The sequence below is a fragment of the Pseudoalteromonas luteoviolacea genome, assembly GCF_001696455.1.
Lineage (GTDB): Bacteria > Pseudomonadota > Gammaproteobacteria > Enterobacterales > Alteromonadaceae > Pseudoalteromonas > Pseudoalteromonas luteoviolacea_C.
Map to the genome: position 1 here is coordinate 1 of NZ_MAUJ01000012.1, position 115,343 is coordinate 115,343.

Annotated in this window: 37 protein-coding genes (1 of these 37 running past the window's edge); 14 read left to right on the top strand and 23 right to left on the bottom strand. The window is 48.2% G+C overall.

From position 1 onward, the window contains the following. From A7985_RS22635 to A7985_RS22665, 6 genes are all read left to right on the top strand, one after another. The coding region (locus A7985_RS22635) for a thioesterase domain-containing protein (protein WP_141685424.1) at positions 1-645 on the top strand (645 nt) is incomplete at its 5' end. Positions 646-1,067: 422 nt separating this feature from the next. Continuing rightward, on the top strand, positions 1,068-2,396 hold the full coding sequence (locus A7985_RS22640; RefSeq protein ID WP_065792695.1) for an MATE family efflux transporter: 1,329 nt from the start codon (positions 1,068-1,070) through the stop codon (positions 2,394-2,396). A gap of 32 nt (positions 2,397-2,428) precedes the next feature. Continuing rightward, positions 2,429-3,631, top strand: a complete 1,203-nt coding sequence (locus A7985_RS22645) for a hypothetical protein (RefSeq protein ID WP_065792696.1) — start codon at positions 2,429-2,431, stop codon at positions 3,629-3,631. 63 nt (positions 3,632-3,694) lie between these two features. Beyond that, positions 3,695-4,435 carry a hypothetical protein gene (locus A7985_RS22650; RefSeq protein ID WP_065792697.1) on the top strand — a complete coding sequence of 247 codons (741 nt, stop codon included), beginning with the start codon at positions 3,695-3,697 and terminating at the stop codon, positions 4,433-4,435. 805 nt (positions 4,436-5,240) lie between these two features. Beyond that, complete coding sequence (locus A7985_RS22660) at positions 5,241-6,155, top strand: hypothetical protein (RefSeq protein WP_176716789.1); 915 nt, start codon at positions 5,241-5,243, stop codon at positions 6,153-6,155. A gap of 274 nt (positions 6,156-6,429) precedes the next feature. Then, positions 6,430-7,518, top strand: coding sequence for a tyrosine-type recombinase/integrase (locus A7985_RS22665; protein ID WP_081310686.1), 1,089 nt, complete (start codon positions 6,430-6,432; stop codon positions 7,516-7,518). A gap of 479 nt (positions 7,519-7,997) precedes the next feature. Here the strand turns inward: A7985_RS22665 and A7985_RS22670 are convergent, their stop codons facing one another. From A7985_RS22670 to A7985_RS22755, 19 genes are all read right to left on the bottom strand, one after another. After that, positions 7,998-11,237, bottom strand: a complete 3,240-nt coding sequence (locus A7985_RS22670; RefSeq protein ID WP_065792701.1) for an ATP-binding protein — start codon at positions 11,235-11,237, stop codon at positions 7,998-8,000. Positions 11,238-11,261: 24 nt separating this feature from the next. Further along, positions 11,262-12,227 (bottom strand): acyltransferase domain-containing protein, encoded by a 966-nt coding sequence (locus tag A7985_RS22675; protein WP_065792702.1) that lies wholly within the window; start codon positions 12,225-12,227, stop codon positions 11,262-11,264. Positions 12,228-12,263: 36 nt separating this feature from the next. Next, positions 12,264-13,421: an ACP S-malonyltransferase gene (fabD, locus tag A7985_RS22680; protein WP_065792703.1), complete on the bottom strand. Its 1,158-nt coding sequence runs from the start codon at positions 13,419-13,421 to the stop codon at positions 12,264-12,266. A gap of 63 nt (positions 13,422-13,484) precedes the next feature. Continuing rightward, positions 13,485-14,735 (bottom strand): beta-ketoacyl synthase N-terminal-like domain-containing protein, encoded by a 1,251-nt coding sequence (locus A7985_RS22685; RefSeq protein WP_065792704.1) that lies wholly within the window; start codon positions 14,733-14,735, stop codon positions 13,485-13,487. A 5-nt stretch (positions 14,736-14,740) separates the two neighbouring features. After that, positions 14,741-14,983: an acyl carrier protein gene (locus A7985_RS22690; RefSeq protein WP_065792705.1), complete on the bottom strand. Its 243-nt coding sequence runs from the start codon at positions 14,981-14,983 to the stop codon at positions 14,741-14,743. 19 nt (positions 14,984-15,002) lie between these two features. Continuing rightward, complete coding sequence (locus A7985_RS22695; protein WP_065792706.1) at positions 15,003-15,674, bottom strand: MBL fold metallo-hydrolase; 672 nt, start codon at positions 15,672-15,674, stop codon at positions 15,003-15,005. A gap of 33 nt (positions 15,675-15,707) precedes the next feature. Continuing rightward, complete coding sequence (locus A7985_RS22700; protein ID WP_065792707.1) at positions 15,708-16,457, bottom strand: polyketide synthase; 750 nt, start codon at positions 16,455-16,457, stop codon at positions 15,708-15,710. Next, entirely contained in the window at positions 16,454-17,269 is an 816-nt protein-coding gene (locus tag A7985_RS22705; protein WP_065792708.1) for an enoyl-CoA hydratase/isomerase, read from the bottom strand. Before A7985_RS22705 ends, A7985_RS22700 begins: the two co-directional genes overlap by 4 nt. Then, positions 17,257-18,516: a hydroxymethylglutaryl-CoA synthase family protein gene (locus A7985_RS22710; protein ID WP_065792709.1), complete on the bottom strand. Its 1,260-nt coding sequence runs from the start codon at positions 18,514-18,516 to the stop codon at positions 17,257-17,259. The genes A7985_RS22705 and A7985_RS22710 overlap by 13 nt, the downstream gene beginning before the upstream one ends. Before the next feature lie 12 nt (positions 18,517-18,528). After that, positions 18,529-19,962: a PfaD family polyunsaturated fatty acid/polyketide biosynthesis protein gene (locus A7985_RS22715; RefSeq protein ID WP_081310687.1), complete on the bottom strand. Its 1,434-nt coding sequence runs from the start codon at positions 19,960-19,962 to the stop codon at positions 18,529-18,531. 197 nt (positions 19,963-20,159) lie between these two features. Then, complete coding sequence (locus A7985_RS26285) at positions 20,160-34,001, bottom strand: SDR family NAD(P)-dependent oxidoreductase (protein ID WP_065792710.1); 13,842 nt, start codon at positions 33,999-34,001, stop codon at positions 20,160-20,162. Positions 34,002-34,036: 35 nt separating this feature from the next. Beyond that, complete coding sequence (locus tag A7985_RS26290; protein WP_065792711.1) at positions 34,037-48,145, bottom strand: SDR family NAD(P)-dependent oxidoreductase; 14,109 nt, start codon at positions 48,143-48,145, stop codon at positions 34,037-34,039. An 8-nt stretch (positions 48,146-48,153) separates the two neighbouring features. Beyond that, positions 48,154-68,484 carry an SDR family NAD(P)-dependent oxidoreductase gene (locus A7985_RS26295; protein WP_065792712.1) on the bottom strand — a complete coding sequence of 6,777 codons (20,331 nt, stop codon included), beginning with the start codon at positions 68,482-68,484 and terminating at the stop codon, positions 48,154-48,156. Further along, positions 68,484-69,248, bottom strand: a complete 765-nt coding sequence (locus A7985_RS22735; protein ID WP_065792713.1) for an alpha/beta fold hydrolase — start codon at positions 69,246-69,248, stop codon at positions 68,484-68,486. Before A7985_RS22735 ends, A7985_RS26295 begins: the two co-directional genes overlap by 1 nt. Before the next feature lie 9 nt (positions 69,249-69,257). Continuing rightward, positions 69,258-73,967 (bottom strand): beta-ketoacyl synthase N-terminal-like domain-containing protein, encoded by a 4,710-nt coding sequence (locus tag A7985_RS22740; RefSeq protein ID WP_065792714.1) that lies wholly within the window; start codon positions 73,965-73,967, stop codon positions 69,258-69,260. Between the two features lie 48 nt (positions 73,968-74,015). Beyond that, complete coding sequence (locus A7985_RS26620) at positions 74,016-74,183, bottom strand: hypothetical protein (RefSeq protein WP_176716790.1); 168 nt, start codon at positions 74,181-74,183, stop codon at positions 74,016-74,018. Between the two features lie 174 nt (positions 74,184-74,357). Beyond that, complete coding sequence (locus A7985_RS22745) at positions 74,358-76,784, bottom strand: ABC transporter permease (RefSeq protein ID WP_065792715.1); 2,427 nt, start codon at positions 76,782-76,784, stop codon at positions 74,358-74,360. Continuing rightward, complete coding sequence (locus A7985_RS22750; protein WP_065792716.1) at positions 76,781-77,542, bottom strand: ABC transporter ATP-binding protein; 762 nt, start codon at positions 77,540-77,542, stop codon at positions 76,781-76,783. Before A7985_RS22750 ends, A7985_RS22745 begins: the two co-directional genes overlap by 4 nt. 377 nt (positions 77,543-77,919) lie before the next feature. Next, positions 77,920-79,071: an efflux RND transporter periplasmic adaptor subunit gene (locus A7985_RS22755; RefSeq protein WP_176716791.1), complete on the bottom strand. Its 1,152-nt coding sequence runs from the start codon at positions 79,069-79,071 to the stop codon at positions 77,920-77,922. A 1,706-nt stretch (positions 79,072-80,777) separates the two neighbouring features. Between A7985_RS22755 and A7985_RS22765 the strand changes: the two genes are divergently transcribed. Beyond that, the gene (locus A7985_RS22765) at positions 80,778-81,014 is read left to right on the top strand and encodes a type II toxin-antitoxin system Phd/YefM family antitoxin (protein WP_065792719.1); all 237 of its coding nucleotides are present in this window, start codon (positions 80,778-80,780) and stop codon (positions 81,012-81,014) included. A gap of 12 nt (positions 81,015-81,026) precedes the next feature. Continuing rightward, on the top strand, positions 81,027-81,359 hold the full coding sequence (locus tag A7985_RS22770) for a type II toxin-antitoxin system RelE/ParE family toxin (RefSeq protein ID WP_065792720.1): 333 nt from the start codon (positions 81,027-81,029) through the stop codon (positions 81,357-81,359). A 260-nt stretch (positions 81,360-81,619) separates the two neighbouring features. Here A7985_RS22770 and A7985_RS22775 read toward each other — a convergent pair whose 3' ends face one another. The 4 genes from A7985_RS22775 to A7985_RS22790 all read right to left on the bottom strand — a co-directional run bounded on the left by A7985_RS22775 (position 81,620) and on the right by A7985_RS22790 (position 86,783). Beyond that, a complete protein-coding gene (locus tag A7985_RS22775; RefSeq protein ID WP_065792721.1) occupies positions 81,620-82,471 on the bottom strand; it encodes a glycosyl hydrolase family 18 protein in 852 nt (283 codons plus the stop codon). Between the two features lie 831 nt (positions 82,472-83,302). Further along, positions 83,303-84,430: a hypothetical protein gene (locus A7985_RS22780; protein ID WP_065792722.1), complete on the bottom strand. Its 1,128-nt coding sequence runs from the start codon at positions 84,428-84,430 to the stop codon at positions 83,303-83,305. Between the two features lie 209 nt (positions 84,431-84,639). Continuing rightward, the gene (locus A7985_RS22785; protein WP_065792723.1) at positions 84,640-85,575 is read right to left on the bottom strand and encodes a T-complex 10 C-terminal domain-containing protein; all 936 of its coding nucleotides are present in this window, start codon (positions 85,573-85,575) and stop codon (positions 84,640-84,642) included. Continuing rightward, positions 85,575-86,783 carry an AAA family ATPase gene (locus A7985_RS22790; RefSeq protein ID WP_081310689.1) on the bottom strand — a complete coding sequence of 403 codons (1,209 nt, stop codon included), beginning with the start codon at positions 86,781-86,783 and terminating at the stop codon, positions 85,575-85,577. Before A7985_RS22790 ends, A7985_RS22785 begins: the two co-directional genes overlap by 1 nt. Positions 86,784-89,041: 2,258 nt before the next feature. Here A7985_RS22790 and A7985_RS22795 point away from each other — a divergent pair. From A7985_RS22795 to A7985_RS22820, 6 genes are all read left to right on the top strand, one after another. Then, positions 89,042-89,419, top strand: coding sequence for a hypothetical protein (locus A7985_RS22795; protein ID WP_065792724.1), 378 nt, complete (start codon positions 89,042-89,044; stop codon positions 89,417-89,419). A 447-nt stretch (positions 89,420-89,866) separates the two neighbouring features. Beyond that, positions 89,867-95,836 (top strand): beta-ketoacyl synthase N-terminal-like domain-containing protein, encoded by a 5,970-nt coding sequence (locus A7985_RS27015; protein ID WP_256096836.1) that lies wholly within the window; start codon positions 89,867-89,869, stop codon positions 95,834-95,836. Next, on the top strand, positions 95,779-99,795 hold the full coding sequence (locus A7985_RS22805; protein ID WP_065792726.1) for a type I polyketide synthase: 4,017 nt from the start codon (positions 95,779-95,781) through the stop codon (positions 99,793-99,795). Before A7985_RS27015 ends, A7985_RS22805 begins: the two co-directional genes overlap by 58 nt. Then, positions 99,719-101,704, top strand: coding sequence for an SDR family NAD(P)-dependent oxidoreductase (locus A7985_RS22810; RefSeq protein ID WP_081310690.1), 1,986 nt, complete (start codon positions 99,719-99,721; stop codon positions 101,702-101,704). Before A7985_RS22805 ends, A7985_RS22810 begins: the two co-directional genes overlap by 77 nt. Beyond that, a complete protein-coding gene (locus A7985_RS22815) occupies positions 101,704-104,544 on the top strand; it encodes a beta-ketoacyl synthase N-terminal-like domain-containing protein (protein ID WP_065792728.1) in 2,841 nt (946 codons plus the stop codon). Before A7985_RS22810 ends, A7985_RS22815 begins: the two co-directional genes overlap by 1 nt. 12 nt (positions 104,545-104,556) lie before the next feature. After that, positions 104,557-115,343 carry the 5' portion of a non-ribosomal peptide synthetase gene (locus tag A7985_RS22820; RefSeq protein WP_065792729.1) on the top strand. The gene runs 2,566 nt beyond the window's last position, so only the first 10,787 of its 13,353 coding nucleotides appear in the window; it begins with the start codon at positions 104,557-104,559; its stop codon lies off the right edge, out of view.

Consider the following 115,343-nt stretch of genomic DNA (forward strand, 5'->3'; position numbering starts at 1 on the left):
GTCGCGGAGATTGCAAAGCACTACGTAACAGAAATAAAAGCCGTTCAAGCTACGGGACCCTATCACTTAATTGGGTATTCATTTGGCGGGGTGATTGCCTTTGAAATGGCCAAACAACTCGAAAATAGTGGTGAGTCGGTGGCGCTGTTAGGATTGCTGGATACGGTTGTCCAAACCGAGGTATTAAGGGGGTTCTCTATCGATGATGCGAGTATTGTGGCTGACGTTCACGACACGCTATTGGGGCTTTACGACATTACAGCGCAAGCCAGTGATGGCTTGGTAAGGTTGGACTTTAAAGCGGCCTCGGCAGATATCGCGCACACCTTGCAACATCACGGTGCGGAGATCGATCAGGCTCTTATTGAAGACTTTATGCATAAGTTTAAAAGAGATAGATTGTTATTCAAACAGTATGTGGCAACGCCAGCGCAGCGCCCTATCACAACCCGGTTGTACAAAGCGAAAGCAACCTGTACAGATAACTTACCAACCGATTTTGGCTGGGGTGAGTTGATTAAAGCGCCTGTGAGTACGGTGACAATAGAGACCGATCACATCGGTATCTTAAAGGCTGACAATGCAAAAGTCATTGTGGACAGTCTGCAAGAGACGCATCACTCAGCCTCTGTTCGAGCGGCTTAATTGGACAGTGTCCTAGGTCGCACATTCGCGAGCAAATATGCTGTGACTTGGCTTGTCTGAGTCACAGCGACGCGATATGTTTGCTCTGTGTGCGGCGCATTTCGCACCACACCTCCCTCTGATATTCCCCTTTGCTGAATTTACTCCGCCTTGCCTGTCATTCTGTTCGGATATCCCAGCTGTGCGATGCCCGTACATCAATAATTTTGGGAATTTTAAAGTGTAAATCTAGCAGTAGAAAAACAACAGCGGAAAACTTATAAATTAGCTGTCCATGTTATTTGGCGATTGAACCCGCGACTTAACTTGGTATCGATGAGACTAGATCCGCACTTTTTGGCTTTAAGGACAAAGCGGGGAAGCTAATGGCAAATTTATGTCATTGATTTTTTTGTTTAAATAGTTACTACGCAATGGATGTCATGAGTAATAACAATAATAGATACATTACCCTGCTTAAGTTGGCCTTCCCTATTTGTATTGGGCGTATGTCAGCGATGCTCATCACGTTTATTGACATGATGATGGTCGGGACGATAGGCATTGCGTCGTTGGCAGCCATTGGCTTAGCGGGCGCCTGCTATTCCTTGATCTTATCACTGGTTGATACGGTCTCTCCAACAGTACAAGGGATTGTGGCACGGCGGGTTGGCTCGGACAGTAACGCGCCAAAATGTGTTCCCGTCAATGCTGGTCTGATCTATGTGATTGTTACGGGTATACCCATTACTATCATTTCTTACTTCATCGCACCTTGGTTTTTCACCGCTGTTTCTTCCAGTGCAGATGTTGCTGGTGAAGCCACCGCTTACTTTCAAATCGTGATTTTGTCGACGATAGCGGCAGGGGCCAATCAATGCTTTAGTGGATTTTGGCGAGGCGTAGGCAAAACCAAAACCATTATGTGGGTTGTTATTTTTATTAATATATTAAATGTTTCTCTGAACTATGCTTTAGTATTTGGCAATTTTGGTTTTCCTGCATTGGGGAGTTTAGGGGCCGGCATTGGTACATTTATTTCTATTATTACTGTTACAGTTATATGGTTTTTTATTACAAAAATTAAATTTAAAAGCAGTGGGCTTTTAAATTGCTTTCCATCATTTGATCTTATTGGGGTTATTTTTAAAAAAAGCATGGTTTTATCGGCAGGGACAGTACTGTTTATTATGGGAATAAACATGTTCTTGTTTTCAGCTTCATTAATGGGTGCGAATGAACTGGCTTTAGCAAATGTATTATTGAGAATACATATCTTTTTACTTGTACTGCATGAGTCGATAGGGTTGATCACAGGCACACTGGTTTCGCGTGCTTTAGGTCGGGGTGATGTAGAAGACGCCTCAATCTGGGGAAGAGATGCTGTGAAATTGGGCGTGTTCTGTGCTGTGGTTATTGGCTTACCATTTTTAATCTTTCCTTCTTATATACTTTCTTATTTCTTCACCGATGAAAATATCACTCCTATGTCCGATATTTCGCTAATGGTTGCTGTTATATCAACACTTATTACATCTATTACCTGTGTTTTGGGAAAGATACTGATTTGTTTAGGCCATGGCGGAAGAGTGATGTGGATCGCATTTTTAATACAGTGGTTCTTTATTTTACCGCTAGTTTGGTTTTTTGGTCCGTATATGAATTTAGATTTTATTTATATATGGGTTGTTTATGTGTGTCATGGGGTTATTTCAGCAATGTTTATTGCAAAAATATGGGGAAGTGGCCGGTGGAAAACTGTGTCAGTTTAGGAATTATTTTTATCTTAAGGTAGAGATTTAAAATGTCTAATGTAGAAGTAGAAAAGCTACACCAGCTTAAGGGTGAAAAAAAAGTCAGGGTAGCATATCAGAAAAAAGACTTTTTAGATTACAGCATCATGTCGCTGATTTGCGCGGTGCTGTGCGGTTATGTATACGGTTGGTCTAGTATCGTTGCACTTATCGGCTATGGTCTGTGCGTGTTTATGGTGGTCTCATTTGCATTGAGGCTGGGTGTTAAAGTCGTTGTCCCATTAATAATAAGAAAGCCAAGCGAACTGTTTTATATGTTCGCCAATAGGATCAAAGGCATTAACGCGATGGTGTACTGCGGCTTTGGCCTGCTGGTGTTAGAAAATGTGGTCATCGCTTTGACACCTGATTGGCCACATATGACGGAGACGAGCAGGAAAGTGGCTATTTACTTATTTTATATACACTTTTCTGTTATCACTGTATTTCGGACAGTGATATTTGTCGACCACATCAGAAAGAGAGACAAGGTGCAGAACTTTCTGATGGAGACGGCATGGAAGCGGCGGGTATCAACCAAATTTAAGCTCAACCTTGAATTGGTTCATGGGTACTTTACTGGCGTATTCACACATATTGTGACGCTTGCCCCTTGGTATTTCATCATTACTCACTTTAATTTTTCGATTTTATTTTTACCGCTTGTTTGCTATTTGAATTTAAAGATAGCCAAGCGCGTGAACGAATATAGCAGTTACGAATTCTATCGCGAGCATTGGCTCTGTCATAACCGAGAGTTTGATTTTGTTTATCTTCATGGCCCCCACCACGACGCCATTCCGTCTGGAATGATAGCAGTTGGCGGAAATGGGCACTTAGAGGGCATTTTGCGTCTGACAATTGGCTACCCGGATGTGTATTACAATCCACTTATTGTTTTCTATCAAAAGTCACTAGCGATTATATTTGATATTAAATCACATCAGTATATACCGGGTGTTTTTCCTGTTTTAGGAAAGGAAGCCAACCATGTCCTCCAACATTCAATACACCATATGGGTAAATTAGAGCCCTATAGCCTAGCCGTCAAAATAGATCAGCCAGATGTATCAGAGCGCGTTAAGAGAATGGCGAAAAACTCACCTTATTCTCTTAGGAACTCTATATTTCTGGACGAAAAACTTAACAACTATAAATGGGAAAATTCGAATTACAGGAGGTACATAAGTCTTTATGACAAATATAGTGACTAATTTTTTATTCAAACAAGATTATAAAACAGTAAATTCAAATAATTATACAAAAGGAATGAAATAATGGGAAAAATAAAAAAATATGCACTTTATAGCTTTGCGGCTATTGTGGGTGTGATACTGACAGCGCAGTTAATCTGGTTGGCTTCGGGGACCGGTGAGTGGGAGCTTAAAAAAGATCAAGGTGGTATCAAGGTTTATACCATGAAAAAACCTTGGAAAAACCTTGTGGCATTTAGAGCAGTTTACAACTTAGATTACTCGATGAGCCATATGGTTGCCGCACTTGTTGACGATCATAGCTTAATTAATTGTCAAGAATGGTACGGTAAAAGCTGTGTGGGCTTTGAGCCGATCAAGCCATGGGACACTGAAAGTTTAAGTGATGTGAATATGTGGGTATTTAATTTCCGCATGTTTGGCAAGGACATCTTTAAACTACGAGAAATGATCATAGAATCAACGGTTACGCAAGATAAAGACACCTATGTAACAACCGTCCATGTTAAAGGCGCACCAGATGCGATCCCTGAAAATGACTGCTGTGTGAGAGTTAGAAATATAGATAACTCATGGACCTATACGCCTTTACCAGATGGCGGTATTGAGGTGGACTTTAAACAAGATTGGGACCGAGGCGGTCTGTTCCCAGACTTTATCTTGAACTTTGGTCTTGGGGTTGAAGGCACACATGCCTTTGTATCAAAAAGGCTGAATAAATTGCTAGACAACGAAAAGTACAAAACAGCAAGGTTTGACTTTATACACGAGCCATACCTTGATGCAACCGTGAAGGTTGACTAATCATCTATTAAAAAACATAGCTCATGGACTTCCATTGTAATAATGGCTTATATCCATGAGCTGGTTAAATGCAGTCAGAATAAAATAACAATTATCCAAGGTTTAGTCGGTTACTTGTACACTAAAAAAGTATATAACGCATTTTTTGTGCAACAAAAAAGCATGCCAATGCTGAGGTTATTACTATAAGTAATAATAGCTATTCTTGAGGAAGTAAAGTGTTCAATGGTGATTATAGCTTGTCAATCTATCCCAATTAGATGGCGATAGATGTTTTTGTTATCAAACTACCAAAAAATTTTAGAAAGTATAAATGGAGCTGTATTGTCCCATTTTGCATTTATTATAATTCAGTTTTTCAATATAAACAATAATAATTCGAAAATTTTATTTATTGCTGTTTTATTTATAATATTTTTCATAAATTTTTCCGGTAGGCATTCTTGGCTGAAATTGATTGGTTTAAGTTTCTGGGCTTAAATTTTTTATTAATAATGATTTTTATGGATGAGTTATTTTGCTAGATGTCGATGTTTCTAAGTTTCATGACTTAAAAGGTAAAGTGAAGCGCAGGATGGTGTATCAAAAGAAAGATTTTTTTGATTATTTAATCATGCTTGTGTTTTGCTCAATACTCAGTGGCTCAGTATATGGTTGGACAAGTACTTTATCAGTGTTTATTTATATACTATGTGCTTTTATGCTCGTTTCTTTCGTGATTAGGCATGGTTTTTCATTGTCTGTTCCTATTATATTTAAGCGTCCTCAAGATGTTGTTCTAATGTTTTATTATAAACTAAAGAACATGCATACAGTAATCTTATTTGCCATGGCTTTTTTGCTGCTGGAAAATTTAATTATTTACTTGACGCCGGGCCTCCCTCATATGACTGATTTCACCAGAGAGGCTGCAATATGGTTGTTCTTTATTCACTTTATTGGTTTTAGTATATACCGAACGGTTATATTGTTTGATCACTTAAGAAAAAAGGATAAAGTTCAAGCTTTCTTAATGGAAACCCAGTGGAAACGCAAAGTAAATACCCAGTTTGGGTTGTACTTTGAGATCTTCCATGGTTACTTAACGGGATTACTTACGCATATTGTTTTACTGATACCTTGGTATTTTGTGATTACAACATTTCATTTTTCGGTGTTGTTAATGCCGCTGGTTTGTTGGATAAACCTACTGACAGCCAAGCGTTTTATGGGCAAGTTGGGTGGCTGGTATTACCGTGAGCACTGGCTGGGCCACAACCATGAGTTTGACTTTGTCTACTTACATGGCCCCCATCATGATGCATTGCCTTCGGGTATGATAGCGGTGGCTGGCAATGGGTTTTTAGAAGGTGTTGCACGCTACACTTTCGGTATTCCACATGCATTTTATAACCCACTAATATCATTTTTTAATTCAACTATTGATATTAAAAATGATATTGATATGCATCAATATATTCCTGGTGTTTTTCCAAAATTAGATCGTGACGTACACGACGTTTTTCAGCACTCTCTACACCATTTAGGGAAGTTAGAGCCCTATGGGGTCGGATTAAAACTCGATCACCCTGGGGCAAGTGAAAAACATAGAAAAATGGCAAAAAAGATGCCTGAAAGCTTACATAATTCAATTGGATTTGACGAAAAGCTCAATGGCTATAAGTGGGATAATGCAGCATTTAGAAAATATATTAAGTTATATGACAAGTATAATGACTGAGTAATAATCAAAGTTAAATGCCTTCCCGGGCATTTAACTTTTTTATTTATACTCTAGTTGTGTGGTCATCATTGAATGTGTTTCTCAGAACATAGTGATAGAACACATCTTACTTATGATGAAAGATAGCATAACGCCAGCTTTATGTACGCTTTTAGCTCAACGAGATTGAAAACTTTAGGGTCTTTTTATTGACTAGTTTATTATTGTTACCTATTTAACATAACGCATTTTATTACATAAATAGACATTTACGTTAGTAAATTAGCTCTTTATGCAGTATAGTGATTGGGCATCGTTACCTTTGTCATTTCGGGTGTCAGTATGGCAATGCCCTGTAAGAGAAGTGAATAGAATGAATCCGCGTTTAAAGCATTTGGTCGCGCTTGCACCACCACAGCAGCTTGCCCGACAGGCTGAAAAGCCGCCTTTATCTTCACTGATTGTACGAGACAATCAATGTCCAATTTATGCCTATGTGAATGGTTTATCTAGTGCGCGCTCTAAGCAAACTGCGCGGCGAGTTTTGATGGCCATTGCAAAGCACCTCGGGGCAAGCAATATTTATCAGATCAAATGGCAAAAAATCGATAAGAACGCATTGAATAGTCTGCTCACTTCGCTAAGTGACAGCGGTTTAGCGCCGGATACTATAACTTTGTATCTATCTGTCGTGAAAAGTGTGCTAAAAGAGGCGTTTTTACTTGAGCAGATCCCATCTATTCAATATGAGCGAATAAAAAGCGTGAAAGCACCTTCTGGCTATCGGCTAAAAACGCACCATATTCTAGATCGGACTGGCTTCTATGCGTTGTTAGAGAACATTGAACGTGGCAACACGGCACAGCGAACTCAACTGAGAGACAGCGCTATTTTCTATCTCATGTTGGGCTGCGGTTTGCGGCGGTTTGAAATTGCGGAATTACAACTTGAGCAAATAAAGCATTCGACTCAGCATCTACAGTTTATTGGTAAAGGTAACAAGGAGCGGATGGTGAAAATACACCCACTTGCATACCAAGCATTAATGGCCTGGATTGCGGTGCACCCCTTTCTTCACGGCGCGGTGTTTATTCGCTTAACCCGGGCTGGCACGCCATACCACAAGCAAGCCAGCCGTAAGGGACTCAGCGGTCATGCCATCTACGGCTTGTGCAAAAAGTACGGCTTACTGGGGGATGAGCGTATTCCGCCCCATTCATTGCGGCGTTCATTTGCAACTTGGTTATCAGAAAGCAATACAGATCTCAGCAAAATAAAAGCCATGCTAGGGCACAGTACCATCAAAACAACCGAGCTTTATGTGCAGCAACCTCAAGAAGAGATCGATGAGGCATTACTGAATGGCTTGTTTAAGTTATAGGGCTTTTAGTCTCTGAGTATTACGCTTATGACGTGGACGAAAAATACACCACCATTTCCTTAAACGGCGCAAAACGCTGCGATAACCAATTTGCCGGCAGCGTACTGGCCTAACTTTGCTAGGCGATAAAATGTTTCAGCTGTCTATTCCCTGTTAGAAAACAAGATATGTACCCTGAAAGCCAGCGCTGATCTATATGCTTGGCACTTAATTTCACAAAGCATATGTATGATGTGTTCTTTTTGTTAAAGCAGCAATTACCGCTTACTTAAACTGGCATAATCCAATGCCAATGAAGTTTAATTTATAATGAAAGTTTGCAGCAATGCAATATAAACACAGTGACCTGTTCGCTAGCATCGCAAAGAGAGGTAGCTTAAGACATTTGAATAGCGGTCCAACTTGGCTATCGTAAAATAGTGCCCATCTGCTTTGTACAAAAGCGAGTGAGCACTACAACAGGAAAAGGAAAGGGTTAATTAAAATGTCGGTGTCGGCGTGTCTTGCGCTAAATATTGTCGGCTCAGTGCCGTAAATTTGTCATGACCTATCGCCTCAGAGATACTGTGCAACCTTTGCTGTAACGCATCGTCTTGCATGCGCTCATGTTGACCCATCAAGTGCTGCCGCTCCCATAATTTGCAGAAGTATGGCAAGGCTTTTTCATATTGTTGAGTGGCATAGTGAATATCACTTTGTAATCCTTCAATAAGCGCCGTATACCTATCCGACGCATTGCTATTGGCAACTTCGTCCAATAATCCTTGTGCGCAATCATATTCTTCTCGGATAATGCGGTTTGCCGCTATGTCGATATAAGCATTGGTTTTAAAGTCAGCGGGCGCTTCATTGAAGGGCACCAACGCCAAAACGGCGTCTTCAACTTCTCTTGAGCGCGTGACGTCACCCATTTTGAAATAACAGGATGAGACAACTTTTGCTGTATGCACAAAGTCAGCCCACAACTTCTCTTCTTGGTAGTGTGCCATGGCAATGCTGAACACGGATACGAACTGCTCCCATTGCTGCTGTCGATGACACTCAACCTCTAACACACGGCACACAATGGAAAACAAAGGTGAAACAGCAGTTGCTTCTTTTATCCACTGACCCCAAGCCTGAACAAACTCCTCGGACAGTTCAAGCGTCCCTTCAGTTCCCTTCATTGCGCTCAACAAGACAGACAACCAAATATACGTTTGCTGGTCACTATATTCATCTGTCGGAAACAGCTCAGGCGATTCGTCGATAAGCTTTTTGCACCACAGATAACTTTCTTCAGCTAAACCAACTTTGTGCAGGATGGCATCAAAACTCTGTTTCACCTGAATAAACTCTGCCAAGTCTCGATTTGTCCATAACACCTCCATATGCTTAGCCCAGCTGCCACGCTCATTGATCAAATAGCGCATAAGTTGTTGGTTTTCTTTGGCGCTCACATGTTTAGACACCATATTAAGCGCTTCGCATATCCACTGACTGTACACCGGTATCACTTTGGGCAGCACTGCACTTTCTGGACCCGATAAGTCATTATTAAGCCAATACTTGGCACGTGCGGTGAGCATTCTCCCGAGCGGTTGTGTATCAACAAAGCCCCGTTCAAGCCAGTTATTCAGGTGCGTCGCAAAGGGCTGATGAGGGATATCAAGGTGCTTGCACAAGGCATGGTATGCGCTATCTTTGCCACTGCCATCGGCCGAGACTTGGAGCATATCCAAAATCAGGTTGTGTTCATTCGCAAGGCACTGGAGTAATTTTTGAGATGCCGGCTCCAATGAGTTCCATTGGTATGATAAATACTGTTCTTCTACCGACAACGTACTCGTAAAGTCGATCGAGTTGACTAGACTCTCAACTTCATAGTGCGAGGCGCAGCCTTGCGACCAAGCGTTTAGGCGTGCGATTAACCAAAGGTTGTGGTTCACATCCTTGTGCAACCTAGTTGGCTCTAAAAAGTATTCAGTGAACGAGTCGGTGCAATTTTGCAGTGCAAACCAATGCTTAAATTGCCTGTCACTGAGCGGCCTCGCCTTCACACACTCGAACTGCTCTAGCTGTGAAAAAGCCTCATTGCTCACGCAAGATGACGACGAGATAACTAAACTATACTGTTGATACTGCTCGAGATACTCAAGTAGCGCATGTAACTGTGTGTTGTTGCTACTGAGCGAGACATGGTCGAAAATAAAGAGGTTTTTTGCAGCCCCTTCTTCAAACTTCACAACCGATGTCACCATGTGTTTTACATCCTCTAGCGAGTAGTTATGTACGAGATAGTCAAAATAGAAAACATTCTCCACACTGTGATTTTTAAGCGCAGTAAACGCCAGTGTATAGGCGGTGGCCGTCTTGCCCAGCCCCGAGGGACCATGCAGCAATACGCTGTTATTGCCGCCGTCATTTTGATAGCGGTTCAAGATTTGATGAGCCGCCGTCTGTTGCCATGGTGTCTGTAACAAACGCCACCCTTGTAGGTCAAAGCCATACAGATTATTGAGATGCGCCGTGGCAAAGCCGCCTTCACCTGGCCCAGGAAATTCTTGAGGTGATGCGAAGAAAGTCACGTCTTTGTGGCTGTACAACACCAATAATGGCCAGTACTGCAAGGTCAGTGGCGCTTCGGTAAAGCGATGAATGCTGTTATTTTGTTGTAGCGTCTTACGGCTTTCGACGACCGCTTGACCCAGTTCAAACCCCTGCGCAATTTTTCGATACACTTCATCGAGGCACTCAGCAGCCACACTCACGTCTGTTTTTTCTGCAAAGCCGATCACATTGGGCATACCCAGCGCCATGGCTTTATTGGCAGTGTAAGTTAGGTGATGCTTCGTGATCTCCGACGACGCCGTAAGTGGCTCTATAATTAACAAAGAGGGAGCCAACTGTGAGATGTGTTGTAGTAAAGTATCCCACGCCACGGTCTGGCCGTTATTCAACATGATCTGGAATGTGTCGCCATCGAGCATAATCGGCAGATCAATATGCACAACATGTACTTTGCCCGCCTGAGCAGCAATGGCATTGCTTAAGCTCTCAACGCTATCTAGCGAGCAAGAGGTAATGGCAATGCTACGCCCACCACAGTGTTCAAACGCTTGCCTTGGCAACATATAAGACTCAATGTCACCAAACGGGGCGTTTTCTGGTCGCGCAATTAGGTGCAACACGTTGAGCGGATCATTTTGTGGTTCCGGCGCCTGCCCGCCTGATTGCATCGCTTGCATCTCTTGAGTGAGGGCTGATGTCACATTGAGCGCCCAGTGATCTGCGCTTTCCTCTGCTGCCGCATCACTACGGGTTACACGGCTAAAGCGTTTGGCGACTGTAGATAGGACATAATTGCTGCCAGGGAGAATGATAGACTCCCAAAGTTGAGCATGGAATGTCGCATCATCACTGACGATCTTGATTTCTAAGTGTTGGTAACCCACTTCTTCGATGATTTCTCGAATTGCGTTCAATTCGAATTGCTCACCCAATAAACTATCACCTAACTTGTGGCCAAATTGAATGATATTGGCGGCAGTATTGTCCCCCTTGAATTCACATTTTTCACCATACAAAAAAGGCCCATAACACTCAGACGTTGCACGCGTAAAGTTCTTGCTAGAGGGCATTTCAAAGTCATCTATGTGGTAACTGATTACTTGTTGTTCATCACTGAATGTGACTGAGATGCGATTACTTTCAAGGTTGTCTGTAATAATTAACTTCATGTTTTCGAGTCCGTTCTAATTCGATTATGCAAATGCTTGGAGCTTATTTTGCAATCGTTCTAAGGTTACTTGGTTACTGCCAAATTGACTGATAGTGGGGTAGATCTCAGCGTTCGGTGCCAAACTGTCGGTATCGATATATTTCAAAAAGGTCGATAAGGTTGCACTGGGGCTGAGATCAATAAATTTGTTATAGCCTCTCTGGATAAGCTGCGTTACGCCGTCCTCAAAGTAGACAGGCTGTCTGAATACATCCCATAGGTATTCTGCTGAAATATGCTCCAGGGGCTTTTTCTGGGAAAGTGACAGCAAGGGTATTTGCGCCTGCTGGAAAAAACAGTGCTTTGCTAACGCTTTAAATTGTGTTTCAACATCATCAATTAAATGTGTGTGAAACCCGTAACGCACCGGCAATAATACGCTGCTTATCCCCTGCTCACGCAGTGCAGCATGGAGTGTATTAATGGGTGATGCCAAACCGCTTACGACAAAATTGGCTTGGCAATTTTCACCGGATACCGTCACGTTTTTGAAAAGCTCTGGACTGGCTTGCAGCAGAGACTTTTCACTGAGTACCGCCAACATGCCACTTTGAGGTGTGTGGTCCTCAAACAGCTTGGCAGCCTCGATAGATAAAATCAGGCCATCTTCAATATCAAGGCATCCAGATACAATGGCGCTGACCAATTCTCCTAGACTATAGCCTAATGTTTGAGCAGGTTCGATCCCCTGCTCCATCAGTACACGAGACAAGCTGTACTGGATTGCGATCAGTGATGGGTTGGTGTAACGAAGCGTTTCAAATGGCTCCTGCATTTGACCCGATTGATACAAAATATCAGTCAAATCACAGTCCAATAGCGGATAACAAATTTCAGAACAGTGGTCCATCCACACCTTAAAACGCGGGTTTTGCTGATATAGCTCAGCCCCCATTTGGTAATACTGTGAGCCTTGTCCTGAATACATAAATGTCATGGGTCTAACCATTATTCACTTCCTTTTTCCACATCCCATCAAACCCGATTACAGCGCTTGGATCTCATCCAGATCGAAGTAGCCATTGTAGCCTTTCATATACACTGCAGCGCGATGCGAGAATAACACCACCGCTTCAGAGCGCGTTTCTAACGCTTCATAACCTGGCATACTCGACTTGACTTTCGTGCCAACGGGGTGCTTTGCATTCCACGCCTTTACTTTTTCAACGACTGAATCATGAGACACCGCGGCTGCTTTAGGCTGTGCTGTCGGCTCAGCCTGCTCAGCTGCCTTAACGGGCTCTGTGCGTGTATTATTTTTTGCCTGTGCCTGTGCCTGTGCCTGTTGTTCTTTCTTCACATGACGCTTAATGCCCGCCACTAATTTTGTCAGTACATTGCCATGGCCAATTTCTTTAAATTCCATGTCTTTATCGATGCTCAACAGGTGTAGAATAGAATCGCTCCACATCACCGTGCTCGATATTTGTTCCGGTAGGTTGGTGATCAGCTCACCTTCTTTGTACGGCTCTGCCGTCACATTCGAAATCACCGGGATCTGTGGCTCAGCGTACTTAAAGCGTTTTGCATAGGTCCTAAACTTATCACGTGATTCTTGCATAAAGCGTGAATGGAACGCGCCGCTGGTGTTGAGCGGGTAGAACAATACTTTGCCAAATGAGAACACGGATTTTGCTGCCGCGATTTCATCACTGGCGCCTGAAATAACAATCTGCGTCGGTGAGTTATAGTTAGCCAAATCGACATTAGTCAGGTTGTTATCCGCCAAGATCTGCTCAATTTCCGCTTTACTTGAGTTCATAATCGCAGCCATTGCGCCATCTTTCACCTGAGACATCAACTCGCCACGCTTCTTAACCAGCTTAAGGCCCGCCTCGAAATCAAAGCAGCCAGCCGCGAGCAGCGCATTGTATTCACCGAGTGAGTGGCCCGCGAGAAAGTCCGGCTTTTCACCCGACGTGTCCACTTCATCGTAGTATGACAGGGCATTCACCGTATACAGTGCAGGCTGTGTATACTGAGTATTGTTTAATTTATTCTCAGGGTCTTCCAAACAAAGTTCTTTGATAGAGTAGCCAAGTATTTTATCGGCTTTTTCTACCAGCTCTGGGTATTTATCGAATAACTCCTTGCCCATGCCTTTTGCTTGTGAGCCCTGACCTGGAAATATAAAAGCTCGCATTAATGATTCTCCTAAAATATTATTCTTATTCCGTGTTTACGATGACGTGTTACATACTGTGCATTATGTTTTCGACAGACAGATCGCCGTATTAATGCCGCCAAACCCTAAACTCAGTGACATTGCATTGTTGATCTCTACCTCAGCCGCGCTATCGACAACCCAAGGTAAAGTGCCATCAATTGGCGCGACTAAATTTCTCGATGGGTGCAATTTATTGCGTTTCATCTGTTCAACCGTCACCGCAATCTCAACGGCACCCGCCGCACTTAATCCATGGCCCACAATAGACTTTGTGGTATTAATATGCGCATCCGTTAGGCCACACTCATTCAGTGCCGCCACTTCAACTTCATCGCCAATCACCGATCCCGAGCCATGTGGGTTGACATAATTGATGTCACTTGCCGTTAATTGCGCTTGTGCCATCGCCTGCTGGATCCCAGTCACTTCTCCTTCTAAAGAAGGGTGAGGTTGCCTATTGCCATCACTACATAAACCAACACCGCTTATATATATCTTTGGTGCGGGTAATTGTCGACTGATAGATTTTACACGCTCGACCACAATCGCCGCGCAAGACTCGCCATAAATAAAGCCGTCATGGCGCGTATCAAAAGGCCTGCAGGCCAGTTCGGGGTTGTCGGAAAAGAGGGTCGACCCCATTGCGCCCAACGAGCGTAAACTTTGACATTCCCAGTAGGACAGGTCCATTAACGCACCCACCGCGATACACACGTCAACCAGGCCACTGTCAACGGCTTGTTTTGCTTTGATCACAGCAAGTTGACCACTGGCCGAGGCACCACCGAGTGAATAGGCAAATCCTTTAATGCCAAAAGCCTCACTACATAGCCCAGCAATGTCCGTATCCATAAACGACATGGCATGCGTTGGGCGGACAAAGCGCTCTTTGCCCACCAGTCGGTCCTTGGCCAATGTCTGATCACGTTGCTGAACATTGGAACCGCCAATAATTAAACCGATGCGGCTGGGGTCAACCTCCGCCAGATTCGCTTCATCCCAAGCTTCACTTAACGTGGCCAGTGCCACTTGCGCAGTAAAGGAAGTGTTTCTCAACAGCTGAGAGGAAATCGCTGCTGGCATCACCAGCTCTTGAATTTCACTGCCGATAAAGCCCTCTGCGGGGCCCTGCGCTTGTAAAGAAGGTAGCTGCCTGCCAGGGCGCTGCATATAACCAAACCTATGTTCGGCGTTATACAGCGCTGACATCACAGCTTCTTTCCCTTGACCGTTGCCAGTCGTGATGCCGACCCCCGTAATACATACGGGGTCAAAGCTCATGTTGCTCATTCGAACTACGCTTGCTGTTCGAACATAATTTGGGCCAGCTCCCCAATATTGTTCGCTTTTGCCATTTGTGCCATTGGAATATTGGCATCCATCTCTTCCAAGGTCATCATGATGAGCTCTGAGCGGTCGACAGAGTTCGCACCCAGATCACGCAGGGAGTCTGACTGGCTAAAGTTATGAGATTCGAGCTCAGGTAATAGCTCTTTCGTATTGTTAACAATGATTTCGAATATTTGTTGTTGTTCCATCTTATTGCACTCCAAGTTATTAATTGAATTTAAAAATATTTTTGTTCTGTGTTTTTCGCAGCCGAAAGCCTGCAAAGCTTTCTTTATCGCGAAAGTGAAGGTAAATATTGTTATCTTTGATATCTGAAAAGGCCTGACCGGGTGTCACGCCATAGGAGTGACCCGGGTATATTCTGGTGCTGTCTGCAACACGAGACTTGAGTAGCTGAATACTGTCATACATTTGATATGCGGCCTCAACAGAGGGCACGATGCCGCACCCTTCAGCAAACAAGACATCTCCTGTAAACAGGTTATCGCCGACTTTAAAGCAGATACAGCCCGGCGTATGACCGGGCGTCAAGATAGGCTCCACCGTCATCGAAGCCGTCACCCAAGGGGTATTGTTATTCAGTAACTCGATGTTAGCTGCGTCAAACCCCGAAGCAGCAACCTCTTCTTTGGAGATCCAAATCGGGATGCGGTATTTCTCTGATAGCGGTTTCGCCAAATCAATGTGATCTCTGTGCGCGTGCGTGATTAAAATCCCTTTTAATTGTGCCGCGCGTGAATACAACGCGTATTCAACCTTGTCTATGTGCCAAGCAGGGTCAACAATCAGCGCATTCCGACTGATATGGTCGACCAACAGGTAGTTATAGTTGATCATGTAGTGATTAACCATTCTCAAAACAGCGACTTCTAAACTCATAGCTTCGTACCTGTTCCGACACCTTTTACTTTCCTAATTGCCAAAGAGCGCGTTAATACGCTGTTTGGTTTCCGGTAAGTGGAAGGTCTTTTTATGCATTTCTAATTCTTTATCTGTATATTGACCTAGGTTGCTGCGCAAGTAGCTGGTTGTATGCTCTTTGAGTGTGATCAGCGATACCCTTGGCTTTTGCGCTAAACTACGTGCCAACTCTAGCGCACGCGCTTGCACTTGCTCTCTCGGGACAACCGGGATCCCTATCCCGCGCTGTTCCAATTCCCCACCCCGATAATTTCTGGCACTGAACATCATTTCAGTGCCTAACTGTTCACCAAATCGATGCGGTAGGATCAGCGTCGCTCCCATGCCTGGCGTAAATCCATATTTCATAAAGTTCGCGGCATAAATACTTTCGCGACTGAGGATGATAAAGTCGGCGAATAGTCCCATCACAAATCCGCCCCCGATGCCGTGACCCTGCATGGCAGAAATCACCGGAATGGGGCACTTTAAAGCCAGACTCTGCAGGTCGATGTCCATAAAATCTCCCACGCCATTGGAAAAATCTATGAGCTCTTTCTTCGTCCCACCGCTACAAAAGTAGCTGTCATAGCCAGTTAAAATGGCAACGCGATAGTCCTTGTTCTGTTCAATTTCAGCAAATGCTTTGAGCAGGCCATTTTTCAATGCATCCGAAAACCCGTTGCGGCTTTCGGTGTCCTGCATTTTTATCGCCACAATGCCATCTTCTAGCACTTGGAGTTGAACTGCTTCGTTACTCATGATCCGCTCTTCTCCCATGGAAACGCACCGGTCGTGATATAACGGTGGATTTTGCTCAATGTACTCGGCTCAGAAAAAATCTCTTCGTTCTTCGCCAGCGCCTTTGGCATATGCTTAACCAATGAATCATCCAGTTGATTCATATATCCTTTTTGATGTCTTATGCCCACTTTGCTCAATCGCCTTAAGCGCACCAGTTGCCGTCTTAGCAAACTCTGGCTATTCCCATCCACCATATCGACCAACCCCAAACTTTGTGCTTGTTTGGCATCGATAGGCTGCGTGATAAGGCTGATCGTATTGGCCTTACTCGCACCTACTTTGCGGATCAAAAATGGCAATACGCAAGCAGGAATAAGGTCAAATAACAGTTCTGACAAACTAAATGTGGCTGCCTCTTCACACAACACAATGTCACAGGCAGCAACAAAACCGATCCCACCAGCATTGGCTTTACCACGCACATGTGCGATAGAAATATAAGGTCCGGTTGCCAGTTTGAGCCACACATTGTAAAGCGGCTCTGGATCTTGACCTTTCACCTTCCCTGCTGAAAATTCTTTACTGATGTTGTCAAAGTCGGCACCGAAGCAAAACACCTCTGGCGAGCCCTCTAACACCACTATTTTTGCATGCTCTTCACACACCGCCAGCACTGCCAGAAACTCCTCGATCAACATTTCATTGATGCTGTTGTTGGCATCAGGACGATGGATCTGAATCGTGCAGATCTCATCTTCCAACTTGACCTTTAAAGTTTCATAGCTTTGTTGAAGCACGGCCGAGTGTGGCGCTGAATTTATGACACCCATTCGTATTCCCTATGGAACTCATTGATTCTCTTCAAGAACAATACTTCACGTCCCAGTGCCTTACGCGCTTGAGGAATGAACTCTGCGTCGAGCTCTAAATTTCGAGTACCAAAACGCAGTGCATTACTGTTTTCTAGAATGCCGTCATACTCTTCCATGGTCAGCTCATAGCGCTTATCGAGTACGCCCGCGATATCTTGCTCAAGTAGTTTTTGTTGGCCTTCTTTGGTGACAATACCGCTGAAGAATTCTGAGCAACAGCCCGAACCATAAGAAAAACACGCAATGCGCTTCGGCGTTTCAAAGTCCCCATTGGCGATGGTACTGGCAATGGAAAGCGACGCCGTTGCGCCCATGATATTGCCCACCCGTTGACATAACTCCAGACCGGGTGTCACGCGTTGATTAAAGTCCTGCTCAATGTCTTTTGGCTTGGCTTTGGCCAGTTTACGCATCATGTTGCGGTGTGCACCTTTTACCATGCCGCCGAATGGGGTGTGGTATGCCATATAAGAAAAGCTCTTGGCAAAATCGGCTTCTTCTACGCGTTTTTTATACTCCAAGAACGCGTTTTCACAGCAATCTAGGTAAGATAATAGTGACAGATCCGTGTCACCTGCATCGGCATCAGGAGAAGGACGACACGTATCCATCACTTCATACCCGTAGTAGCCGTTAGCGCCGACATCAATTTGAAATACTTTAGGTTGATCACTGATCAACATCGCAACAGCACCGGAGCCACCACTTGGCTCAGCAAACGACCAGTCAGCAGAGAGGGCATCACCGCCTTCCTCCACCATGAATCGCGAGATGTCTGTGGCAATCACGAGGATTTTTGCGCCGGGTGAAACTTGCGCCAAGATAAAGTTCACCGCCATTTGAATGCCCGCAACGCCCGAATAACATGCGTTTTTCAATTCAAATAAACGACAGTTTCTGTTTAAGCCCAGTAAGTCATGGCAATACGTACTCATAGATTTGCCAAAATCAAACGAGGACTCAGAACAGGTGATCACCATTTCAATGCGATCTTTTTCTTCCGGGGTCAAGGCATCAACAATTGGCTTAGCCGCATTCACCGCAAACGTGATCGGATCTTCATACGGTAATGCCACGGTCTTTTCACGCATTAAAAGGTTGTTAAACCGCGTTGTGTCTAAATTACGGTGCTCTGCAAGCTTTTTCACATCTAAAAATGCGGTGCCTGCAAAGGCGTTCATTGCTTCAATTCCCACTGTTCTCATTGTATACGTCCATTATTTATTATGGTTATTCTTGAATAAGCTATTCAATTGATTATTTAATTGCTCGGCGGCAGCACACATTAGTTTTTCAGCGATTTTGTCCACATGCCGATTTTGCCAAGATGCCAACTCAGTACCTTTCACCCATTGATTGAATGCGCCCAAGGCTGGGCCTGTATGTACTTGGAAATTAGCTTTGTCTGATAAGTCCCCGTTGATTGCTAAACGGTTTGTGTAGGCGAAGTACCAACGAAACGCCAAAGCCATTTTGTGCTTGTCGTTACTCTGTGCTTCTTCTAAATTTTTTAATTGCCCTTTTCTTTCATTGTGTTCGATGACTTCCTGCCAAACTTCCTCAAATGATTTATGGAAGAACGAGCGCTCTATTTGCTGCCTCGTTTGCTCTGGAATATCGAACCAACTGTCGTGCTGCTTATACAAGTTGTACAACTTGTTCCCACGTGCGGGGAAGAACACGCCTTTTTTCAACACCTGCACACGCGCACCAATTTCAAACATGTCACCAGCGGGTGCATAATCGGTGTCCTGTACATTGATATTGGCCAATAAATCCTTCACTTCTGGGCTGGCCCCCGACTCAACCGTACACTGGTTGATAGAGCCGGTCAGGATGAAATCCGCATCCATCATAAAGGCACTCACGACCGCTTGAGGGGCACCAATGCCCCCGCCTAATCCCACATGAATACGGCCGGTATGCGGATATTTTTGCTGCATTTCATCACGAATAAGCGCAATGGCAGGGAACAAGACACAGGCCACCCCTTGGTCGGTATGCCCACCAGAATCGGCTTCTACGCAGATATCATGACTCATCGGGATCTGCTGCGAGAGTTCGGCTTGCTCTTGGGTTATTTTTCCTTGCGCCAGTAGCTTCTGGACAATGTCCATCGGTGCAGGATTAAGAAACGCTTTGGCCACTTCGGGCCTAGATACTTTAGCAATGATGTGGTTTTGGCACTGGATAGTACCATCAGACGCTTTCGATAATCCCTGAAGGCGGTAGTACACCAACGCGGGGGTCATAACCATAAATGCAGCGGCTTCAATACAGCGCACGCCCATTTCGATGAAAAGTTCAACGCGGTCCATTTCAATGGTGGGGCGACTTAAATGGCAGATTAGGTTGGCGCCATACATCCGGTCGCTAGGCAAGTTACTTTGGATATAACCTAAGTCACGTCTGATCTGTTCAAGACTCATGCCCGCAGCACCTAAACAGCCGAGTAAATTAGCCTTACCGAGCGCCACAACCAGCTCCTTCGAGGAAATACCTCGGTACATAGAGCCTGCCATATAGGCGTATTGTAAACCATAGCGCTCACGGAAACTGGATGCGCCTAATTCATGGGCCTTGATATTGCCTATCAGTGCCCCTTGTACACCATCCTGTGTGTCGGCTGGCGTTGCAATTTTCTCTAACACAAAACCTCCAATGAGTCCTTTCTAATAATATTTAAGGCCACTGCTTTATTCTTTTTCTATTGCTTATCTAACGAATATTATGATTGTAAAATTCGCGAATTAGCACTAGTAGAAATGACAGTAGCCCTATTTATTACCGTTAACTCATGGAGGTTTTATCCTTACATGATTGATATAATTATAATAATTACTTCATGTTAATGTACTCCCGCAGCTTCGCTAGGCTCATCAATGACACTTTTAAGGTAAATATTTTCTATCTTTAAAATCACCTCTCCAGCCATATTCGCTAGGACAATGTTGAAGGTTTTAACCCCCGGCGTTTGACGTTTATTACTGCGCTGAACATAGCTAAAACACTTGCTGGGGATGGGGCCAAAAATCGTGATGTTTTCAATGGCAAACGGTAAGTACAAGGCATTGTCATTGCTCTTTTCGACCGCGCCTGCAACTGACTGGAAGGCACCATCCATAATCGATGGGTGCAAGGCAAACTCATCTGCTGTAGGTGCAACACACGCTGGCAATTCGAGTATCGCCACAGACGCGTCATGACTTTGGTACACCTTATCAATTACCTGAAGCGAAGGACCATAGGCGAGTCCATGCGCTTGATAATTTTGATATAGATCTTGACCATTCACCCTACTTTCGTGGTTGTTAATGATGGCATTGATCTGCGCCAGATAGTTGCCTTCATCCGTATTTTCACCACTATCAGAATAATGCACGACCCCCTCACAATGTACGCCCATGTCATCGGCAGAAGCGACCTCAAACTCCTTGCTAGGGTAATTTGCACTCCCCCCATTGATAAAGGCGGTATGAATGGTTTTGTGCTCACCGCGTACATCGACCGGCATTGAGAACACCACATCTGACAACTTATACAGTGGTTTATCAGATAACAGACTCCCCGACATATACGCAATTTCTAGCAAGCCCGCCCCTGGGAAGATGGCATGGCCATTAACTTGATGGTCTTTCACAAAAGCCAGCTCCTTGGACAGCTTAGAGACAAACTCCGCGCCCTGTGAGGTCGGGAAGCTGCTCTCAATCAATGGATGGAACTGCTCGTCTTCACTCTCTGTCGGTTCCGGTGCAGCGACAGGCTCAGCTGTATTTTGCTGCGCCACAGACTTCACAGGCGCCGCTAATGATTGCTCCGTCGCATCAGGTTGAGAGACCCAATAAGGCTGCAAATCAAAAGGACTGGTTGGCAGTGACATTTTTTGTGGTGCACTCTCTTCATATAGAGATAACCATACGACCTGTGTGCCAGCGGTCCACGCCGCTGCGACGCGTTCAAGTAGCGCTGCACTGAGCGCCTCGCCGTTATCCCGTGCGAGACTCGCTTGTACTTTTCTCGTGTCTGGCAGTGTTGCCATCACCGCATTGTCGCAAGTTTGACCTTGCGCCACGCGTTGTAAACTCGTCACAAGCTCCTGTTGGCTACTGAACACAATGGCGAGACGCTCATCTTGTTCTTCTCTGCCAATTTGCAAGGTATAGCACAAGCTATCTAGATCCACATCTTGCTGACGCTGTAGATACTCAGCGTACTGGGTCACAGCTGTCGCTAAGAGCGCTTTGTTTCTCGCTGACAACACAAACAGCAATGGATGCGCAACTGTCTCGGCGACCGGTGCATCGCTGGCGATAAACTCTTCTATCGCGACACAGGCATTGACGCCACCTGCACCAAATGAATTCACCAGTGCAATGCGTGGCCCGCCATTGGCTACTTGCCACTCAGATGGGGTCGTTTGTAAATAGAACGGGGTATGCTCAAACTCAATATTCGGATTGATCTGCGCCGAATTGATCGACGGTGCCAATTGTCGATGCTTCATTTGCAGGAGTACTTTTGTCACACCCGCAATCCCCGCCGCAGATTCGGAGTGCCCGACGTTGGCTTTAACTGAACCAATTGCACAAAATTGTTTCTGCTTACTGTGCTTCTTAAAGGCTTTTGACAGCGCCACTACCTCTAGGCTATCACCCAACGTAGTCCCGGTCCCATGCCCTTCGATATAACTCACCTCTTCAGGGTGGAGCGCCCCTAGCTCTAAGGTACGCGTGATGAGTTCAGCTTGCGAATTTGGATTCGGTGCCGAATAGCCATTTGAGCGGCCACTATGCGCATGGGCAGATGCGCGCACAATACCATGAATGTGATCGCCATCTTGCACCGCTTTGTCTAACGGTTTAAGTAAAATCGACCCAACCCCCTCACTGGGGATAAAGCCATCATCGCCCACCCCGTAGCTGGCGCATTTACCATCGCCAGACAACATACGTCTTACGCACAGTGAATGGTACTTAGCCGGGTGCAGATATAAATTGACCCCGCCCGCGATTGCCATGTCACAGCCCCCAGACAGCAAGCTTTGGCACGCATAATCAATGGCCACTAAAGAAGATGAACATGCCGTATCGATAGGCATACTCGGGCCTTTGAAGTCAAAATAATATGACACCCGGTTGGCAATTGACCAGGGTAACGAGGCTGGCGATACCGCATTACCCTTGTTCCATTCATCTGATGCCAATAATTGATAAGTATTTGAGGTCACCCCAACAAACACCCCTACACTGGCCTGTTTATCCACCCCACTGGCGCGTTTAATTGATTCTTTGGTGTAACCCGCATCTTCTAACGTCGAGAACACCGACAGTAAAAACAGTCGCTCTTGTGGGTCAATAATGTTGGCTTCATGGGCACTGATATTGAAGCGTTCCGCATCAAACAGGTTATAGCTGGAGAGGAATCCCCCCCATTTACAATAAATTTTACCGTCTGCTGCTTTTTCAGGAGCGGCATCGTAGAAAGTCTCATAATCCCAGCGCTCAGCAGGCACCAGCGCTATCGATTCTTCACCCGCAATGAGCGATTGCCAGTACCCGTTGAGATCGTCACTACCGGCATAAATGCCGTGCATACCAATGATGGCGACGCGGGTGTCCGCTTGTGCTGCATCGCTTGGCTCTGTGACCATTGCATCCGCAGTATCGAGCGACGACGTATCCTCCTCATTCTGCATTTCTGGGAATTGCATTTCATAATCGACCTCGTCTTCATTCACCACCTCCGTTTGCTCAGCGAGCAACGATGCCGCGTTGAATTCAACTAATAGGTGATCCGTCAACGCATCAACGTTGTCGTATTCGTACAGTAACGTTTGTGGCAATTCACCTAAGTGTTGCTCAAGGCTGTGATTAATTTTACCGATGATCACCGAGTCAATGCCAAACGACTCAAAGCTTTCGCGACTGTCGATACGTTCAATCGATAAATTGGTTTCGGCACTGATGAGTTGCTTAAGCAGCTCTGTCAGTTGTGCTTTGGCATTGCCTTTCGAGCGCGATGCTTTTTGGCCGCCTGAGTGTGCTTTGATGGGTTGACTTGATGCCATCGCCAGCACGTGCTGCTTCAGTTTATCGGCCGCACCATACAGTGGGATCACCTGCTCAGGCGCACTGTTGAGTAACTGGCTCAACATGGCGATGCCCACGTCGGTTGGAATGGGCAACATCCCCGTTTGCGCATAGCTCGCTGTGGTTTTGTCCTCAGACAATTGCATCCCGCCAGCTTGCCAGTATGGCCAGTTGATAGAGAGTGTTTTACCACGACGTTGCCCTTCTGTAACCAGCGCTGTACGCGACTGTGCAAACGTATCTAAGAAGCAATTGGCATAGCCATAATCGCTTTGACCCGGATTACCCGTTACCGCAGAGACCGACGAAAACAACACAAACATGTCGAGATCTTGATCCTTAAGTAAGGTATCTAGATTGAGCGTGCCCGTCAGTTTTGGCGCGACCACAGCAGATATCTGACTCACCGACTTACGATAGATAAACGCATCTTTGCTTACGCCCGCGCTGTGGAAAACACCGTTGATGTGAGCAAAATCAGCTGGTAACTGTTGGAGTCCTGCCGCCAAAGACGCTTTATCTGCAATATCAGCCTGGACGTACTCAACCCGTGCACCCAACCTGTTCAATGCCGTAATTTTACGCTGCTTATCGGCGCAAAGCGGTGAGCGTCCAAGTAAAATAAGGTTGGCTCGCACTTGCTCAGCAAGGTACTGTGCCACGGCATAGCCCAATCCACCTAGGCCGCCAGTAATTAAATACACACCGGATTGACGCAATGCCAGCGCCCCTTGGTCCGCGCGAGGTGCCGAATACTCCATCAAGGACTGTTGGAAACCTTGTAGCTGCGTCGCAGAAACGGTGTAGCGCAATTGCGCACTTTGCCAATCATCTGTCGCCACCTCTTGCGCGACCCCCTGTGCCACCAATGCTTGGTTCACGGTGCCGCTTTGTGCGATAAACTCCAGTGATTTAGCACGGTACCTTGGGTTTTCAGCGCTAAGCGCTCTAAAGAATCCACTCAGTGCCGTATTGTGCGCATTCAGCATCCCCGTTTGGGCCACGCTAAATGACACGATTCGCAGCGCTTTTTGCGCATGTTTCATCAACTCGCGACACAATAACAACATGCAACGCACATCGGTGTCCAACAGCGCAGACGAGTGCTCACCTAAGTGGATCGCAGTCCCTTGATGAATGATGACATCCGGTAACGTCTCGGTGTGCTTAAGGTGTGTCGCCAGCTCAATGAGCTGTGATTCATTGGCACAGTTGAGTGTGAATCGGGTATTTTGCTCAGCCTCAAAACGGCTTGAATCACTGTCATGAGATACCGTCATCACCGATCCAGACACGCCCAGTTTGGCTAAGATCTGCGCCTGTAGTGACTTATCCGTATTCAAGAATAAGACCCTTGTAGCAGGTGAGACCTGCGGTGCAGAATGTGTGATATCACGCTGCGCCCACTGCGGTGTGAAATACACCTCTTGTGCTGTATGCCAAGGGAGATCCGACGCTGCTTGCGCAGTGTCTGCAGCGGCATCAAGTTGCGCATGCTGCGCAACATCAACCCAATACTTTTCTTTTTTGAATGGATACGTAGGCATTGAAACACGCTTGCTACCTTCGCCGAAATAGCGCTGCCACTCAATATCCAGACCAGATACCCATAATTGCGCAAGCTTATCGACGTCATTATTTTGTGCAACCGCGTCTAAGAAGGCCATGCCCGCATCACCTTCGATGAAATTCACCGCGCCCGCAGTCGCCTGCGCTTTTGAATTGCCGACAAAGATATCCGCACTCGCAAGCGTCGCCTCTTTATTGCTGCTGTCATTAGCCTCGAGCTCCAGCCACAGGTGTAATTTTTCAGTCAACTCATCAAAGCTGCTACAGACCACACCAAGGCGCTCTTCCATTGCACTGCGACCCACCATCGCGGTGTAAATAACATCTGCAAAATTCAGTGCTTGCGGTCTTTGACCTAACCAGGTTAGGTACTTATTCACATATTCACGCAACGCTTGCGGATCTTTACCCGATAGCACAAAGACTTGTGGCGTATCGCTAGATGCGCACCCTGACGCACTATCTTCAGGATATGCCTGCAAGACTAGGTGGGCATTTGCGCCGCCTGCGCCAAATGAACTGACAGAGACTCTGGCTTGCTGATCACGCGACTCGTTCAGTGGAGATAGAGTTTGTGCGACATAAAACGGGGTGGCAGCAAAATCAATGTTCGGATTCAGTGTCTTTGCATGCAGTGACGGAACGATTTGATTATGTTTTAGTTGTAGCAGCGACTTAGTCACTGCCGCAATGCCCGCCGCGGACTCTAAATGGCCTATATTGGACTTCACCGAGCCAATTGGGCACGTCTGATTATCAAGCTTAGCGTGCGCAAATGCCTCTTGTAGTCCTCGAATTTCGATGGGATCACCCAGCGACGTGCCAGTGCCATGCGCCTCAATATAATTGATAGACTCAGGGGCAATGTTCCCCTTTTGCAATGACTCATGGATCAGGGCAGCCTGAGCGACAGGGTTCGGCACCGTATAGCCATTGGTTTTACCACCATGGTTTAAGTGACTTGATTTGATCACAGCATAAATGTGATCGCCTTGTTCACGCGCCACATCCAGTGGTTTAAGTAAAATCGCGCCCACCCCTTCACCAGGCACATAACCATCGCCACCGTCACCAAAGCTGCGGCATCGGCCATCACTAGACACAAAGTTGCCTTGGCTTAGATTTAAATATTTGTATGGATGTACCGACAGGTTCACCCCTCCAGCAATGGCTGCGCTGATCTCACCTTGCTGAATATCTTTACAGGCCAAGTGGATTGCAGTCAGTGATGAAGAACACATCGTGTCCACCGCCATACTGGGACCGCTGAAATTGAAGTAATAAGAAACACGGTTTGCAATCGATGCATAAGAAGAGCCAGTGATCACCGTCTCTTTTTGTAGCACAGATTGCGCGCCATACAGTTCGTACTGGCCCCACATTACACCAACATACACCCCAACGCGTTCGCCGAAGATACGTTCGCGACTATAGCCTGCGTCTTCAATCGTTTCCCACGCAGTTTGCAAGAATAAACGCTCTTGCGGATCCAGCATTGCCGCTTCTTTTGGCGTGATATTAAAGAACTGCGGGTCGAATTTATCAAAATCTGAAACGAATCCCCCCCACGCGCTGTAACACTTACCTTGCTTGCCGCGTTGTGCGTCAAAGAAGCGGTTATGGTCCCAACGCTCCGCCGGAATTTCGCTGATACAGTCTCGGCCTTCACACAGATTTTGCCAAAATTCTTCAATATTGTCCGATTGCGGATATCTTCCCGCAAGGCCCACAATCGCCACCTCAATCTGGCGCGGTTGCGGTGCAGCCGCAGATTTCACGGTTTTGAATCGTGAAGTCGCCGCACTGTGCTGCAAGCTCGGTTTCGCGGCTTGCGCTGCTGTTACATGCGCAACAGGCTGCGTGCGTTGTGTGTTATTGGCACTCGACTGACCAAGCTTTTCTTCAAGGCGAGTACGGTGCTGTTTCAAGAAATATTTTGCCAGAGCATCCGTGGACTGATATTCAAAGAATAAGGTCTTAGGTAAATCGCCAAATTGCGCTTCAAGGTCATTGGTGAGCTGCATCGCAATCACAGAATCAATACCAAAGTGCTCAAACGGCAGTGCCGGTTTGATTTCTTTTTCTGGAATTTTCAGTGTACTGGACAACAGTTTCGCAATGAAACGCTGTGCCTGTTTAAGTAATGTCTCTGACACGGCTTCACTGACGTGATTTTGGGCTGGTTTTACAACCTCTGCTGGCGAGTCTGTACGCAGCATCTGCGCCAATTTGGTGGTATCCCCTTGTAACACGATTGCTCTTTCTGTGCCACGGCTTAGTAAACTCTTGAGGGCAGCCAAACCGGTTTGAGACGCAAGCGGCACAATCCCCGTGGCCTCTTTTAGGATAGCAAGGGTCCCCTCGTCAATACGCATACCGCCCGCCTGCCAGATTGGCCAGTTAATTGAGAGCGCACGGCCCGTACGTCGCTGCTGTTGCGTTAATTGATTGCGATAAGTCGCAAACTGGTCCATGAACCCATTGGCCGCAGCGTAATCTGCCTGACCAGGATTGCCGAACGCGCCAGATACCGACGAGAACAAGATAAAGTTATCTAACTCAAGATCTTTACTGGCAATATCTAAATTGTGTGTGCCGATGACTTTTGGCGCTAACACGCGTTGGAACGCTTGCTCATCTTTATTGAGGATATAAGCATCGTCGACCATACCCGCACTGTGAATGATGGTCGTGACTGGCTTGCCAGCCCCAGACATGGCTGCAAAACACGCTTGTACTTGCGACAACGCCTCCAAATCGACCTGCTGATAAACCACGCGCGCTGTATGTTCGTCACTCAGCGCTAGCGCCTCGGCAACTTGCTGTGCAGTACGTGTACCACGTCCCGTTAACACCACCGTGCTGTTATCGGTGTTCGCTAAGATGTCTTTGGCAACCAATTTACCAAGTCCACCTAAGCCACCCGTGATTAAAAATACGCCATCATCCGCATATGCTTGCGCATCTGTGGTGACGTCTTGAGCTTGCCATTCGATGCCTTTCACTTCGCCTGCTGTGGCGTCTAGTAACGACACATGGCGGTGCGCAGCCAGCTGCTCAAGTAATTGGGCTTGTGTGTTTGCCGTTGTGGCATCACTTAAGATCACTTGCCCTACGAATCTCGGCTCTTCCGCCATTGCAGTGCGCATCAGGCTCGCCAGTCCCATGGCGAGCGCGTGTTCTTGCCCCAGTACCAATTGCACCATGCAGTTGTCTTTATTGCTGGATGCCAGCTCAGTTTTAATGCGCGTAAAGACATAACTGGCCAGCTGCATGTAACCCTCGGCGCTGTTCGCTTGCGCAAATACCGCCTCTGGCACGTGTTCAATCTGGGTGTACGGTGTGGTAAAGGCCGACGGATCGCTCACTGGCGCTGCACTTAATATCAGCCTTCTTAGAGGCTGCACATCGTGTGGTGCATCCAGTGACAGCGATTGCCACACAGGTGATGCCATCAGGATGGCGTTTTCACCTGTTGGATCAACACTCGTTGGAGCAACACTGGTTGGATCAACACTTGCTGATAGCGCTGATTTACCCAGCGACACCAAGGTCAACCCACGGATCTGTACCGCGCATTCTCCCGTTGCTTGATATAAGTCGATATCCAGCGATAAGTATTCATCGCCGTCGGTCGTTGTACTGTGTGGCGTCAAGACCGCAATCATCTGTGCGGTACATGGTGCCAAAATGGTCATCGAGCCTTGTGAATAAGGTATATAGGCATTTTTGGCCGTACGCTGCCCTTTGGCAAACGCAGTGGCTGCAATCGCTTGAAATGCCGCATCCATCATGCCTGGGGCCAGTTGTACTTGGCCAGATGCGTCGATGGCCGCTTCATTTAGGCTTAATTTCACCGCGGGTTTATCATCGATGACTCCGACCTGCGAGATGGATTGAAAGCCTGCGCCATACTCAATCCCCAGCGCACTAAAGCGCTCATATAGCGCAGTGTGTGACAGCGATGCAGCGTCAAAGTGTGCCGCCTCAATCGCCGCGCTCGCCGTCGCATGACTCAGTTGGGCATCACTGACAAAGTGCAAAATCCATTCATCATTCACGAGGCTGTGCACTTCAACTTTGTAGTTCGCGTCGTCTTCCACAGCCAGTCGCGTCACCACCTCGGTGGCTTGAGTCACGACCAAAGGCCTCAACCAGACCGAGTTGTGTAGCACAACATGACAGGCATCCGCACTCGCAGGGACAGAGCGTGTCACCGCCTCTCTCGCCATTTCCAAATACACCACCGCAGGTAGCACTTTCACAGGCTGCGCGCCTGCGAGCGAGAGCTGGTGATGCGCAAGGAAATACTCTTCACCACTGAATAGGGTGGTGAATTTTTGTTGCTCTACATCAGATGTATTCGCATGTAGTAACGGGTGAAGTACCGCGCCTGCGCCCGCGATGACAGGCTTATCAGTAAGCTTTGGCATCGCAAACTTGTCTTTTGCGAATGGGTAACTCGGTAAGCTTAGCAACTGCGGTTGTTGATCTTGATACATGACTGCCCAGTCAACTTCAAGCCCCTTCGCCCACAGCTCCGTTAAGCGATGAACCTTGCCACTTTGCAACCATTTATGTGTCGCTTCTTTGAGGTTTTCGTCCGTATTAAACAGCGACAACGTTTCTTTGTTTGCATACGCTTGACCACAGGTCAAATATTCAATGTCCGTGTCGCCATCAACATATGCCAGCAATTTCTCCACCAGTTCCGTCCCACTGCTGACCAATACCGCAAGGCGCTCATCCATCGCTTCACGACCCATTTGCAAGGTGTAAGCAAGGTTGCTCATGAATGCGGGGGTGTTAAGCGCGTCGGCACAATCCGGTTTTTGCAAAAATGCCACTAAGTCATGCGCTTTTTGCTTCAGCTGCTGCGCTGTTCTCGCGGACAATAAAATCGCCACCATGTCCTGGTGGGGGTGCGCACTATGCGCTTGTGCTGTTGCCATATGCTCTTTGATGATCAAATGGGCATTGGCACCACCGGCACCAAATGACGACAATCCCGCATATCTGGGAATTTCTTTGCCGTCAACGACAGGGCGCTGCCAAGGTGTCAGTGTTTGATTAACATGGAAATTGGTTTTACTGAAATCGATATTCGGGTTAAGTACACGCGAATGCAACGACGGCACCAACTGGCCGTGCTTCATTTGCAAGAGTACCTTAGTCAGCCCCGCGATCCCCGCCGCAGACTCTCCGTGGCCGATGTTCGATTTCACCGAGCCGACGTAACATGTTGGAGATGCCGCCGTGATCTCTGTTGCTTCATTATAGGCACGATGTAGCGCCGATATTTCTATCGGATCCCCCAATTTGGTGCCCGTACCATGTGCCTCCAAATAGCTCACATGCCTTGGGTCGACCTTGCCAGCACTCAACGCTTGCTTGATTACATCCGTTTGCGCCACTGGGTTCGGGACCGTATAGCCATTGGTTTTACCACCATGATTCAAGGCACTTGCACAGATCACCCCATAAATGTGATTACCTTGCGCTTCAGCTTCGCTGAGACGCTTAAGCACCACGGCTCCGACCCCTTCACCAGGAATGTAGCCATCACCGCCTACACCAAAGCTCTGGCAGTGACCATCGGTCGAAATAAACTGCCCTTGGCTCAAGATCAAATATTTATTAGGGTGAATCGTGACATTCACACCACCGGCAATCGCCAGATTTGTTCGGCCAGATTTCAGATCTTGGCAAGCAAGGTGAATGGCCGTGAGTGACGACGAGCACATCGTGTCCATCGCAATACTTGGACCGTGAATGTCTAATACATATGAGACGCGGTTGGCGATACTCGAGAAGCTGCTCGCGATCCCTTGTTTTTCGCCCTGCACACTCTTTTCAGCACCAAAGAGCTGAAACTCGCTGTACATCACGCCAACATAAACACCGACTTGACCACCGAGGTTTTGCTTGGGGTGTTTCTCACTGAGTTTTTTCCGCGTATAGCCTGCATCTTCCACAGCCATCCAAGCATGTTGTAAAAATAATCGTTCTTGTGGGTCTATCGCTTCCGCTTCCGCTGGGGCGATATTGAAAAAGAGTGGATCAAATTCATCCACACCATTGATAAAGCCACCCCACTTACTAAAATGTTTGCCGCGCTGCATGCGGTCTTGCGTGTAATAATCCTGCCAACGCCAGCGTTCTTCTGGTACCTCAGTAATGCAGTCTTGGCCATTTTTCAGATTATCCCAGTACGCTTCTAAATCATCGGACTGTGGATACTGCCCACTTAATCCCACAATCGCGATTGCTTCGTCATCGGGATACTGGACCTGCTGCGCCTGACGTTGCGCCAATCTTGGGGCTTTGTTGCGCTTAGCGCGCACTTCACGCGTTGTCGCACTGTGAGACACGATGCGTGGTTTTGGCGCTGCGGCGGGTTTAGGCGTCGCGTTGTTAGATGTGGCAACATCAAACATTGCGCTGACTTTTTCGCGGTGATCTCTGAGGAAATACCCTGCCAATTCAGCAATGGTTTGATATTCAAAGAACAGGGTTTTTGGCAAGGTGTCGAAGTCTTGTTCAAATGCCTGCGTGATTTCAGTGGCCACGATAGAATCGATGCCATATTTTTCTAGTTTCTCTGTGGTATCAATTTCGTTGAGTGGCAACTTGATCAGTTTCGATAAATGACCACTGATGTAACGTTTAACCTTGTTGCTTAATAATTCTTCGTCTTGACCCAGTTGTGGTTGGGGGTCGCTTTTTTCAGCTGCAACGGTGGCCGCTTGCGTTACTTCACTCTTGAGTAACTGCGTACGGATCTTATCCAGTTCCCCTTTCACAACCAGTAAATTGTCCCCGTTTAGTTGCAGTGCTTGATAAAACAATTGGATCCCCGTTTCTGGGTCCAAAGGATGCATACCAAAGCGGTTTTGCAAAGCCTGTTGGGTATGTTCTGGTGGCGCCATGCCACCGGCCTGCCACAGCGGCCAATTAATTGAACGCGTTGCGCCAAAACGCGCCCCTGCAGCCAGCAAGCGGTTGCGATAGGCGGCAAAGTGGTCTAAAAACCCGTTTGCACACGCATAATCGCTTTGTCCGACATTGCCCATGGCGGCGATGGATGAAAACAACACAAAAAAGTCCAGCTCGATGTTTTGGCATGCCTTATCTAGGTTATAAACGCCCTCAACTTTTGGCGCCAAGACGCGCTTAAACTCGTCAAGAGACTTATTGAGTAAAAGCTTGTCATCCACCACCCCCGCACACTGTAACACCCCGTTGAGCTGGCCGTACTGTTGCTGAATTTGTGCAATGGCTGCCGTTGTTTGCGCCCCATCCGTGACATCTAACTGAATATATTCAACCTTGCCCGTAATCTGCGCAAGTTTGGCCTGCTGTGCCGCCTCAAGTTGAGCGCGACCTGCGATCAAGATGGTTGCCGAAGGCACTTGATGTGCGATTTCTTGTGCGAACACCGTGCCTACACCACCTAATCCCCCTAGGATCAAGTAGACGCCGTCAGCTCGCCACGGTTGTTGTGGATTGCCATTCACCGCGACTTGCTCTTGCCAGACTCGTTGCTGCCACTGCTGTTGCTGTTGTCGCAAGATAGGCTCAGGCTGAGTGATCCCTGATGCGATGAACTCAATGGCTTGCTGGTTGTGTGCGCTGATGTCATCTATGAGCAAGAGTTGACCGCGAAATCTCGGATATTCGGCTTCAACCGATGCCAGTAACCCTGTGATCCCTTCAATAAGGTGTTCACTTTGCTGTGCACAAACAAGCTGTAAATGCACCGCTTTGTCAGGCTGTGCTTCAAGCACATTTTTAATCATATCAAAGCAGAAAGACGCCAGTTTAATGTAATTACTAGATTTTTCTGCTTCTTCCAATTGCACCGTCGTCACCGCGATATGCGCATTGGCAGACCCCAAAGGGGCGGCAAAGACGCTGGCAGCATCAATCAGCAACACCTGCTGAATCGTCTTGTCAGCCTGTGCCCGTTGCACGCTCACTTGAGGTAATGTTTGCCATACAGGTTTGGCAATTAAGCGCGATATTGGGGCTGTTTCGGTGGCTGCTTGGGCCACTTTTCGTGACGAAAACCCAGTGGCTTGTAACACACACTGACCTTGCTCATTGTAGAGATCGAGATCCAGTTTTATCAGGTTGTCCGCGGTGGAAATATCACTGTCTGATTTAAGCCTTGCGTACATCGTCTGCGTAAACTCCGCAGCGATTTTCACCGACTCCACGGCAAACGGCAACATAGGTTGGTCAGTAAAAGCCGCAGGGTCATCAAATAAACCAATGGTACTTTGCAATGCGCCATCAAGCATACTTGGATGCAGCCAATATTTGTCGCCAGCCCCTTGGCATGCCGTCGGCAGTTGCAAGGTGGTCAGTACTTCTTTGTCCCCCTTAACCAAGCCTTGGATAGCTTGAAAAGCTGGCCCATAGTGCAGGCCAATATTTTCATATGCCTGATAGAGCTCTGTGGCTGAGAGCGCCTCTCCGGCAATGCGCTGCTGCACATTCGCCAGAGACTCTCCGATTTTAAATGGTGTCTGATGTAATACACCAGTCCCCCGGCATAACACCACTTCTTCCTCCGCCTCAATGACAAAGATTTCAAAGTCTGTGCGGGTATCATCCACGGGGAATAGCTCAATATGCGCTTGTTGCTTTTGCTCGACAAGCAGCGGTCGAACCCACACGATGTTTTGCAGTTCAACGAAGCGGCCACTGGCGGCATCATCGGCTTGCAATTCTTGCGCGTCAACCAGTGCAGCACGTGCCATTTCCAGGTAACACACACCGGGAAAGATCTTACTCAACGAATTTGCACTGACTTCAACTTGGTGGTCTTTTAGGAAAAACTCTTCCCCACTAAATGTGCTGGTATAGCACTGCTTGTTAAAGTTCGACTTATTTGTCTGTAAAAGAGGATGAATAACCTTAGCCTTTTCAGCTCCCTCTGCAAATTGTTGTATCAAACTTAGGGCATCACTTTTTGCTAAGTTTTTGTTTTTTACCTGTGATACAAGGTGTTCTATAAAGTTAATCATTTTATTATCTACTCGCGATACTGAATCTATTTTTTTTATTTAGCTAACATTTTGTTTTCAAGTATTGAGCTTAATAAAGCTACAGCTTCTGACGTTTCCAAAGCGTCCTCCTCAACTTGTGTAAAGAGCGCGTCAACATCGTTTAAGCTGTCATTAACAGCGTTGCCCGAATGGCTACCATGCTGTTTCTGCGACGCTGTTAAATTGGTTGTTTCTGGCCAATAGCGGTTGTCTGCGAACGTATACGTTGGCAGGTGTATTCGGCTTGGCGTCATACCTGCGTACAGCGCTTGCCAGTCCACCGTTTGCCCCGCTAACCAGTCCGTTAATTCCACCGCAGTGGCACTGTCGATGGCCTGTGGCGCTTGACCGTTACCCGCAAGGTAAGCGGCAAGTTGCTGAGCAAGTTCCTCAAGGGAAGTCGCAACAAAACCAACGCGTTGTTTCATCGACTCACGTCCTACTTGGAGTGTGTAGGCCACGTTCTCTAATGTGATCTCCTGATTATCAATATGGCTGCTGCGATTGTTAATGAAACTAAGCAATGCCGCAGCGCGTTGTTTTAATTGTGCCGCTGTTCTGGCTGAAAGCGGGATAAGCGTCGCTAACCGGTTGTCTGACTGGCTTGCAAGTCTCACGCGCGGGTACTCTGAAATCACCACATGGGCATTGGTACCACTGCGGCCAAATGCGCTCACGGCACCCAGTTTTAGCTGTCCGTTAGGCACCTGCCAATCGCGTGTTTGTTTGTTGATGTAGAACGGATTACCCGTCTGGTTGATATAACTATTTTCTGTGTGGCAATGGATGCTCGCCGGTATCTTGCTGTGACCCATGCCTTTAAGTAGCCCCACCACACTCACTAAGCCTGACGCGGCAAGGGTGTGTGCAAAGTTACTTTTGGTGCTGGTAATGGCACATGAATTGTCAGGCAGTACGACGTTTTGCTGCGCACTGACACTGTTAAAGGCCTCACACAATGCATTGTATTCAACGGGGTCGCCAAGCGGTGTGCCCGTACCGTGACTGACAACATGGCTTATTTGATCGACCGGTACATTTTGCTGCACATAAATACGTTCAATCAGCGCACTTTGCATACGACCGTTCGGCGCGGTAACGCCATTGGTTTTACCATCAAAGTTCACCCCACTGGCGGTCACTGTGCCGTAAATCGGATCGTGATCGGCTTCGGCCTGTGACAGCGGTTTAAGCATCAATACCACCGCCGCCTCACCAATACCGATCCCTTGTGCTTGATCAGAGAAGCTCGCACATTTACCATCTTGAGATAGCATGCCCGCCTCACTCATCTTCACGTAGCTAACAGGCGATAACGTCAAGGCCACAGCGGCCGCCAATGCCAGCTCACACTCATTACTTCGCAAACTCATCACAGCCTGGTGTAAGGCCACCAAACCAGACGAACAGGCGGTATTTGTGGCAATGGCAGGGCCATGGAAATCAAGGAAGTATGACAGTCGCGATGACACCATCGCTGCGCCACCTGTGGTCACGCCCTGCTCATCAGTGAGGAGGTTGTATTGACTCTCTTCCATGCCCACATAGACACCCACATTGCGACCTCGGAGGCTCGCAGGGTCAATGCCCGCATCTTCAATGGCTTTGTACGATTCCATCAGCAACATGCGCTCAGCAGGATCCATCAATTCCGCTTCTCGCGGTGAGACTTCGAAAAATAGGGGGTCGAACTGATCAACATTGTCGATGAAGGCCCCGCTTTTGGTCACCATTTTGCCGCGTGTGCCAGCGTCTTCGCTGTAGTATTCACGCCAGTCCCAACGAAATGCTGGGATGGTGTCCACGGCGCATTGTTCATTTTCAAGTAACTGCCAAAACGCGTCTACCGAGTCCGCTTTCGGGAAGCGGCCAGACATCCCAATAATGGCAATCGGTTCATGGGCGCTGTGCTGAGCTGGCGTATGCTCTGCCATGGTGTGCTCAGCTTGCAGCGGTGCTGGAGCCACCGCCATGACTTCTGCGGTGGGCTGAGTTTGATAGTAGGTCGCCAGCGCAGCGCTGTGTTGCGCTTTAAACCATGCGACGAGCTGCTCAATGGTACCGTGTGAGAAGAACACCGGAGGGGTGACTTCAACACCAAACTGTTCAGTGAGTCGCGTTGCAAAGCGTGCCAATCCGATCGAGTCAAACCCATAATCGGACAACACTGCCGTGGTGGCGATATGCTCCTCTGCCATCCCCAGTTGAGCCGAGGCCAACGCAATCAGTTCACGCTCTAATAGCTCGCCCACATCGCCCATTGCCACCGCAGTGGTCGGTGCTTGAGCCACCGATTTTAGTGGTTTAGCAGGCGCATTCGACTGACCATTCACATGAGGAGTCGTACTATAAAGCGCATCGAGCTTGCTGGTTAAGCGTGGCTTGTCGCCGACAAGCACGAGGGCTTGATCATGCGTCGTACTCAGTAGCTGTTCGAGCATGCGCATCCCCGCCTCGGTTTCTAGCGGTGCTTGACCACTGCTTTTCAGATATAGTTCACTCTGAAGGTTGTGGCCCATGCCGCCTTCTGCCCAGAATGGCCAATTGATGGCAAGGGTTTTTGCGGCCTTACTCGGCACGTTTTTCGCCTGCGCCATTTGGAATCGGCTGGCAATGGCATAAGCGCAGTTACCAGCATCGCCTAATACCGCAGAAGACGATGAGAAGTAACACACAAAGTCTAACGCCTGTTCACTGAGACCACGCTCAAGTGCCATTGCCCCCTCGGTTTTCGGTGCAATGACCTGCTCTATTTCAGCTTCACTTAATGTGTAGAAAGGCGCCGATGACTGGACACCCGCAGCATGGAATATGCCGTGGAACGATACTTTAGCCTGCTTCAGCCAAGCATCGATGTCTGCCTGTGATCCCATGTCGAGCGATACATACTGCGCATCATGCGCGCCCGCCAGTTTTAATTGTGCCAAGCGTGCGGTCGTTGTCTGATCGGGTGCACGTCGGCCCAGCAAATACAGATTGGCCCCATAGTTTTTAGCGAGGTGTAAAGCGGTGATGAAACCAAGCTCACCCATGCCGCCCGTGATCAAGTAATTTCCCCCTTGCTTAAGCGGGACGTGTGCACTGTCCTGGGCATCCATTGCAAGCGCTGTGTTTGCCAGTTTAAAGCGCACGTTATCACGGTATAAGACAACGCCATTACCCTGTGACGCCGCTGCGTAGTGCTGTGCTAAACCGTTGCCCGCTTGGTGATACAGCAGTGCAACGGGCGCTGAGATAAGGTGTTTGACCGAACGCTCAATCCCTATCCAAGCATAGTCCCAATTACTGTTTGGTTCAGACTCATCATAGTGTCCGGCAATGGTCAGCTGTGCCACCCATTTGTCCGCTTGACGCAGCGCGGCGAACAGGGTCAGTAAGCGGTAGATCCCCGTTTTCCCTTGTGCTTTTGCCCAAGTGAAAATAACTGACAGCTTTTTACCTGCCGCGGCATGTACTTGCGTCAACACATTGAGCATCTCTTGCTCACTGTCTGCACGACACACATAGTGTCTATTGCTCAGCTTTTGTGGTGATTCACCCTGTTCTACATATATCGCATTGGCAAAGAGCCCGCTTTGCTCCAAGGTCGGCGCAAACTGCGGATCGGTGAAAATCACAACCTGATGATCAGGCTGTTCACTCGCCTGTTGAGCTGGCGCATCATCGTGTTGCCATTGCTCCGTAAAGAACATCGGCTGTGCTGGCTTGCTCGCTGGCACCACGTCACGGCCAACCCAATAGCGGTCTTTGCTAAACGGGTAACTCGGCAGGTTTAAACGCTGTGGTTTTTGCGCTGGGTACATGCTGAGCCAATCGAGTTCGAGCCCTTTACTCCACATATGCCCAAGCATATTTATTTGCTGTGAGTTTAACCATTGCTGCAATAAAGTCTGCTTAACCTGCTCATCTTGACAGATCAACTGAATGCCTGCTTTATGGGTTTCGGTGCTCTCGCGGAAGATCCCCTCAGCTTCTAACCCCGCCTTGATATAATCTAATTTGCCATCATGGGCCTGCTCTTGTGACAGGTAACTGCGCAACTGTGACATGAGGTGTGTCAATGATTCAGTGTAGACACACAGGCGCTCACTCATCGCTTCACGCCCTGTTTGTAGCGTGTATGCGACGTCAGTCAATGACACCTTGCCTTGCTCCGCCGTTAAATAATCGGCCAGCGCACTGATCCGCTGCGTCAGTTGTTCCGGCGTTTTCGCCGATACCGGGATCAGGGCCGAAACCGGTACCGCAACACGTGGCTGCGGCGTTGTCTCTGGCGCTTCTCCTAACACGAGGTGAGCATTGGTACCACTGAATCCAAATGAACTCACCACGGCATGACGACGCTGACCTTCGGCAACTTGCCACGGCTGCAACGCGTCATTGATGTAAAACGGGCTGCCTTTGAGTGAGACATGTTCATTCACTTGCTCAACATGCAAGGTCGGTGGCAACTGACGGTGTTTCAGCGCTAAGATGACTTTGAGTACCCCAGCGACACCTGCCGCAGCCAAGCAGTGGCCAATGTTACTTTTCACCGAACCCAATGCACAATAGGCCTCACGGGCGGTATATGCTTTGAACGCGGCTTTCAAGCCTTCTACTTCAATCGGGTCGCCTAAAGGCGTCCCGGTGCCATGGGCTTCGACCAATTGAATTTGTTCTGGATCTATGCCGAATTTATCGTACACGCTGCGCTCTAAGCGGCTTTGCGATTGGGCACTTGGTGCTGTGATACCATTGGTTTTACCATCTTGGTTGATACCCCAACCTTTTAATAGCGCATGAATGCTATCGCCATCTCGCTGTGCATCACTCAAACGTTTCAGCATCACCGCGCCGACGCCTTCACCTGGGACAAAGCCATTGGCTCGCTGATCGAAGGTATAGCATCGACCATCCGGTGATAACATGCCCGCCTGTGCCGATTTAACGTGCAGCTCAGGACCAGACATCACATACACCCCTCCTGCTAATGCCACATCACTGTCTCGTAGTTGTAGGCTGTCACAGGCTTGAGAAATCGCAACCAACGAAGAAGAACATGCGGTATCAAGTGATATACATGGCCCCTGTAAATTTAGGAAATAGGCAATACGGGCCGCCAAAATGGACATAGCGTCGCCGGTAAAGCCTTGCGCGCTGAGTTGTAATTCACGCGAGTGCAATTGATAGCCTGCACCGGCACAGCCTACGAACACGCCGCAACGACTGCCCGATAGTTGCTGTGGTGCATATCCCGCATCTTCGATGCTGTTCCAACACGCCTCAAGGAAGAGTCGCTGTTGGGGATCCATACTTTTCGCTTCATTTGGTGATAGATTAAAAAATAGCGGATCAAAGGTATCGTAATTGGTGAGCGCCCCGAGCCATTTGCTATTGGTTTTACCCTCTTTAGGCGTTTCATTTGCTTCATAGAATTGACGTGTAGACCAACGTTCTTCGGGCACCTCTTGGATCAGATCTTGACCCTCAGCCAAAGCGTGCCAGTATTGCGTCAAGTTTTCTGTGGCTGCAAACTGACCAGACATACCGATAATCGCGATCGGCTCTATGACACTGTTTGCCACCGGTTTGGTCACGGCACGACGAGATGTTAGCACTGTTCGGCTGGTTGCATAGTGTACTGCAAAAGACGTCGTATCACTCGCCTCTGAACCAGCCTTCACGACCACGGGGGCCACCTCAGCTGACGGCCCATGCGCTGCAATAAGGCCACAGACATGCTCGGCAAACGCGCGCAACGTCGGGTAGCTATAAATTTGTGTTGCCTCAATATCTAGCTGATATTGGGCGTTGATTGCACGGACCCAGGTGACTCCGGTTATGGAGTCTAACCCCAGATCAACAAACTGTTCGTTCTCATCCAACTCGGCAGCATGAATGCGCAGCTCTGTCGCCAGCATAGCGATGAGTTGTTGTTTTACTGCTGTCGTGGAATGCGTTTGGTGCGCAGTCACTGGCTGAGTCATAGGTTGCTGAGCGGTTAATTGCGGGGCGATCAGGCCACTGACAAACTCACTAAAAGCCTGTAGGGTCGGGTAGCTATACACCTCTGTCGCCTCGATATCTAGCTGATATTTGGCATTGATCGCACGCACCCAAGTGACCCCCGTAATGGAGTCTAACCCTAGATCGACAAATTGCTCGGTCGCATCCAGTTCTGTTGGGTTGATACGTAACTCAGCAGCCAACAAGGTGCTCAACTGTGCTCTTATCTCAGATGTTGAGATCGATGTAACCTGTACCTGAGGCTGCGCTTGTGTGGTGACAACGGCCTGTGCTGATACTTCAGCGGGCGCCGCTATCATGTCGCTGACATAGTCACTGAAAGCCTGTAAGGTCGGGTAGCTGTATACCTGTGTTGCCTCAATATCTAATTGATACTTGGCATTAATGGCACGTACCCAAGTCACCCCAGTGATTGAATCTAGGCCTAAATCGACAAATTGTTCATTGACGTCCAGTTCATCCGCGCGCATGCGTAGCTCTTTTGCCAACATCGCCGTCAGTTGCTGTGTTAACGCTGCACTCGATAACGACGGTGCCCAAGATTGATCAGAGGCAGGCAACTCAGCCGCCTCACTGGCCCCTGTCGTCATACCGTTTGCCATTGGCATACGGGTGCTCAGACACTCACCTACATAGTCACTGAACGCTTGTAATGTCGGGTAGCTGTACACCTGTGTTGCCTCAATATCTAGTTGATATTGGGCGTTGATGGCACGCACCCAAGTGACACCAGTGATGGAGTCCAAGCCCAAGTCGACAAACTGTTCTTTCACGTCTAACTCTTCAGGACGCATACGCAGTTCCTGCGCCAACATGGTTTTTAATTGTTGTAATAGCGCTGGCGCGCTAGGCACGGCTTCGGCATCCTGAATTAAGGGAGTCTGTAACTCGCTTGATGGGTTATCTTGGTTAAGTGATTTACTCGCAAACTGTGCTTGGATCTGTGCCAGTGTATCGCTACGTCCCACAAAGGTCGCTTCATGCATCGCCAACTCACTGGCGTAGGTTCCTTCAAGCTGTGGTAATAAAGGCGCGCGCCACTGTGCTTTTAATGCCATCAGTTGTGCGCGACTTGCTTTGCTCAACTCGCCCGCCCATGCCATCGCTGTAGCGACCACATCTTGGCGCGGTAGTACCGGACAAGCCAAGCCTCTGGCTTGCAGCGCACTGCCTTGATACCCCTGACCACTGAATAGGCTGTCCATGCCCAGATCTTGTCCCAATTTATAAGGCAGTAATAGCGTTGATCCCGCACCTGGCGTAAAACCATAGTTCATATACGGGCTAATATAGTGACTCTCTTCACTAAAAATCGTGACATCAGAAAACATCCCCAGCGCCCATCCGGCACCAATGGCGTGCCCTTGCATCGCCGCAATAACCGGCAGATCGCAATTAAGTGGTAACTGGAATACGGTGATGTCGGTAAATTTCGCGTCGCCACGCTGGATAGCCAACAGCGAGTCTTTGGTTCCCCCGCTGGCAAAATAGTGGTCGTAACCGGTCAGCACCACCACTTTATAATCTGTACGCTGTGCAATATGTGCAAATGCTTCTTCCATGCCTGCGACAAAATCTGGCGAGAACATATTCTTTGCATCACGGTCTCTCATCGAGACTTCCACCACCCCATTGGGATAGGCTGTTGCACCAATCACCTTTGATTTCAGCGCAATGGTCTCTTTGGCCTCGGCGATCGGCACATTGCTGTCAGGTAAATCTGAACCACTTGCTTTGCTTAGTTGCTGCTGTTGTTCATTCAGTTGCGCCCAAGCTGCCGCTTTCCACTCACCCAGTGAAGTCGGGCAAACTGTCTGCCAAGCTTGTGTCAATTGACTTGCCATCGTCATCACGTCATCTTGCTCACACACATACCAGTGTGCAATGCCTGACGGTAATTGCGCGCCACCTAGCGTGTCATCACGCAATAAGAGTTGTTGGCTCAGGGTTTCACCAACACGCTGCCTGAGCAGTGGGAAAGCCATGTCTGAGGTTGTCCAGTCCCCCTTATCACCATATTGACCGCTGCGACTATACACCACAGCATCACAACTTTGTGCCACCAACCAAGCGCGCCCTTGCGCCTGTTCGGTTAAGGCCGCAACCACAAGCAACGGGCTACTGCTCAACGCTGCGATTAAGTCATCGAGTGCGGTGTCGTTGGCCGTGATGGCTGGCAGAAATGCAGCGTCTTGGCTGCTAATGACCATACTTGAATAACCGCTATCCACCGCCCCATGAATGGTGTCAATCAACACCGCAACTTGAGAATCAGCGGGTGCTTCGGCCAATTCGACATACAGGGTACGTCCAGCTTCACGCAGTGACACCCCCTCGCCATTAGACACTTTACCTACGGAATGTTGTGCATCGCTGCTGTGCGTCTTATTCGACGGCTCAGCCAGCGCATCAAGCCAAGTTTGGCGTGACATCGCCAGATGTCCTTTTAAGGTTTGTAGTGCATGGGCTGATTTGCTGGCTAAATGACTTGCCCAGTCTTTAGCGTGTGTCTCTACCTGTGCTGCTGGCACGACTGGACAACGCCAACCTTTGCGTTGCCACGTTGCTCCGCTTGCCGATGCCGTCATAAATAACAGATCAGCGGCCAATGTGTGGCCAAATCTATCGCGCCAAAGCGATTGCTCGGTCATCCCGATAGTGCGCGGTTCATTGTCAAGCCATAAACCATACTGAGCTGCTTCATTACAGATCATTTGGTCACATAAAGCCGCTAAGCAAAGACCTGCACCTTTGGCATCGCCTGCCAAGACCGCAATGATTGGCGCAGAAAATGCCACTACCCGTTGATAAAGCGCTTTAACCGATGGGTTATTCCACTGTCCGACAAGGAAGGTGTCATCGCCACCACACAGCAGTAAGGTGTTCACGTCATCGCGATCTGACAAGTAATCTAGCGCCGCCACCATCTCCAAGACTAAAGCCTCACTTAACTGACCGCTTTGTAGTGTGAGACGATATACCCCATGGCCGAACTCATATAGTCGCACTAAAGGCGTTTCGCTTGATAACCCTGTACGCGCTTGCTGGGGGGCCTTCGCCAAGTTCAGTAACGCACTTGGCTGTACCAAACTAAAGCGTGGGCGATCCAGTGGCGCGCCTGCGGCGAATGTCGCCTGCTCTAATGCTTTAAGCACCACATTGTTTGGCTTGCTCACCGTTGTAGCCGGCACCGAGGATGCATCCATACAGGATGCATCCGCACTGGGTGCCACGACCGGCAGGGGCACTTCACGCATGACATTCAGTTGTACTGGCGCACGCTGTTCCATCGCTGCAGCTTGCATCCGTGTCGCGCCTGGTTGAGGTGCCGCTGACACGGTGGTATGCGTTTGCGGCATATGCTGCACTTTTGCCACGGCGATGTCGCGCTCAGCTAAATTACTTTCTGATCGCTCAGGCGTGGCAAAATGAAGGCTATCCCAATGCTGATAACAGCGTCCTTGTACATCACAAAAACGCAAGGATAAAGCTAAATTCTGTGTCTCTTGATTGCGGCGAACATGCACCACGATATCGTTGCCATTGGCGCTCTGTACAGCGAGCGATGACAGTGCCTGTGGATAGGCAGCGTGCCATACTGAAATCGGTAAATCATGGGCCGCTAACCACTGGCCGATCACGGTAAAGCACGTATCGACCACCTCAGGATGAATACTATACACAGCGAGGCTAGGCGCTAACTGTGATGGTAAAGCGAATTCAATTAATAGCTGTGATGCATCATGACTCACCGCAGTCACCCCCTTGGGTAAAGTGACTGGCAGTGCTGACAGGCCAGCTTTGATGCCAGCCACAGGTTGCGCCGCCGGCAGTGACTGTACCTGACCGCGACCCTGACAATGGATCACTTCACCCGCATCATCTTGGCTGTATATTTCAAATTCAATTTGGCTGTCATCGTGGTGTGGATTAAATAAACTGATGGAAACCGACTTGCCCCCAGCTGGGACAATAATGGGCGCCCCCCATACCAATTCGGATAAGATCACCCCCTTGGCGTCGTTATCCACTGCCAAGCCTTGCTCAACCGCTACTCGGGCCATCTCTAAGCAGACCGTTTCAGGGACGCTTGCTACGGATTCTTGACGGGTAATGAATGACTCTGTGCCACTAAAGTGGGTGCGATAGCTATGTTCTTTGACCGTCGATGTATTCACCTGCAATAACGGGTGCCCATCGGCAGCTTTAACTGTGTGTTGGATGACGGCGTTATCATCGATCTCAACCCAGTAACGCTCTTTAGCAAATGGGTAGACAGGTAGATGCATGCGCGCAGGCATCACCCCTTGATAGAGTTCATGCCATGCAACTGCTTGACCCTTAACCCACACTTCACCGAGTTGAGTCAATTGCTGATCTCCCAGCCAATCACTGACACGCTGAGTTAAATCTTGTGAGTCTCTTAAGGCCGCCAAGGCTTCACGCTCGGCTTTTACTTGGCCATAGAAGACCCCCCCAGGCAGAGGTTCACCCCGTTGCCATAGACTCAGCGCCAGCAATCCGGCTTGCAGTTGTGCCACCGAGTCAACCACGAAACACACCCGCTCGTCCATCGCTTCACGACCCACTTGTAGCGTGTATGCCAGTGACGTCAGTTCATCATTGTCTAGCGTTTCTAAATGGGCAGACAGCGCTTTGATACGGCCCTTCAGTTGCCCCAGCGTACGTGCTGATAATGGCACGATCACCTTGTCATACGATGTCGCTTGACGCGTTGGTGCAATATATTCTTCGACGATTAAATGGGCGTTTGACCCGCCAGCGCCAAAGGAAGAGATCCCCGCTAGACGCGGTAATGTGCGTCCATCTGCAACCGGTGCCTGCCACGGTACTAGGGTTTGGTTGACAATAAATGGCGTCTCGTTGAAATCAATATTTGGATTTAATTGTTTGGAGTGTAACGAAGGCACAATCTGACGGTGGCGCATTTGCAGCAGCACCTTAGCAAGGCCAGCCACACCTGCCGCGGCTTCACCGTGACCGATATTCGATTTAGCTGAACCGATTAAACAATACCCTGTCTGGCGCTCGACACGTTCGACACCGCGGTAAAATGCTTTACTTAAGCCAGCTATCTCAATGGGATCACCCAGCTTGGTGCCCGTGCCATGCGCTTCAATATAACCAATGTGTCGCGGATCGACCTTTGCGTCAGCCAGTGCTTGTTCGATGGCACATGCCTGGGCGTTCGGATTCGGGACCGAGTAACCATTTGTACGACCCCCATGGTTCAAGGCACTGCCGCGGATCACGCCATGAATCGCGTCACCATCCGCTTCAGCCTGATCTAACAGTTTTAAGACCACCACGCCCACGCCTTCACCTGGGATATAGCCATCCCCCCCTTCACCAAAGCTTTGGCAGTGGCCGTCACTGGATATAAATTGACCGCCGCTCAGCATCAAATACTTGTTTGGGTGAATGGTGATATTCACACCGCCTGCCAGTGCCATATCAGTGCGACCCATCTTGAGGTCTTGGCAAGCCAAATGAATGGCCGTCAACGACGAGGAGCACATGGTGTCTACCGTCATGCTCGGCCCGTGGGTGTTTAATACATACGATACACGGTTAGCAATACTTGCTGGCGTATTGGCAAAGCCCATACGCTGGCCACGCATACTCGCCTCTGCACCCAGCATTTGATACTCGCTATACATCACCCCAGCGTATACACCTACTTGTCCACTTTGTTGTTTTTCTCTTGGGATCTGTAGGCTATCTCGGGTGTAACCGGCGTCTTCCATCGCCATCCAAGCATGCTGTAAAAACAGTCTTTCCTGAGGGTCAAGCGTCATTGCTTCTTTAGGTGAAATGTTAAAGAAACGCGGGTCAAATTCATCAACCCCTTCAATGAAGCCACCCCATTTACTGTAATGATGGCCTGCCACGGTGCGGTCTTCACTGTAGTACTCGCGCCAATCCCACCGAGATTTAGGCACTTCTCGCACACAATCACGACCCATCGCCAAATTATCCCAGTATTGCGCCAGATCCGGAGACTCCGGATAACGGCCGCTCATACCGATAATAGCAATGGGGGTATTTAATTTGTGCTCGCGCTGTCTATCAGCGACTTGATCTGTCAGCGTGTGTGCATTGTTCGGCGTCATCGCCGCTGGCTGCGCAACAGTTTTAATGGATTCTGCGCTAGCAGGTATGTCCGCTGCTTGCGCCGTCGCGCGCGACGGTGATTGTTTAAATCTGAGGCTGGGTTTGAATTTACGTGGTTTAGCATGCTGTTCACGCACCTTAGCAGGTGTCTTTACTTGACCACCGCGAGTCTCGTTCGCAGCGGGTTTAAGCGGTTTTTCCTCGCGCTTAAACATGTTTTCAACGGCCGCTAAATGAGAGTCGATAAAGTATTCAGCCAACTCTTCTAGCGTGCCGTACTCAAAGAATAAGGTTTTGGCAAGCGAGCCAAAATCCTCCTCTAAGCTGTCGATCAATTTCATTGCAACAATGGAATCGATGCCGTATTTATCTAATGGTGTATTTGTCGCAATATCAACCGCCGGAATTTTCAGCACCCGAGACAAGCATGCTTGCAAATAGCGACTCACTTGTGTCGGGAGATCTTGATGAGGTGTGCTCTGCGTTTGATGTGTCGCCGCTTGTGCAACCGCAGCGGTGTTTACCAGCGCCTCAGTCGCACTGCCCGATACGGTGCCAGCAAGGGCTTCAGGCAGTTGAATTAAGTTAATTTCATGGGGTTTGAGTCGCGCTTTAAGCTCCGCGCTGTTGCCAGATACTACGAGCACCTGAGTCAGGTCGGTGTGCAAGAGGCGATGAAACAAGGTCATGCCTAGCTCTGTACTTAACGAGGTCATGCCAGTAAAGCTTTGCAAACGACTCTGCTCATCCGCAGTCAAGACCATGCCACCTTCTTGCCAGTAGGGCCAGTTGATTGACAGGGTGTGACCGTGACGCTGATTTTTTGCCACGAGCGTATTTCTGAACAATGCAAAGTGATCGGCAAAGCCATTGGCAGTGGCATAGTCAGATTGACCAACATTGCCAACCACCGCAGCACCGGAGGAGAAAATCGCGAAGAAGTCGAGCGTTGCTTGCTGACTGGCGCGATCTAAATTGATCACACCTTGGACTTTAGGCGCCATCACGCGCTCAAATTCGGCTTCGCTTTTACTGATAATGAAATTATCGACCAGGACGCCTGCACAGTGAACAATGCCATTGAGTTGGCCATACTGTTGCACAATGTGCTCTACCAATTGCGCCACTGCTGGGCCATCACAAACATCGATGGCTTCGTAACGTACTTGCCCCTTGGGCGCCATGTCGCTTAACGCATTTTTTTGCGCCTCAGAAAGCGACGAGCGACCCAGTAATACTAAGGTCGCGGTAGGTGACTGGGCGATGATTTCTTCGGCTAACATCTTGCCGAGTCCACCGCCGCCGCCACTGATCAAATACACACCACCTTCTTTGATGGCTTTGTGCTTTAAAGGTTGTTGCAGTCGTTCATTCGATAGTGTTTGCCAACGAAAAACTGCACGCTTGTGTGCTGAATACTTGACTAAAATATCCTTGCGAATATGTGCCTCGTCTTCAACGACTGTGGCGACTTCCCTAGGACTGAGATCTTCAACTAAAATCAATTGGCCAAAAAACAAAGGGTTTTCGAGGGCCGCTGCTTTAAGCAACCCCGCAATCCCGGCACACGCTTCATCATTGCCAGTGCAGGCAATCACGACCTGCACAAACAAAGGCGACTTAGGCTTGGCAACTAAGAGACGTTTGATCTCTGCAAAGCAGCCGAGCGTAAAATCCATCCACTTTTGCGAAACGTCTTTATTTTCGTCCAATGTGACCTGATGATAGGTTACCCCACCGGAATGACTTCCGGTAAGAGGCAACGCTACATTCGTGATGACTGTGCGCGACAAAGAGATATGATCCCGCTCTTTGTCACTGTCACCCAAGTTCACTTCTTCAGTTTCCCAACTCGGCGTCGCTAACAACGTGCTACTTTCGAGTTCTTTCGCTTTAAATAATCGGATCTCCTGAAGCGCTTGCTCTCTGCTCAACTCCCCAACAGAGAGGCGGCGGTAAATTTCTTCTAATCCTTTCATAATACGTACTATTCCAATTCGACTGCATCTTCAACCGAGATATCTTGATTTTCGATTCGTGCAAGAAGGTCTTCGTAAAAGCCTTCATTGAACGAGTGCTGGTTATCGTTATTAAACTCATTGTTGTCATCAGCTGTAAGTACATCTTTTTCTTCAAATTTTTCACGAACGGAGAACCCCTTAATCTCAGCGCATACAGTACCTTGGTCATCAAATAGCTCGATATTAAACTTCGTAAACGCAGATTTGCTTTCTCCGCTCTGCTCTGGGGTTACCAGAACATACATTTGCGGTTTACAGCTGTTGTAATACCAGAAGCTATCGATGGCAAAAGGTAATGCCGGTGCTTTGCTATCAGTGTCATCGCCATTAAGCAGTGCTGCACATGTTTGCAGTGCACCATCCATCATGGCCGGATGTATTTGATATTGGTTGTGCCCATCTAATAGGTCCTCTGGCAGCTCCAAACTAGCAAATACTTCATTTCCTGCCATCTTGATAAATTTAACAGGCTGGTGTGCCGGACCATAGCACAGGCCACGGCTGGCAAAGTCTTGATAGAATTCTTGCGGTGCTTTGAAAACCTTATTTACACGACTCTGAATGGCGATTAAATCAACATTTAAGTCATCAGGTCTGTCAATCACACGGATCATACCCTCACAGTGAAGCTGACGCTGTCCGTCCTTATCACTGACAATTTCAAACTTGAAGACGGTCTCACCATGCGACTCTGATGCAGAAAGTTCAAGCGAGACCGCATTGGTTTCTCCGTAAATTACCGGGTTGAGCCACACAATATTTTCAAAGGCGAACCCACAGTCCTCACTATCAGATCTCAAGGCGTCAGCCAAGCCCGCTCTCGCCATCTCTAGATATGCCACGCCAGGCAGTAACTTCTTGCTCGGCGCAATACCTTGCTGCAACAGGTGGTCAGTCAAATAGAACTCATCACCAGAGAAACAGGTCTGATAGCGTTGCTGATAGAAATCAGAGGCGTTGGTATGCAATAACGGGTGCAGTACCTCGATTTGTCCACCACTTTGCTGCACGTCGACTTCTTGCTTGGTATTGGCAAGCCAATAACGCTCTTTCGCAAATGGATAAAGCGGCAACTGACAACGGGCATACTTTTTATTGCCATACAGTTCATTCCAATCGAAGACCAAGCCCTTCACCCACAATGCGAGTAACTTGTGTAGCTTGTTATTCGTTATCCACTGTTGGATAAGGGCTTTCGTATCCTCATCGGAATTCAAAACAGAGAGCGACTCTTTGTTTCTCGCAACCTGACCGAAGAACACGCCAGGCACACTGTTTTTACCTTGTACAAAGACCGTTAGCTTCTCGATTAACTGCTGTTTGGATACGACCATCAGCGCCAATCTCTCTTCCATCGCCGCACGACCCACTTGTAACGTATAGGCGATGTCAGCCAGACTTGGCGCGGTGTCGCTTTGCAATATTTGCAGTAGGTCACCGGCCTTTTGGCGGAGCTGTTCCTTGGTTCTCGCTGACAGCACAATCGTATTCATGGCACTGCTGTTCACCAGCTGCTGCTGTGCAACCTGTTTAGCCGCTGCGCCAGTATGCTCTGCCACCACCAAGTGCGCATTGGTGCCACTAAAGCCGAAGGAGCTCACCGCCGCATGTCTAGTGTGATGCTTAGGTGTTGACCATGCCTGTAGCTTGTCATTGACAAAGAACGGCGTCCCCTCTAGGTGAATATGGCTGTTTTGCTTTTCATAGTTGATAGTCGGTGGCAACTGTTGATGCTTGATAGCCATGGTCAATTTGATGACCCCAGCAACACCCGCGGCCGCCAAGGTGTGACCAATATTACTTTTCACCGAGCCCAATGCACACGACGCAGCTTGACCCGTCACACCACAGAATGTTTGTTTTAGGCCCTCTATCTCAACTGGGTCACCTAACTTAGTACCTGTGCCATGTGCCTCGATCAGTTGGATCTGTTCAGGATTAATGGCAAATCTGCGATAGATGTCCTGTTGCAAGCGCGTTTGCGACTCTGGGTTTGGCGCGGTAATACCGTTGGTTTTACCATCTTGGTTCACGCCCCACCCTTTAATGACGGCGTGGATAGTATCGTTGCTTTGCTCGGCATCAGACAAACGTTTGAGCATCACCACACCGACGCCTTCGCCAGGTACGAACCCATTCGCTCGGTCATCAAAGGTGTAACATTTACCATCGGTAGACAACATGCCCGACTGTGACGTCATGATATGCATTGACGGACCAGACATAACGCACACTCCGCCCGCTAGGGCAATGTCACTGCTGCCGTTATCTAAGCTGTCACATGCGTTGGCAATCGCCACCAAAGAAGAAGAACATGCGGTGTCAATCGAGACACACGGCCCTTGCAAGTCAAGGTGGTAAGCGATGCGTGCAGCCAGTATCGACGTTGCACCGCCAGTCAGCGCTTGGGCACTGTGCTTCGCATCACCGATAAACTGCAAGTAATCGCCCGGTCCACATCCAACAAAGACCCCACACTTGCTACCCGCTAACTCACTGGCATCGTAACCAGCATGCTCAATGGTATGCCAACAATTTTGCAAGAACAGACGTTGCTGTGGATCGATAACCTCGGCTTCACTGGGTGAAATATTGAAGAACAGTGGGTCGAACTTATCCGCATCAATCAGCTCACCCATCCACTTGCTATTGGCTTTGCCTTCCACTGGGTTGTCACTGTGTTGATAGAACTCAGCAACACGCCAGCGCTCGTTTGGTACTTCCGTAATACAATCACGGCTTTCGGCGATGTTATCCCAGAATTGCGCAATGTCATTGGCTTGCGGGAATTGTCCTGCCATACCGATGATTGCAACTGGTTCTAACAGCGATAAGTGTGCGCGTTCATCGCCTAGCAGCGCCGCTGGTTGACACTGTTTATGACGTCTGGCAATCAACACTTGTTCGCCGTCCGGTTGATTCACCACAAAGGCAATTTTCTTTGTTTCACCGCTTTGCGCCGTCGCGCTTTGCGATACAGCCGGTGAGGCTGCCTTTGGCGTTTCCACCGCACGGGGTGACTGCGCAACCGGGCTATTTTTGTTTATTTCACCCCAAATGAATGGAGCCAACTTACTAATAGATGGGAACTGATAGAAAGTCGTAACCAAAATATTGGTGCCATATTTTCTATTGATGGCACTGACCCATTCAACTGCAATGATGGAGTCCACACCGAAATCAGCGAACTCAACGTCATTGTCGAGACTGTCTTCCTCTAGGTATAAGGCATCCGCAAGGCTGGCCTTCAGATCACTTTGTAACGCCTCCATCGTCATCGTCGACGCCACAGACGGTGTCGCCGTGACGGGGGTGTTGGAGACCGGTGTCTCGGTATTCTTTGCTGCCACAGGCGCAGGCTCAGACGGTGCCACACTTGGCTCACTGGCCGTGCGAGTGGCTAGGTAAGTGGCCAACTGCGCGATAGTCGGATACTGGTAGAACGTGGTTACCAAAATATCGGTGCCATATTGTCTGTTCACCGCGGCGACCCACTCGACCGCAATAATAGAGTCAACCCCCAATTCAGTAAACTGCGTATCAGGGTCAATCTGTGCCTCATCAAGGTATAATGCATCAGCCAAGCTCGCAGTCAAATACTGCATCATGGTGGCTTTGTCATCATGCACTAACGTCGCAGCAGGCGTTGTAATAGGTTGACTCGTTTGTGCAACCGGTGTCGCTGCGCTCGTTTGCGCGGTCGTACTTGGCATTTGGCTCGCAATATAGTCCGCCAGTTTGCTGATCGTGGGATACTGATAGAACGTGGTGACGAGCACCTCGGTATTGAAGTGCCTATTCACCGCAGTGACCCATTCAACGGCAATGATGGAGTCAACGCCCAGTTCCGTAAACTGCGTATCCGAGTCGATTTGTGCTTCATCAAGATACAGCGCTTCCGCTAAGCTCGCCGTCAAGTACTGTATCATCGTGGTAATATCGCCCGCTTGTTGCACCGGTTGTGCAACCGCTGGCGCCTGTTCGATAACCGTGGCCGCACGCTCAGAAACCACAGCGGACTGTAGCGCGCTTGGTTGGGCGGCTTTATCCGCTGTCTGACGCGCAATATAATCCGCTAATTTATTGATAGACGGATACTGGTAGAACGTCGTGACCAACACCTCGGTCGCAAAGTGTTTATTCACCGCACTCACCCACTCAACCGCGATGATTGAGTCGACGCCCAGTTCCGTGAACTGAGTATCCGGATCTATCTGTGCATAGTCTAGGTAGAGCGCTTCGGCCAAACTCGCCGTCAGGTACTGTACCATGGTGGTTGTGTCTATTTGCCCTGGTATCTCCTCGGCTGGTTGCTCCGCAGGTTGCGCCACTGGCTGCTCAGCAACCGTTGGTGTCGACGGGATGACATTGACCTGAACTTTCGTATTGCCAACCAGTTCAGCCACATAGTCGGCCAATTTATTGATGGTCGGGTATTGATAGAAAGTGGTCACCAACACATTGGTATCAAAGTGCTTATTCACCGCACTCACCCACTCAACCGCGATGATTGAGTCGACGCCTAGCTCCGTAAACTGAGTATCCACATCAATTTGCGCTTCATCTAGATATAGCGCCTCGGCCAAACTCGCGATTAAATACTGTACCGTTGACTCTTTATCCGGCTGTGTCGTGATCTCGACAACTGGTTGTATTGGCGTTTGCTCAGTCACCACTTTCGGCTGCGCCGGCGCTGGCTCCGTGACCACCTCACCCAGTAGACCCGCGACATAATCCGCAAGCTGATTGAGCGTTGGATATTGATAGAACGTGGTCACTAAAATATCGGTGTGATAGCGCTTATTCACTGACGCCACCCACTCCACAGCAATGATAGAATCAACACCTAGCTCAGTGAACTGCGTATCAGGGTCGATTTGCGTCTCATCTAGATACAACGCTTGGGCTAGGCTAGCAGTCAGATACTGACCTAACTCGGTGCGATCCACTTGCTGCTGTGGTGCGCTCAGTTGCGGTGTCGTTTCTTGCGTAAAACTAACCGGCTGACTCACCGCCATATTGTTATTGTCTACCACCACTCGGCTGACATTGAAGTGTAACCCTGTGAGTTTAGCAAAGAGTGAACCGTCGTTTTGGAACAATAAAATGTCTACATAAACATACTTTTCCTCAAATATCTGCGCATGGACATACAGCTCACTTTGCGCAGACAGTTGCTCACCTGACACCACAAAGGATTCAATCATAGTCGGGGAGACAACATTTGCGTCTAGGCCAAGTAACCTTGCTGAAGCATTCATACTGTCAGACATTAAGCCCAGCACTGCTAACTTGGAAGGATAACGCTGATCGTCATCTGGTAAGACATCCAATTTTTCAAACAGCTGAAGGCCTGAGTTGTCACTCTTCACCGCCGAGCTAATCGACTCAAGGTTCAATTGGCTCTGAACCGCTTGCTCAATCACTCTGGCATAACCATGACATAGGGTGACTTCTTTGCCAGATTCCGCCACATAGAACACTTCAAATTCTAGCGTCTGTTGCTGTTGGTTAAATAGGGCAATCTGTAACTCTAGCTGATCGCTTGCTTGGTCCCCCATCGCGACCCAATGCACATCATATAATTCAATCCACTGCTCACGGTCGCCGCCATTGTAGGCATCTAAAACCGCCAATCTCGCCATCTCTGCGTAGATCTTAGGGAGATGTTTATCAATCGAGCTTGGTGTATTCATCCCCAACGCTTTTTGGATTTGCGCATCGTCTAGTTGCAGCTTAGTGCTGTACGCTTGCAAGCCCAATTTTGAGATATTTTGCTGCAGCAGCGGGTGAATATAATCTGCACGCTCTGTCAAGATGGTTTCCGCAATATGGTTCACCGCTGGCGCTTTAAACCAGAAGCGTTCTTTGCCAAATGGGTAAGTCGGTAAACTCACTCGTTGCGGCTGCTGCGCCTCATACATGCTTAACCAGTTCAGGCTCAGGCCCTTACTCCACATGTGTGCAATGGTCAAAAATTGCTCAGTGCGCAGCCATTGTTCAATCAGTGTCTGTTTAACTTGGGCATCTTGGCTAATAAGCTGAATACCCTCTTTGTGCGCGCCAACACGCTCACGGAATATCCCCTCAGCTTCTAAAGCGGCTTTTTGTTGTCCCAAATTACCATCACGGTCTTTGTCTGCCGCGACATAACGGTTTAACTGCGCCACCAAGCCCGAGATAGAGTCGGTATAAATACACAGTCGCTCGTTCATCTCTTCACGGCCAGTTTGTAGTGTATAAGCCAAACGCGTTAGCGAAGCGACATGATCTTTGCCGGATAAGTGCGCAGCGAGATCACTGGCGCGCTGTGTTAATTGTTCTGGCGTTTTCGCCGATAATGGGATCACTTTGGCAATCCCCGTCGCTCCCTCTGAGGGTTGACGTTTATCATTGTCTTTTGGTGGTTCAGCAACCACCATGTGTGCATTCGTCCCACTGAATCCAAATGAACTGACCACCCCTTGACGGCGCTGTCCATCATTCACTTCCCAAGGTTGTAAGCGATCATTAATGTAGAATGGGCTGCCTTTCAGTGAAACATGTTCATTGACCTGTTCAACGTGAAGGGTTGGCGGTAGCTGACGGTGTTTCAGTGCCAGTACAACCTTGATGACCCCGGCCACACCTGCCGCTGCCAGACAGTGGCCGATGTTACTTTTCACCGACCCCAGTGCACAGAAAGCTTCGCGATCCGTATAGGCTTTAAACGCGGTTTTCAGACCTTCAACCTCAATTGGGTCACCCAAAGGCGTGCCCGTACCATGCGCTTCAACTAGCTGGATCTCTTCAGGGTCTATGGCAAATTTGTCGTAAACACTGCGCTCCAGACGACTTTGTGACTGCGCGCTCGGTGCTGTGATACCGTTGGTTTTACCATCTTGATTCACCCCCCACCCCTGCAGTACAGCATGGATGTTGTCCCCATCTTGCTGGGCATCTCGCAAACGCTTGAGCATCACCACACCCACACCTTCACCTGGCACGAAACCGTTCGCACGTTGGTCGAAGGTAAAGCAACGACCATCAGGAGACAGCATACCAGCCTGTGCAGACTTAAGATGTAATTCTGGGCCCGACATGACATACACGCCGCCTGCCAGCGCCATATCACTGTCGGCATTGGTTAAGCTGTCACACGCCTGCGAGATGGCCACAAGTGAAGATGAACATGCGGTATCGATTGAGACACAGGGTCCCTGCAAATTCATAAAGTATGCGATCCGCGCCGCCAAAATCGAGGTTGCATCACCGGTAAAGCCTGGCGCACTGACTTGCAACTCTCTTGCTTGTAATTGGTAACCCGCACTCGCGCAGCCAACAAATACGCCGCAACGACTGCCAGACAGCTGTTGAGGTGCGTAACCTGCGTCCTCAATACTGTTCCAACAAGACTCTAAGAATAAGCGCTGTTGCGGATCCATACTCATCGCTTCTTTAGGCGATAAGTTAAAGAACAAGGGGTCAAAGGTGTCGTAATTGGTGAGTGCCCCCAACCATTTGCTATTGGTTTTGCCCTTCACCGGTGTGTCACTGGCCTGATAATAGTGCTCGCTTGACCAGCGCTCCTCCGGCACTTCTTTGATCATATCTTGTCCGCTGGCGAGGGCTTCCCAATATTGAGTGAGATTTTCCGCACCCGCAAACTGGCCTGACATACCAATGATTGCAATGGGTTGAATGATATTGCCCGTTGCCATCGGTTTCGCTGCCGAGCGCCAAGAACTTAATACTGGATACTGAGGACGATACTCTGCACTGCTGTCTGGACGTATTGCAGGCGTCTCAGTTTGCGGCGCCTGCTCAGGTGCCGCCGCAGATGGTGTCGCGGCTGCTGGTTCCTGAGGTGCAATGAACCCACTCACATAGTCACTGAATGCACGTAGGGTCGGATAACTGTAAACCTGCGTCGCTTCAATGTCTAAGCCATATTGGGCATTGATGGCCTTCACCCAAGTCACGCCGGTGATTGAGTCTAGGCCCAAGTCGACAAACTGTTCTTCTGCGTCCAGCTCTTCAACCGTCATATGCAACTCAGCGGCAAGCAGTGCAGCAAGTTGTGTTTCCACCGCTTCCGTCGATACCGATGCAGGTGTAGAGACAGGCGTTGCCGCGACCACAGGGGCAGATACAGCGGTTGACTCAACGTCTGTCGCTTGTGGTGATTGTTGCGCAATCACGTCGCTAACGTAGCCACTGAATTCATGCAATGTTGGGTAGCTATATACCTGAGTCGCTTCGATCTCTAAACCATACTTGGCATTAATCGCCTTCACCCAAGTGACACCGGTAATAGAATCTAGACCCAAATCGACAAACTGTTCGTGTTCGTCTAGTTCCTCTACCCCCATGTGTAGTTCACCCGCCAGCAATGCCGTCAAGGTGTGCGTAACAGCACTGCTTGAGACAGGTGCTATACGGGTCGCTGTGACCGGTGCGGATACCGCAGGCTCCACCGTTGCCGGCGCATGCTGAGCCACCACCTCACTGACGTAATCACTGAATGCCTGCAAGGTTGGGTAGTTGTATACCTGCGTCGCTTCAATCTCTAGGCCATATTTGGCATTGATGGCGCGTACCCAAGTGACGCCCGTGATGGAGTCAAGGCCCAAGTCGACAAACTGTTCTTGTGGATCCAACTCTTGTGGATCCATGTGTAGTTCCGTCGCCAACATCACGCTTAATTGTTGTATAACCTCGGCCACTGACGCCTGTGGACGAGCACCTGATTGCGTAACTGTCGCCTGCGGTGCTGCGCTTTGCGTCTCATTGGCATAGAGCGATTCGATCAGTGCCAGCGTGTCACTGCGTCCAACAAATGTGGCTTCATGCATCGCAAGCTCACTGGTGTAGGTCGCTGCTAAATCAGGCATCAGTTGCTGACGCCACTGTGCTTTCAATGCCATCAACTGCGAGCGGCTGGCTTGGCTCAGTGCCTGTGCCATTGTCATCGCCGTCGACATAACGTCTTGGCGCGGTACCACAGTGCATGCCAGTCCGCGCGCGCTCAACGCACTGCCCTCATAGCCGTGGCCACTGAACAGGCTATCTATGCCTAAGTCTTGGCCCAGTTTGCGTGGAAGCAGCAGTGTCGAACCCGCCCCTGGAGTAAATCCATAATTCATATAAGGACTGATATAGTGACTTTGAGCACTGAATACCGGCACATCCGCAAACATACCCAAAGCCCAACCTGCGCCTACCGAATGCCCTTGCATCGCCGCTATCACAGGTAAATCACAATTCAGCGGTAACTGGAATACCTTCTCATCGGTAAACTTCACTTCTCCGCGCTGAATTGCCAATAATGTTTCTTTGGTGCCCCCACTGGCAAAGTACTGGTTATAGCCTGTGAGTACCACCACTTTGTATTCGTTGTGCTCGGCAATATGCGCAAACACTTCATCCATCCCCGCGATAAAATCAGGGGAGAACATGTTTCTGACTTGACGATCTGCCATGGTGATTTGAACGACCCCATTTGGATACGCCGTGGCACTAATCACCTTCGAGTTCAAGACGATATCTTGACCAACTGTGATGTCAGTCTGACCAGTATCACGAGGCTGCTCGGTGGCCTGTAACGCCGTGCTCAGTGCCGTTTTTTGCTCACTGAGTTGCGTCCAAACATCTCCCTTCCAACGCGCCAATGCAGCGCGCCATTCAGGGCGAGCAATGTGCTGCCAAGTGGCCGTCAAGCGCGTCGCCTGCGCCATCACGTCGCCGTCATCACATAGATACCAATGTGGTACCCCTTTTGGCAGAGCGTCTCCGCTAAAGGTGTCAGCCCCCAATAACAATTGCTGACTGAGCGTCTCGCCGATACGCAGCGAGAGTAAGGGGAATGCAAGGTCTGACGTGCGCCATAAACCATTGTCACCGTATTGTGCCGTGCGGTTATACACGATGGCATCACAACTTTGCGCCAATAGCCAAGCGCGGCCCTGCGCGTCGCCCGTTAAGGCAGCCACCACTAAAATCGGGCAGCTCACAAGCTGTGCCATCAGCGCTTCTAGCGCACTATCATTCGCCGTCACTTCAGGTAGGAATGTGGTGTGGGCACTGCTGAGCACTAAGCTGCTGTAGCCTGCGTCCTGCGCCTCGTTAAGTACTTTTATTAGCGCTGCCACTTGTGATTGTTCAGGGGCAGCATGTAACTCAACCCACAGTGTTGTGTCTTGAGTACGCAGCGTCAGAGCGTCTGCATCACTGATTCTGTCTGGCTGAAGGCTCATCGCGACATTGCCCTGTGGCATCTCGGTTTCATCCGTTAATGCCGCAACCCAATCGCGACGCGCCGCCGTCAGATGTGCTTTTAATGTTTGTAGTGCATGGGTGGATTTGCCGGCCAAGTGACCTGCCCATTCACGCGCTGTACGCTCAACATCTGCAGCCGCCACCACTGGGCAACTCCAACCTTTACGACGCCACTGTTCACCACTGGCGTTATCGGTCATAAACAAGAGATCCGCCGCCTGAGCACGCCCTAAGCGCGCCTCCCATAATGCTTGCTCAGCCGCATTGGTGCCACGAGACGCCTCGGTAGACCACAGGCCATAGCGCGACGCTTCTGCACATACCATTTGGTCACATAGCGCCCCTAGACAAAGGCCCGCACCCAGTGCATCTCCTTGCATCATCGCAATCGTTGGCGCGGCAAAGTTGACGATACGCTGATAGAGCGATTTAACGCCAGGATATGCCCATGCCCCTTGTAAGAAGGTGTCGCTTTCACCGCTCACTAAGAGCGCATTGACATCGTCGCGCGCAGCAAGATAATCCAGCGCTTGGTTGAATTGTTCAATCAATGCATCGTCCAATTGGCCCTGTTGCATCGCTAGGCGATACACGCCCTGACCGAGCTGGTACAGTCGCACTAACATCGCACTTTGTGACGGTGCTTGGCTCTCTGGTGCATACACCGAGTGCACAGGCACCAAAGTGAAACTTGGGCGATGCAAAGATGCCGCATTGGTCAGGTTGGCCGCCTCAATCGGTTGTAACACCACGTCGCTCGGCTTGCTGCGCACGTCACTTGGCTGTGCATGCGATGTTGAGACCGTTGCAGTGACTGCCGCTGCAGCACTGCGCCACTGCACTTCAGTCATGGTCTCTAATTGCGCGGGTGCAGGTTCAGTCAGTGCTGGTGTAGACGCAGACGATGTCATCACACGCGACGGTTCTGGCTCTGCCAGTTTGGCCGTCACATTGCTTGTCGCCACAGGCATGGCAAAACGTAGCTCTTCCCATTGCTGATAACAACGCCCTTGGCTGTCGCAGAATGCCAAAGATAACGCAAGGTTTTGCGCATCCCCAGTGCGACTAACCCGCACCACCATGTTCTGGCTGCTGGCAAAGTGAACGTGCAATGCCGCTAACCCTTGCGGGTAAGCCTGCTGCCACGCTGATAATGGCAGACCATGATGTGCCAACCATTGTCCAATGACCGCAAAGCTGGTGCGTACCACCTCCGGATGAATAGCATAGATTTCTAAGCTGTTTTGTAAGCTTTCAGGGAAAGCCAGCTCAATAAGCAGTTCAGAGGCATCGTGGTCAACTGCCACGACCCCTTTTGGTAACTCAATCGGCAGCGGCGCGAGGCTGGATTTCAGCGTATTTAACGCCAGCGTTGGCAGCGGCTGAGATTGCACCTGGCCATGACCCTGACAGTGTATAATCTCTGCATCTTGGGTCTGGCTGTAAATTTCAAAGTCAACCTCACTGCCTTCGGCATGGAGGTTAAAGAGATCAATAGAGACCGATTGTCCGCCCTCCGCCACCGTAACCGGGGCACCCCATGCGAGCTGTGACAAGGTCACACTTTGCCCTTCTTGCTTCAATGCCAGTCCGCATTCCACGGCGGCTCTGGCCATTTCTAAACACACCTCAGCCGGTACGGTCCCCGCCGTACTAATAAACGGCTCAGTGCCTTTGAATTCGGTGCGATAACCATGGGCATGTAATGTCGAGGTATTCATCTGTAACAGCGGGTGAATGCCCGACTGCATGGCAACTGGCATTAATTGCGCATCGGGTTCCACCCAATATCTTTCACGTGCAAACTGGTAAACCGGTAGATGCATACGCTGCACTTTGGTGCCTAGATATAACTGATCCCACGAGACTTTTTGACCTTTGACCCACAGCTCAGCGAGGTTATCTAACGCTTTATTTTGTAGCCAAGTCGCGACATTCTGCGCCACATTTTGCGTTTCTCGCAGTGCTGATAAAGCCGCACGACTCGCCTTAACTTGCGCATAGTACACGCCATCAGGCAAGGGGGTTTCAACTTGCCACTGACTGAACGCACGCAATTGCGCTTGCAGCTGCGCGACCGAGTCAACCACCATGGCCATTCTCTCGTCCATTGCTTCACGGCCCAACTGTAAGGTATAGGCCAGTGACTGCAATGACACGTCATCTGACGAGTCTAAGTGCGTCAGTAATGTGCTTACACGCGCTTGTAATTGTTCATATGTGCGCGCTGACAGTGGCACAAGTACAGGGTCAGAAGACGCTTGTTGCTGCGCCTTAGCGACATATTCTTCGATAATTAAATGGGCATTTGAGCCCCCTGCGCCAAATGATGATAGGCCCGCTAAGCGAGGGATACTGCGACCATCAATGATCGGGGCTTCCCAAGGCACGAGCTGTTGATTGACCACAAATGGCGTTTGCTCAAAATCAATATTTTGATTGAGTTGTTGTGAATGCAGTGAAGGTGCGATCTGACGGTGGCGCATTTGTAGCAACACCTTAGACAGACCCGCAATCCCCGCAGCGGACTCACCATGACCAATATTCGACTTGGAAGAGCCAATTAAGCAGTAGCCAGACTCTCTTTGTTGTGGCGCTCGGTCACGATAAAATGCTTTGCTCAAACCCGCGATTTCAATTGGGTCGCCCAGCTTAGTGCCAGTGCCATGCGCTTCTAAATAACTGATGTGACGCGGGTCCACTTGCGCATCTGCAAGCGCTTGTTCAATCGCGCAAGTTTGCGCATTCGGGTTAGGGACCGAGTAACCGCGGGTATGACCCCCGTGATTCAATGCACTGCCACGGATCACCCCGTGAATGGCATCGCCATCAGCCTCCGCTTTAGATAAGAGTTTTAGTAGTACAACTCCCACGCCCTCAGCTGGAATATAGCCATCGCCGCCTTCTCCAAAGCTCTGGCAGTGGCCATCACTGGAGATAAACTGACCGGCACTGAGCATCAGATATTTGTTTGGATGAATGGTGACATTCACCCCCCCAGCCAGTGCCATGTCGGTACGACCTAACTTCAAGTCTTGACATGCTAAGTGAATAGCCGTCAGTGACGAAGAACACATGGTATCAACCGTCATGCTTGGCCCATGCACATTCATAACATAAGACACGCGGTTCGCCACACTCGCAGGCGAGCTGGCGAAGCCCATGCGCTGGCCACCCATGCTGGCCTCTGCACCAATCAACTGGTATTCGCTGTACATCACCCCAGCGTAAACACCCACTTGACCACTTTGCTGTTTTTCACGCGGCACTTGCAGGCTATCGCGCGTGTATCCCGCATCTTCCATTGCCAACCATGCATGTTGGAGGAACAAGCGTTCTTGTGGGTCTATGGTCAGTGCTTCTTTTGGTGAGATATTGAAAAAGCGTGGGTCGAACTCATCGACTCCGGCAATAAAGCCCCCCCATTTACTGAAGTGATGGCCAGATACCGTGCGATCTTCACTGTAGTACTCGCGCCAGTCCCAACGAGACTCAGGCACTTCGCTAATACAATCACGCCCAGCGGCCAGATTGTTCCAGTACTCAGCCAGATCCTCAGATTCAGGGTAACGGCCACTGATACCGATAATAGCAATCGGCTCTTTCGCCAACGCGTGTGCGTTATCAGCACGTGACTTCGCGCCATTACGGCGTAAACGCGCCCGCGCAAGTGGCGAGGTCGATGACGGTTTGCTCGTCACCTCAGTACTTGCTGTGTGGGTACTTGACGTAGCGACATGACTTGTGTCTTCACCAAGCAGGGTCGCTAGCGTCTCTGGATGCGCCTCTACAAAATATTCACTCAGTTGTGCAATGGTTTGATATTCAAAGAACAGTGTTTTAGATAAAGTGCCAAAGTCTTTCTCAAGTGCACGCGTCAGTGTCATCGACAGGATTGAATCAATGCCATAGCGCTCAAACCCGGCGCTGGCTTCAACGTCCTCTTCAGGCAGCTTCAACAAGCGTGCAAATAGGTCACAAAAATACTGTTCAGTGCGGCTGGCGAGATCGCCACTTTGGCTGTTGTTGGCCGCACTATTGACGGCTTTAGGAGCTTGCAGTGGTGATAGCCCCGGCGTGTGAGCCAGCGCTTCAGGTAATTTATTGCGATCGCCACACAGCGCGATAACTTGCTCAGCGTCCACTTCCATACACTGGCTAAATAGCGCAATCCCCTCCTCATCGGAGAGCATCGCCAGGCCATATTTCTCAATAAAGACCGACAGCTGCTCCTCGGTCATGCCCATGCCACCCGAGGCCCATAGCGGCCAGTTGATGGCGACGGTTTTGCCCTGACAAGCGCCAGCAGTAACCTGCGCGTTACGCATGGAGGCGAAGCCATCTAAGAATCCGTTTGCCGCAGCGTAATCGGCCTGACCCGCGTTACCCGCCCAAGAGACTAACGAGGAGAATAACACCATAAAGTCTAACGGTTGTTGGTCACTCGCGGCTGAAAGATTGAGGGTGCCCTGTACTTTCGGAGCCAAGACCTCTGCCAATCCCGCTGGCGTTTTATTAATCAAGAAACCATCGGACACCATACCTGCCAAGTGGAAAATACCGTTCAGTGGTTTAGCAACGTGTGCGATGCGGTCAAATAATGTGTTTACCGCGGCGATGTCAGTGAGATCAACTTGCTCGTAGTGCACCCGCTCGGATGGGCAAGGGATGGTCGCCAATTTATCTTTTAGCGCTGGGTTAAGCGGTTTTCTGCCAGTTATCACCAGCTGCACATCGTTCACCTGTGATGCAATCCATCTAGCAAAAACGAGGCCCAAGCCACCACTGCCACCGGTGATTAGATAACAGCCGCCTTCTTTGATTAATGAAGGCTGGAGCGTCTCTTTTTCGGCCACTTCTGTCCATTGACGAATTTGGCGCTGAGTATCTTGGTAACGCACTAACGAAACAAACTCGCGATTATTTAACTCTTGTGTCAGGCTGCGGCTCAATTGTTCGCTTGGCGTCTGTTTATCGACAAACACCACTTGCGCGTTCAAGCGCGCATTTTCTCTCATCGCACTTTGCAGTAGACCGGCAATACCTGCGCGCCAGCTCGCGTCTTCATCGTTATTAAGCACCACTTGGAACACGGTGCCTGTGCTGGTAGATGATGGCCAAATAGACTGCAAGGTAGTTAAGCACTGCTCAGCGAGTTTCGTGTACACCTCGGCCTTATTTGCGCTGCTTAAGTCTAAGTGCTGGATCTGCGCCTGCGGCAATAAAGCGCGCAGCGCTTGTGCCTCAGCCACATCTCCACACAGTAAAATGTGCTGCTGTAAATCCAATGCTTGCTCGCGTACTGTCACAGCTTGCGACACCCACACAGGCTCAGCTAATAAGTTCTTTTTATTTTTAATCGCGTTGGCAGGACGCGCTTCTCTGATATTTAGCCCTTTAATCTGAATTGCCAGTTTTCCAGATTCATCAAATACGTCGATGTCCATTATCGCCATGCCAGCAGCATTGTCGGCTCCGTCAGCACGACGTACTTGTGCGTACATTTTCTCTGCACACGGCGCTAAGATAGCCAGTGAATCGACGGCGATAGGTAAAAACGGATATTGGCCGTCATCGCGTAAATCATTCACCAAGCCATTACAGGCTTGCAAAATTCCATCCAGTAGACTCGGATGCAAGAAATACGCATCTTGCTGCAGTTCAGATATATCAGGCACTGCAACTTCAGCGAACACACTCTGCTCATTTCTCCATAAGTGATTTATCGCACGATGGCTTGGCCCATAGTCCAACCCAAGTGCTGACATGCCCTGATAGATCTGTGCTTGGTTTAGTTCATACCCATTGGCACTGTCTTTCAGCTCTGCAATAGAGATTGTTTGTGCATCCACAGGCTCCGCGCTCAACAGCAGACCCTGGCAGTGCAGCACCTCTTCCTCACCCTCTAACGAGGAAATGGAGAAGGTAAACTCGTCATCTTCATTGTACTCAAATGACACGATTGCCGTTTTCTTTTCAGACACAAGCAGAGGTCTTAGCCAAGCGACTTCTGAAAACTCCAGCATCTCCTCAGGCTCGCCACCGTTTGCCAAGACATACGCCTCAAAGACCATTTCTAGGTACGCAACACCAGGTAACACCTTGACACTTTCTGTCCCGCCTTTGCCTAACTTAACTTTGTGGTCTCGGGTAAAGAACTCATTCCCATTGAGGTCCACTGAGTAGGCTTGACGAGAAAAGTCTGAGACATTTTTATGGATCATAGGCAGCAGTACTTGCTGCTCCAGCGTGCCACCCCAACGTTTTTGGGTCGCCCCTTCAAACCAATAGCGGCGTTTGTTAAATGGGTGGCCAGGTAGCATCACACGCTGTGGTGACATACCGGCATACATAGGTTGCCATGCGACTTTTACGCCTTTGACCCACAGTTCAGCCAATTTACTGAGACGACGAGACGCCAACCAACTGTCTATCGTGCCTTGGAACTCGGCATCTTCATTAAACATTTGCCCAAAGTCTTGGTGCTTTGAAGCCTGCGCGACAAACACATCATCGCCAGCCTGTTGCTGGGCGACATACTGCGTGAGACGCTGACATAATTGTTGGTATGAATTGGCGATAATGGCCAATCTAAAGTCCATCTCCTCGCGACCAAGCTGTAATGTATACGCCACGGAAGCCAATTGCTGTGCCGCTTCTAGCGTGTTATCCGCTATCGTTTGTGCCTCAGTGCTCAGTGCGGCATGAAGGTCATTGGCTTTTTGTACTAACTGCTGCTGCGTTTGCGCAGACAGTAAAAATAGGTTTGGCTGTTCAGCCATCACCCCAGTTGTTCGGTTGCCCGACGGAATATATTCCTCCAGTACAACGTGTGCATTGGTGCCGCCCGCGCCAAAACTGCTGACCCCAGCTCTGCGAGGGTAGGTGACGCCATCCAGTGTGACAGGCTCCCAAGATTGATTTTCTGTCACGAGGTAGAACGGGCTGTGCTCTAGATTAATTTGTTTGTTGACCTGACCGTCAAATAAGGTGGCTGGCAGAGTTTGATGTTTCATTGACATCAAGACTTTGATCAAGCCCGCCACACCCGCAGCCGTTTCTAAATGACCAATGTTGGACTTAATCGAACCGAGACCACATTTTCCGGCACGTACATTTTTATCAATGTCTTTATAACGGTTTTCGAATGCTTTGCTCAGCCCTTGGAACTCAATTGGATCGCCCAGCGCAGTGCCTGTGCCATGACATTCAATGTAACCGATGGTGCGCGGGTCAAAGTCGGCTTCAGACATGGCATCATATATCAATTCGGCCTGTAGCGTTTGGTTCGGGGCAGTCAATGAGACGGCCTTACCACCATGGTTTTCTGCAGAGCCGCGTATGACTCCCATGATCGTGTCGCCATCGGCCTCTGCACGGGATAATTTTTTCAGTAATACGGCAGCGACCCCTTCACCACGTACATAACCATTGGCTTGATCTGAGAAAGGTTTACAGCGTCCATCTTCCGCTAGCATGCCCGACTTTGCATATAACAGGTGCATTTTCGGACTGAGCATCAAGTTTGCGCCACCGGCGATGACCATGTCACAGTTGTCTTGTCTTAACGATTGGATACCGCGATGCACCGCAACTAGTGATGAAGAACAAGCAGTGTCAATGACTTCACTTGGACCTGTGAAACCAAATAGATAAGACACGCGGTTAGCACCAAACAAGTTCATCAGACCACTCATCTGGAGGCTGTTGAGTTCAATTAAACTCTGTTGGATCAGCTCTGCGTAGTCGGTTAAGTTAATGCCTAAAATAACCCCGACTTTTTTGTTAGACATACCAAACGGGTTGTAACCTGCACGCTCTATCAGTTCCCAGCAGCATTGCAAGAACAGGCGTTGTTGCGGGTCGATCCACTCTGCTTCCGTTGGGCTAATTTTAAAGAACAGCGGGTCGAATAAATCGACATCATTCACAAACCCTCCCCATTTGGTTCGGGACTCGCCGATATCGTCATGCTCAGCAGCATGTTGATGCCAGTTCCAGCGCGTCTCGGGGATCTCAGTAATACTCAGCTGGTTGTCAATGAGGTTTTGCCACAATGCTTCTGCCGAGTCAGCCTGTGGAAAGTAGCCCGCGGCGCTGATCACTGCCACCGCTTCGGTCGCCTCACTAGATGCCTTCTCCTCGCCATCAGTGGTCTGCGCTTGAGTAGATTGCATCAGCATATTCATTTGCTTACTGCTGAGCATGGGGACATTTGTCGCTGCTGACTCCGAGTTCGGTGTCGCGACAGCGTGTGATGCTTGTGCCTCAGCAGCAGAGGCGTGTGGCGTCTGACTGGCAATGGTCGCGGCGATACGCTCAGCCAGCTTTGCCAAAGTGGCACACTCAAACAACACAACCGTTTCTAGTTTGACATCAAAGCGTTGATTTATCTTATTAATGAATTCAGTCATCAACATGGAGTCGAGCGGGTATTCACCCAGCGCTCTCTCTGTGTCAATGTCGCCTTTTTCGAGTCCCGTAGTGCTGGCAAACACCTCGACCACTTTAGGTTTTACTTTGTTGATCTGTTCACTGGACACCTCTGGCAGTGCCTCTTTTTCTGGGTAGTGAACGATATAGTCTTGCAAACTTGCGTGAGCAGTCAGCTCAGCATACTTGTCAAAACTGGCCGGGAAAGTACTGATATTCAGATTGTCTTTATTTTTATACCACGAAGAACATTCCGCAGACTCCGCCACTTCCTGACTTTTGGTCTGAATAAAATCGGTGAAGCGCGTCACGGCCTCAGGCTTCACTTCTAAGCGATTAAAACCTTGCTGTTCTTGTTCAGCCAGGATTTGCATAATGTAATTGACCTGACACTCAACATAGAAGGTCACAGACGTTGAATTGGTATTGGTATTCGGGCCGTATAGGAAGAATAGGTTGGGATAACTTGCTGCGGCCATCCCCAAATAGGCTTGAGGGTACTCAGCCCACGCGTCTGCAAGGAGACGATTGTTCGCACCAATGATGTCGTATTTTGGCACCAGGTTATTCAAATCAAACCCCGTCGCCATGATCATCATATCAAGGGGACGCTGCTCGCCATCGCAGATCACACCCGTTTCATCAAATCGTTCTATGCCTTGGGTGACTAACTCCACATTCTCTTCGCGAATGGCATTGTGGTAAGTGTTAGAGGCGAGGGGTCTCGAGCACCCAGTTGGGTAGTCTGGACGCAAATCGCGTGCTTCCAACCATTTGTAGAAACCATCGTATTCGTCCCAATCAGCGATATTAGATTGGGCATAGAATTGTTTGACATCTGAGTCAGGGTTAAAAGGGTCTAAACTTGGGAACTGGTTCAAATGTGCATGATATTTATCTTGAGAGGCCGAGAATTGCTCTCTCATGTTGAGCCAGAAGGTTTCATCACGTTTCATTTTCGCAATCGTTAATGGCGAATATTTAACGCGTGGAAAAATATATTTGGCACTGCGGGCAAAGACGTGCACTTTTTTAGCGATGGGTTGCAGCGCTTCTACAATCTGCAACGTGGTTGCGCCATTCCCCACAATACCCACAACTTTATCTTTCACATCAAGGTCATTTTGCCACTCAGCTGAGTGTACAATGGGGCTTTTAAAGGCGTCCATCCCAGCAAACTGTGGCGTATGCGGTATATTCAGCTGCCCTGTGGCACTGACAAAAAATTGCCCGCGATAGCGAGAGCCGTCTGTCAGTGACACGTCCCAGTGTGCATTGTCTTCATCGAACTGGGCAGTGTTTACCGTGGCATTGAAACGAATGTGCTTGGCAATGTCATATTTTTCTACACAGTGTTCAAAATACGCTAGGATCTCAGGTTGTTTCGGCCACTCATGCTCACCATTAAAGCGTTCAAATGAATAGCAATACGCAAACATGGGAATGTCGCATCCTGCACCGGGATAGCGGTTTTCAAACCAAGTGCCACCAACACCAGCGTTCTTTTCTAAAATAACAAAGTCGATGCCCTTTTTCTTAAGTGCAATCGCCATGCAGATCCCTGAAAGGCCTGCACCTACAATGATGACTTTATTTGTATATTCCATTAAATTTTCTCCCTTAAAAACTGTTCAATGACCTGCAAACTATTATTATTTTCTGGCTCAATTGGGATCATGTGTCCCAACTTGGGAAGGATGTGTGGTTTCACACCGTAATAATTACCAATGAATCTGTTCACTTCTGGCTGGAAAAGCATGTCGTCTTCCCCACCAATGACACACAGAGGGACATTTATCTTCACTGGAAACTTGAATAAATCTTGGAAAAAGACCTCATATTGCAAGAGTGAAAAATTTGATAAAATCTTTTCTAAATATTCTGTTACCTGCTCAGACGGCAAGCGCTCTAAACTATGCGGCGCAAACAGCAGCCGCTCGTTCTTTTTGCTAGAGAAAAAGTCACAGAGCACTTGTTGATGTGATTTAGCCAATCTTTGGCACATGCGCAGCGAAAAAATTAACCCGCTCACTGGGGGCACTGAAGAAAGTAACACCACGCCTTTTAAGTTGTCGGAGACATCTTTTTGCGAGGCAATATGCTGACATATCGCCCCGCCTAAACTCATGCCAACGAGTACAAAATCACCTTTAATTGACTGGCATTCCTGTTTGACGTGTTCAACGCAATAATCAACGGACACCTGCTGTCTGGCTAAATTGGATGACTCAGGCGTATGCTCAGGCAGTTCAACCACCTTCACCTCATAGCCTAATGATTGAAAATAAGGGACATAACTCTCTTCGAAAATCCATGCTCCGAGACCTAATCCATGTACTAGTACGATTGTTTTATCTTTTTTATTATTCATAATTAATTATCAGCGAGTTATTGAACACACAATTTCTTTTGTATCTGAAAGTAACGCAATCTGATCGTCAAAGAAGTGCCAGTAACTGAGGGGCTGTTCTCCATATCCCTCAAACATAAACATCCTTTTAATATTCACTTGCGCCGATGTATCGCAAAGCAGCGTCGGTAACAGCATGTCGAACACCGTCGAGCCATTATCTCCCCCGCCTTGCACGTTGACCTTGTGTAGGTCTAGTAAGGTACGATGCCCGTCGCGCTCGTGATGAGCTTGTGCCATTGCGGTTTCTACTAAGACCGCCTGGGCTATGGGCTGGGTATTGCTTTGATTATCTTGCCAAATGCTCACCGCTATCTGGTTGTCGTGGTACGTACATTCGGTATGCATGGTCAACGACTGCAGAGGGTTCACACAGAGCGGAGAAAACTGTAAATCTTTGATCTGCACGTTGCTGGTTGCAGACAGATGCGATTGTGCCGCAGCGAGTAACATGTCAAAGATGAGATTTAAAGACAGACAGGAAAACGCTGCCTGTTTGAAAATATATTCTTGCGGCAAACAGTCCCACTGTTTTGTAGAGTGACTGACATCGCCCTCAATGCGCTTCACGCCCAATAATGGATGGCTTGATTGACGCTCAATCCAATAAGGCGTGCGCTTAAATGGGTATGTTGGTAATGAAAGCGTTTTTAATGGCTCACGGTATAATCCGTCAACATTGTTAACCACCCCCTGACTCCAGTCCTGTGCCAATAAGGCAGGATCTGAGCGTTGCGCAGATGACAATTCGTCGCGACCGCCCGTTTGCGTCACGCATCCTCGGTACCAAGGACCGCGTGCCTGATCTGCGCCTGTTAACCAGCGTTGTAGTTTGTGCTTTAAATCCGTAAAGTCGTCGGCCACAATCGCCAGTCGCTCACGCATGTGCGTTTTGCCACACTGCATGGTGTAGATGAAATTCGCATAGGGGTGATGCACCGACTCTTCTTCTATCCATTGGACCAGCTGTTTGGCATAGTCCTGCAACTGCGACGGCTGCATGGCTGACAGTAAAAACAGCCCATTGGCATCGTTGACCGGTTGCGCCATAGGACCTTGCCACTCTCCCACAACAACATGCGCATTGGCACCACCGGAGCCAAAGCTGCTCACCGCAGCCACCTTTTGCGCATCGCCACGGGTGGGCCATGCCTGTGCTTCTTGTACCACTTCGAGCTTGCCTTTTTGCAAGTCTATTTTTTCATTTAGGGTATTAAAATTAATCGATGCGGGGATATAACCATGCTTGATACATAACGCTGCTTTGATCAAACCGGTAATGCCGGCTGCTGACTCCAAATGTCCAAGGTTACTTTTCACCGAGCCAATCAAGGTGACCTGGTTTTTTTCACCCGTCACACTGCGTTTTTCAAGTGCGGCTTGGATCCCCTGTATTTCAATCGGATCCCCCAGTGAAGTGCCCGTACCATGGGCCTCAATATAGCCCACATCATCGGCCTGAACCCCCGCCCTTTGCCACGCAGTGGCAATGAGCTCCCCCTGTTTGGTGGGGCTCGGTACCGTTAGTCCGCCGGACAAACCACCGTGGTTGACGGCACTGCCTTTGATCACGGCTTTGATGTCATAGTTATGTTGCTGTGCCAATGCCAGTGGCATAAGTAGCACTACCGCCGCTCCTTCCGAGCGTACATAACCATCCGCAGATTGATCGAAGACTTTACACTTGCCCTCTTTTGAGAGCATGCCCGCCTTGTGATAAGACTCGGACAATTCAGGGAAGCAGATCAAGTTCGCGCCCCCGACCAGCGCCATACTGCATTCCGATTGCTTAATTGCCTGACAAGCCTGATGTACCGCAACCAACGAAGCGGAGCATGCGGTATCGATCAACATGCTGGGGCCTGAAATATCTAAAAAGTAAGACAGACGGTTAGCGGTCACCGCCAAGGCACCGCCCGATGCGGTATGTGCAGCCACATCAGTACCTAATGTTCTAGACAAGTTGCTGTAGTCGCCATTGCTTGCGCCAACAAACACACCGGTATCCGTACCAGCTAACTTACTCGGCTGGATCCCCGCATCTTCCAAGCATTTCCATGCTAATTGCAGCAACATACGCTGTTGCGGGTCCATGCGCTTAGCTTCTGTGGGCATAATACGAAAGAATTCGGCGTCAAACTCCTCCGCACCCTCAACAAAGCCACCCAAAGACAGCTCCGGAACACTGTCAGGCCACTCACCGCGGCGCAATGGAAATCGTCCAATCTGGGATTGTCGCGCTAACAAAGCATGCCAAAGTTGCTGAGGAGACTCGATACCGCCGGGTAATTTGCACGCCATGCCTACGATGGCAATGTCATCCTCTGTCGCGACCTCTTGCTGTACTGGTTGTTCGCTGGGTGATGAGGGTGACGCCCCTGCTTGATCAAGCACATACCCTTGCTCTGTAAGATAACCCATCACTTTTTCGCACGTGCTGTACTGAAAGAAGAATCCGGGTTGGAATTGAGTTTCAAAGCTCGCTTCCAGTTGGCGTTGTAACTGTAATAACTCTGCCGAGTCCAGCCCCATTTCCATGACCGGTCTTGCAAACATAAATTCATCGGGGTCTAGTAGCAATTCCTGCACGAAACCGCTGAGTAGTTCACACCCCGCTTGATATGACATGCTTGGGATGGTGCCAGATGCACTGTCTTGACTGTGCACCACGGCGGATTGAAGCCGCTGGCGCGTATGAATGTTGTAACTTACTAAGACCCCTTTGTGATCGTTTTCTGCGTCCTCGGGTCGATAATTGTCTACCGCCCCAACCACCTCAGCACCGTGGTCACGATGGAACGCAAGCACCGGATCCTGTTCATGGTCGCGCTGAGTTATGTACTGTTCAAAAGGGATATCACCCGCATACTTTTTGCAGAGTGTCACACCCACGAGGCGCTTCACTCCGTTCATGACACTGCCAACTTGTAGGATAAACTCCAGTAATTGGTCGCCATAACCATAACTTTGCCACTGTGGGTCAACATTGATGGCCAGTAGCTGAACCACCTCGCCGCTTGGGTCGTGTAATTCATGCACATTGTGCGCCTGACAGCGATAAATTTGCTGAACCTCTTTGATCCGCTGGCTATAGACGACACCGAGCACTTTGCCTGCTTTTTCCAGTACGAATTGCCCTCTAGGATTGTCGACCACGCGTCTCAGCAACTGTGCTCTGGAGATCTGAGAGTGCTTCCAGCACAGCTCCTCAAGCTCAACTAGACGGTCAATATCCGTTGCAACTGGGTGCCTTATGATGTAATCACGCTTTTTCAAGCAGTAAACCGTCCCTGTACACAGCACTCCCCCTTCGGGCAGCATGGTGACGGGCGCATTGGAAAACAATCCAGCATTGCCCGCCAAAACCAATTGCGATTCGGCGCTAATTTGCAGTGATGAAGTAAGATAAGCCATGGCTTCATGCCAAAGGTGCTTAGTGCCACACGGCGTGGTTGTAACGGCTTCCCAATCAAGGTTATGGCGTGACACCATCAGTAATGAGTCATCCGCAGTTAGGACGTTAGCCCAGGTGTCAAAGCGGTTTTTCCACGTAGATAATAAGTTTTTATACTCAAACGGTGTGCCCGCTAGGTCAAAATAACGCGTGTTGTTTTCTGTCGCATGCAGCTTAAGGTCTTCGCTGTCGCAGTCATCTCGCGTGGGGACAACCCCGTTGCTACACGCATCGATAATTATTGTTTTTGGTTTATCTTCGCATGCGGGTAGCACCGGGTAATTGTTCTGCGTCATTACCTGCTGTAGCTTTTTATGCATTGCCTCTGCGGTGTCATCACTTTGATTGATATGTGCTTCAACGGCGCAGGTAAGGTTGATCGTATTTGTCGGCTTCGCTTGCGCTTGCAACGCCGACAGCTCAGTCAGCAACGTACTTGCGAGCGCGGGATCGGTCTGCGACTCAAAGACAATGACCGAGTCACCTTGAGCGCTAAGATCAGCGTGGTAAAAATGTGCTAAAAATGCGTTGAATTTATCTGAAAAGTCGGTCTGGGAGCCTAAAGTTTGGCGTTTTGCACTGTCTAAAAATGCACGCTCTTCCCCCGCAACCCAGCTCGGCAATTGCGCCAATAGCGCTTTGAGTTGCGTGGCCTGTTCAATGGCGGGGTGCTGCAAGTAATCCTGTCCGAGTGCCGATAAAGCCGCCTCATCATCTCCAATCAGCGCATGTTCAGCCAGTAAATTCAGGATACGTGTTCGCGCGGCCGCGCTGCAACTTTGTAAGACTGAGAAAAACGTCTCTGCCGTGGCTTCACGTATCATCGTCAGTGCCAGTACCAGTACCGCACCGGTAACAACGGATTTTAGCTCACCTTCCAACTCGTCAAGGTCCGCAATCCCTTGACTCAATTTAAGCAATTCTATTTTATCTAGCGGAGTTTCACTGTCCCTCTGACGGTAAAGTTCAGACAAGTTCATTGTTGATATGGGCGCGGTCGCCGCAATCCGAGTCGCATTTTCACGATTTAGTAAGCCCAGCACATCGAGCAGTCCCAGCAGCTGTTGCCACTGCGCTGCATTCGATACCGGATATTGATCCGTCACATCAGAGATTTCTACTGATTTTTTATTATTAAGTTCTTGAAACCATTCTTGCTTCGCACAAAGTTCCAACATGGGTACAGCCATGAACCCTCGGTACCAAAACGCATTTAAAGCCTGCATAGTCAATCCTTTATTTTCCCTTTTCTTCTACCGCATTTGTTTCTAAATTCACTTCAACCAATACTGGTGTATGCGCGTATCGAGATCCGTAAGCTTGTTAATCGTGCGCGTACGATGCATTTTTGCTGCGGCAAACACACCGCCACTAGATTCGTTAAATCGGGCGATGACACTGTCCTCTATCGCGTGTGATTGCCCTGCATTGTCTCTATTCATTTTCGTTCCTTGTCTAACAGAAGGTTCAATTGGCAAACCGTTCAACATATCGACGCTCGCTGGGGACCGAGCCCCTTGAGTGGTGGCTCAGTCCCACAGAGAGTCGATTTCATCCAATAACTGGCAAACGAGTTAATTTGCCTTTATTGTCACGACGACGCACAGATATGGGCATTACTCATATCGGATCGCATCAACAGGCTCCATACTTAAGGCACGTTTCGTTGGGATGTAAGTCGCGCACAGCACCACCCCCAATACCAAGGCGATGACAATAAATGCAATCACAATCACGTCGATAAGATAGACTGGGAATACCTGCATCATGCCAAAGGCCATCAAACTGCCGACAATGGCACCGGGAATACCACCAATTAAGAATTGCTTTAAACCGTGCTTAAAGAACTCAATGTAGATGTCTTTGTCTGTTGCACCGAACGCCCGCTTCACCCCCACTTCTTGGGTCTTTTGTAAGATGGCATTTGATAAAACACCGTAGATACCGCTGCCTGCCAGTACCGCAGCAGCCAGACCAAACACTAAGAACACGTTGGTGATAAATTCCAGAGGTCTGGTGTGACGCTCTATTTTTTCGTCATAGGTTTCTACTTTGAATACCGGTAGATCCGGAGAGATGGATGACACCGCCTCTCGAAGTGCCTTTGTGCTGTCCTCGATTGATAGACTCGTTTTCAGTGCCACAACCAAGCTGCTTTGTGGCGCTTGAGAGATAGGGCGGAATACATTCGGTAACTTGCCATGGGCGCTCAGCGAAGAGCCCTGAATGGTATGGCCAACAACACCGACAATCGTTAACCACTGGAAGTCGTTGTTATTTTCCGAAACAAAACGCAGTCTTTTGCCCACCGCAGATCCCTCAGAGAAAAATCGCTCGGCAAAGCTGGCTGACACCACGACAGTGGCTTTTGATAGACCTTTATCTGAATGATTGAAATAGCGGCCAGCAACCAGTGCGACGCCCAGATCTTGGAACGTATCTACCGTTGTTGCGATGTAGTTCACCTCAGCGTAACTGTCTTCACTACTATATTCAAAGCCATCAATGGCAATGTCTAAACGTTGCGCGTATTGACCTGGCAGCGCACTGGCAATCACCGCGCTATGAATGCCATTATGATGGGTCAGGCGACTGTGTAACGTTTCAACAAACTCAGCTTGTCTCGGTGCGTCTTGATAACTCGCTTCAGACAACAAGATCTCTGCGGTAATGGCATTCGAGGTATCGACACCATAGTCCGCGTCGAGAGCTCTTTGGTTGACAAAAGCCATCACACTGGCCGCAATGAGTACAGTGAGTGTGACAAAAATCTCACTCATTACTAAGATGCGATTCAAGCGCCCGTCGTTGCGCCCTTGCGCGCCTCGGGTACCGTCTCTGAGTGCCGCATTGAAATCCATTTTAAAGCTTTTCCACACTGGGAAAATACTCACCACCACCACGGTGAGGAAGAAGAACGCCGCAGCCAACGTCAAAGCATATTGGTCTAGACGGAAGTCCCACCAAAATGGCGGACGGTCAATGCTGTAGCTGTACGTGATTTTTTCAGTCAGATCGAGGCCAAACTTCAGGGCAATAACCCCCAAAATGGCACCAAGTACACAAATAATGATGGTTTCTAATAGAATTTGGCTGATAAGTCGTGATCTAGGTGCACCTAGCGCAATTCTGATCGCGGTTTCTTTGCCGCGCTCAATCGTTCTGGCAAGTAATAAGTTACCTACGTTCACCGCCGCCAATATCAAAATCAAAAAAGCGATAACTTGTAGCGAGTAACCAATGGCAATCCCATCTCCCGCGGCTGATCGCGGTATGAACTCAACATACGCCCCGACGCCTGAATTGGTTTTTGGATAACGATCCTCTAATCGCTTCATCACTAGGCCAATTTCTTTATTGACGTCGTCAATGTTGAAACCCGCCTTGATATGCGCAAGTCCAAATACATTTTGCGCATCGGCGCGTAAGATTTTTTCGGCATTTTCACGGATCGGCACCCAAAGCTCGGCATTGACTGGGAAGTAATAGTTCTCTGGCATGATCCCGATTACTTTGTGCTGCTCACCATTAATCCTAAGCAGTTGGCCAATTGCATTCACATCGCCCGAATAGTAGTTTTTCCAAAAGCTATGCCCGATCACCACCACATTTTCTGAGCCGACCTGATTTTCAGCCGCAGAGAAGGTTCTCCCATGGAGCGGCTCGGTGCGTGTTAACTGGAAGATGTTTGGCTCACTTTTGACTGCATTAAAGCGTCTTGCACCATCCGCCCCAGTGACATTCAAGTTCACATTACGGAAAATACTAAACTCTTGTAAGCTTTTTACATTCTTTTTGATTTCGTCAATGTCATGCAGTAGCGACGTACCGCTGTTGCGCGCACCATCTTTCAGGGCATAGACCTGCACAAGGCTATCACCATCTTTAAATGGTAAGTCTTTGAACACCTGGATGTGCAACATGGCAAATAAATAGACACTCAAGCCAAGGCCTGTGGCCATGACCAAGATTGTGAGCAGGGTCAAACGATACCGTTTTACCATACTCCTGTAGGTATACCTGATATCATTAGCTCGGATCATGAGTACGCCTCACTTTTCTCCGCTTGTCCATGCGCATGCTGCGTCTCTTCGCGGCTGGAGGTGGGCTTTTTGGCACGGCCATCTGACAAGACCTTACCATCGCTGATCTCGATACTTCTCTGTGCTCTAGATGCCGAACGCGGGTCGTGCGTCACGATACAGATTGTTGAACCATCTGCATGTAATTCATCCAACAGCGCCATCACGGCTTCGGCATTGGTCGAGTCTAAGTTACCGGTCGGTTCATCGGCGAGTAACAGAGATGGCTTACCAGCAATGGCTCTGGCAATCGCAACACGCTGTTGCTGACCACCTGATAATTGTGAAGGAAAGTACTTTTTCCTGTGGTCCATGTTGACTTTTTTCAGCGCTTCATCAACCAATTTGCGCGCTTCTTCTTTGCTGATACCATCGCGGTAAGTCAGTGGTAATTCAACATTGTCTTCAACACTTAAATCACTGATCAAATTGAAAGATTGGAAGATAAAGCCAACTTCTTTATTGCGGATCCTAGCTCGCTCAGCCTTGTCTATATCGGAGACATCATAACCCGCCAGCTTGTACTCACCCCCACTCGGTGTATCTAACAATCCGATCAAAGACAGGAGTGTCGATTTACCGCAGCCAGAAGGGCCCGATATAGATACATACTCATTTTCATTTATCGTAAAGCTTATATCTGATAAAGCATGTGTCTCAACTTCGTCTCCCTGAAACACCTTACTTAAATTTTTAAGCCCGATTAACACCTTACTCATAGTATTCCCTCAAAATAAATTTTCACCTTACTTAAAGGTGATTATTCTTAAATACGCTCTTTCAGCGCTATTTCGCTTATTGCACACAATTAAAAACCTTGCACGCAGTTATATATAGCCATTTATTTTTTGAATAAGTGAGATAAAACTTTATTCAACTTGTTATTTAAAAATTAAAACCAGTCAAAACCAACAATTTAAAATATACATAAAAACCCCAAAAAACTAACCTGTAAAATATAATAACAAACACAAAAAATCAGTTTTTAGACAGCAAGAGATGAGCCTGCCAAATAAAGCCAAGCTTTCGCCAGGCCTATTCGGCAAGTTTATATTTTAAATTGACTTATATATGATGCTTTATGCGTTAATAATATCTAATTAACTCTAAAGCTATCGAAAGATTCAAAACGTGTTGGATCAGATATTATTATTGAATCACCTTCTTTAAGCCCTTCTAATATTTGAATACTGCTGATGGAGCCGTACCCAGTTTTAATATCTAGGCGAGAAGCATGACTTTTATCTTGACTTAATTTATAGATGGAAGATCTTGTATTACTTTGAATGAACAGTGGTCTTTCAACATACAAAGTGTCGTCTATCTCAGCGACCTTTATTTCACCATCCACACTTAACTCAGGTCTGGCATCATCTGGCAGCGCTTCGGTAAATACAACATCTACCTGTACGTTACCATTGACCACGGCGGGATCGATCCGTTGCACCTTGCCGCGGATCACGCTATTGCGCGTATCAATCGAGACTTCCTGTCCAATCGAAATATTCCTGATTTGGAGTTCCGGTACCTGTAGCTCGGCAATCAGTGAATCATGCTGCGCAAGTTTGGCAATATTGGTCCCCATTGAAATACGTTGACCAGCCTCTAGTGGCACTTCTTGAATGATGCCGTTCATGGTCGCTCTGACAACCAAGTTTGCCACCTGTTGCTCCAAGCGCTCTAAGTTCTTTTGGTCTTTTTTCAACCTCGCAGCTCTGGCCTTTTTCTGCGCTGTAAAGTTTCTCCTCATGTTCGCCAGTTCTTTTTGGCTCGATTCCCACAATTGCTTCGTTCTCGCAACGTCAGAACGTGCGCGCTCAAAGTCCAACTGCGAGACCGCTTTATAAGAGATTAAATCTTCATTGGCAGCAAATTCAGCAACACTGTGCTCGTGATCCAACTTGGTCGTAGACACCCTTACTTCCTGTTGCAAAAGTCTCGTTTCATAATCAACGTTATCTGCATGGTATTCAGCGCGCAGTGCTTCAAGCTCCCACTTTTGCTCTTCCATCGACTGTTGCAATTGGTGGTTACTCAACTTGACAATTACATCCCCTTTTTGAACTTTACTCCCTGCTTTTAGCACCACCTCTTCTACTACCGCATCCACTTCTGCAGACAGCCATTTAATATTGTCGGGCACTAATTCTCCCGCCCCTCTGACTAGAACGACATAACGGCCTTTTTTAACTTCTCCTACGGTTAAAGATTCTCGCGCAATGGCAAAATCGCCATTACTGAACGCCATTAGATAATTTATGGTGAATAATAACAAAACCACTACTAGTGAAATAATAGTAATTTTCTTATACTTGGTATTTTTGGGAGTTTTAATTGCTATATCCATTAATCAACACTACCATTTTAATAGCACACACAATGTGAATATTAAGCATTAAAATAAACTTCATTCAATGCCACCCTTTTAATAACACTGACAGAAAATCAATTTATTAAAATTTACAGAGTAGCCACAAAACAAACCACCCTATTAATATTGAGAAAGCCAATTAAACTCTTAACAGTACAAAATCAAATAAAAATTCAATTAAGATTAAAACACAAGCAGCCTTTTCAAATTTTAAATAGAACTTATATATTGCAAAAATAACACTACATTGAGTTCCATATAACACTGCATTAATAATACAAGAATTATATCTAGCTAACATCCTGTAAAATAACACTGGTTATGTACCTATAAACAACCAGAGTTAGCGTGCTCTAATACAGTTTCCCCTCTAAAATATTACTATAGGCAGGCAAAGCTAACAGCCTGTCAGATCATACGGGGCCGGTACCCATTTTGGCCCTTTTTCGATTTAGCCAACACCAAGGAAAAACCATAAACTGCGCTTAAAGCGCTATTTTTAAAGGCATTTTATGTGACGACCCAAAACCTAGCACCAGATGAGTCGCGCTCAAAAACAGTGACGTTACATACCCTTCAGCAACTTATTGGCACATTGGGCAATATTCATGTGGCGGTTGCGATGCCCTGATCTCTATGGCTTGCCAAGCGCGCGTCATCGCAGTATTTTTATTGCAAAATACCGTACAATTACCTCACTGTGATTAACACAGAAAGCCAAACGACCTGTTGCTTTACAGCGCGAACAAACGCTCGACGGACACCTCGCCCCAATCACATCAAAAATTGGGCGACAAAGGCGTGCGGTAGGAAAGTAGCCCGCTCTGAATTCATTCAATAACAAGGGGCAAATGGTTGATCCTTTTCAGTCTTATTTGTTCAACTCGGTAAAGCACCTAAATAGCCATAAATCCTCTATAGGGAGGTTAGTCCTGGCTTTATAGCCCAGCTCTTCTCATTCAGCAAAAGCGCCTGCCTGCTGCTGTTGCGACAAAATCTTAGGACATCAGGTTAGCGTAATGTGGACTCAAGACGGGCGCTATCAAGCAGGGATGTGTCTTGCGCACTTTGGGGCTGCTTATTTTACTTTTGCCACGCTGCTTTGAGATGCGCTCACGCCCCTTCCCTCCCAAGATGGCCCCATGCCGGTTTAGCGGCTTTCAAGTAATTGGATAATACGGAGTTGGTCACTCCGATCGCAACGATGGGGCCTTCCTCAAGGTAGGACACAGCGTAACCCCCATGGCACGCAACAAAACGGTAAACACAGCCAGCAAGTACATCGCCTTGCCTTTCGTTTCCCATCCCAAACAATTTGCGACTCTGCATCACTTAAGCAACGAGTAAACCGATGCAATCTATCTTATTAGGTTTGGATTGCCAGACGCCCTTCTCTATTTTCTTGCCCTCATGAATAAAAACAGATGCTCGTATTATCCGCCATGAAGCGGTCTAAATTTGGTCTGATTGTTGACTTCACATTCCACATCAGTCTATATTTAGTCATGTAGTCTATATTTAGACTGATTTGTGACATGGCCAGCGAAGAAAATCGCGCTTAACTCAGAGTGGATGAAAGAACTATGAAAATCGCAACAATTAGCCAAATGAAAGCCAATGCGGCCAATTTGCCAGATGAGCTGGGACTTGCCCCTTTGTTTGTGACACAAAATGGCAAAGAGTCACTTGTGGTTCAAACACATGAAGCGTACCAACATCAGCAAGAAAAAATGGCATTCATGACGCTGCTATTAAATTCGAGAAAGGACATCGAAGAAGGTAAAACCACACCTATCGATGACTTTTTGAGTTCAATTTAAGATAAATTTATAATGACGACTGTACGTATTGAAATTACGCAACACGCGCAATTACAAATTAAAGATGCCATTCACTGGCGTTCACGTCGAGAGACACAAAGCGAAGCAAGGGACAGTATAAAATCGCTCATCATTGCTTGGCAAAGTCAGCTGGAAACATTGCCCGAAAGTGGTAAAGCTTGTCAGTACTTTGACGCCCCTGAATTCAGAGAGATAGTGAAGGGTAACTACCGATTCATATATGAAATACGAAACACGGGCAAGCAGTTCAATATTTACTTACTGATATTTTGTCATGTTAGGATGGATTATCAGGATTTGATTAAGCAGTTTGGCCACGTTTAATTCAATTAAGCCAGCGTTCTGCTGGCTTTTCGCCACCGCAGTTATTCTCCAACGCGCACCTGGCTAGCCCCGATTTTCATCCAAGCCAGAACCCTCCCCAATGAGCTAACTCATCAGGGGAATAGCCGCAGCGACAGCACAGCGATGGCAACGCACATGGATGGTAAAACTGTTTGGGCTAAAAAATTTAAGCGCGCACTGTTCTAGTATAATCCCCACGCAAAATGGGGAATTGTAAGTTCGGGTCTGAATTTATACCGTTAAATAACTTCTGTCACTCCGTTCGCAAAAGACCAACCTTGCTCAGCATCGTAGTTTAGGGCCCACACCATTACACCACCATATTGACTGTTTGCTAAAACATCACCACTTTTAATATCCTCGGTGATTTCTTTGGGGTCGGATAACCCAGAGCCAGCCCTTTTATTTGCAGGCTCTCCAACGACAATTTTTGTGTCTTTTGGCACAAAATCAGCATCAACTAGGCTGTCGAAGCTTGCTGTGATGAAGCCTTCATCAGTGTCTTTTAGCCCGCCAAATACGGCCCCGCCGTACTGATTGTATTCTTGAACTAATAATGCAGTGAAATTCGCATCCCGAACAAAAGCATCACTAAACAGGGCAGGTCGAAATGTCGCGGGGCTGCCATAACCCCCACCAATTTGAGGTGCAGCTGTAATAAACAAGCTTGAGTGTTTTCTAATTTCACTCATATACTCAAGAATATACTGTCCATCCACTGACACTGATTCAAGATCAAGGTCAATGCCATCAAACCCATACTCATTACAAAGTTTTATTGTATTTTGTGCAGCCTCAATAGGATCATTTGGATTTGGACAAAAAGTATTATTTTGCCCCCCGAAAGATAACAGAACGATGCCATCGGCAGTGTGAATATCACTAATTTGAGCTCGCAAATCAAGTTCTGACACCCCACTTGGTTTTACTACCGAGTTGTTGAAATGAATATAACCAAATGCATAAACAAATACAGAATAGTGGTGTTTTAAACTTTCTTTGATCATGTCAGTTGTTACATTGGCGGGTTGCGTAGAGCCATATGCAGTGACATATCCAACCAGTGCTTTATCAGGCCATTTCTTAGTCATTAGCGTTCTCCTTGATGAGTACTCATCAATTTGTTCTTAACAAAGTGATGAAATTTAACACTCTATAAAAAGTCACCATGCAAGACAGACAGGGAGTTAAATACACATCGCCTTCCTGGTGCGCTTGCACCTCTTTACACACGAAGGGTAGAACATTGACGAAAAGCTTCAATTACACGCCCATTACAGCGAGCAGCCATGTATCGCGAAGCTATAGCGTACTATCGAATAAAGCGGGGAAACTAAATAGCGCCGTTTTTTATTGAAAACATCAAAGATCGCCAGATGAGTCATGTGCGGGTTATCATGAGGAGCGGCCTCATGATTCATTCGGTGATGCAACCGTCTGTGATTAAGTTGGGGCTGATTGACTCCTGAAAGATCGGCATAACAGCGGGGCGAGTTAAAACTTTAAAAGATAAGCAAAGACAGGCGATATACCGTACATGTCGTAATGCGTGTTGCCCCTCAGAGCAAAGAGCGAATGCACGCTCTATGATGGTGCTGGCTAGGTCCAGTGAATCAAAATGAGATGACCTACAAGGCCGAGTTATCTGGCAATAAAGCGCTGTTACTCTCTGAACACCATGGATATTGAACAACCTTACAGCAGGAAAAAAGACAGGGGTGTAGCACCGTTTAGTATCCGAGATGGTGTCGAACGCTCGACAAGCAGTCTCTTTTCGGTGCGGCTTCTCTCGCTTTGTAAAGAGAGCGTGATGCGCTTAGCCGTTGACAACGTCGGTGGCGATAATCTCAGAAAAACGCAAAAGGGTTGTCGAGCGTTCGACAACCCTTTTGTGACCAATGTTGTAGCAAAGCCAGCAAGCTTCACTTCATTAATTTGGCCAACTCATCCTCGTCTACAGAGGTCAATTCTATGGCTTTTGCTTGTTTATTTAAGCCAATAATTTCCTCTGTAAACCGAGCACTTGGAAAGATAGTGTACTTATAGTCGACGATCTTGTCGCCATCTTTGCGGTTTTCAACGTCATAGTGCTCAATAATATCCGCTTCAATAAAGTCCCGCATCGTTTGTGTCATGTCTCTGCGGATCGCAACAAGACGGTTATGCTCGATAGATTTACTGGCAATGGCACCAAAGCGAACCATCAAATCGACTAACATAAAATGATAGCTTTTACCCGGAGCCGCATAACGAAACATGGTATATAAACGCACCGCTAACCAACGAGACAAAGAGCGGCTGAACACCTGTGTTCTTTCAAAGAGATAGCTGCGATACTCTACATTCTCTATTTTGGTCGCCATGACAGTATTCAGTACCGCCACACACTTAATGCTTGAACGCCCTCGCTCACCACTAAAGTGCACGGCATCTAAGTAGTTAGTGGTGGTGTCAAAATGCTCGACCTTTGATGAATCGGGGTCTATCACATTCAACCGCATCCTCAGCGTGGCCCTTTTTAATATTTGCAACGACTCTTTTAGATCCGGAAGGTTCAGCGTTTGATTGACAGACTTCATTTCATTCTGTAGCTCTTTCAATGTAAACGCGACAGCATACCTTTCTCCCATCTTGCCATTAATGGCTATGATGTTGCCTTTTGATGCCAACCTGATGAGCGCACGCTCCACCTTTTCTTCTCGATCGGAAGGGTAGGCGATATAGTCAACTTCCTTTTTACTGATGATTGCCGGCGTAATTTCTAACGTCCCGGCATATTCTTTACCATCGAGTTTGTCAGCGACTTCTCTTTTAGCAACCGCTTTACCTGCCTCGGCAAGGGGGATAGGGCGTCGTTTATCTCTCACAAACCGAGACCATAGGTCGTAGGTTTTGAAAGTGTTGGACACCACCATACCTGACTTTTCACCCATAACCCCAGAACCCACAAAGCGTGATAACTGAGAGACTTCACCGGCATTTTGAATTTTTTTTACTTCTTGCCGGAAACTTTCTGGCAAATTTCCGACTTTAAACGAGTTACCACCCATAATAAACACCTTACATTGAACTCGATAGGATGGTGCTATTCAGCGCGTAGTCTGAATCTAGCAACTTCATTAATTCGTCCTTAACACTTTCCCATTGCCATTTAATACAGCGATTAAATGGCCTTGTTCATTGTTTTAACCTGATATTCGCGTTGTTTGTGCTCGTTTATAACAACTCCAATTGACCGCGACGAGCACCATCCCCCATATTAGTTTATTTCCTTGTGCAAAAGTTCAGCGACTTTTTCAATGGTGTTATCACTCACCATTGAGTCAAACTTGAGTGTAAGATTTCCTTTTGTATCAAGGCTTGTGCTCACGCCCTTGACTTTAAAACGTGCTTGCCAGTGATTTTCTGGCTTTGGCGTCTTAGGCTTGAGTTCGTTAAGTATAAAATTCTCTATATTTTTTGATAACTTAGCGTAATTCTTCTGCACGTCATTGTGCATATAACTCAACATTTCGTCAGCAAAGTGACGCTTCACCGACTCTATCACATCCTGATATTGCTGCTCAGACACGGCTAAGCTCGACAGCGCTTTCACAAAACGGAATGTAATATACTGATAGGCAGGGAATATATTTAATATCGATTTAGGTAATTTAGCGACACGTTGCGCCATATTCGCAGTATCTTTAGATACGCCAAAGACCTCTCCAAGCTGTCTCGCGGTCATCGTAGAAAACTCGCGTTCAGCTCGGATAGTTAAACCTAAATCAACAAAAGAAGGGGCTACATACACATCAGAGAACTGTGCTAAATATTGTTCATCCACTTCCTCGAGATGCGCTGCACGATAACCGATCAATACCGCATCAGGTAACTGCTTAACAGCAAATACTCGACGTAGTCCCACGACCACTTTGAACGTGTCCTGAGTACCTATTACATAGACGTGATACGTATTTCTTTTCGCTTCTTGTATCGAAGGTAAAATATCTTGTACAGCGGGCAATTTGAGATCTTCGTATCGCCGTGGATTAAACTTCGATTGTCGAACATGCTCGGGAATATCAGCTGATTTAATCTCGAATGGATAAAAACGCACTTTATTGCCGGAAGGAAAGACTTTCTCAATCGTACCATCTGCATACCGTGATTCAGGTAATGCATTTTCCATTCTTGCTTTTTTCTTTAACGCCATTACTTCATTTTCCCTAAATCTCTTTCGATTTGATAAAATAATGCAGAGGCGAGTTTTTTTACCGAATCTGCCGCATTCTTTAAGCTTATTTTAGAGCCATCATAATCTTTACCTTGGATGGTAAGTACCGTCTCATAGGACTGACCTACTTTATTAAATGCCTCAGAATTGGGCAAGTTTTCAGGTAACATATCATCTAGGGTTTTAACATAGTGCCGCTGTGATGTTCTATGTTCTTCACGAGATGGAATAAACTTGGATAAAAAGCCATAAAATCCAAGTACCCGAATTTCCGAGCCATTGTCTTCAACTTGTTTGATAAGCGAGGGTAAGCGCTCGACAAATTTTAATGTTGAATGTAAATCCACATGGGCTGGCGGGGCGGGTAAAATTAAAAAATGGCTTGCAACCACTGAGTTCAACAACAGGGGATCTAAGTGTGGGCCGGTATCTAAAAAAATAAAATCAAAATCGTGTTTAATTTTATCAATCAAATTCACTTTGAGCAGATCATACTCCGGCGTATTGTGACCTTCATGTTTTAACTCCTCATGCAAACTTGACCATGAGCTGGCAACAAAACCATCTTCAATTGAGGCCGGCATAAGTTTCACACCTGGCACATTGGTGTTTACAAAACCATTTTCTAAAATCTCTTCTCGGCTAAGTTGCGGATTCACACAGATCTGCGCGGCAGTATAATCAAAGTTATTCACCGTGTAGTGGTGATTGAGAAACATGGTTGCAGAGCCTTGAGGGTCCATGTCGATTACGGCGATTCGCAAGTCTTCGATGGCAAGGGCGGGTGTTAATCTGAATCCTTGTGCAATGGAAACCGTTGAAACTGTTTTGGTGACTCCCCCTTTTAGGGAATTAACAAAAATAACGGTGGCTTCATCATGTTTATCACGCCACTTCTTTTCACCTTTTTTCTCATAGATTTTGATGATGTCTTCGATTGAGAGATCGTAAACTTTAATGGAACCGTGGAATTTAGTATTGAATTGTGTGCCTTCAGATTCAAGTTCAGCAATATACTTATCAACACTGGTTCTCGAGAGTTTCTGAAACTGCTTGCATACTGCAGCTTTGGTAAAGGACGGCAACCCTTTAAAATCGATCTCAGCTTTAAGCATGTCGACATCTTCACTTAGTTCACGCAGTGATGTCCTAGCTCGAAGAGCCATTGCATCAAAATCCACACCCATAATGTTTTCCTTTGATTTTTTATCAATCCTATTTCAAAAAAGCATGTTTTTCAATGAAGATTACAAAAAAACATGTTTTTAATGTAATCATGTGCCTTTCAAGAAATTCCGTGTACTACACCCATTTCTTTGACTATTACATCATGTAATTACAATTCTAACAAATGAAATAATTATATTAAAATAGGTAACAAGGATATTATTAGATTAGATCTATAGGTATTAAGGATAAGCATCCGTTTACTTAATTTAAGCTTTTGATATTTAATAATATTAATGAAAAGTTCAGATCGTGATTACACCATATTCAGATCGCAAACTCACTATTTGTGAGATCCATAATGCACTATTTAAAATTGCAAAAAACAAACTTACTCACAGCTTTTAAACAAAGTTACCCCCGGTTTTTGTGGTTAGATCAAGAATACACCATTTTAATGCTGGGTTTTATACACAATTTACGGTTGTTTTCGGTGATCTTTATAGTGTGGATCTGATCTACACTATTTATAGATCAGGATCTCACCAATTGTTTGTCTACTTATGCACATGCTCGTTTATTGTCAGATCACTATTACACCATTTGTGACGTTATTTACCCAAAGACGGGAAATTATTTTGATTTACCCGTTTAAATAATCTTAATTCATTTTGTAAAGGTGCTTTTGGAATAGAAACTCAAAAAAAAAAGGTTTATTTTTCACCTTTTTGTTGCTCAAGTCAGAATTACACCATTTCTTTTTCGCTCAAATCGCCCGCGAGAACAGAATTACATTATTTAAAGTGAAAATGCACTAATTCACTGTAATATCAACTGTAATTTTTGACAGTTGCAGCGGCGCAAAATTTAGCAGGTGAGGCCTTAACCTTCTCCAGATCAGGTTTACACCATTTAATTATGTGATTTGTTCTTCAATCGTCCCTTTTTTGCCAGTTGTACCGCGCGTAATATACGGCTCAGATCAGAATTACACTATTTAATGTCACTCGCAGTTTGTCATTGGATTTGCTTAAATGACGCTTTAAAATTTAAAAGTATATAAAAATCAAACATCTAATGTCTTATGGTGTGTTATGTGGTGGCGTTTGTGTCGATATGGACGAATTCTCATGTGGGTTGTTGGGTTATCACCTGCGAACTGAGAAAATGGTAACGACCATGAATGACGGCGTTGATATCGACACTCACCGCGACAAAAAGGATGCAAGATAGTTTGATTCGATGAAGTGCAGTGCTAAGGGGCCGATCTAACTGCCTGTATACATGTGGGCTGTGAAGTCACGGCGCTTCTTGCTGTCGAATGTACTGTCTATAAGGTGGGAGGCTTGCTGGCTTGCTGAGGGGGACACCCGCTTGGGTTTTTGTTGGCACAGTGTTGCTGTGTAATTAACTCCGCGATTCGAAGTCACTGACTGCGAATCGCGGAGGGGGGTTATCAAGGTATGGCGAATGGATCTCTGCCAAATCACGCTCGACGTGCAGCGCCCCCCTTTCTCGGCTTGTGGCGGTATAAATGGCGGATACTTGTTGCTGTGCTCACTGTTTCTTATGTGCTTGCCTGCTACTTTCTAAAGGCCCGTTCAGGGGGAATAGACCGGCACGGCTGCGCGTTGAAATCACTTCTTTTGACCGAGCGTTTATGAAGTCTATGGATCTATGACATCTGCTATTGCCAAGGACTTTGGACTCATCCGCGCTTTTTTAAGCGCCTGTTGTGATAATCCACTGCGATAGTGTGTACGTGCTTATACTTGGGTATCCTTCATTGTGTTTTGCGCTGTACAACGATATGTCAACCAAACAGGCTATGGCGCGAATTTGGCACTTGGCGTCAAAATTGTGGGTCAGCCCATTCAGTTTTTGCACCACGTCTGCATTGACGTGTTTAAACGGCGACTGATGATGCCGTTTACTTTCATTCTCTGTCTCCTTTGACTATCCGCTCACATAGATTGGGGTGCACATATCACCAACCCACCCGATTAGCGTTAAACCCTATTCAGCACATAAGTCCCATGGGCCCGTATCCGATGGGGAGCTGGCAGCAGATATTTGCGCTCTGATCTGCGGCCTATTGTAGGGCATTGGAGTGGGGCTGCATAGTGCTCCTGTCATATATAACAGTTTTATAAGTATGTCTTATTTTAATATATTTAGCATTTTAAAGTACTGCTTTTTGGGTTTCATTGGTAATGAAATGTTGTTTATGTTTCGCTTGTTTTTAATGAGTTTAAATTAATTAAAATGGAAAATAAAAATGAAAATAGTTGAAATTTTGGCTAGGTATTTTTTGGTTTTTTGGTATTTTATATGTAGCTATGACGGCTGGGCGTATTTAATTTTTGATATGCATCCTTTTGGTGCGCCGGGTGGTGTGTTTCTCCCCGCGCTGATGGAAACTACTTACTTTTGGATTTTACTTAAGGTAGTCCAAACTTTTATCGTGATCAGTTTAGCTTTGAACTATAAGCCAGCACTGGGCTTCTTACTGAGTTTACCAATCACGGTTGTTTTGTGTATGTTATACTTCTTTGAACTTCCTCATTTTACACCAATGGCAATCTTACTGATCATCTCAAGTGGCTTGCTACTAAGGCAATATGCAAAAAATTACCGACCTCTATTAGAAAAGTGATCTTGCCAAATTAGCACATCAATACCGGGTCCAACTCGGTTATTGGTGCGCTAAATATTTCCGCCTATCCCCTTTAAACTCTGATTTTTAAGATTTTTACCTGAGCCAAAAGGGAGGTGTGGTGAGGTACTCTACTGTATACACACAGCAGCATAACAGACTATGCTGCTGACTTCTTTTACGCCTCTGTGGTCACTTCCTCTGGTTATCTTAATACCGCTATAACGCTTTGCTAGGTGTTGATTTACATCTCTTACTTTGGACACTGTCAGAATTCCGAGGTGTCATTATATTGCGGTTATTTTAGTATGTTTTTAAGCACGTTTCAGAAGGCTTACCTGTGGCTTTTGCTTAAAGCATTTAGCAGGATTTATAAATGGAATTAACTCGGATTAAATGTTTATCGAGTCCATTCTTTCCCAACAAAAATACTCGAGATATAATAGAATGTGTATTGAAAATAATAAAAGTTCCAATGCAAGTGATCTGTTTTCTTCAGCCGAGAGTTATGTTGTTTCTATCGTAAGCAAAGCGGTTGAAGGTAAAGATATTACTTTTAATTCAGAAACTTCATTTGGTGACTTTGGCGTTGACTCATTTCATGTTTTAAAAATAGTTAAACGGCTCGAAGAGGATTTTGGTCGTCTTCCAAAAACACTTTTGTTCGAATTTATAAACATTAAAGAGTTAACTTCCTATCTACTAGATTCCCACAAAGACACTTTCCTTTCCTTGCTGGGATCAACGTCCACCGCGACGCCAGACGATTTGGCGCACAGTGACAGCGAACGGGCTGATGCAAATGCGCCTGTGGCCAATATTGAGGCACAGGCACCGACATCACCGCAGACGCGCAGCGAAGAGGAAGTTGAAGTTAAAGTCGACACCTCACCTATTCTGATTGATGATTTGAATCAGATTGATGACGCAGCAATTGCCACTGTCATTGCCCAACTCAATGCGGCTTATAAAAATGAAGGCACCATTTCAAGAGGGACGAGCAAGATAGCGCCAACGCTCTTTTTAGGCAGTTGCCAGCGCGGTTACTTTAACTTAGGTAAAAAGGGCGAGCTGGTATTGGCTTATTCCTATACGGGGGCCGTTGATGGATTTGACGATGTATTACTTGAGCTGACCAACTACTGTAAGCGTCATGCCTTAAAGCTCAATATCATGTCAGATGACAGTATTCATCAAACTGGCGATATCCAATTTACCTCTACCCCCTTTGGGGCTGTTCAGCGGGTACTCAACCTGCAAAACTTTTCGCTTGGTGGCGGAAAAATGCGCCGGCTTCGCTACCTGGTATCCAAATATGAAAAGGTCGGTGAAGCCAAAACGGTTGAATATATCAGCGGTTCGGATCCTGATACCGATGCCCAGATCGGTGTTGTTATCGATCGCTGGTGTGAACTCAAGACAAAGGTTAACCCGCTAGTAGAAAAAGCAAAATCTGATATCGTTGCCGGTAAATTAGATGCCAGCCACCGTCTGTTCATCACTTACCTAGATGGGGCTATTTCCAATGTTATCCTCATCACTGCGATACAAGTGCCTGGCAACGGGTATTTGATGGATCTAGAGTTTTATGCCGCGGATATGCCATTGGGTGGATTGGAATATGCCATCAGCCAAATTATTGAGCAGTTGATCACCGAGGGATGTGAATTATTTAGTTTAGGTGCCACACTGGGTCCTAAGTTGAGCCCATCTGAGAACATGGACCCTGATCTAGATGGTATGCTAGACATCTTGCGCGCTCAGGATATTTTTGACGATCAGGGCAATTTACAGTTCAAAAATAAATTTAGACCGGAAAATAAAACCATTTTCTTAAGCCGTCCGGCGGATTATCAAGCGGCAGACGATGTCATTGATGTGATCCTAATGATTGCTGAGCCCGGACAGCCCGAGGTGTTTCCAGTAATTACGGCAACGGACGAAGTGCCATTGACCGTGGAGGACGTATCGGCCACTGTGACGGTGGCCACTGCCGCAGATGAAACGCCATCCAGTGCCACGCCGATTATCAACACCCCGGTACGCGCTGAGCCCATCAGTGAACAGCAAACACAAGAGCTGATTAAAGCCTGTCAACAACTGGGGTCACGCGGTAAAGCGCTGGTTGAAGCCGGTTTCAACGTCGCCAATGTGGCGGCAAAAAGTGTGGAGCACGATTTAAAAACGGACTCATGGGCGAAATCGAGCTATCCATTTATCGAGCAGCATGTCAGTGGCTTACACAAGCACATTCAAAAAGCGAACAATGTGCATAAACAGCTCGCTACGGTGTTTCCTTTTGAGCATATCATCTGCACTAAGAGCGGTGCCTCTGCCGAGGCGATTTTATGTAAAGCGTGGCCGCAAAAAGGCGTGGTGCTGCAAAATATCCTGTTTCCAACATTTATCTATAGTCTACTGGATAATGGCTTTACCCCTGTTGAGCTGCCACACGCTGATATTTACGATTTAAACCGTGCGAGTGAACATAAAGCACACATCGATATCACGAGATTGCTCCGTGAGCTGGATGCACAGGCTCAGCCAGTCTCATTTGTCGGCATTGAGATCAGCAACAATGCTTCAGGCGGCAATGCGGTGTCACTTGGCCACCTCGCTGAATTGAAAAAGCACCTCGCGGCGCGCAATATTCCATTGGTGATGGACGCGACTCGCATTATGGAAAATGCATTGAACGCACCTGATGGCGACGCGAGTGCCTCTATTTGGCAGCGTGCGCGCTCAATCTGTGCCCACGCGGATGTGGTCACGGCCAGTTTGGCCAAGGATTTTGGCATTAATCGAGGCGGGATCTTGGCGACCAACGATCCACAGCTGTTCAAGCGTTTCCAAGACGAAGCGGATAAATCGATTGACCGTATGGGACTCATTGACAAAAAGCTGGTCTCACTGGCATTGGCTGATCAGGAAGCGGCCTCTGAGCGCCTACATACTCGTCAGAAACAACTCGCAACGCTACGCAATACCCTCACTCAAGCTGGCATCCCGCTTGTGCAGAGCTCGAATGCCCACTGTGTCTTAATTGATGTGAAAAAGCTGGACAGCTATGCCGCTTTGGCCTACCCAGTTGAATCGTTTTTGGCCTCCTTGTATCTCAATGCAGGCATTCAAGCCGCAGGCCACAATGTGGGAATGCAGCGCGATACCGCGTTGAATAATTTAGTACGTGTTGCACTGCCTCTTGGTCTTTCGGATCATGAACTTAACACGATTGCGCATAAAATGGTCGACGCCTTGTCGAGCCCACGTCATATCGTCGATATAAACAGGGTGGATGCGGACAATGGTGCGTTCTTATCGATGGGCGCCAGCTACACGCCGGTAAGGCTATTGAATGCTGGCGGGGACGATGCAAGCTCCGAAGCGCCGAGCCGTGACGCAGAGGCTGTGACAACGTCGGCCGATGTGGCGTCGCAGAACACGGCAAGCCACACGCCAAACAAGGAGGTGGTAGTGAGTGTGAGTAATGCACCACAAGCGCGCGACAGCGAAGTCGGCGATATCGCAATTATCGGTATGGCGGGACGTTACCCAGGGGCTGATAACCTCGACCAATTATGGCAAAACCTCGTCGACAGCAAAGACTGTATTACGGATATTCCACAGGACCGTCTAGACAAAAGAACGGCCAGCCACAAAGCGTCTTACCGTGGTGGCTTTATTAACAATGTCGATAAATTTGACTCGCTGTTCTTCAATATTTCTCCGCGAGAAGCGGAAATGCTTGACCCGCAAGAGCGCCTGATGCTTGAAACCGCATGGGAAGCATTGGAAGATGGTGGCTACTACCCTGAATTACTGCAAAATGCCGATGGCCAAAATGGCAAAGTCGGTGTGTTTGTCGGCGGCGTTTGGTCAATGTACCAAATACTCGGCGTCGAGCAAAAAATGGCCGGTAATCCTGTGACGCCGAATTCATTTATGTGGAGTTTGGCAAATAGGATCTCTTACTGGATGAATTTGACAGGTCCAAGTTTAACCATAGATACCGCCTGTTCATCCAGCCTGACGGCGATGTACTACGCATGTCAAAGTATCAATAAAGGCGACTGTCAAAGTGCCATTGTCGGTGGGGTGAACCTCGATATTCATCAACATAAATATGATATTAACCACAATGGTGGGGCACTGTCCGAAGATGGTGTGTGTCGTAGCTTTGGTGCGAATGCCAATGGGTATGTGGCGGGAGAGGGGGTCAATGCACTTTACCTTAAGCCGTTGAAACAAGCGATAGCGGACAAAGATAATATCCATGGTGTGATCCGGGGGATTGGTGTAAATCATGGTGGCAGAACCAATGGATACACGGTACCCAGTCCAAAGTCACAGGCCAATTTGATTTCTGACGTACTGGCAGAAGCGCAGATCAACGCTGCCACCATCGGCTACGTTGAGGCCCATGGTACAGGCACCGAATTAGGGGACCCGATAGAGATCACGGGCCTAACTCGGGCATTTAGCGCCGATAACGTCCCAGCTCAGTCTTGCGCTATTGGCTCTATCAAGACCAATATTGGACATTTAGAGGCCGCAGCGGGGATAGCTGGGGTGACCAAGGCCTTGTTGCAGATGAAGCACAAAACCTTAGTGCCATCCCTACACTCGGCGCAGCTCAATGAACATATTGATTTTGCCAGCAGCCCATTTGAGGTGCAACAGATCCTTGCCCCATGGCAACCGGCTTCCTTGGAGGGCGTTGAACAGCCATTGCGTGCTTCCATTAGCTCTTTTGGTGCCGGGGGGGCGAACGCACACTTGGTGATTGAAGCCTATAACCCAGTCGATACTGAGGCTAAATCGAATGACGCCACGCTGAGATTGTTCCCACTCTCTGCTCGCACTGCACAACAGCTTACGCAACAAGCGCAAAGACTGCTGCACTTTTTAGAGCAGGATACACCGCCCCCTCGTCTCGCGGATATCGCCTTTACCTTGCAGATGGGCAGAAAAGCATTTGATCACCGCTTGGCCATTTTGGCATCGTCTCAGCAACAGCTGATTGAGCGATTGCTGTGCTTTATTGATACCCAAGCGCACTCAGATGTGATTGTCGCAAACACCAAAGACAGCAAGCGTGTCTCTGGGCTACTTTCGACACAAGAGAATGCAGAGATCATTGACATGATCGCCAGTAAGGGCGATCCCCGTAAGATTGCCACTTTGTGGGCTGAAGGGTTTGTCGATGACTTACAATTTATAAAAACCGACTCACCGCAGCGTCGCGTATCGTTACCGCTTTATCCGTTTGCTGATAAACGCCACTGGATTGAAGCGCATGAAGCACCGCTGGGCACCCTTGACAGTATTCACCCCAATATTGACTCAAACGAATCAACCTTTAACGCGCAAGTGTTTACCAAGTCGTTTACGGCAAAAGACTTCTGTATTTACGACCACCTAGTGTCGAATATTCCGACTCTACCGGGTGTTGCATATCTCGATATGGCACGCGTTACGGCTGAGCAGGCCCTTAATCGACCGGTGCACAAAGTGTATAACGTGATCTGGGTGAGTCCGCTAACCGTCGATGGACAAAACACCACAGAAGCCAAAGTGGAACTGATACCAAAAGGCAACTCAGTGAACTTTGAAATATATGGGGAAGCGGACGATCAGACACGCAAGGTCTACTGTCAGGGTAAAATTGCTTATCGTGGCAGTGCATCCGAAGAGATCCCTGAAGAATACATCGACATCGATGCCGTCAAATCACGCAGTGCTTTGGTTGCCAAAGGGGCGGAGTCTTACCCGCAGTTCCATGAATTGGGCTTGCAATTAGGGCCTAGCTTCCAAGTATTACAAGATGTCTACAAAAATGATGACGAAATCTTAGGTGAGTTGCAGATCCCGGCATGTCGTCGTGACGATTTCAATCGCTTTATTTTACATCCGTCATTGATGGATGGGTCATTGCAAGCTGGTATGGCGGCAAGCCTAGGCGCTCAGTCTGGCACTATGTATGTGCCTTATTCAATCGGTGAAGTGGAAGTTTACCATCCGCTCACTGAGCGCTGTTTCAGTTACATTCAGAAGGTGAATGAACCGCATTCTAAGCTCTCTAAAGCCAATGTGACCATTGTGGATGAAACGGGCCGCGTTTTGGTGAAGATCAAAGAGTCCATCGGGGTACCTTTGGTGGATGTTCATGAAAAACCAAGCGAGACGGCATCCTCTGTGGCTGAGACGAACGAGTTTGAGCCGCTTTACTACGCTTATGACTGGTCAGAGGCGGAGCTGGACTGCACGGCTGAGATACGGATAACCCTGTTCAGGCCGTGGCATTTGTTGATCAGGATACGGCGCAATGGCTCACTCAAGCAAACACAGGCATTACGTATGTGTGTGTTGAGCAAGGGGACGAAAACGCCCAATTGGCAGCAGATAGGTTTACTGTAAACCCGAATGATCCCGCGAGCTTTGCATGGTTGTTAGCACAACTACAGCAAAATGGGGTCACGCTAGAGCGTCTATGTTACGCCTGGACACGCAATGCAGCGTCACACTCTGCCGTGCTTGAAAGTGGCTTGTTCTGGTTCCATGCGCTGTGTCAAGCGCTGGTCAACAACGGTAACAATAACTTAGATGTGCTCTACCTGTACCAATCTCAGGCAGACCACAATGATTGCGTTCACGAGTCTGTGAATGGTTATATCAGAACATTACAAGCGGAAGTGACGGGGATCCGTGGCAAGGTATTAGCACTGGATCCCGAGTGCAATGACGTATCTGCCATCGCTGCTCAAGAATTATTAGACCGTGACTTTGTAAATAATACCACGGTGAAATACCAAAGCGGCACACGCTTAGTGCGCGCAGTGAAACAGTGTCAACTGGGTGCTGAGACTTCACCGGACAAGGCATTGCATGCACTGAAAGAAAAAGGTGTTTACCTCATTACGGGCGGTTTAGGGGGCATCGGCCATATTATGGCTCGCTACCTTGCTAAGCACTATCGTGCCACGCTTATCCTGATTGGTCGCTCTGCCTTAGATGACGCAAAATCGACCCAAATTGATGCACTTAAACAGCTTGGCTCTGAGGTGGTGTACTATCAGGGCAGTGTCTCTTGTGATGACTTTATGGCGCAACTTGTCGCACAGTGTCAAACCAAATATGGCGCGGTACACGGGGTGATCCACTCCGCAGGTGCCCTCAATGATTCCTTGATCAGAAACAAGTCGCGGGCTGAGTTTGAGGCAGTACTTGAATCTAAAGTCGCCGGTACACTGTGCCTAGATAATGCCACGCGAGACGCTGAACTCGACTTCTTTGTCACCTTCTCATCCATGGCCGCTGTGGGCGGGAACTTGGGTCAAGGTGACTATGCATTTGCTAACCACTTTATGGATACCTACTGTCGCCACAGAGCACAGCAGGTGAGTGCCGGACAGCGCTCTGGTAAGTCTCTCAGTATTAACTGGTCGATTTGGAAAGAAGGCGGCATGCAATTAGATGCCGCAACCGAGCAGTTCTTCCAAACTCAGTTGGGGATCAAGCCACTGCAGTCTCAGTTGGGTATCGACGCATTCTTAAACGGTTTACTTTCGGATAAATCAAACTTTGTGGTTGTAGATGGTAAGAAAGAAATCCTTGAACCAGCGTGGGGGATCACGAAGAAATCCACACCTGCTGCCGAGCAGAGCACAGCCGCAGACAGTCCTGAGAGTGTGTCACCCGGGCAGGAAGTAAACAACGCCCTCGTTGATTCGGTAAGAGATGACATCTCCGAGATAGTGAAGGACTTCCTAAAACTGTCTGACGACGAATTAGATACCGAAGCATTGCTGCTAGATCTAGGCTTCGACTCCATGGCACTGGCTTCTTTTGCCAACGACCTCAATGATAAATACGGGTTAGAAATCACCCCTGTGATGTTCTTTGAATATCCAAATATTGAGCAAGTATCAGCTTACATTGCCAGCCAATCACCCAGCTCTGAGCACAGTCAAAGTGAGCCAGTGGTCGCGACACCACAAGAGAGCTTGGCAGTGACGGCACAGCCAAGTCATCAAGACGATACGCTTGCCATCTCGATCAATAAGGGCGGCGAGTTATTGGCTGAGCCTGGGGCTGCCGCGCAACAAGTGGTACAGAGAAATCCACAAGACTTTATAGCCAATCGATTTATTGATACGCCGATTGCGATTGTGGGGATGAGCGGAGTGATGCCGCAATCAGATGATCTAGATGAATTCTGGCGCAACCTGATCGGGGCAACAGATAACATGGTGACTTTGGTCCCGCAAGACCGCTGGGATTGGCAGGAATACTATGGCGATCCGCTAGAGGAAGAGAACAAAACCAAATCCAAGTGGGGCGGATTTATGCGCAACGTCGACCAATTCGACCCACTATTCTTTGGGATTTCACCCCGTGAAGCCCAGATGATGGACCCACAACAGCGTATTTTCCTACAAACGGTATGCGGTGCCATTGAAGATGCCGGTCATAAGATCTCCGACTTAGCGGGCACCAAAACGGGCCTATTTGTTGGGGCGTCTACCCGTGAATACCTAGACCTCATGGGGATGCAAAAAGTGCAGCTGGATGGGTACTCAGCATCGGGTACATCCCATGCTATTTTGGCCAACCGAGTCTCTTATCTACTGGATATTCGAGGACCAAGTGCCCCATTAGATACGGCATGTTCGAGCTCTTTAGTTGCCTTGCACCGTGCCATTGAGTCAATCCACACTGGCAGCTGTGATATGGCTATTGTGGGGGGGGTACAGGTTATGCTGACACCTGCGGGCTTTATTTCTTTTGATGCCGCTGGGATGCTAGCCAGTGATGGTCGCTGTAAAACGTTTGACGAAGCCGCGAATGGATATGTGCGTGGTGAAGGTTCAGGTGCCATCCTGATCAAAACCCTTGCCGATGCCAAGCGCGATGGCGATCATGTTTATGCTCTGGTACGTGCTACGGCCGAGAATCACGGTGGTAAAGCGAGCATGCTAACTGCGCCAAACAGAAAAGCGCAAACCGATGCCATTGTGGAAGCCTATGAAAAATCAGGCCTAGATCCACGCAGAGTGGGATTCGTTGAATGTCATGGTACAGGCACAAGCTTAGGCGACCCGATCGAAATCGATGCACTCAAGAGTGCGTTCGATATTTTATACAAAAAACAAGGCGTGACAGAAGTGCAGCCGCACATCGGGTTAACGTCTGCAAAGACCAATATCGGTCACTTAGAAACGGCGGCGGGGATTGCAGGGTTACTTAAAATCCTTTTGGCTATCAAGCACAAGCAAATACCACCGCTGTTGCACTTCAATAAACTCAACCCATACATCAATTTAGAAGGCTCTCCGCTGTATATTGTTGATGAGCCAAAAGAGTGGCAAGCGGTGTTGGATGAGCGCGGCGAAGCGTTACCCAGAGTGGCGAGCCTAAGCTCATTTGGCTTTGGGGGCGCAAACGTGCATGTGGTATTTGAAGAATACGGCAATACAGTGACGTCTAGCGTTGACAGCCAAGCGCAAACACACTTATTTGTATTGTCAGCCAAGAACAAGCAGACACTCGACAACTACGTGGCTAACGTGAAGCGCGATCTGGAAGTAAATACGTATGCGCCAATCGAAATCGCGCATACGCTTCAGGTTGGTAGAGATAGTTTGGAATGTCGTGTGGCCTTGCCATTTAAGACGCAAGCTGAGTTGATAGCAAAACTGACCGACTACCTGAATGAAGAGGTAGAAGGTGACGAGTGTTATACCGGCGCAGTGAAGAAACGCAATATCACGCAGTTAGATGATAAGACGCTGCGTAACCTGTTAAATAACCATGATTTTGCACAACTGGCAGAGCTTTGGTGTCAGGGCAAAAACATCAATTGGGGTGTGTTGTATCAAGACCGAGTGGTGCAAAGACTCAACCTACCTACTTACCCATTTAGTAAAGAAAGCTATTGGTTTGAAGTGCCTGCACAAGGCTTGGCGGACGTTAACAGCATCGTATCCAGTAAGCTTCATCCACTGGTTCATGAAAATGTATCGACGATAGAGGGGGTAGTCTTTAGGTCGCATGTTAGTGACATCGCGCACTTAGTGGAGACACAGGTGGTGCAAGAGGCCGCCGCAGGGAATGAACAGCTCGCGGCACGCAGCAGCAGTTTACCGTGTTTGCTGAGCATGGCTAAATTCAGTGCACAGCGCGCACTTGATGCCTCACTCAATGACGGCATAGAGCTGTTCGGGGTTGAGCTCTTGCCACAGCACACGTGCTCGAATGAGGGCGTGTTCAATACCCGATTAACCCAGATTGCGTCGCCAGATGACACCACTGCGCGTATTGGTTTCAAGGTTACACACGAGACTGCGAGCGAGTACGGTGCACACCTTGCTGTGTAGCGGTAAGGCGCAAAAAGTGGCTGCGCGATATCCAGCCAGCTTGCACCTTGATAATTTAATGCATCGAACGCCGCACTTGTTGACACAGGACGAGCTGGCCATCTGGCTGGAGTCAGGTAAAGACACGCTGATGATGGGATGTGAACCCGCGTTTGCCGCGGTTAACCTCGGCGCTGATGAAGTGTTTATCGAGCTGGACGCGGTGCAAAGCGATGAGCCGAGCACTGTCGGGGAGCTGCTCTTACTCGACACGGTGTTTGCCGCGGCGAAAGCGTTGCAGTATCAAGACAAAACCGCGCCTAAACAGCCCTGTGGTGTACGTGTGAGCTCAGTCAGGTTCACAGGTGAGCTGGCACAAAGCCGCTTTTTATGGCTGAAAAAACAGCAATCAGATAAGGATGGTACGAGTCAGATCACGGTGTCGATAGCAGATCATAACGGCACCATTTTGGCCACGCTCAATGGCTTAACCTTTGCGCCGACAAACGGGCCTAAACCCGGCGTCACAGATAACCAAACGGCACTTGTCTCACCTCAGTGGTGTGCTTATCAAGACGGTGAGTCAGGCACGTCAGTGGCTGCATCAGATGCCATTTTATTACTTGGCTTTGATGAGCAAGTGGCTGCGCAAGTGCAACAAACCGCGCCAGATGCGTGGTGTGCAGCCATCTCTGAGTGCGAATTGGAGGGGCTGGCCTATGCCACCCCAATGCTGGATTTTGCTAACAGCCAAATTGCAGCGCATGGCAAATCGCAGCGTAAAGTCACGGTGATATGCAATACGGGCATATCACCGGCCATCGCGCAGAGCATATACAGCTTTTTACAGTCGGTAAAACAAGAGTACAGCCAGTTGCAAAATGAAGTGATCTCGCTCGCAACGGCGCACTCGGCCGATGATGTGCTGCAATTGCTTGCCGTTAGCCGAACTGGCTTCTATCGCGTCGTTGAGACGGGGTTAGAGCAACAACAGTGGGTGAAATCGACACGCTGTGGCGAAGCGCAGCAAACAGCCCTCTATCAGGACGGTGGCACTTACCTAATTACCGGCGGCCTAGGCGGCCTTGGGATGATTTTCGCCAAGCAGATATTGGCCGAAACCACGGACAGTCATGTGATCTTAACGGGCCGAGGTGGTGCTGAAGATAAACAGTCAGTACTGGCAGCGGCGTTCGGAGAGCAACACGCACGCGTGCGCTACGTTCAGATGAACTTGGCAGCACAAAGCGATGTCACTCAGGTGATTGATGACATCCTGGCACAACGTGGCCAGCTATCGGGCATTATTCACTGCGCAGGGATGGTGGACGACAGTAAGTTGAGCAACAAGTCGGCGGAGCAAGTGCAAGCGGTGTTAGCACCTAAAGTACTGGGTACGTTGCACTTGGACCAAGCTTGTGCCGCTTTGGAACTGGACTTCTTCCTACTGAGCTCTTCCATTGTCAGTGTCTTTGGCAATGCGGGACAAGCGGATTATGCCATGGCAAACGGCTTCCTTGATGGTTTTGCTGAGCAACGAAACGCCCAAGTTGCCATCGGGCAAAGACATGGCAGAACGCTCTCAATCAACTGGCCGCTCTGGGAAAGCGGGGGCATGTCCATTCCGGCGCCGGCACGGGCATTGTTGACTGAGCTGACTGGTATGCATGTGTTGCCGACCAATGTGGGCTTGGAAATCTTATTACAAGCTTGGCGTGAACAAGCTCAGCAAACACTTGCCTTGTACGGTGATCCAGCGTTGCTGGTAGAGATGTTTGCGCCACTTACTTGCCAATTCACAGACTTGCTAGCGACGAATGTCGCTGCGTTATCAACACAGCACAGTTCAGATGCAAATTCAGAGCAAGATTGGCAAGCCAATTTATTAACCAAAATACTGATGGAAGAATTCGAAGGGACTGAGTACTAATGGCTACAAATAATAATATCAATGTGGTAGCAGAAATTAAGAACGCTATCGAAAAAACCTTAAAGATCTCCGCTGATAAGCTCGATTTCACGGATGATTTCGAAAGTATCGGCATGGAATCTATCATCGCGATGGAGTTTATTACCTACCTATCGAAGCAGGTTGGTATTCAGCTGAGCCCCGTTATTTTTACCAATATTGCGACGCCAGAGGAACTGGCCACGCATATTGAAAAAGAGCTCGGTCAAGATGAGCGTGCCGCGGCCAGTGCCGCTGCGCCAGAGCCGGTGAATACGACTCGTCTCGCTGCGACGCAACAACCGGAGGCTGTGCCACAACAGGGTCCACAGTCTGGCAAAATTGCTGCCATCATCAATTATGTGCAATCGAAATATAGTATTGACCTATCTTGTTACCGCTTTGACAGTGTGGAAGACATCGCCAATACCCTCGTCGCGAATTACGGGGAACAATTTGCACAGTACCACGATGCGCTGTTGGGTAACCTCGCGGATCTGGGCGCGCTGAGCAGAGCGAGTGAGCCGACGGTGAATCTGAAAGGTAAAGAAGGTGTGTCGATAGTGGGCATGGCATGTCGCTTTGCAGATGCGGACAACCACGGTCAGTTCTGGGACAACTTACTTGCTAAAAAGTCTAGCATTGAGGCGATTACGCCACTGACTAATTTTGCCGATATGGCCTCAGCTGAACCAGTCAATGCGCCGCCGCAACGATGGGGCGCAAAGCTTAAAGATGTCGCCCAATTCGACAGTGAATTCTTTGCACTGGTTGAGCGAGATTGCCACTTGCTCGATCCTCAAGAGCGGATCTTATTTGAAGAAATTTACAATGCTTGTCTCGATGCGGGTACTAGTCTCAAAGACTTACGCGCCAGTAACACCGGTGTTTTTGTCGGTTACGAGTACAGCGAGTACGAGCAAGCGCTGCGCAATTATCGTCCCGTGGTTGAACAATTGCCGCCCTTTACCTCATCAAATACCGCATTTTACTTAGCCAATCGCGTGTCGCATGCACTTGGGTTAAGTGGGCCCAGTGAGGCATTTAATGTTAACTGTGTTTCGTCAGCGATGGCGATCAACCGTGCCTATTTATCATTACAGTCGGGTGAATGTGATGTGGCCATTGTCTGTGGAGTGTCGTTGAACCTATTTGACGACGACTACGATGCATTGACCAAGCGGGGATTGTTGTCTGCTTCGGGTCGCTGCGGGGTCTTTGATGAAGACGCCGACGGGTATACACGTGGCGAAGGGGTTGCTGCCCTTGTCTTGACCCGCAAGTCTCAGGCTGTGGCAGAGAAAAAGCGCGTGTATGCAAATTTAAAAGGGGTGTGTCAAAGAAACCGTGGCGCGAGCCAGAATATTGCTGAGGTGAAACACGAAGCGATCTCTGAATTAATCGCAAGCAGCTGTCAGCGCGCCAATGCACGTGTTGAGGACTTGCGCTACATCGAAGTCAATGGCTATGCAACAAAATGGGGAGACTCCTTTGAATTTGAAGGGATCAGAAACCTTTTTGACGGTGATAAAAACCACAGCAAACGATGTGCGCTGGGCAGTTTAAAGGGCAACATAGGACATTTAGAGCCGGCAAATGGCATCGCGTCGGTCATCAAAGTGGCGCTGTCGCTCTATCATAAAAAATTCCCTGCGACGATTTCAGTGACGCAAGAGAGCAGTTTTATCGACACCAAGAGCGCCCGTCATCCATTATATATAGCCAAGTCAGATATTGAGTTTAGCGATATTCGCGAGGGTAATACGCCCGTGTTAGCGGGTGTGAACTCCTTTTCCGACAGTGGCGTGAATGTTCACCTATTGTTAGAAGAAGCCACTGAGGCGGTACCGAATAAGTCTAATGCGCATGTGAGCTCGAAAGAGTTATTCCTATTGTCGGCGAAAAGTGAAGCGAGCTTGCTGGCCTATGTCGACCGGTATATTGCGTTACTAGACTCCGGCGCGGTGTCGGAAGATGACTTGGCTGACATGCTCTTTACCCTGCAGTGTGGTCGAGATCACTACCCTTACCGGTTGGCAATCCGTGTGTCATCGGTGGCGGAATTGCACGCTAAGTTAACCACGGTGCAGCAAGCGGGTAGTTTACAAGGGGCCTTACTGGTCGCTCAGTCTATTTTTGCTGGAGATGCCTCGAACAATGCATCCGTACAGTCACTGATCACCAAAGACATGGTGGAATTCCAAGTGCGACGTGCCACGCAATCGCAGGCATGGGGGGAAGTGCTTGCGCTGTGGGTGAATGGCATTGATGTCGAATGGGGGAATTTCTGGCAGAGCGGTCATGTGAATACCCTCAGCTTACCTGCATACCCTTATAACAGAAAAACGTTTTGGGCAGATCAATATTTTGCCACAGACGATGTTGAGGAGCAGGGTCGTGTCGCGATATCGGATGCTGAAAAGACCGATACTAAACAGTCAGCGGTTAACCCTCAGGGGAGCTTGCTCAGTAAGATCATGGCGCGACTCACCGCATTGCTGTCGGGTCGTGATGGCCAAGCAGTGTCGGCTGAGAAAGACTTTATGTCTTTGGGGATCCCCTCTTTAACAATTGCAAAAGCGGTACACACACTCAATACCGATGCCGGGATCAAACTGTCTCCTGTGGTTGTTTATAACAACAGCAGTATTGCAGAGCTAGCCAAGTACTTACTTGATAACCACAGCAAAGAGATGCAAACCCTGTTTGCGCATAATGATGCGAGTGAAGACGGGCTCGGTGAGGTGATAGAAGACAACCGCGTCGATCCGTTACTAGCAGATAGTACAGACAATATTGAATTTGAAGAAACAATACTTTAATGGACTGAAGATATGAAAAATGTAGAACAATTGCTTAGTGAGTTAGCAGTAAAAGAAATAACACTGTCTTTGGTTGATGATAGCATTCGTTGTTTTGCACCGAAAGGAGCGTTAACTGCAGAGCTGAAAGCGCGTATTTTAAACAATAAAACACGTATCATTGCAGCACTTAAAGAAAAACAAGCTGTGTCACCAAGTCAAGGCGCGAGTGATGCCTATATCAGGATCCCACTGTCAATTGGCCAAAAGGGCTTGCGGTTTATTCAAAACCTGAATCCTGAATTAGCAGCTTATAACGTCCCTATTTGCTTGGACCTCGGTCCATCGGTGGATACCGCCTGTTTTTTACAAGCTTGGCAATTGGTTCTACAAAAGTACCCTTTACTGTGTGCCAAAGTCACTGAAGACGATGGTGAGTATTTTCACTCGATTGTCTTTGCTGAGCAGCCACACATAGAGGAGGTGCAGTGTGCGTCGATCGAAGATGCTGTTTATCACAAAGCAAATCATATTTTTGATTTTAATAATGACTTCCTTTGTAATACGAGCTTGTTACAAGATCACAATGGTAACAAGAGCTTTTTGATCATCGTTCACCACATCATTTTCGATGGCATATCCAGTGTCCATGTGTTGAGTGCATTGCTGCAGTTTTATCAAGCACTCAAAAATGGCGAACAGGTGCGCGTTGAACGCACCTTAGCGTATTCAGATTTTATTGATTGGGAAAAGCAGTACTTAGCGTCTGATGAATGTCAAGCAGCTGAGGCCTATTGGCAACAGCAAATCACAGGCGAGAACGAGCCGCTGGGGCACTTGTTTCAACGTCATAACTTAGACGCCAAAACGGGCGCCAGTGAATTACATTCATTTGAATTACCACAGCAATTATCCAATCAGGTGCGGAATTTTTGTATTGAGCATAGGATACAACCCGCGGCATTCTTTTTAGCGGCTTACCAAATTTTATTGAATCGCTATACCGGACAGGACAAAATCTATGTCGGTATGCCTGTGATTATGCGTCCTATCGAAGCCGTTGAATTAGATGTCGGTTATTATGTGAATATGCTGCCGATCCGCAGTGACCATGCACAAGCTGGGGCGTTTGTTCAATTCCTTAAAAAGACCCAAGAAACGCTGTTAAACGCGCTGTGTCATTCCGCCTATCCGTTCCCCTTGATTGCGGAAAAATTTGTGACAGATAAACCGCATGACAGTGCTGTTTTTCAGACTTCATTTGCGTATCAAAATTTTATTGGGGATCAAGAATCTCTACTGGTAGACGCTGGCGATGCCACGGATGTGTCATTCAACCGTGACATCATTCAACAGAGTGATCTCGATATTTCGTTAGAAGTGTTTGAGCTACAAGATGCCTTTAGCGTCAAGCTGAAATACCATGGCGAGCTGTATTGTGAACATGAAATTGCTGCGCTTGCAGGTCATTATGAAAACCTGTTGAGGTCGGGGATTGGCGAGCCGGAGAAAGCACTTGAGCGCTTGCCAATGCTATCGCGTGAAGATACGCAGCATCTGGTATTCGACTTAAATGCAACCGCACAAGATTACCCTGCTCAGACCTGCATCCATGAATTATTTGAACAACAGGTCGCCAAGTCTCCAGAGGCCATTGCGGTGGAATGTGGTTCACAGCAGCTGAGCTATCGTGCGCTGAATGCGCAGGCAAACCAGTTTGCCCACTATCTTGTTGAGGAGCAAGGTATCAAGCCGGGTGACTTAGTGGGTCTGTGCCTCGAGCGCTCAATGGCAATGGCGATCAGTATTTTGGGGATTTTAAAAGCCGGTGCAGCCTATGTGCCACTCGACCCTAAATACCCACAGGACAGATTGACCCATATTCTGAGTGACTCTGCCGCCAAACTGGTATTGGTACAAACTGGGACACGTGCTCAGGTAGGGGAGACTGTCACGACACTGCTTGTGGAAGAGTTAGGGCAAGCGGATACGACGCATTTCTGTGCGCATTACTCAACAGATAACCTCTGCACAACGCAGTTAGGGTTGAGCGCACAAGACTTGGTGTATGTCATTTATACCTCAGGTTCGACGGGCAAGCCGAAGGGGGTGATGCTGGCACATCAAAATGTGAGTAACTACCTCAGTGCGGTACAGCATTATCCTCATACGCAGGACATAACTTGTGCCGTGATGAGCACATCTTTGAGCTTCGATGCCACGGTGACAACGTTATTTGGTGCGTGGATGCGCGGAGGCTATCTCAAGATATTGTCTGAAGAGGGCAACATTTTTGATGAATTACACGATGCGATGCAGTCCCTGCCCAATGCAATGTTCAAAGTCACACCGGCACATTTACAAGGCTTAGAATTTACAGCGCCCGTACTCGGGAAACATGTGGTCGTTGTGGGCGGTGAAGCATTCTCTTATGAATTGGCCTTAAAAACCGCCACCATGATGCCCAATAGTTATTTTATAAACGAATATGGTCCAACCGAAGCGACCGTGGGCTGTAGTATTGAAGTGGTTGGCCTAAGCGAACTACAAAGCATGACCGGTGTGGCAGAAATCAATATTGGTCGTCCTATCATGAACAGCCAACTCTTTGTGTTAGATGACCAGCAAACGCTATTACCGAAAGGGGTTACTGGTGAACTATACATTGGCGGTGAGGGGCTAGCAAAAGGCTATGTTGGACGTGAAGACTTAACCGCAGAGCGTTTTATTGACAATCCTTTTTATGATGCGACGCATCGCGACAGCTCCGAGCGCTTGTATCGCACCGGGGATCTGGTGCGCTATTTATCGAATGGCCAGTTGGAGTTTTTAGGCCGTGCCGATGACCAAGTTAAGATCCGTGGCTTTCGGATTGAACTGGGTGAAGTGGAAGCGAAGCTTGCGACTCAACCTGGTGTTGATTCAGCGTTGGTGATGGCGAAGGAGTATGCGGGCAGCTTGCAGTTGGTGGGTTACATCAATGCAGCGAGTGATTTGGCCGACGAGGCAAAAGCGGCGCTGATCTGTGAGGTGAAAGCGGGGCTGGCGACGCAGTTGCCAGACTACATGGTGCCAAGTCTATTTGTGGTGGTTGCACAGTGGCCGCTGACGCCAAATGGCAAGATAGACCGTCGTCAATTAGATGCCATGGATGTGATGGGAGGCATAACCCTGTCTTATCAGGCACCAAGTACCGCAACCGAGCACCAATTGGTTGCAATATGGTCACAGTTGCTGGAGATTGACGCCGCGCAGATAAGCACGAATGCAAACTTTTTTGAACTGGGTGGGCACTCATTATTGAGTAACCGTTTGGTCTCTCAGATCCGCAAGCATTTTGCAATCGACTTGCCTATTCATATGGTATTCAATGTCAACACTCTGGCTGATTTAGCGCAGGCGATTGAATCTCACAGTGGGGACTCCACGCTCGCACCGGTGACCAAAATTGCGCGTGAACAAGCACATTATGACGTGTCATTCTCACAGCAACGTTTGTGGTTTATCGATCGATTACAAGGGGGCACACCGGAGTATAACATGCCGGTGGCCTTTAATGTGAAAGGGCAGTTAGACATCGCGTTGTTGAATGAGGTATTCCGACAGATTATCGCGCGTCATGAAATTTTAAGAACGGTGTATGTGGAAGTGGATGGCCAAGCACAGCAGCAGATCCGCACGGTGTCACAGCTTGAATTTGCGATCCATGAACAGGACATTCGCCATCTTGAGGAGGCTGCACAAGCTGAGTATGTCAAAAATACGGTGGCAGCCGAATTTGTTACACCTTTTGACTTAGCCCGTGATGTGATGCTGCGCGTGACGTACCTACAGACCGCGGATAACAGTGGCGTATTGATGTTTAACATGCACCACATTGCATCGGATGGCTGGTCTATTGAAGTATTAAATAATGAATTTTTTGCCCTGTACGATGCACTGCGTCAAGGGCACGCGGATCCCTTGCCTGAAATGGCCGTGCAGTATGTTGATTATGCACATTGGCAACACACACACCTCGCCGGGACGGTGCTAGATAAGCAACTAGATTACTGGGTTAAGCAGTTAGATGAAGCGCCTGCGGTGCATAGTCTGCCGTTGAGTTTCCCACGTCCACAGAGCAGACAGTATGCAGGTAAAACCCTCACAGGTCGTTTATCGTCTCAGGTAGGAAAACAGTTACAGGCCCTGGCAAAGCGCCATCAATTGACGCCATTTATGTTGCTACATGGTGCATTTGCGCTGCTCCTATCAAGGCACAGTAACAGTACGGATATTGTGATAGGTACGCCTGTGGCGAACCGTACGCAAGAAGCGCTGACGTCATTAATTGGGTGCTTTGTTAATACCTTGGCATTGCGAGTCGATACTGAACACGCGACATTGGTCGACTATTTCGCTCACCTGAGACAAGTGCATCTCGATGCACAGGCAAATCAGGATGTGCCGTTTGAGCAACTCGTCGATAAACTTAATCTGCCAAGAAATACCAACCACAGCCCCGTGTTCCAAATCATGATGACAACCAGTGCAGACTTTCATGCCGACGACCAACAAGCGCAAGCAGCACAACTGACGGGTTTGGAGTTGACGCCTTATCAGACGACAACGGTGCAAACCAAGTTTGATTTAAATGTCGATTTGAATATCAATGAGGACGGCGTGGCACTCACTTGGCTGTATGATGTGAGTCTGTTTAGCGCACAAGCGATCGCAACATTGAATGAACACTTGTGTTGTTTAATGTCACGGCTGTGTGAGGCGGCGACAGAAGACATCTCACCTGAGCAGTTGGCCATGTTATCGCGTGACGAGGTGCAGCATTTGGTCTGCGAGTTAAACGATACCGCTCAAGCGTATGAAAAAGACCAGTGCATTCACCAACTCTTTGAGCAACAAGCTGCGGTAAACCCAGATAAAATTGCGGTGAGATTTGCCGAGCAACAGCTGACGTACAAACAATTAAACGACCGCGCAAATGCACTTGCGCACCGCTTAGTGGAAGAACATGGTGTCAATGTCGAGACCTTAGTGGGTCTATGTATTAACCGTTCATTGGAAATGGTGGTCGGTATACTAGGCATACTCAAGGCGGGCGGTGCTTATGTGCCGCTAGACCCCAGCTACCCCAAACAACGCCTCGAGTACATGATAGAGGCGACATCGATAACCACTGTTGTCAGTCATGACGCTGCAATGGGGGCTTTGGACGACTTTGCAGGAGAGGTGATCAATCTCGATAAGGCTGCAGATGATATGACGGGGATCACCCAGCTTGACCGAGGGGTTACCCCATCGAATTTGGCCTATGTGATCTTTACGTCGGGTTCAACGGGCAAGCCAAAGGGGGTCATGATTGAACATCGTAACTTAGTCAATTATATGTCCACAAACACCGATAATTACTATGCTGAACACCTCCATGGCTCACTGGTATTCACATCGTTGAGTTTCGACTTAACCCTGCCGAGTATCTACCTGCCTCTGGTCAATGGGGGCGTGATCGATTTAGTGGGCAACGAAGACGTACTCGACCCACGTGTGAAGACGATTTTGTCTACTGAGCAGGCGAAGTTATTAAGGGTGACGCCGTCGCACTTAAGCTTACTGGTGGATCAGTTTAAAGAGACACAGGTGTCGACTGCGCACGTGTTTATCGTCGGTGGAGAAGTATTAGAAAATAGTCTAGCGACAAAGCTCTATGAGATATTTCCAGCCTGTGAGCTCATTAACCACTATGGTCCATCAGAGTCGACCATCGGGTGCAGCAGCTATAGGGTGGATAACACCTTGCTGGCGCAGCAGAGCGTCATCCCAATTGGTAGACCGATGGGGAATATCAACTTCTTTGTGCTGTCAAAAACGCAGAGTATGGTTCCTTTTGGTGTGGTCGGTGAGTTGTATATCGGGGGGGATGGCCTCGCAAGAGGCTACTTTAATCAACCTGAATTAACGGCTGAGCGCTTTATTGATAACCCCTATTATGAAGCAGGTAACCCCAATAGCGCAGCGCGCATTTATCGTACGGGTGATTTAGTACGCTACTTACCTAACGGTAATTTGGAGTTTGTTGGCCGTGCGGACAATCAGGTTAAAATTCGAGGCTTTAGGATTGAACTGGGCGAAGTGGAAAGCAAGCTAGCGGCTCAGCAAGGCGTTGAGTCTGCCTTGGTCATCGCAAAAGAATTAGCTGGCAGTATGCAATTAGTCGGCTATTTTAAGGCGCAGCAGACGCTGGATGACGAGGCGCAAGCCGCCTTCATCGCAGCGATTAAGGCGGGGTTGTCACAGCAGTTGCCGGATTACATGGTGCCCAGCGTTTTGGTCTCCGTCGCGCAGTGGCCGTTGACACCCAATGGCAAGGTGGACCGACGCCAGTTGGATGCCATGGATGTGCAAGTGACATCAACACAGGCATATCAGGCAGCAACAACGGAGACTGAGCGTCAACTGGTTGCGATATGGTCCCAGTTATTAGGGCTGCAAGCGCAGCAGATTAGTACTTCAGCCAATTTCTTTGAACTGGGCGGACACTCCTTATTGAGTATTCGCTTGGTTTCCCAGATCCGTCAACAATTTGCGGTTGAGCTGCCTGTGCAGGCCGTATTCGATGCCGCCAATTTAGCACAGTTAGCATTGACAATCGCGTCGTACAATCAAGGGGATGTGCGCCCACCGTTGACCCAGATTGCCCGTGCACAAAATCACTATGATGTATCATTTTCACAACAACGACTTTGGTTTATCGATCAACTGCAAGGGGGCACGCCTGAATACAACATGCCTGTGGCATTTGATGTACAAGGCAAGCTGGATGTTGCAACAGTGAATGACGTGCTACGCCAGATCATCGCGCGCCATGAAATTTTAAGAACCGTCTACGTTGCCGTGGATGGACAGGCGCAGCAGCAGATCCGCGCTATGTCTGACATTGACTTTACCGTTGACGAGCAAGACCTACGTCATCTGCCGGGCGAGGCCCAGACTCAGTATGTGATGGACACCGTCGCTGCGGACAGCGTAAAACCTTTTGATTTAAGCTGCGATGTGATGCTGCGTGTGGCGTATCTACATACCGCGGATGATGAGGGGGTATTGGTGTTTAACATGCATCATATTGCGTCAGATGGCTGGTCAATAGAAGTACTGAATAAAGAGTTTTTTGCCTTATATGAGGCGTTCAGTCAGGGCTTACCTAACCCGCTCCCTGAGTTGGCGATCCAATATGTCGACTATGCACAGTGGCAGCGTACGCACTTAGCGGGACCGGTATTGGATAAGCAGCTGGATTATTGGGTCTCGCAGTTGGAAGACGTGCCTGCGGTGCACAGTTTGCCTTTGAGTAACCCGCGCCCAGAAAATAAACAATATGAAGGTAACGTGATCTCGGGTCATTTACCTGACACGGTGGGAAAACAGCTACAAGCGCTGGCAAAACGACATCAGTTGACGCCCTTTATGTTGTTGCACGGGGCCCTGTCTTTGTTGCTCTCAAGGCACAGTAATAATACCGACATTGTCATTGGGACACCGGTTGCAAACCGGATGCAAGAAGCGCTGACGCCACTGATAGGATGTTTTGTAAATACCTTGGCGCTGCGCGTGAATACGGGGCAGGCAACTTTGGCAGAATACTTTGCGCATGTTAGGCAAACACACTTAGCGGCGCAGGCGAACCAAGATGTGCCTTTTGAGCAGCTGGTAGATAAATTGAGCCTGCCAAGAAATAGCAACCACAGCCCACTGTGCCAAATCATGATGACCACCCGTTCAAACTTTACAGGGGATGAGCGACAAGCCGCTGAGTTAGAGTTAGCGGGACTGGCGTTTACGCCCTATCAATCACAGGGGATACACGCAAAATTTGATTTGAATGTGGATTTGAGTATCAGTGATGCCGGTGTGGCGATTGATTGGACTTATGATGTTAGCTTATTTGATGACGCTGCCATTGACAGATTAAATGCCCATTTATGTCGCCTCCTAACAGGGTTAAGTGAACTGAGTTCGGTGGACGTAGCGCCACACAGTTTGCCCATGCTCTCAGAGGCCGAAGAGCATCACCTTGTTACCGAGCTCAATATGCGAACCGTGACTTATGCCAAGGATAAATGTATCCACGAAGTGTTTGCACTGCAGGCGCAACAGCATCCTGATAGTGTGGCGGTGGTGTTTGAAAATCAGCAGCTGACCTACAAAGCGCTCAATGAGAGAGCGAATCAGCTGGCCCATTACTTAATTGCAATGCAGGGTGTGAAACCCGATACCTTAGTGGGGCTGTGTGTGGCGCCATCTTTAGAGATGATGGTGGGTATTCTGGGGATCCTGAAAGCGGGGGGCGCGTACGTGCCAATTGACCCGAAATACCCGCAAAGCCGCATCGATTATATTCTAGAAGATGCTGAACTGACGACGATTGTCAGCCACAGCCAAGTGAACGCCGTATTTAGTGAGTTCAGTGGCCAAGTTGTTAACCTCGACGAGGTCGCGTGTTATCAAACCTACAGCACAGAGAATATCCCGAGCACCACGCTCGGGCTGACATCCTCTCACCTCGCGTATGTCATTTACACATCGGGTTCGACCGGTAAACCAAAAGGGGTATTAACGCCGCATCTCGGTGTCATCCGATTAGTAAAAGAGCAAGGTTTTATGGTGTTGAACAATGACACTTGCATGATGCAGTGTGCCAATATTGCATTTGATGCTGCGACGCTTGAGATATGGGGACCACTTTTAAACAGCGGTAGGGTGGTACTGTATGGCGCCGAACAATTAATGCCGGCGCTATTGAATGAAGAAATTAAGCGCCATGGTGTGAATACACTGTGGCTCACCGCTGGGTTCTTTAGAGAGTGGTCTAATCACATTCCAGATGATTTACCTTTGCAGCAGCTATTGGCCGGTGGCGATGTGTTAGATTTAGAAGCGATCAAACGCGTTCAAAATCAATTGCCCAATTGCCAATTAATCAATGGTTATGGCCCGACGGAGAATACGACGTTCTCGACAACGTACCAATTTAAGCCTGCGCATGATGGGTTGGTGCCAATTGGTACCCGATTACCTTCTGACGATATTTATATTTTGGATAACCATGGGCACCTTATTGCCAAAGGGGGGATTGGTGAACTGTATGTGGGGGGAGATGGTCTCGCACGAGGCTATCTGAATCGCCCAGAATTGACCGCTGAGCGTTTCATTGACAACCCATATTATGCTGCCAGTCATGGCCATGGTTCAGAAAAGCTCTATCGTACCGGGGATTTGGTGCGCTACCTGGCCGATGGCAACCTGGAGTTTATTGGCCGTGCCGATGATCAAGTCAAGATACGTGGCTTTAGAATTGAGCTGGGCGAGGTGGAGTCGCAATTGGGTGCACAAGCGGGGGTTGACTCTGCTCTGGTGATGGCCAAAGAGTTTGCGGGCGCTAAGCAACTGATCGGGTATGTGAAGCCAACAGAGGCCCTTGACGAGCAGGGTCAAATCGGTTTGATCACGCGAGTTAAAGCGGCCTTATCAACTGAACTACCAGAATACATGGTGCCAAGTGTATTGATGGTGGTGGATACTTGGCCGTTGAATGCCAATGGTAAAGTGGACAGAAAGGCCTTACCAGAGCCTGATGGCAGCGCCATGCAGTGTGAATATATTGCGCCACACGGTGAAATTGAAGCGGGGCTGGTACAGATCTGGGCAGAACTACTGACCATTGATGCGGCGAAAATCAGCGCGTCGGCCAACTTCTTCGAGCTGGGTGGACACTCGCTACTGAGTATTCGCTTGGTCTCTCAAATTCGTACGCAGTTCGAAGTGGAGCTGCCAGTTCAAGCAGTATTTAGCGCGATGAGTTTATCTGACTTAGCGCGTGCCATTGAAGCACACAGTCACAGTGTGCTGATGGCGCCGATTACAGCCACAGAGCGGGCGCAGACGCATTTAGACGTGTCTTTTGCCCAGCAGCGTTTGTGGTTTATCGATCAATTACAAGGGGGGACGCCAGAGTACAACATCCCTGTGGCATTTCATGTTGAAGGCGAGCTCAATGTGCCGCTGGTCAATGAGGTGTTCAGCCTCATTATTGCGCGTCATGAGATATTAAGGACCGTCTATGTTGAGGTGGATGGCACTGCCCAGCAGCGCATCCGAGCGATGTCGGAAGTGGACTTTTCCACGACAGAGATTGGGTTACAGCATTTAAGCAAAGAAGCACAAGCGAGTACGGTTAAAAGTCTCGTCGAAGCGGACTTTGTCAAACCGTTTGACCTGCAAAACGATGTGATGCTTCGTGTCACTTACTTGCGCACGGAAGTTGAGGCTGGCGTACTGGTGTTTAATATGCATCACATTGCGTCGGATGGTTGGTCCATGGAAGTCTTGGGCAAAGAGTTCTTCAGCCTGTACGACGCGTTAAGTCAAGGTCAGCTCGATCCGTTACCTGAGCTGGATATCCAATATGCCGACTTTGCCCATTGGCAGCGCACGCATTTGGCGGGGGTTGCCTTAGATAAACAGCTGGATTATTGGGTCAAACAATTAGATGACGCACCCGCTGTGCACAGTTTACCGCTGTGCTACCCAAGACCGGATGTGGACCACGCAGGGCAATCTCAGCGGTTTGGCAAACAGCTTGTCAGCAATCTGTCAGCTGAAGTTGGACAACAGTTACACGCGCTGGCGAAGCAGCACCAGCTCACCCCATTTATGATGCTCCATGGGGCAGTATCTCTGCTACTTGCTAGACATAGCAACAGCGCAGATATTGTCATTGGCACGCCCATCGCCAATCGCATGCGAGAAGAGTTGGCCCCGTTGCTGGG

Excerpts from the sequence above, each read along its gene's own strand:
- A7985_RS22660 (WP_176716789.1), top strand. The coding sequence starts at position 5,241 with ATGCATACAGTAATCTTATTTGCCATGGCTTTTTTGCTGCTGGAAAAT.
- A7985_RS22670 (WP_065792701.1), bottom strand. The coding sequence starts at position 11,237 with ATGAAGTTAATTATTACAGACAACCTTGAAAGTAATCGCATCTCAGTC.
- A7985_RS22710 (WP_065792709.1), bottom strand. The coding sequence starts at position 18,516 with ATGAGAACAGTGGGAATTGAAGCAATGAACGCCTTTGCAGGCACCGCA.
- A7985_RS22810 (WP_081310690.1), top strand. The coding sequence starts at position 99,719 with ATGACACCACTGCGCGTATTGGTTTCAAGGTTACACACGAGACTGCGA.
- A7985_RS22770 (WP_065792720.1), top strand. The coding sequence starts at position 81,027 with ATGACGACTGTACGTATTGAAATTACGCAACACGCGCAATTACAAATT.
- A7985_RS22665 (WP_081310686.1), top strand. The coding sequence starts at position 6,430 with ATGCAGTATAGTGATTGGGCATCGTTACCTTTGTCATTTCGGGTGTCA.
- A7985_RS22755 (WP_176716791.1), bottom strand. The coding sequence starts at position 79,071 with ATGGCGTTCAGTAATGGCGATTTTGCCATTGCGCGAGAATCTTTAACC.
- A7985_RS22740 (WP_065792714.1), bottom strand. The coding sequence starts at position 73,967 with ATGCAGGCTTTAAATGCGTTTTGGTACCGAGGGTTCATGGCTGTACCC.
- A7985_RS26285 (WP_065792710.1), bottom strand. The coding sequence starts at position 34,001 with ATGATTAACTTTATAGAACACCTTGTATCACAGGTAAAAAACAAAAAC.
- A7985_RS22750 (WP_065792716.1), bottom strand. The coding sequence starts at position 77,542 with ATGAGTAAGGTGTTAATCGGGCTTAAAAATTTAAGTAAGGTGTTTCAG.
- A7985_RS22780 (WP_065792722.1), bottom strand. The coding sequence starts at position 84,430 with ATGGGTGGTAACTCGTTTAAAGTCGGAAATTTGCCAGAAAGTTTCCGG.
- A7985_RS22775 (WP_065792721.1), bottom strand. The coding sequence starts at position 82,471 with ATGACTAAGAAATGGCCTGATAAAGCACTGGTTGGATATGTCACTGCA.
- A7985_RS22745 (WP_065792715.1), bottom strand. The coding sequence starts at position 76,784 with ATGATCCGAGCTAATGATATCAGGTATACCTACAGGAGTATGGTAAAA.
- A7985_RS22765 (WP_065792719.1), top strand. The coding sequence starts at position 80,778 with ATGAAAATCGCAACAATTAGCCAAATGAAAGCCAATGCGGCCAATTTG.
- A7985_RS22675 (WP_065792702.1), bottom strand. The coding sequence starts at position 12,227 with ATGGTTAGACCCATGACATTTATGTATTCAGGACAAGGCTCACAGTAT.
- A7985_RS22650 (WP_065792697.1), top strand. The coding sequence starts at position 3,695 with ATGGGAAAAATAAAAAAATATGCACTTTATAGCTTTGCGGCTATTGTG.
- A7985_RS27015 (WP_256096836.1), top strand. The coding sequence starts at position 89,867 with ATGTGTATTGAAAATAATAAAAGTTCCAATGCAAGTGATCTGTTTTCT.
- A7985_RS22700 (WP_065792707.1), bottom strand. The coding sequence starts at position 16,457 with ATGAGTAACGAAGCAGTTCAACTCCAAGTGCTAGAAGATGGCATTGTG.
- A7985_RS26295 (WP_065792712.1), bottom strand. The coding sequence starts at position 68,484 with ATGGAATATACAAATAAAGTCATCATTGTAGGTGCAGGCCTTTCAGGG.
- A7985_RS22645 (WP_065792696.1), top strand. The coding sequence starts at position 2,429 with ATGTCTAATGTAGAAGTAGAAAAGCTACACCAGCTTAAGGGTGAAAAA.
- fabD (WP_065792703.1), bottom strand. The coding sequence starts at position 13,421 with ATGCGAGCTTTTATATTTCCAGGTCAGGGCTCACAAGCAAAAGGCATG.
- A7985_RS22815 (WP_065792728.1), top strand. The coding sequence starts at position 101,704 with ATGGCTACAAATAATAATATCAATGTGGTAGCAGAAATTAAGAACGCT.
- A7985_RS26620 (WP_176716790.1), bottom strand. The coding sequence starts at position 74,183 with ATGAATAGAGACAATGCAGGGCAATCACACGCGATAGAGGACAGTGTC.
- A7985_RS22685 (WP_065792704.1), bottom strand. The coding sequence starts at position 14,735 with ATGAGCAACATGAGCTTTGACCCCGTATGTATTACGGGGGTCGGCATC.
- A7985_RS22785 (WP_065792723.1), bottom strand. The coding sequence starts at position 85,575 with ATGGCGTTAAAGAAAAAAGCAAGAATGGAAAATGCATTACCTGAATCA.
- A7985_RS22705 (WP_065792708.1), bottom strand. The coding sequence starts at position 17,269 with ATGGGTGTCATAAATTCAGCGCCACACTCGGCCGTGCTTCAACAAAGC.
- A7985_RS22790 (WP_081310689.1), bottom strand. The coding sequence starts at position 86,783 with ATGGGTGTGGATTTTGATGCAATGGCTCTTCGAGCTAGGACATCACTG.
- A7985_RS22695 (WP_065792706.1), bottom strand. The coding sequence starts at position 15,674 with ATGAGTTTAGAAGTCGCTGTTTTGAGAATGGTTAATCACTACATGATC.
- A7985_RS22640 (WP_065792695.1), top strand. The coding sequence starts at position 1,068 with ATGAGTAATAACAATAATAGATACATTACCCTGCTTAAGTTGGCCTTC.
- A7985_RS22690 (WP_065792705.1), bottom strand. The coding sequence starts at position 14,983 with ATGGAACAACAACAAATATTCGAAATCATTGTTAACAATACGAAAGAG.
- A7985_RS22795 (WP_065792724.1), top strand. The coding sequence starts at position 89,042 with ATGAAAATAGTTGAAATTTTGGCTAGGTATTTTTTGGTTTTTTGGTAT.
- A7985_RS26290 (WP_065792711.1), bottom strand. The coding sequence starts at position 48,145 with ATGAAAGGATTAGAAGAAATTTACCGCCGCCTCTCTGTTGGGGAGTTG.
- A7985_RS22735 (WP_065792713.1), bottom strand. The coding sequence starts at position 69,248 with ATGAATAATAAAAAAGATAAAACAATCGTACTAGTACATGGATTAGGT.